90 protein-coding genes and 1 tRNA gene (1 of these 91 cut by a window edge) are annotated in these 98,269 nt (G+C 60.3%); 58 read left to right on the top strand and 33 right to left on the bottom strand.

Annotated elements, in window-relative coordinates; genetic code table 11:
• The 11 genes from mdh to HGP14_RS25645 all read left to right on the top strand — a co-directional run.
• Window positions 1-933: malate dehydrogenase (gene mdh, locus HGP14_RS25695; protein ID WP_246704578.1), on the top strand; the 933-nt coding region annotated here is incomplete at its 5' end.
• A 20-nt stretch (window positions 934-953) separates the two neighbouring features.
• Window positions 954-2,147 (top strand): ADP-forming succinate--CoA ligase subunit beta, encoded by a 1,194-nt coding sequence (gene sucC, locus HGP14_RS25690; RefSeq protein ID WP_168832701.1) that lies wholly within the window; start codon window positions 954-956, stop codon window positions 2,145-2,147.
• Between the two features lie 19 nt (window positions 2,148-2,166).
• The gene (sucD, locus tag HGP14_RS25685) at window positions 2,167-3,072 is read left to right on the top strand and encodes a succinate--CoA ligase subunit alpha (protein ID WP_168832700.1); all 906 of its coding nucleotides are present in this window, start codon (window positions 2,167-2,169) and stop codon (window positions 3,070-3,072) included.
• 167 nt (window positions 3,073-3,239) lie between these two features.
• Window positions 3,240-6,224, top strand: coding sequence for a 2-oxoglutarate dehydrogenase E1 component (locus HGP14_RS25680; RefSeq protein ID WP_168832699.1), 2,985 nt, complete (start codon window positions 3,240-3,242; stop codon window positions 6,222-6,224).
• A 14-nt stretch (window positions 6,225-6,238) separates the two neighbouring features.
• Window positions 6,239-6,556, top strand: a complete 318-nt coding sequence (locus HGP14_RS25675; protein ID WP_168832698.1) for a YciI family protein — start codon at window positions 6,239-6,241, stop codon at window positions 6,554-6,556.
• A 30-nt stretch (window positions 6,557-6,586) separates the two neighbouring features.
• A complete protein-coding gene (odhB, locus tag HGP14_RS25670) occupies window positions 6,587-7,846 on the top strand; it encodes a 2-oxoglutarate dehydrogenase complex dihydrolipoyllysine-residue succinyltransferase (RefSeq protein WP_168832697.1) in 1,260 nt (419 codons plus the stop codon).
• Window positions 7,847-7,963: 117 nt separating this feature from the next.
• The gene (locus HGP14_RS25665; RefSeq protein WP_246704581.1) at window positions 7,964-8,458 is read left to right on the top strand and encodes a hypothetical protein; all 495 of its coding nucleotides are present in this window, start codon (window positions 7,964-7,966) and stop codon (window positions 8,456-8,458) included.
• Complete coding sequence (locus HGP14_RS25660) at window positions 8,455-9,207, top strand: SDR family oxidoreductase (RefSeq protein ID WP_168832695.1); 753 nt, start codon at window positions 8,455-8,457, stop codon at window positions 9,205-9,207. The genes HGP14_RS25665 and HGP14_RS25660 overlap by 4 nt, the downstream gene beginning before the upstream one ends.
• 17 nt (window positions 9,208-9,224) lie before the next feature.
• Complete coding sequence (locus tag HGP14_RS25655) at window positions 9,225-9,377, top strand: hypothetical protein (RefSeq protein ID WP_168832694.1); 153 nt, start codon at window positions 9,225-9,227, stop codon at window positions 9,375-9,377.
• A 23-nt stretch (window positions 9,378-9,400) separates the two neighbouring features.
• Window positions 9,401-10,807 carry a dihydrolipoyl dehydrogenase gene (lpdA, locus tag HGP14_RS25650; RefSeq protein WP_168832693.1) on the top strand — a complete coding sequence of 469 codons (1,407 nt, stop codon included), beginning with the start codon at window positions 9,401-9,403 and terminating at the stop codon, window positions 10,805-10,807.
• 90 nt (window positions 10,808-10,897) lie between these two features.
• Entirely contained in the window at window positions 10,898-11,398 is a 501-nt protein-coding gene (locus tag HGP14_RS25645; protein ID WP_168832692.1) for a cytochrome b, read from the top strand.
• On the opposite strand, the gene HGP14_RS25640 is transcribed toward HGP14_RS25645, so the two are convergent.
• Together HGP14_RS25640 and HGP14_RS25635 are read right to left on the bottom strand one after the other, a co-directional pair.
• Entirely contained in the window at window positions 11,395-12,471 is a 1,077-nt protein-coding gene (locus HGP14_RS25640) for a TraB/GumN family protein (RefSeq protein WP_168832691.1), read from the bottom strand. The genes HGP14_RS25645 and HGP14_RS25640 overlap by 4 nt on opposite strands.
• Before the next feature lie 85 nt (window positions 12,472-12,556).
• Window positions 12,557-13,492, bottom strand: a complete 936-nt coding sequence (locus HGP14_RS25635) for a tyrosine recombinase XerC (protein ID WP_168832690.1) — start codon at window positions 13,490-13,492, stop codon at window positions 12,557-12,559.
• Window positions 13,493-13,632: 140 nt separating this feature from the next.
• Between HGP14_RS25635 and HGP14_RS25630 the strand changes: the two genes are divergently transcribed.
• From HGP14_RS25630 to HGP14_RS25590, 9 genes are all read left to right on the top strand, one after another.
• Window positions 13,633-14,571: a GNAT family N-acetyltransferase gene (locus HGP14_RS25630; RefSeq protein WP_168832689.1), complete on the top strand. Its 939-nt coding sequence runs from the start codon at window positions 13,633-13,635 to the stop codon at window positions 14,569-14,571.
• A 62-nt stretch (window positions 14,572-14,633) separates the two neighbouring features.
• Window positions 14,634-16,850, top strand: coding sequence for a primosomal protein N' (locus HGP14_RS25625; protein ID WP_168832688.1), 2,217 nt, complete (start codon window positions 14,634-14,636; stop codon window positions 16,848-16,850).
• 125 nt (window positions 16,851-16,975) lie between these two features.
• A complete protein-coding gene (locus HGP14_RS25620) occupies window positions 16,976-17,365 on the top strand; it encodes a DUF4345 domain-containing protein (RefSeq protein WP_168832687.1) in 390 nt (129 codons plus the stop codon).
• Window positions 17,366-17,617: 252 nt separating this feature from the next.
• Window positions 17,618-18,184, top strand: coding sequence for a F0F1 ATP synthase subunit delta (locus HGP14_RS25615; RefSeq protein WP_168832686.1), 567 nt, complete (start codon window positions 17,618-17,620; stop codon window positions 18,182-18,184).
• Window positions 18,184-19,713 (top strand): F0F1 ATP synthase subunit alpha, encoded by a 1,530-nt coding sequence (gene atpA / locus HGP14_RS25610; protein WP_168832685.1) that lies wholly within the window; start codon window positions 18,184-18,186, stop codon window positions 19,711-19,713. The genes HGP14_RS25615 and atpA overlap by 1 nt, the downstream gene beginning before the upstream one ends.
• Before the next feature lie 26 nt (window positions 19,714-19,739).
• Window positions 19,740-20,624 carry a F0F1 ATP synthase subunit gamma gene (locus HGP14_RS25605; RefSeq protein WP_168832684.1) on the top strand — a complete coding sequence of 295 codons (885 nt, stop codon included), beginning with the start codon at window positions 19,740-19,742 and terminating at the stop codon, window positions 20,622-20,624.
• A 23-nt stretch (window positions 20,625-20,647) separates the two neighbouring features.
• Complete coding sequence (atpD, locus tag HGP14_RS25600) at window positions 20,648-22,120, top strand: F0F1 ATP synthase subunit beta (protein ID WP_168832683.1); 1,473 nt, start codon at window positions 20,648-20,650, stop codon at window positions 22,118-22,120.
• On the top strand, window positions 22,120-22,359 hold the full coding sequence (locus tag HGP14_RS25595; RefSeq protein WP_168832682.1) for a hypothetical protein: 240 nt from the start codon (window positions 22,120-22,122) through the stop codon (window positions 22,357-22,359). The genes atpD and HGP14_RS25595 overlap by 1 nt, the downstream gene beginning before the upstream one ends.
• Window positions 22,359-22,763 carry a F0F1 ATP synthase subunit epsilon gene (locus HGP14_RS25590; RefSeq protein WP_168832681.1) on the top strand — a complete coding sequence of 135 codons (405 nt, stop codon included), beginning with the start codon at window positions 22,359-22,361 and terminating at the stop codon, window positions 22,761-22,763. The genes HGP14_RS25595 and HGP14_RS25590 overlap by 1 nt, the downstream gene beginning before the upstream one ends.
• 64 nt (window positions 22,764-22,827) lie before the next feature.
• Here the strand turns inward: HGP14_RS25590 and HGP14_RS25585 are convergent, their stop codons facing one another.
• From HGP14_RS25585 to HGP14_RS25575, 3 genes are all read right to left on the bottom strand, one after another.
• Window positions 22,828-24,012, bottom strand: a complete 1,185-nt coding sequence (locus HGP14_RS25585; protein WP_168832680.1) for an acyltransferase family protein — start codon at window positions 24,010-24,012, stop codon at window positions 22,828-22,830.
• A 70-nt stretch (window positions 24,013-24,082) separates the two neighbouring features.
• Window positions 24,083-25,594: a glycerol-3-phosphate dehydrogenase gene (gene glpD / locus HGP14_RS25580; RefSeq protein ID WP_168832679.1), complete on the bottom strand. Its 1,512-nt coding sequence runs from the start codon at window positions 25,592-25,594 to the stop codon at window positions 24,083-24,085.
• 80 nt (window positions 25,595-25,674) lie between these two features.
• Window positions 25,675-26,451, bottom strand: a complete 777-nt coding sequence (locus tag HGP14_RS25575) for a DeoR/GlpR family DNA-binding transcription regulator (protein ID WP_168832678.1) — start codon at window positions 26,449-26,451, stop codon at window positions 25,675-25,677.
• Between the two features lie 95 nt (window positions 26,452-26,546).
• On the opposite strand from HGP14_RS25575, the gene HGP14_RS25570 reads away from it, so the two are divergent.
• The 9 genes from HGP14_RS25570 (at window position 26,547) to HGP14_RS25530 (ending at window position 36,619) form a co-directional block, all read left to right on the top strand.
• Window positions 26,547-27,317 carry an SDR family NAD(P)-dependent oxidoreductase gene (locus HGP14_RS25570; protein WP_168832677.1) on the top strand — a complete coding sequence of 257 codons (771 nt, stop codon included), beginning with the start codon at window positions 26,547-26,549 and terminating at the stop codon, window positions 27,315-27,317.
• A 103-nt stretch (window positions 27,318-27,420) separates the two neighbouring features.
• Window positions 27,421-27,756: an ArsR/SmtB family transcription factor gene (locus tag HGP14_RS25565; RefSeq protein ID WP_168832676.1), complete on the top strand. Its 336-nt coding sequence runs from the start codon at window positions 27,421-27,423 to the stop codon at window positions 27,754-27,756.
• 66 nt (window positions 27,757-27,822) lie between these two features.
• A complete protein-coding gene (locus HGP14_RS25560) occupies window positions 27,823-28,719 on the top strand; it encodes a LysR family transcriptional regulator (RefSeq protein WP_168832675.1) in 897 nt (298 codons plus the stop codon).
• A gap of 137 nt (window positions 28,720-28,856) precedes the next feature.
• The gene (locus HGP14_RS25555; RefSeq protein ID WP_168832674.1) at window positions 28,857-29,336 is read left to right on the top strand and encodes a formate dehydrogenase subunit gamma; all 480 of its coding nucleotides are present in this window, start codon (window positions 28,857-28,859) and stop codon (window positions 29,334-29,336) included.
• Window positions 29,333-30,889, top strand: a complete 1,557-nt coding sequence (locus HGP14_RS25550; RefSeq protein WP_168832673.1) for a formate dehydrogenase beta subunit — start codon at window positions 29,333-29,335, stop codon at window positions 30,887-30,889. Before HGP14_RS25555 ends, HGP14_RS25550 begins: the two co-directional genes overlap by 4 nt.
• Window positions 30,890-30,901: 12 nt before the next feature.
• Window positions 30,902-33,811: a formate dehydrogenase subunit alpha gene (gene fdhF, locus HGP14_RS25545; protein WP_168832672.1), complete on the top strand. Its 2,910-nt coding sequence runs from the start codon at window positions 30,902-30,904 to the stop codon at window positions 33,809-33,811.
• Window positions 33,811-34,638 (top strand): formate dehydrogenase accessory sulfurtransferase FdhD, encoded by an 828-nt coding sequence (gene fdhD / locus HGP14_RS25540; RefSeq protein WP_205927341.1) that lies wholly within the window; start codon window positions 33,811-33,813, stop codon window positions 34,636-34,638. Before fdhF ends, fdhD begins: the two co-directional genes overlap by 1 nt.
• Window positions 34,628-34,873: a formate dehydrogenase subunit delta gene (locus HGP14_RS25535; protein WP_168832670.1), complete on the top strand. Its 246-nt coding sequence runs from the start codon at window positions 34,628-34,630 to the stop codon at window positions 34,871-34,873. Before fdhD ends, HGP14_RS25535 begins: the two co-directional genes overlap by 11 nt.
• A gap of 87 nt (window positions 34,874-34,960) precedes the next feature.
• Window positions 34,961-36,619 (top strand): OFA family MFS transporter, encoded by a 1,659-nt coding sequence (locus tag HGP14_RS25530; RefSeq protein WP_168832669.1) that lies wholly within the window; start codon window positions 34,961-34,963, stop codon window positions 36,617-36,619.
• A gap of 93 nt (window positions 36,620-36,712) precedes the next feature.
• Here the strand turns inward: HGP14_RS25530 and HGP14_RS25525 are convergent, their stop codons facing one another.
• The 4 genes from HGP14_RS25525 to rocF form a co-directional block, all read right to left on the bottom strand.
• Window positions 36,713-38,470 carry a methyl-accepting chemotaxis protein gene (locus tag HGP14_RS25525; RefSeq protein ID WP_168832668.1) on the bottom strand — a complete coding sequence of 586 codons (1,758 nt, stop codon included), beginning with the start codon at window positions 38,468-38,470 and terminating at the stop codon, window positions 36,713-36,715.
• Between the two features lie 248 nt (window positions 38,471-38,718).
• Entirely contained in the window at window positions 38,719-39,195 is a 477-nt protein-coding gene (locus HGP14_RS25520; RefSeq protein WP_168832667.1) for a chemotaxis protein CheW, read from the bottom strand.
• A gap of 205 nt (window positions 39,196-39,400) precedes the next feature.
• Complete coding sequence (gene rocD / locus HGP14_RS25515; protein ID WP_168832666.1) at window positions 39,401-40,600, bottom strand: ornithine--oxo-acid transaminase; 1,200 nt, start codon at window positions 40,598-40,600, stop codon at window positions 39,401-39,403.
• Window positions 40,601-40,612: 12 nt separating this feature from the next.
• Window positions 40,613-41,548: an arginase gene (gene rocF / locus HGP14_RS25510; RefSeq protein WP_168832665.1), complete on the bottom strand. Its 936-nt coding sequence runs from the start codon at window positions 41,546-41,548 to the stop codon at window positions 40,613-40,615.
• Between the two features lie 144 nt (window positions 41,549-41,692).
• Between rocF and HGP14_RS25505 the strand changes: the two genes are divergently transcribed.
• Window positions 41,693-42,121: an Lrp/AsnC family transcriptional regulator gene (locus HGP14_RS25505; protein ID WP_168832664.1), complete on the top strand. Its 429-nt coding sequence runs from the start codon at window positions 41,693-41,695 to the stop codon at window positions 42,119-42,121.
• Window positions 42,122-42,142: 21 nt separating this feature from the next.
• Here HGP14_RS25505 and HGP14_RS25500 read toward each other — a convergent pair whose 3' ends face one another.
• The 3 genes from HGP14_RS25500 to HGP14_RS25490 form a co-directional block, all read right to left on the bottom strand.
• Entirely contained in the window at window positions 42,143-48,568 is a 6,426-nt protein-coding gene (locus HGP14_RS25500) for a translocation/assembly module TamB domain-containing protein (protein WP_168832663.1), read from the bottom strand.
• Window positions 48,569-48,631: 63 nt separating this feature from the next.
• On the bottom strand, window positions 48,632-50,557 hold the full coding sequence (locus HGP14_RS25495; RefSeq protein ID WP_205927335.1) for an autotransporter assembly complex protein TamA: 1,926 nt from the start codon (window positions 50,555-50,557) through the stop codon (window positions 48,632-48,634).
• Window positions 50,558-50,761: 204 nt separating this feature from the next.
• Entirely contained in the window at window positions 50,762-51,019 is a 258-nt protein-coding gene (locus tag HGP14_RS25490; protein ID WP_168832661.1) for a YMGG-like glycine zipper-containing protein, read from the bottom strand.
• Window positions 51,020-51,295: 276 nt separating this feature from the next.
• Here HGP14_RS25490 and HGP14_RS25485 point away from each other — a divergent pair, with 276 nt between their 5' ends.
• From HGP14_RS25485 to hemA, 4 genes are all read left to right on the top strand, one after another.
• Window positions 51,296-51,787, top strand: coding sequence for a (2Fe-2S)-binding protein (locus HGP14_RS25485; protein WP_168832660.1), 492 nt, complete (start codon window positions 51,296-51,298; stop codon window positions 51,785-51,787).
• A gap of 85 nt (window positions 51,788-51,872) precedes the next feature.
• Window positions 51,873-54,218, top strand: a complete 2,346-nt coding sequence (locus HGP14_RS25480; RefSeq protein ID WP_168832659.1) for a xanthine dehydrogenase family protein molybdopterin-binding subunit — start codon at window positions 51,873-51,875, stop codon at window positions 54,216-54,218.
• Between the two features lie 12 nt (window positions 54,219-54,230).
• Window positions 54,231-55,028, top strand: coding sequence for a xanthine dehydrogenase family protein subunit M (locus HGP14_RS25475; RefSeq protein WP_168832658.1), 798 nt, complete (start codon window positions 54,231-54,233; stop codon window positions 55,026-55,028).
• Between the two features lie 181 nt (window positions 55,029-55,209).
• Entirely contained in the window at window positions 55,210-56,424 is a 1,215-nt protein-coding gene (hemA, locus tag HGP14_RS25470; protein WP_168832657.1) for a 5-aminolevulinate synthase, read from the top strand.
• An 18-nt stretch (window positions 56,425-56,442) separates the two neighbouring features.
• On the opposite strand, the gene dxr is transcribed toward hemA, so the two are convergent.
• Window positions 56,443-57,615 carry a 1-deoxy-D-xylulose-5-phosphate reductoisomerase gene (gene dxr, locus HGP14_RS25465; RefSeq protein ID WP_168832656.1) on the bottom strand — a complete coding sequence of 391 codons (1,173 nt, stop codon included), beginning with the start codon at window positions 57,613-57,615 and terminating at the stop codon, window positions 56,443-56,445.
• Window positions 57,616-57,938: 323 nt separating this feature from the next.
• Between dxr and HGP14_RS25460 the strand changes: the two genes are divergently transcribed.
• Window positions 57,939-58,586 carry a hypothetical protein gene (locus tag HGP14_RS25460; protein ID WP_409527103.1) on the top strand — a complete coding sequence of 216 codons (648 nt, stop codon included), beginning with the start codon at window positions 57,939-57,941 and terminating at the stop codon, window positions 58,584-58,586.
• A 52-nt stretch (window positions 58,587-58,638) separates the two neighbouring features.
• A complete protein-coding gene (locus HGP14_RS25455; RefSeq protein ID WP_205927334.1) occupies window positions 58,639-58,887 on the top strand; it encodes a hypothetical protein in 249 nt (82 codons plus the stop codon).
• Here the strand turns inward: HGP14_RS25455 and HGP14_RS25450 are convergent, their stop codons facing one another.
• A complete protein-coding gene (locus tag HGP14_RS25450; RefSeq protein ID WP_168832654.1) occupies window positions 58,888-59,052 on the bottom strand; it encodes a hypothetical protein in 165 nt (54 codons plus the stop codon).
• A 337-nt stretch (window positions 59,053-59,389) separates the two neighbouring features.
• On the opposite strand from HGP14_RS25450, the gene HGP14_RS25445 reads away from it, so the two are divergent.
• The 4 genes from HGP14_RS25445 (at window position 59,390) to HGP14_RS25430 (ending at window position 65,169) form a co-directional block, all read left to right on the top strand.
• Window positions 59,390-59,917: a DUF992 domain-containing protein gene (locus tag HGP14_RS25445; protein WP_168832653.1), complete on the top strand. Its 528-nt coding sequence runs from the start codon at window positions 59,390-59,392 to the stop codon at window positions 59,915-59,917.
• A gap of 468 nt (window positions 59,918-60,385) precedes the next feature.
• Window positions 60,386-62,329, top strand: a complete 1,944-nt coding sequence (locus HGP14_RS25440) for a PrkA family serine protein kinase (protein ID WP_168832652.1) — start codon at window positions 60,386-60,388, stop codon at window positions 62,327-62,329.
• Between the two features lie 18 nt (window positions 62,330-62,347).
• The gene (locus HGP14_RS25435) at window positions 62,348-63,622 is read left to right on the top strand and encodes a YeaH/YhbH family protein (RefSeq protein WP_168832651.1); all 1,275 of its coding nucleotides are present in this window, start codon (window positions 62,348-62,350) and stop codon (window positions 63,620-63,622) included.
• Complete coding sequence (locus HGP14_RS25430; protein WP_168832650.1) at window positions 63,619-65,169, top strand: SpoVR family protein; 1,551 nt, start codon at window positions 63,619-63,621, stop codon at window positions 65,167-65,169. The genes HGP14_RS25435 and HGP14_RS25430 overlap by 4 nt, the downstream gene beginning before the upstream one ends.
• Window positions 65,170-65,206: 37 nt before the next feature.
• On the opposite strand, the gene HGP14_RS25425 is transcribed toward HGP14_RS25430, so the two are convergent.
• Window positions 65,207-65,283, bottom strand: a tRNA-Arg gene (locus tag HGP14_RS25425).
• 68 nt (window positions 65,284-65,351) lie between these two features.
• A complete protein-coding gene (locus HGP14_RS25420; RefSeq protein WP_168832649.1) occupies window positions 65,352-66,515 on the bottom strand; it encodes a M20 aminoacylase family protein in 1,164 nt (387 codons plus the stop codon).
• Window positions 66,516-66,665: 150 nt separating this feature from the next.
• Here HGP14_RS25420 and HGP14_RS25415 point away from each other — a divergent pair, with 150 nt between their 5' ends.
• Together HGP14_RS25415 and HGP14_RS25410 are read left to right on the top strand one after the other, a co-directional pair.
• Window positions 66,666-67,787: a D-alanyl-D-alanine carboxypeptidase family protein gene (locus HGP14_RS25415; RefSeq protein WP_168832648.1), complete on the top strand. Its 1,122-nt coding sequence runs from the start codon at window positions 66,666-66,668 to the stop codon at window positions 67,785-67,787.
• 8 nt (window positions 67,788-67,795) lie between these two features.
• The gene (locus tag HGP14_RS25410; protein WP_168832647.1) at window positions 67,796-68,950 is read left to right on the top strand and encodes a GTP-binding protein; all 1,155 of its coding nucleotides are present in this window, start codon (window positions 67,796-67,798) and stop codon (window positions 68,948-68,950) included.
• Window positions 68,951-68,971: 21 nt separating this feature from the next.
• Here the strand turns inward: HGP14_RS25410 and HGP14_RS25405 are convergent, their stop codons facing one another.
• The 5 genes from HGP14_RS25405 to HGP14_RS25385 all read right to left on the bottom strand — a co-directional run bounded on the left by HGP14_RS25405 (window position 68,972) and on the right by HGP14_RS25385 (window position 72,793).
• Window positions 68,972-69,196: a sulfurtransferase TusA family protein gene (locus HGP14_RS25405; protein WP_168832646.1), complete on the bottom strand. Its 225-nt coding sequence runs from the start codon at window positions 69,194-69,196 to the stop codon at window positions 68,972-68,974.
• A gap of 14 nt (window positions 69,197-69,210) precedes the next feature.
• Window positions 69,211-70,440: a murein L,D-transpeptidase family protein gene (locus HGP14_RS25400; protein WP_168832645.1), complete on the bottom strand. Its 1,230-nt coding sequence runs from the start codon at window positions 70,438-70,440 to the stop codon at window positions 69,211-69,213.
• A gap of 199 nt (window positions 70,441-70,639) precedes the next feature.
• The gene (locus HGP14_RS25395; protein ID WP_168832644.1) at window positions 70,640-71,596 is read right to left on the bottom strand and encodes an acetyl-CoA carboxylase carboxyltransferase subunit alpha; all 957 of its coding nucleotides are present in this window, start codon (window positions 71,594-71,596) and stop codon (window positions 70,640-70,642) included.
• Window positions 71,597-71,658: 62 nt separating this feature from the next.
• Window positions 71,659-72,612, bottom strand: coding sequence for a site-specific tyrosine recombinase XerD (gene xerD / locus HGP14_RS25390; RefSeq protein ID WP_168832643.1), 954 nt, complete (start codon window positions 72,610-72,612; stop codon window positions 71,659-71,661).
• Between the two features lie 4 nt (window positions 72,613-72,616).
• Window positions 72,617-72,793 (bottom strand): hypothetical protein, encoded by a 177-nt coding sequence (locus HGP14_RS25385; protein ID WP_168832642.1) that lies wholly within the window; start codon window positions 72,791-72,793, stop codon window positions 72,617-72,619.
• A gap of 147 nt (window positions 72,794-72,940) precedes the next feature.
• Between HGP14_RS25385 and HGP14_RS25380 the strand changes: the two genes are divergently transcribed.
• The 3 genes from HGP14_RS25380 to HGP14_RS25370 are packed head-to-tail and all read left to right on the top strand — an operon-like array spanning window position 72,941 to window position 75,968.
• Window positions 72,941-73,531, top strand: coding sequence for a shikimate kinase (locus tag HGP14_RS25380; protein ID WP_168832641.1), 591 nt, complete (start codon window positions 72,941-72,943; stop codon window positions 73,529-73,531).
• Entirely contained in the window at window positions 73,528-74,661 is a 1,134-nt protein-coding gene (gene aroB, locus HGP14_RS25375) for a 3-dehydroquinate synthase (RefSeq protein ID WP_168832640.1), read from the top strand. The genes HGP14_RS25380 and aroB overlap by 4 nt, the downstream gene beginning before the upstream one ends.
• Window positions 74,658-75,968: an HlyC/CorC family transporter gene (locus tag HGP14_RS25370; RefSeq protein ID WP_168832639.1), complete on the top strand. Its 1,311-nt coding sequence runs from the start codon at window positions 74,658-74,660 to the stop codon at window positions 75,966-75,968. The genes aroB and HGP14_RS25370 overlap by 4 nt, the downstream gene beginning before the upstream one ends.
• Before the next feature lie 71 nt (window positions 75,969-76,039).
• On the opposite strand, the gene HGP14_RS25365 is transcribed toward HGP14_RS25370, so the two are convergent.
• Window positions 76,040-76,324 (bottom strand): BolA family protein, encoded by a 285-nt coding sequence (locus tag HGP14_RS25365; RefSeq protein ID WP_312862183.1) that lies wholly within the window; start codon window positions 76,322-76,324, stop codon window positions 76,040-76,042.
• Window positions 76,325-76,428: 104 nt separating this feature from the next.
• Here HGP14_RS25365 and HGP14_RS25360 point away from each other — a divergent pair, with 104 nt between their 5' ends.
• From HGP14_RS25360 to HGP14_RS25345, 4 genes are all read left to right on the top strand, one after another.
• Window positions 76,429-77,040 (top strand): J domain-containing protein, encoded by a 612-nt coding sequence (locus HGP14_RS25360; protein ID WP_168832637.1) that lies wholly within the window; start codon window positions 76,429-76,431, stop codon window positions 77,038-77,040.
• A gap of 307 nt (window positions 77,041-77,347) precedes the next feature.
• On the top strand, window positions 77,348-78,340 hold the full coding sequence (gene cobS / locus HGP14_RS25355; RefSeq protein ID WP_168832636.1) for a cobaltochelatase subunit CobS: 993 nt from the start codon (window positions 77,348-77,350) through the stop codon (window positions 78,338-78,340).
• Between the two features lie 12 nt (window positions 78,341-78,352).
• Window positions 78,353-80,254, top strand: a complete 1,902-nt coding sequence (cobT, locus tag HGP14_RS25350) for a cobaltochelatase subunit CobT (RefSeq protein WP_168832635.1) — start codon at window positions 78,353-78,355, stop codon at window positions 80,252-80,254.
• A gap of 21 nt (window positions 80,255-80,275) precedes the next feature.
• A complete protein-coding gene (locus HGP14_RS25345; protein ID WP_168832634.1) occupies window positions 80,276-81,268 on the top strand; it encodes an esterase-like activity of phytase family protein in 993 nt (330 codons plus the stop codon).
• A gap of 5 nt (window positions 81,269-81,273) precedes the next feature.
• On the opposite strand, the gene HGP14_RS25340 is transcribed toward HGP14_RS25345, so the two are convergent.
• Together HGP14_RS25340 and rpmB are read right to left on the bottom strand one after the other, a co-directional pair.
• Window positions 81,274-81,933: a VUT family protein gene (locus HGP14_RS25340; RefSeq protein ID WP_168832633.1), complete on the bottom strand. Its 660-nt coding sequence runs from the start codon at window positions 81,931-81,933 to the stop codon at window positions 81,274-81,276.
• A gap of 113 nt (window positions 81,934-82,046) precedes the next feature.
• Window positions 82,047-82,337, bottom strand: a complete 291-nt coding sequence (gene rpmB, locus HGP14_RS25335) for a 50S ribosomal protein L28 (RefSeq protein ID WP_168832632.1) — start codon at window positions 82,335-82,337, stop codon at window positions 82,047-82,049.
• A 236-nt stretch (window positions 82,338-82,573) separates the two neighbouring features.
• On the opposite strand from rpmB, the gene HGP14_RS25330 reads away from it, so the two are divergent.
• Window positions 82,574-83,350, top strand: coding sequence for a DUF3108 domain-containing protein (locus HGP14_RS25330; protein WP_168832706.1), 777 nt, complete (start codon window positions 82,574-82,576; stop codon window positions 83,348-83,350).
• 29 nt (window positions 83,351-83,379) lie between these two features.
• The gene (locus HGP14_RS25325; protein WP_168832631.1) at window positions 83,380-84,273 is read left to right on the top strand and encodes a DMT family transporter; all 894 of its coding nucleotides are present in this window, start codon (window positions 83,380-83,382) and stop codon (window positions 84,271-84,273) included.
• A gap of 14 nt (window positions 84,274-84,287) precedes the next feature.
• Here HGP14_RS25325 and HGP14_RS25320 read toward each other — a convergent pair whose 3' ends face one another.
• Window positions 84,288-84,710: a cupin domain-containing protein gene (locus HGP14_RS25320; RefSeq protein ID WP_168832630.1), complete on the bottom strand. Its 423-nt coding sequence runs from the start codon at window positions 84,708-84,710 to the stop codon at window positions 84,288-84,290.
• Window positions 84,711-85,481 (bottom strand): hydroxyacylglutathione hydrolase, encoded by a 771-nt coding sequence (gloB, locus tag HGP14_RS25315; RefSeq protein ID WP_168832629.1) that lies wholly within the window; start codon window positions 85,479-85,481, stop codon window positions 84,711-84,713.
• A gap of 53 nt (window positions 85,482-85,534) precedes the next feature.
• Between gloB and HGP14_RS25310 the strand changes: the two genes are divergently transcribed.
• The 3 genes from HGP14_RS25310 to HGP14_RS25300 all read left to right on the top strand — a co-directional run bounded on the left by HGP14_RS25310 (window position 85,535) and on the right by HGP14_RS25300 (window position 88,436).
• On the top strand, window positions 85,535-86,311 hold the full coding sequence (locus HGP14_RS25310; protein ID WP_168832628.1) for a class I SAM-dependent methyltransferase: 777 nt from the start codon (window positions 85,535-85,537) through the stop codon (window positions 86,309-86,311).
• Window positions 86,312-86,397: 86 nt separating this feature from the next.
• Window positions 86,398-87,507: a histidinol-phosphate transaminase gene (hisC, locus tag HGP14_RS25305; RefSeq protein ID WP_168832627.1), complete on the top strand. Its 1,110-nt coding sequence runs from the start codon at window positions 86,398-86,400 to the stop codon at window positions 87,505-87,507.
• Window positions 87,504-88,436, top strand: a complete 933-nt coding sequence (locus HGP14_RS25300) for a prephenate/arogenate dehydrogenase family protein (protein ID WP_168832626.1) — start codon at window positions 87,504-87,506, stop codon at window positions 88,434-88,436. The genes hisC and HGP14_RS25300 overlap by 4 nt, the downstream gene beginning before the upstream one ends.
• A gap of 3 nt (window positions 88,437-88,439) precedes the next feature.
• Here the strand turns inward: HGP14_RS25300 and HGP14_RS25295 are convergent, their stop codons facing one another.
• Window positions 88,440-89,441, bottom strand: coding sequence for a DUF2125 domain-containing protein (locus HGP14_RS25295; RefSeq protein WP_168832625.1), 1,002 nt, complete (start codon window positions 89,439-89,441; stop codon window positions 88,440-88,442).
• Between the two features lie 54 nt (window positions 89,442-89,495).
• On the opposite strand from HGP14_RS25295, the gene HGP14_RS25290 reads away from it, so the two are divergent.
• On the top strand, window positions 89,496-90,026 hold the full coding sequence (locus HGP14_RS25290; RefSeq protein ID WP_168832624.1) for a gamma-glutamylcyclotransferase: 531 nt from the start codon (window positions 89,496-89,498) through the stop codon (window positions 90,024-90,026).
• Here the strand turns inward: HGP14_RS25290 and HGP14_RS25285 are convergent.
• The 4 genes from HGP14_RS25285 to ftsE all read right to left on the bottom strand — a co-directional run bounded on the left by HGP14_RS25285 (window position 90,023) and on the right by ftsE (window position 93,353).
• Window positions 90,023-90,820, bottom strand: coding sequence for a 1-acyl-sn-glycerol-3-phosphate acyltransferase (locus HGP14_RS25285; RefSeq protein ID WP_168832623.1), 798 nt, complete (start codon window positions 90,818-90,820; stop codon window positions 90,023-90,025). The two genes, HGP14_RS25290 and HGP14_RS25285, sit on opposite strands and share 4 nt — an antisense overlap.
• Window positions 90,821-90,906: 86 nt before the next feature.
• A complete protein-coding gene (locus tag HGP14_RS25280; protein ID WP_205927333.1) occupies window positions 90,907-91,623 on the bottom strand; it encodes a YdcF family protein in 717 nt (238 codons plus the stop codon).
• Window positions 91,624-91,687: 64 nt separating this feature from the next.
• Complete coding sequence (locus tag HGP14_RS25275; protein WP_168832705.1) at window positions 91,688-92,701, bottom strand: ABC transporter permease; 1,014 nt, start codon at window positions 92,699-92,701, stop codon at window positions 91,688-91,690.
• Entirely contained in the window at window positions 92,694-93,353 is a 660-nt protein-coding gene (gene ftsE, locus HGP14_RS25270) for a cell division ATP-binding protein FtsE (protein ID WP_022718083.1), read from the bottom strand. The genes HGP14_RS25275 and ftsE overlap by 8 nt, the downstream gene beginning before the upstream one ends.
• Window positions 93,354-93,559: 206 nt before the next feature.
• Between ftsE and HGP14_RS25265 the strand changes: the two genes are divergently transcribed.
• The 3 genes from HGP14_RS25265 to HGP14_RS25255 all read left to right on the top strand — a co-directional run bounded on the left by HGP14_RS25265 (window position 93,560) and on the right by HGP14_RS25255 (window position 95,294).
• Window positions 93,560-94,213: a hypothetical protein gene (locus HGP14_RS25265; RefSeq protein ID WP_168832621.1), complete on the top strand. Its 654-nt coding sequence runs from the start codon at window positions 93,560-93,562 to the stop codon at window positions 94,211-94,213.
• A gap of 58 nt (window positions 94,214-94,271) precedes the next feature.
• Window positions 94,272-94,814 carry a hypoxanthine phosphoribosyltransferase gene (gene hpt / locus HGP14_RS25260; RefSeq protein WP_168832620.1) on the top strand — a complete coding sequence of 181 codons (543 nt, stop codon included), beginning with the start codon at window positions 94,272-94,274 and terminating at the stop codon, window positions 94,812-94,814.
• Window positions 94,815-94,934: 120 nt separating this feature from the next.
• The gene (locus tag HGP14_RS25255) at window positions 94,935-95,294 is read left to right on the top strand and encodes a response regulator (protein WP_027512336.1); all 360 of its coding nucleotides are present in this window, start codon (window positions 94,935-94,937) and stop codon (window positions 95,292-95,294) included.
• A 12-nt stretch (window positions 95,295-95,306) separates the two neighbouring features.
• Here the strand turns inward: HGP14_RS25255 and HGP14_RS25250 are convergent, their stop codons facing one another.
• Both HGP14_RS25250 and HGP14_RS25245 read right to left on the bottom strand, forming a co-directional pair.
• A complete protein-coding gene (locus HGP14_RS25250; protein WP_168832704.1) occupies window positions 95,307-95,756 on the bottom strand; it encodes a hypothetical protein in 450 nt (149 codons plus the stop codon).
• Window positions 95,757-95,834: 78 nt separating this feature from the next.
• Window positions 95,835-98,269, bottom strand: the 3' portion of a protein-coding gene (locus HGP14_RS25245; RefSeq protein ID WP_168832619.1) for a TIGR02302 family protein. It continues 223 nt past the right edge of the window; only the last 2,435 of its 2,658 coding nucleotides appear in the window; the start codon falls outside the window, past its right edge; it ends in the stop codon at window positions 95,835-95,837.

Raw genomic sequence — 98,269 nt, 5'->3', positions numbered from 1 at the left:
TCTGGCATGATTGGTGGCACGCTGGCGCATCTCGCCGGCCTGAAAGAGCTCGGCGACATCGTCCTCTTCGATATCGCCGACGGCATTCCTCAGGGTAAGGGTCTCGACATTGCCCAATCGTCGCCGGTCGAAGGGTTCGACGCCAATCTCACGGGTGCCAGCGACTATTCCGCGATCGAGGGTGCAGATGTCTGCATCGTCACGGCAGGCGTGCCGCGCAAGCCGGGCATGAGCCGCGACGACCTTCTCGGCATCAACCTCAAGGTCATGGAGCAGGTCGGCGCCGGCATCAAGAAGTATGCCCCGAACGCATTCGTCATCTGCATCACCAACCCGCTGGACGCCATGGTCTGGGCGCTGCAGAAGTTTTCCGGCCTTCCGGCAAACAAGGTCGTCGGCATGGCCGGCGTTCTCGACTCCTCGCGCTTCCGTCTCTTCCTCGCCAAGGAATTCAACGTTTCCGTTCAGGACGTCACCGCCTTCGTTCTCGGCGGTCACGGCGACACGATGGTGCCGCTGGCACGCTACTCCACCGTTGGCGGTATCCCGCTGACCGATCTCGTTACGATGGGCTGGGTCACCAAGGAGCGCCTTGAGGAAATCATCCAGCGCACCCGTGACGGTGGTGCCGAAATCGTTGGCCTCCTGAAGACCGGCTCTGCATACTACGCGCCCGCTGCTTCGGCGATCGAGATGGCCGAATCCTACCTCAAGGACAAGAAGCGCGTTCTGCCTTGCGCAGCGCAGCTGACCGGCCAGTACGGCGTCAAGGACATGTATGTCGGCGTTCCGACCGTTATCGGTGCCGGCGGCGTCGAGCGCGTCATCGAGATCGACCTCAACAAGGCCGAGAAGGAAGCATTTGACAAGTCTGTCGGCGCGGTCGCCGGTCTCTGCGAGGCCTGCAGCAACATTGCACCTGCGCTGAAGTAATCGAAACAGGGAAAGACCCCATGAACATTCATGAATATCAGGCCAAGGCTCTCTTGAAGGGCTATGGTGCGCCGGTCGCGAAGGGCGTGCCGATCCTCAAGGTCGAGGAAGCCGAAGCTGCCGCCAAGTCGCTCCCAGGCCCGCTTTACGTGGTCAAGAGCCAGATCCATGCAGGCGGCCGCGGCAAGGGCAAGTTCAAGGAACTCGGCCCCGATGCCAAGGGCGGCGTGCGTCTCGCCAAGTCGATCGACGAAGTCGTCGCTCATGCCAAGGAAATGCTCGGCAACACGCTGGTTACCGCGCAGACGGGCGAAGCCGGCAAGCAGGTCAACCGCCTCTACATCGAAGACGGTGCCGACATTGCCCGCGAACTCTATTGCTCGCTGCTGGTCGATCGCTCGGTCGGCCGCGTTGCCTTCGTCGTATCGACGGAAGGTGGCATGGACATCGAAGCTGTCGCTCACGACACGCCTGAGAAGATCCATACGATCGCCATCGATCCGGAAGCCGGCGTGACGGCTGCCGACGTTGCCGCGATCTCCAAGGCTCTCGAACTGACTGGCGCTGCCGCTGAAGATGCCAAGGCGCTGTTCCCGGCGCTTTACAAAGCCTTCAACGAAAAGGACATGGCTCTCCTCGAGGTCAATCCGCTGATCGTCATGAAGGACGGTCACCTGCGCGTTCTCGACGCGAAGATGTCCTTCGACGGCAATGCGCTCTTCCGCCACGACGATGTCAAGGCGCTGCGCGACGAGAGCGAAGAAGACTCGAAGGAAATCGAAGCGTCCAAGTGGGACCTCGCCTACGTTGCTCTCGATGGCAACATCGGCTGCATGGTCAACGGTGCCGGTCTCGCCATGGCGACGATGGACATCATCAAGCTCTACGGCAAGGAGCCGGCGAACTTCTGTGACGTCGGCGGCGGCGCCGGCAAGGAGAAGGTTGCCGCAGCCTTCAAGATCATCACCGCCGACCCCAAGGTCGAAGGCATTCTCGTCAACATCTTCGGCGGCATCATGCGTTGTGATGTCATTGCCGAAGGCGTTGTCGCGGCCGTGCAGGAAGTCGGTCTGAAGGTTCCGCTCGTCGTTCGCCTCGAAGGCACCAATGTCGAGCTCGGCAAGAAGATCCTCAACGAGTCTGGTCTGGCGATTACCGCGGCTGACGATCTTGACGATGCGGCGAAGAAGATCGTCGCGGCGATCAAAGCTTAATCTGGAAGGACCGGAAAGAATGTCTATCCTCGTCAACAAAGACACGAAGGTCCTCGTTCAGGGCCTGACCGGCAAGACCGGCACCTTCCACACCGAACAGGCGCTCGCCTATTACGGCACCAAGATGGTCGGCGGTATTCACCCGAAGAAGGGTGGCGAATCGTGGTCGTCGGGCGTCGACGGCACGGCGCTGCCGATCTTCGCGACCGTTGCCGAAGCCAAGGAAAAGACCGGCGCCGAAGCGACCGTGATCTATGTTCCGCCGGCAGGCGCAGCCGATGCGATCATCGAGGCGATCGAAGCCGAGATCCCGTTCATCACCTGCATCACCGAGGGCATCCCGGTCATGGACATGGTGCGGGTGAAGGCAAAGCTCGACAAGTCCAAGTCGCGCCTGCTCGGCCCGAACTGCCCGGGCGTTCTGACGCCGGAAGAATGCAAGATCGGCATCATGCCGGGCTCGATCTTCCGCAAGGGTTCGGTCGGCATTGTCTCCCGCTCCGGCACGCTGACCTACGAAGCCGTGTTCCAGACCTCCAACGAAGGTCTCGGCCAGACGACGGCTGTCGGTATCGGCGGCGATCCGGTCAAGGGCACCGAGTTCATCGACGTGCTCGAAATGTTCCTCGCTGACGACGCCACGCAGTCGATCATCATGATCGGCGAAATCGGCGGCTCGGCAGAAGAAGATGCGGCGCAGTTCCTCAAGGACGAAGCCAAGAAGGGCCGCAAGAAGCCGATGGCCGGCTTCATCGCCGGTCGTACGGCTCCGAAGGGCCGCACGATGGGCCATGCCGGTGCCGTGGTTTCCGGTGGCAAGGGTGACGCAGAATCGAAGATCGCCGCCATGGAATCGGCCGGCATCCGCGTCTCGCCGTCGCCGGCCCGCCTTGGCAAGACACTGGTTGAAGTCCTGAAGGGCTAAGCCGACATATAGACCCGGGCGGTGGATGGCATCTGCATCCGCCGCCCGGCGCAAGAACGTTTACGCAGATGTGCCGCGGACAGGCGGCAAATTGGAATGCGGCAGCCGGTATCGGCCGGCAAATTCATCAAAGTCAGGAGGCGGACGAAGAGCGTCCGCGTAAGACCATGGCACGGCAAGAAGCCAACGAGCAGTTTCAGATCACCTCGTTTCTGGATGGCGCCAATGCTGCCTATATCGAGCAGCTCTACGCACGCTACGAAGAGGACCCGACGTCCGTAGACGATCAATGGCAAGCCTTCTTCAAGGCGCTGGATGACAACCCGAATGATGTGAAGAAGGCGGCCAAGGGCGCTTCCTGGCGTAAGAAGAACTGGCCCGTCCAGCCCCGCGGGGATCTGGTGTCGGCACTCGACGGCGACTGGGGCACGGTCGAGAAGATCATCGAAACCAAGGTCAAGGCGAAGGCCGAAGCCGCGGGCCAGCCGACTGACGGCGCCGATGTTCTCCAGGCGACGCGCGATTCCGTACGCGCCATCATGATGATCCGTGCCTATCGCATGCGCGGCCATCTGCATGCCAAGCTCGACCCGCTCGGCATCGCGGCACCGGTCGAAGACTACAAGGAGCTTTCACCGGAGGCCTACGGCTTCACACCTGCCGACTACGACCGCAAGATCTTTATCGACAACGTACTCGGTCTCGAATACGCGACTATTCCGCAGATGATCGAGATCCTCGAGCGGACCTATTGCTCGACGCTCGGCGTCGAGTTCATGCATATGTCCAACCCGGAAGAAAAGGGCTGGGTTCAGGAGCGCATCGAAGGGCCGGACAAGGGTGTTGCCTTCACCGCAGAAGGTAAGAAGGCGATCCTTGCCAAGCTCGTCGAAGCCGAAGGCTACGAGCAGTTCCTCGACGTCAAGTTCAAGGGCACCAAGCGTTTCGGCCTCGATGGCGGTGAATCGCTGATCCCCGCGCTTGAGCAGATCCTCAAGCGCGGTGGCAGCCTCGGCCTCAAGGAAGCCGTCTTTGGCATGGCTCACCGCGGGCGTCTGAATGTGCTTTCGCAGGTCATGGGCAAGCCGCACCGCGCCATCTTCCACGAATTCAAGGGTGGTTCCTACGCGCCTGACGAGGTCGAAGGTTCGGGTGACGTCAAGTACCATCTCGGTGCATCGTCCGACCGCGAATTCGACGGCAACAGGGTGCACGTTTCGCTGACGGCAAACCCGTCACACCTTGAGATCGTCGACCCGGTCGTGATGGGTAAGGTCCGTGCCAAGCAGGACATGAGCGCGACCGTCTGGGACGGCGACGTCATTCCGCTGACCGAGCGTGCCAAGGTTCTGCCGTTGCTGATCCACGGCGACGCGGCCTTCGCCGGCCAGGGCGTCATCGCCGAAATTCTCGGTCTGTCGGGGCTTCGTGGGCACCGCGTTGCCGGCACGATGCATGTCATCATCAACAACCAGATCGGCTTTACGACGAACCCGGCCTTCTCCCGTTCGTCGCCCTATCCGTCCGACGTAGCGAAAATGATCGAAGCGCCGATCTTCCACGTCAACGGCGACGATCCGGAAGCTGTCGTCTACGCCGCGAAAATCGCGACCGAATTCCGGATGAAGTTCCACAAGCCGGTCGTGGTCGACATGTTCTGCTACCGCCGGTACGGCCACAACGAAGGCGACGAGCCGTCCTTCACGCAGCCGAAGATGTACAAGGTCATCCGTGGCCATAAGACGGTTCTGCAGATCTATGCCGATCGTCTCGTCTCCGAAGGCCTCGTCAGCGAAGGCGAAGTCGAGAAGATGAAGGCCGACTGGCGCGCGCATCTCGAGCAGGAATTCGACGCCGGCCAGAGCTACAAGCCGAACAAGGCCGACTGGCTGGATGGTGAGTGGTCGGGCCTGCGCACGGCCGACAATGCCGACGAACAGCGCCGTGGCAAGACGGCGGTTCCGATGAAGACGTTGAAGGATATCGGCCGCAAGCTTTCGGAAATTCCGGAAGGTTTCCATGCGCACCGCACCATCCAGCGCTTCATGGAAAACCGCGCCAACATGGTCCAGACGGGCGAGAACCTCGACTGGGCGATGGCCGAAGCGCTCGCCTTCGGTTCGCTGGTGGTCGAAGGCCACAAGATCCGCCTCTCCGGTCAGGATTGCGAACGCGGCACCTTCTCGCAGCGTCATTCGGTTCTCTACGATCAGGAGACGGAAGAGCGCTATATCCCGCTTGCGAACCTGTCGCCCAACCAGGCCCGTTACGAAGTCATCAACTCGATGCTTTCGGAAGAAGCGGTGCTCGGCTTCGAATACGGCTATTCGCTGGCTCGCCCGAATGCGCTGACCCTCTGGGAAGCCCAGTTCGGCGACTTCGCCAACGGTGCGCAGGTCGTCTTCGACCAGTTCGTTTCGTCGGGCGAACGCAAGTGGCTGCGCATGTCCGGTCTCGTCTGCCTGCTGCCGCATGGCTACGAAGGTCAGGGTCCGGAGCACTCTTCGGCTCGCCTCGAGCGCTACCTGCAGCTTTGCGCCGAAGACAACATGCAGGTCGCCAACGTCACGACGCCGGCGAACTACTTCCACATCCTGCGCCGCCAGCTGAAGCGTGACTTCCGCAAGCCGCTGATCCTGATGACGCCGAAGTCCTTGCTGCGCCACAAGCGGGCAGTGTCGAGCCTTGCCGAACTTGCCGGTGAGTCCTCCTTCCATCGTCTGCTCTGGGACGATGCCGAGGTCATCAAGGATAGCCCGATCAAGTTGCAGAAGGACAACAAGATTCGCCGTGTCGTCATGTGCACCGGCAAGGTCTACTACGACCTTCTGGAAGAGCGCGAAAAGCGCGGCATCGACGATGTCTATCTGCTGCGCGTCGAACAGCTCTATCCGTTCCCGGCAAAGGCGCTCATCAACGAGCTCTCGCGCTTCCGGAACGCCGAGATGGTCTGGTGCCAGGAAGAGCCGAAGAACATGGGTGCTTGGTCGTTCATCGACCCGTATCTGGAGTGGGTGCTCGCCCACATCGATGCGAAGTATCAGCGCGTCCGTTACACCGGGCGTCCGGCTGCCGCTTCGCCGGCAACAGGCCTGATGTCCAAGCATCTGTCGCAGCTCGCCGCATTCCTCGAGGATGCGCTGGGCGGCTAAGAACGGGGGGCGCGATGGCCTATTTCTTCATGAGATTGGTTCCGCCGCGCCCCACTTTCCCGCATGACGGGACCGGAGAGGAAATGGCGGCGATGAAACGCCATGCCGAATATTGGCACCAGAACGCACAAGCAGGATCGGCAGTTGTCGTCGGTCCCGTCTTCGAAGGCGAGGGAGCCTGGGGCATGGCGGTCGTCTCGGTCGAGGATGAGGAGGCCGCTAAGGTGCTAGCCGACGCTGATCCGATCATCCGCTCCGGCTTCGGTTTCCGCTTCGAAATTTTGCCGATGCCCTCGATCATTCTCCGGCCATCTGCTGCCGGAAACGCATAGAACGAAAACAAGCAAATCAGGATTTGAACAATGGCCACAGAAATCCGCGTTCCAACTCTCGGTGAATCCGTCAGCGAGGCAACCGTCGGCACCTGGTTCAAGAAGGTTGGCGACGCCATCAAGGCCGACGAGCCGATTGTTGAGCTCGAAACCGACAAGGTGACCATCGAAGTGCCGGCGCCGGCCTCCGGTACGCTGTCCGAAATCGTTGCTCAGGCAGGCGAAACCGTCGGTCTCGGCGCGCTGCTCGGCCAGATCACCGCAGGTGCCGGCGCTGCCGCTGCCCCGGTTGCTGCCGCCCCGGCCGCCGCTCCGGCGAAGGTTGCCGAACCCGCACTTGCCGGCGCTGCTGCTCCGGCTCCTGCCGCTCAGCCTGCTGCCCCGTCGTCCATGCCGCCGGCCCCGGCTGCTTCGAAGATGCTCGCTGAGAACAATCTCTCGGCCGATCAGGTCGAAGGCAGCGGCAAGCGCGGCCAGGTCCTGAAGGGCGACGTCATTGCCGCTGTCGCCAAGGGCATTTCCGCTCCGGCTGCCTCGGCGCCGGCTGCAGTCCCTGCGGCTCCGCGCGGTCCGTCGACCGTCGAAGATGCCGGCCGCGAAGAGCGCGTGAAGATGACGCGCCTGCGCCAGACGATCGCCAAGCGCCTCAAGGACGCACAGAACACCGCCGCCATGCTGACCACCTACAACGAGGTGGACATGAAGGCGGTCATGGATCTGCGTGCCAAGTACAAGGACGTCTTCGAAAAGAAGCATGGCGTGAAGCTCGGCTTCATGGGCTTCTTCACCAAGGCCATCACCCACGCGCTGAAGGAACTGCCGGCGGTCAACGCCGAGATCGACGGCACCGATATCATCTACAAGAACTACTGCCACATCGGCATGGCCGTCGGCACGGACAAAGGCCTCGTCGTCCCGGTCATCCGCGATGCCGACCAGATGTCGATTGCTGAAGTCGAAAAGGACCTGGCACGCCTGGCAAAGGCAGCCCGCGACGGTTCGCTGTCGATGGCCGACATGCAGGGCGGCACCTTCACGATCACCAATGGCGGCGTTTACGGTTCGCTGATGTCCTCGCCGATCTTGAACGCTCCCCAGTCCGGTATCCTCGGCATGCACAAGATCCAGGACCGTCCGGTTGTCGTCGGCGGCCAGATCGTTATCCGTCCGATGATGTATCTCGCACTCTCCTACGATCACCGTATCGTCGACGGCAAGGAAGCCGTGACCTTCCTCGTCCGCGTCAAGGAAAGCCTGGAAGATCCGGAGCGTCTGGTCCTCGACCTCTAAGAGGAATTGGAGGGCCGCTCGCGCGGCCCTCGTTCTTCCGGCAAGGAGTGCCTTATGACGCTTGGAGTTCAGGCAAGGGGCAATAGCTCGCTTCGCATCGCGACGCTTAGGCGGCGAATGACGGCGCTGGCCGTGCCGCTCTTCCTGTGCGCGACAGCGGGTGCCGCGCTGCCGGCCGACTGCAAGCAGTCGAATGCCGTTTATGCCGATCGCGACGGCGCTTACGAGCTTCGTTTTTCGCCGCTCGAATCCGATGCTGCTGCGGCAAGCAATCAGTTCAAGATCAGTGTGCAGAAGACGTCGTTGGTCCTGGATGGCTATGTGATGCCATCGGAAGATCCGGACCGTGCGATCGGCATCGTCATGTTCAACTGCCCGAGTGGCGATGTGACGGGTGACGATCTTGATGCCTGCACGGTCTGGCAGGGGCCGGTCTATGGCGTCAGCGCGGCAGGCCAAGTGGATAATCTTCAGGCGGAGTCGGCCGGCGCGGCGGACAGGATCGTGCTGCCGGGTCTCGGTCCGGCGATCCGCGAGTCCTCGATCTGGGGTGAGGGCAAGGCAACCATCGCGCCTTGGGACGTCATGACATTCAAGGAATGTGCAAAATGAGCGAAGCGCCCGTTCTGCTGGTTACCGGCGGAAGCCGCGGCATCGGTGCCGCTGTCTCAAAGCTTGCGGCCAGGCAGGGCTGGCGAGTTGCCGTCAATTACGCCTCGAACAAAGCTGCCGCGGACGCCGTAGTCGATGCGATTTCGGCGGATGGCGGAGAGGCGCTTGCCGTAAGAGCCGATGTCGGCAATGCGGATGATATCGTCTCGATGTTCGAAACCGTCGATCGCCATTTCGGCCGCCTCGACGGGCTGGTGAACAACGCCGGCATCGTCGACGTTGCTCAACGGGTCGATGAGATGAGTGTCGACCGTATCGAGCGGATGATGCGCGTCAATGTGACGGGCTCCATTCTCTGCGCGGCGGAAGCCGTGCGCCGCATGTCGCGCAAACATGGTGGCAGCGGGGGAGCTATCGTCAACATTTCGTCGATGGCAGTCATCATCGGCTCCCCATCGCAATATGTCGACTACGCGGCCTCGAAGGCAGCGATCGACACGTTCACGATCGGGCTGGCCCGCGAAATCGCCACCGAAGGTGTTCGCGTCAATGCGATCCGCCCGGGAATCATCGATACCGATATTCATGCCTCGGGCGGACTGGCGGATCGCGCGCGAGACATGGCGCCGAACATTCCGATGCAGCGGCCGGGAACGGCTGAAGAAGTCGCAGATGCAGTTCTCTACCTTCTGTCTCCCGCGGCCTCCTACGTCACGGGCTCGATCCTCAATGTGAGCGGCGGGCGTTAGGCGGCAAAGGAAAAAGGATGCAACGTCTTCTCTCTGCCGGCGTCCGGATCGCCATCCTCAAATCCGTCCGCGTTCGCTTTGTCAGCGGCGAATGGTTCAACTGCATCCCCGTAACAACGCCTGTCAGTTTTGGTTTCCGGCTCGCGCCTGCCTGCGCCGCCGGCCAATGAAATAACGCAAAGGAAAAGAAGCAATGTCCTATGATGTGATCGTTATCGGAACCGGCCCCGGCGGCTATGTCGCTGCCATCAAGGCGGCACAGCTTGGCCTCAAGGTCGCCGTCGTCGAAAAGCGCGCGACCTTCGGCGGCACCTGCCTCAACGTCGGCTGCATCCCGTCCAAGGCGCTGTTGCACGCCTCCGAAATGTTCCATCAGGCTGGCCATGGTATGGATGCGCTTGGCATCGAAGTCGCGGCACCCAAGCTGAACCTCGGAAAGATGCTGGCGCACAAGGATGCGACCGTGAAGTCGAACGTCGACGGCGTTGCCTTCCTCTTCAAGAAGAACAAGATCGATGCCTTCCAGGGCACCGGCAAGATCGTTTCGGCCGGCAAGGTTTCCGTCATCGGCGACGACGGCAAGGTGCAGGAAATCGAAGGCAAGAACATCATCATCGCCACCGGCTCGGATGTCGCCGGCATTCCGGGTGTCAAAGTCGATATCGACGAGAAGGTGATCATTTCCTCGACGGGTGCGATCGCGCTCGAGAAGGTGCCGGAAACGATGATCGTTGTCGGCGGCGGCGTGATCGGCCTTGAGCTCGGTTCCGTGTGGTCGCGCCTCGGCGCCAAGGTCACCGTCGTCGAATTTCTCGACACGATCCTCGGCGGCATGGACGGCGAAGTCTCCAAGCAGTTCCAGCGCATGCTCGCCAAGCAGGGCGTCGACATCAACCTGAGCTCGAAGGTGACGGGCGTCGAAAAGGGCGGCAAGGGTGCGAAGGTGACGTTCGAGCCGGTCAAGGGCGGCGATGCCCAGACGCTCGAAGCCGAAGTCGTTCTGATCGCGACCGGCCGCACGCCTTACACAGCCGGCCTCGGCCTGGAAGAAGCAGGCGTGAAGCTCGACGGCCGTGGCCGCGTCGAAATCGACGGTCACTTCCGCACGAACGTTCCCGGCATCTATGCGATCGGTGACGTCGTGAAGGGCCCGATGCTGGCGCACAAGGCGGAAGACGAAGGCGTTGCCCTGGCGGAAATCCTCGCCGGCCAGCATGGCCATGTGAATTATGACGTCATCCCGAGCGTCGTTTACACGCAGCCGGAAGTCGCCTCCGTCGGCAAGACCGAGGAAGAGCTGAAGGCCGCTGGCGTCGCCTACAAGATCGGCAAGTTCCCCTTCACGGCAAACGGCCGCGCCCGCGCCATGCTCGCGACGGACGGCTTTGTGAAGATCCTGTCGGACAAGGAAACGGACCGGGTTCTCGGCGGCCATATCGTTGGTTTTGGTGCCGGCGAAATGATCCACGAGATCGCGGTGCTGATGGAATTCGGCGGTTCCGCGGAAGACCTAGGCCGGACCTGCCACGCGCATCCCACGATGTCGGAAGCCGTCAAGGAAGCGGCTCTCGCCACCTTCTTCAAGCCGATCCACATGTAATATTAAATTTCGGCAATATGCGATCGGCCGCTTGTCTCTGGACAGGCGGCCGTTTTACTTTTGAATTGTTCTAATCTTGTCGGGAAGCCAATGCGATCTCATGTCGTTCGATCTTACAGCCTGCCCCAGCGCCTGGTGCATTGGACCATGGCGCTGCTCATATTCTATAACCTTCTCTTTCCGGACGGCATGAACGCTTGGCACCGGGTGATCCGGCATGGCGGCACCCCATCGCCCGAGCAGATCGCCTCGGCCAATGTGCACGCCTATATCGGTATTTCGATCCTTGTTCTGGCTGTGCTGCGCGTGTGCCTGCGCCTGTTCCAGGGCGCACCGCTGGAGATTGCCGAAGAGCCAGCCATCTTTCGCCTTGCGGCAAAGGCTGCGCATGTTACGCTCTATGCGCTGATCTTCGCGCTGCCGCTTACGGGTATGGCGGCCTATTATTTCGGTGTCGATATTTCCGGCTCCATCCATGCGGAAATTCTCAAGATGATCCTCTGGGCGCTGATCGCCGCACATGTAGCCGGTGCGCTCGCACACCAGTTCTACTGGAAGACCAATGCAGTTCGACGGATGACGGTCGGTTAGTTCACGGCCGTGACCGTGAAGCCCTGCTTGCGCAGCAGTTCGATCACGCCGCCCTCGCCGGGGAGGTGAAGCGCGCCGACGGCCATGAAGACATTCCCGCCGGCGAGTATGGGCGCGGCGCGCTCGGCCATCACTTTGTTGCGGTCGAGGATGACGCGCTGCTCGAAGGCGGCATAATCGCTATCCTCGTCCGCGCCGTCGGGTGAAACGGTTTTGAGCATCGGGATCGTCATTCCGATGTCTCCGGAGAGATAGAGATCGGTCATCGTCTCAACGACGTCGTTCATCTTGGCGCCGAGCTCGAGCGTTTCGATCAGCGATTTCAGATGGAATTCGACCGGAAGTTCCGCCATTGCCTGCAGTTGCTCGGCCAGCGTTTCAAGCCCCTTCACCTGCTTGCCTTCGGCAGCGGCGTCGGCGGCGATCTTCTGGTCGAGGAATTGCACGCCCTTGGCCTTCCGCGAGATCTCGCAGGCGGGGAGGGCGACGGCGCTGGCGATCATCCAGGGCCGCATACGCGAGACGGCAGCGAGCGGAATTCCACGTTGCTTCAGGCCGGCGTCGAGACGGGCGTAATCTTCCGGCGAAAGAAGTTTTTCGATCGTCGTGCCATCCGTGAACATCGTGAGGTCCGGCCGCGCCAGGAGAGCGGCCGCCGCCTTCTTCTCATTCAGAATCTCGTCGGATTCGATGATGATCGTGTCGGCACCGTCATGCGCCGCCTGGGCATAGGGCGGCAGGTTCAGCACCCGTGGATCGGTGACATGCATGCTGCCGAGCAACCAGGACGGCTTCAAACCGGGCTTTTCAATCTTCCAGAAAATGCCCTTGCCGTTCGGCGTCGCATCGGCTTCCTTGACGACTTCCGCGTAACGGGCGGGATCGTTCTGTTGCAGCTCGGTCAGCAAGTTCTTGCCGGTGCATGCGTCGTCGGCAGCCTGTGCCTGAGACACCGAAAGGAGCACGGCGAAAAGAGCGGCTGCGAGCAGCATATGGAAGGCGGCAATCAGCCAAAGCAGGATATTGCCGGGTGCTGGGACATGCAGGCTTCGGTGGCCGATCGAGATCGTCATGATGGTGTTCCGGTCACAGTAACGAGGCTAAAGCTCTACGCCTTGTCTCGCGCATATTCCTTTAAGAGAATGCGTTAACAAAAGATTATGCCCTTGGATGGGCGCGATCGTAAACTTCCAGCAAGCGTGATGAGTCGACGCCGGTATAGACCTGGGTCGTGGAGAGGCTTGCATGGCCGAGCAGTTCCTGGATAGTCCTGAGATCGCCACCGCCAGCCAAAAGATGCGTCGCAAAGGAATGCCTCAGCGCATGCGGGGTCGCCGTTTCCGGCAAGCCGAAGGCTCCGCGCATACGCTGCATCGTGCGCTGGATGATCGCAGCCTGCAGCTTGCCGCCCCGTGCGCCGCGGAAGAGCGGTGCCGCGCTATCAAGATGATACGGGCAGATCGATCGGTATTTTTGAACGGCTTCAACAACGATGGGCAGCAACGGGACGAGGCGGGTCTTGTTGCCCTTGCCGGTGATGCGCAATGCCGTGGTGCCGGGCTGCAGAGTGTCCCCGGTCAGGTCGAGAGCCTCGGAAATGCGCAGGCCGCAGCCATAGAGCAGGGTGAACACGGCGGCATCGCGCGCAGCGATCCATGGTTCCTCGTGAAGCTGCGCCTCGTTGCTGGCAACCGTGATCGCCTGGTTGTCGGAAAGCGGCTTCGGCAGCGATTTCGGCTGCTTCGGCGAGCGGACTGCGTTCGCGCCCGCGGCATTCACCAGTCCTTTCTTTTGTAGATAGCGCAACAGCGAGCGAAGGCCGGCGAGGTTGCGGCCAAGTGATCGGGCGCCGGAGCCTTCCTTGCGGCGCGCAGCCAGGAAGGCGCGGAAATCGGCAGGGCGGAGAGCCTCGATGTCCTTCAGGGTGGCGGGGCCGCCGAGATGGCCGGTCAGGAAGGTGAGAAATTGGCGGCTGTCACGCTCGTAAGCATCGAGGGTGTGTTCCGAAAGGCGCCGTTCGCTCTTCAGGTTTTCCAGCCAGGCGCTACGTTCCGCCATCAGGCGCGGGTCGGCGATAATCAGGAGTTCGTTCACGGCGCTGGCCTTGATTTTGCTATTGCCTTGGCCAATTTTGAGGGGCGACCAGTTAGGGAATTGCTAATATCGGCGAAGCGGTTGTCATGCATCCATCATAATAGGTTGCGATAGCTGCTCCGAACGAGACAGGACTTTGCATGGCACGGCGCCAATCCACGACGGCTTTCGGACAGCTCGCGGAAGCGATCGCTCTGGTTTCCCACGGCAATCCCGGCCACATCGTCGATACACTGATCGCGGAACGCGGGCAGCGCATTGTCCGCAATCCGCTTTGGCCGGTGATGCGGCCCTTTCTCTACACGCTTCTGCGTTACAACAAGGCTCTTCAATTCGCCAATGATGTCGCGAACAAGCCTGGTTTCCAGTGCTTCGAATATATGAGCAATCTGCTCACCCTGGATATCCAGGTCAGGAATGCCGAGCGTATCCCTGCCTCCGGCGGTTTCATTCTGGTCAGCAACCATCCGACCGGCATCGCCGACGGTGTTGCAGTCTTCGATCTGTTGAAGAACCGCCGCCCGGACATGATGTTCTTCGCCAACCGTGATGCCGTGCGCGTCAATCCGCGCTTTGCCGAAATGGTTATCCCCGTGGAATGGCGGGAAGAGTACAAGTCGAAGCTCAAGACCCGCGAGACGCTGCAGCTGACGAACCATGCAGTGAAGCAGGGAAAGGCAACCGTATTGTTTCCCTCGGGCCGCATCGCCTATTGGGCCAATGGCCGGTTGAACGAGAGGCCGTGGAAGAGCTCGGCCATCAGCCTCGCCCGCAAATACAACCTGCCGATTTTGCCGGTGCATATGAAGGCCCGCAATTCCGGCCTTTTCTACTGGTTCGCCAAGTGGTCGACGGAACTCCGCGACATGACGGTGTTTCACGAGCTTCTCAACAAGCGCGGCGACCTCTTCGATTTCATCATCGGCGACCTCATTCCTGTCGAGCGGCTCGAAGGAGACATCAACGAAGTGACGAAGGCATTGGAAACGCACACGGTGTTCGATCTGATCAAAGATGGCGATGCACAGTTTAAGCCTGTCAGCGCCTCCGTTGTCAGCGCCGAACCAGTCGCCGTTTAGGTCCTGACTCTCGTTCTCTTTATGGTTCCATTTTGCGGCCGTTGCGGGCATGGTCACGCCCGATGAGCACAGATTCTTCCGATCTCTTTGGCGCGCTATTCGATGCACCACCCGTGAACCGTACGGTTCCGGTTCTCGTCCCCATGCCGGCGCCGAAGGCATACTCCTACTCCGTACCCGAAGGCATGGCGGTCGAACCCGGCTCGGTCGTGCAAGTGCCGCTCGGGCCGCGGCAGGTGATCGGCGTTGTCTGGGACGGCGGCGACGAAGGGGTCGATCCGAAGAAGCTCCGGCCGATCACGCATGTTTTCGATTGCCCGCCGCTCACCAAGGAAATGCGGGATTTCATCGACTGGGTTGCGGCATATACGCTGTCGCCGCCCGGCCTTGTCGCCCGAATGGCGCTTCGTGCTCCAAATGCGTTTGAGCCGGAGCCTATGGTGGAGGGGTTGCGCTTCAGCGGCGGCGAGCCGGAACGCATGACGCCTGCGCGAGCGCGGGTGCTCGAGACGGCAGCGGACGGCATTTCCTGGACGCGGTCGGGCCTTGCGCACGCGGCTGGCGTTTCGCTCAGCGTCGTGGATGGTCTCGTCAGCCACGGCCTGTTCGAGACGATCTTCCTGCCACCGCCGCCCGTGGTCGCAAAACCAGATCCGGATTTTGCGCCGTCGCGCCTGGAAGGGCCGCAAAAGGCTGCAGCCGAAGAGATTCTGACCGAGGTCAGAAAGGGTGAATTTGCGGTCTCGCTGATCGACGGCGTCACGGGCTCGGGCAAGACCGAGGTCTATTTCGAGGCGATAGCCGAGACGCTGAGACAAGGAAGGCAGGTGCTGATCCTGCTGCCCGAAATCGCGCTGACGGCGAGTTTCCTCGAGCGCTTTCAGGACCGCTTTGGCGCAAAGCCGGCCGAATGGCACTCCGATCTTGCGCCGCGCATGCGCGAAAAGGTCTGGCGACAGGCGGTCACCGGCGAGGTCCGGGTCGTTGCTGGGGCAAGATCGGCCCTGTTTCTGCCGTTCGAAGACCTGGGCCTCATCGTTGTCGACGAGGAGCACGATCCGGCCTACAAACAGGAAGACCGCGTCTACTACAATGCACGCGACATGGCTGTCGTGCGCGGGCGTATCGGCGATTTCCCGGTCGTTCTGGTGTCGGCGACGCCTTCTGTCGAAAGTCAAGTGAACGGCCAGAGCGGACGCTATAGCACCATTCATCTACCGACACGTTTTGGTGACGCGGCGTTGCCGGATCTGCACCTCGTCGACATGCGGCGGCACGCCCCGGAAAGGGGCGGCTTTCTCTCGCCTGTCTTGATCCGGGCGATCGGCAAGACCATCGAGAAGAAAGAACAGGCGCTGCTCTTCCTCAATCGTCGCGGCTACGCCCCGCTCACGCTCTGCCGCGTTTGCGGTCATCGTTTCCAGTGCCCGCAATGTTCGAGCTGGCTCGTCGAGCATCGTTTCCGCAGCCAGCTCCAATGCCATCAGTGCGGCCATACGGAGCGGACCCCCGAGGCCTGCCCGGAATGCGGAACGCTTGACCATCTCGTCGCTTGCGGGCCGGGAGTCGAGCGCATCGCCGAAGAGGTCGAGCGGCATTTCCCCGAGGCACGGACGATCGTGCTTTCCTCCGACATCATGGGTGGCGTCAAACGCCTGCGTCTGGAGCTTGATGCGATTGCCAAGGGCGAAGCCGATATCGTCATCGGCACGCAGCTTGTCGCCAAGGGGCATAACTTTCCGCTCATGACCCTGGTCGGCATCGTCGACGCCGATCTCGGTCTTGCCAACGGCGATCCGCGCGCGGCAGAAAGAACCTTCCAGCTTCTTTCGCAGGTGACGGGCCGTGCAGGGCGAACAGGTCTGAAGAGCCATGGGTTGTTGCAGACCTACCAGCCGCAGCATCCCGTCATGCAGGCGATCGTCTCCGGCGATGCGGGCGCCTTCTATGAACGCGAGATCTCCGAGCGGGAACGCGCAATTCTGCCGCCTTTCGGACGGCTCGCTTCGATCATCGTTTCGGCTGAAACCAGGCATGATGCGGAAAACCACGCTCGCGGCGTGCGCAATGCAGCCCCGCAGGTCTCAGGCATTTCGGTCCTCGGACCGGCCGAAGCGCCGCTGGCGCTGGTCCGGGGCCGCTACCGCTTCCGCCTGCTCGTCCACGGACGGCGGAATTCCGACATGCAGGCTTTTCTGCGGACCATGCTCGCCCAGGCGCCGAAAGAGCGAGGCTCGGTCCATGTCCAGCTCGACATCGATCCGCAGAGCTTCCTGTGAACGACACTAGCGCCGCCCGCCCGTCGCCCAATCATTCAACTTGCCGCGATGTCTTGCCACCGTTTCCTAACAGCTGGCTTCGTGCCATAAGTCGCCCCAATCATTCAGTGATTTGGGGCTGATTCATGGAGTTTTATTTTCCGGAGACGTTTGGCGAGCAGCTCGCTTTCTGCGCCGCCGCATTCACGGCTCTCGCCGGTTTCGTGATCATGTTCGCACCCGGCTACGCGATGCGGCTTTTCGGTCTGCAGCCCCGCGGCGAGCGTCGGGATGGGTTCGCCGAGCAGCGCTCCATCGGCGGCTTCTATCTCGGCTTCGGCCTTTCGGCGATCATGCTGGCGCAGGACTTCATCTACATGGCGCTCGGCGCGGCTTTCGCGATGGCGGCTTTCGCCCGGGTCGTCTCCCTCCTTTCCGATAAGGGGAGTACGGCGCTCAATTATTTACTTTTGGTTGTGCAAGTCGCTCTTGCGGCACTGCCGCTCGGATATTCCTTCGGCTTCTTCGCAACGTAGATTATGGTGCTGCGGACCGTTTGCTCACAGCAATTTGGGCCATTTTTCGATTTTCCGACAGAAAATCATTCGAAAGGCACATTCGGACGTTACGCGTGTTGCGAGTCCCGATATCCTATGTTAGACGGACCCCGAATTTCGAAAGAGGTGAGAGGCTTCTCTTGCGCTTTCCGGGGGAAATCAAAAGCGAATTCAAGTGCATGGGCCAATTTACGCCCGTGGCAGGATTCTTGAACTGAAATAGGGGAATTTGTGCCCGTGGCAGACACGTCCCAGCTTACTTCTGGTGTTGCAGAACGCTATGCCTCGTCGCTGTTCGAACTGGCGCTTGAGGAAGGTGCCGTCGAGAGCGTCACGAGGGATCTCGACCGTTTCCAGGCGATGCTGGACGAGAGCGATGATTTGAAGCGCTTCGTTTCAAGCCCTGTCTTTTCGTCCGACGATCAGCTGAAGGCGATCGTTGCCCTCAACGAGAAAGCCGGCTTCGGCGGCTTCTTCGCCAATTTCCTGAAGGTCCTGGCGCGCAACCGCCGCCTCTTTGCCCTTCCGGGCATCATCAGGGCCTTCCGCATCATCGCGGCCAATCAGCGTGGTGAAATTTCTGCCGAGGTCACCTCGGCCCATGCGCTTACTCCAGCGCAGGAAACCGAATTGAAGGCGGCGCTGAAGGGCGTCACCGGCAAAGACGTGGCGATTGCCGTCACGGTTGATCCGTCAATTCTTGGTGGTCTGATCGTCAAGGTCGGGTCCCGTCAGATTGATACGTCGCTTCGTACCAAACTTTCTACCCTCAAGCTTGCATTGAAAGAGGTTGGCTGATGGACATCCGCGCCGCGGAAATTTCCGCAATTCTCAAAGATCAAATCAAAAATTTCGGCAAAGAGGCAGAAGTCTCGGAAGTCGGCCAGGTGCTTTCTGTCGGTGACGGTATTGCTCGCGTTTACGGTCTGGACAATGTTCAGGCAGGCGAAATGGTCGAGTTTCCGGGCGGCGTCCGCGGCATGGCGCTGAACCTCGAATCCGACAACGTCGGTGTCGTTATCTTCGGTTCGGACCGTGACATCAAGGAAGGCGACGTCGTCAAGCGGACCGGCGCCATCGTCGACGTTCCGGTTGGTCCGGAGCTGCTCGGCCGCGTCGTCGACGCTCTCGGCAACCCGATCGACGGCAAGGGCCCGATCAATGCGACCCGCCGCTCGCGCGTCGACATCAAGGCTCCAGGCATCATTCCGCGCAAGTCGGTTCATGAGCCGATGTCGACCGGTCTCAAGGCCATCGACGCACTCATCCCGGTCGGCCGCGGCCAGCGCGAACTGGTCATCGGCGACCGCCAGACCGGCAAAACCGCGATCATTCTCGACACGATCCTGAACCAGAAGGCCATCCACGACTCTGGTCCAGAGGGTGAGAAGCTTTACTGCGTCTACGTTGCCGTCGGCCAGAAGCGCTCCACGGTTGCCCAGTTCGTCAAGGTTCTCGAAGAGCGCGGCGCCCTGAAGTATTCGATCATCGTTGCTGCGACGGCTTCCGATCCGGCTCCGATGCAGTATCTCGCGCCGTTTGCCGGCTGCACCATGGGCGAATATTTCCGCGACAACGGCCAGCATGCCTTGATCGGCTACGACGACCTGTCCAAGCAGGCTGTTTCCTACCGTCAGATGTCGCTGCTGCTGCGCCGTCCGCCGGGCCGCGAAGCTTATCCGGGCGACGTCTTCTACCTGCACTCGCGTCTCCTCGAGCGCGCTGCAAAGATGAGCGACGCGGCTGGCGCCGGTTCGCTGACCGCTCTGCCGGTCATCGAAACGCAGGGCAACGACGTTTCGGCCTTCATTCCGACCAACGTGATTTCGATCACCGACGGTCAGATCTTCCTCGAGACCGACCTGTTCTATCAAGGCATCCGTCCGGCTGTTAACGTCGGTCTGTCGGTTTCGCGCGTCGGCTCCGCCGCACAGATCAAGGCGATGAAACAGGTTGCCGGCTCGATCAAGGGCGAGCTCGCCCAGTATCGCGAAATGGCCGCCTTCGCCCAGTTCGGTTCGGACCTCGATGCTGCGACACAGCGCCTGCTGAACCGTGGTGCCCGCCTGACCGAACTCCTGAAGCAGCCGCAGTTCTCGCCGCTGAAGACGGAAGAGCAGGTCGCGGTTATCTTCGCCGGCGTCAACGGCTATCTCGACAAGCTTCCGGTCGCTCAGGTCGGCAAGTTTGAACAGGCTCTGCTGTCGTATCTCCGCTCTGAAGGCTCGGCCATCCTCGACACGATTCGGACGGAAAAGGCGATCAGCGACGACACCCGGAGCAAGCTCACCGCTACTCTCGACACGTTCGCGAAGTCTTTTGCCTGATCGAACTCAATTAGGACGGACAACGGATGCCTTCACTTAAGGATCTGAAAAACCGGATTGCCTCGGTCAAGGCGACGCAGAAGATCACCAAGGCGATGAAAATGGTCGCCGCGGCAAAGCTTCGGCGTGCGCAGGAGGCGGCCGAGGCCGCTCGGCCTTATTCGGAGCGCATGGCGGCGGTTCTTTCGAACATCGCTAGCGCGGTTACCGATGCCGATGATGCACCCGCACTCATGACCGGTACTGGCAAGGATCAGGTTCATCTGCTCGTTGTCTGCACCGCCGAGCGTGGCCTCTGCGGCGCTTTCAATTCGCAGATCGCGCGTTTCGCGCGCGATCATACTCGCAAGCTCGTTGCCGAAGGCAAGACCGTCAAGATCTTTACCGTCGGCAAGAAGGGCTACGACATTCTTCGCCGCGAATTTTCCTCGCTCATCGTCGAGCGCAAGGAACTTCGTGACGTGAAGCGCGTCGGGTTCGAGAATGCCGACCAGATCGGCAAGCGTGTCATCGAGATGTTCGAAGCCGGCGAGTTCGACGTTTGCACGTTGTTCTACTCCCAGTTCAAATCGGTCATTTCGCAGATTCCAACGGCTCAGCAGCTGATCCCGGCTTCCGCCCCGACTGGCGTCGTCGAGGATGCTGAACATGCGGGCGCGGTTTACGAATACGAGCCGGATCCGGCATCGATTCTGAGCGAATTGATCCCGCGCAACATCTCCGTCCAGATTTTCCGCGCGCTCCTTGAGAATGTCGCCGGCGAAATGGGCGCCAAGATGAGCGCTATGGACAACGCGACACGCAATGCCGGTGAGATGATCAACAAATTGACGCTCAGCTACAACCGCCAGCGTCAGGCTCAGATCACCAAGGAACTCATTGAAATCATTTCGGGCGCCGAAGCGCTCTGAGGCTAGAGAAAGAGGGTAAGAAAATGGCTAGGGCAGCTACCCCGAAGGCGGCAGCGAAGACCGCCGCTATGAAGACCGCCACAGGCTCTGTCGGCAAGGTCACACAGGTTATCGGCGCCGTCGTCGACGTTGCTTTCGAGGGCGAACTGCCGGCGATTTTGAACGCGCTCGAAACGACCAATGCAGGCCACCGCCTGGTTCTCGAAGTCGCTCAGCACCTCGGTGAGAACGAAGTCCGCACGATCGCCATGGACTCGACCGAAGGTCTCGTACGCGGTCAGCAGGTCGCCGATACCGGCGCTCCGATCTCCGTTCCGGTTGGTCCGGAAACGCTTGGCCGTATCATGAACGTCATCGGCGAACCGGTCGACGAAGCCGGTCCGCTGGTCACGGCCACGAAGCGCGCGATCCACCAGGATGCGCCGGCTTACGTGGATCAGTCGACGGAAGCGCAGATTCTCGTTACCGGCATCAAGGTCGTCGACCTTCTGGCGCCTTACGCCAAGGGCGGCAAGATCGGCCTCTTCGGCGGTGCAGGCGTCGGCAAGACCGTTCTCATCATGGAACTGATCAACAACGTCGCCAAGGCGCATGGTGGTTACTCGGTCTTTGCAGGTGTGGGCGAACGTACCCGCGAAGGCAATGACCTCTACCACGAAATGATCGAATCCGGCGTGAACAAGCACGGCGGCGGCGAAGGCTCGAAGGCAGCCCTAGTTTACGGCCAGATGAACGAACCGCCGGGCGCCCGCGCACGTGTGGCTCTGACCGGTCTGACGGTTGCGGAAAACTTCCGTGACCAGGGCCAGGACGTGCTGTTCTTCGTGGACAACATCTTCCGCTTCACCCAGGCCGGCTCGGAAGTGTCGGCTCTGCTCGGCCGTATTCCTTCGGCCGTCGGTTATCAGCCGACGCTCGCAACGGACATGGGCCAGATGCAGGAGCGTATCACGACCACGACGACCGGCTCGATCACCTCGGTTCAGGCGATTTACGTTCCGGCCGACGACTTGACCGACCCGGCTCCGGCAACCTCGTTCGCCCACCTGGACGCAACGACGGTTCTGTCGCGTTCGATCGCTGAAAAGGGTATCTACCCGGCTGTCGACCCGCTCGACTCCACCTCGCGCATGCTCGACCCGATGGTGGTCGGCGAAGAACACTACGAGATCGCTCGTAAGGTCCAGTCGACGCTGCAGCGCTACAAGTCCCTGCAGGACATCATCGCGATCCTGGGCATGGACGAGCTCTCCGAAGAGGACAAGCTGTCCGTTGCCCGCGCCCGCAAGATCGAGCGCTTCCTGTCGCAGCCGTTCTTCGTTGCGGAAGTCTTCACCGGCTCGCCGGGCAAGCTGGTTGCTCTCGAAGACACGATCAAGGGCTTCAAGGGCCTCGTCAACGGCGAGTATGACGACCTGCCGGAAGCAGCCTTCTACATGGTCGGCTCGATCGAGGAAGCCATCGAGAAGGCCAAGAAGCTGTCCGCAGCCGCTTGATGAACGAAGCTGATCACGAGGTTTTCTGCTGCGACTCCCTGAGGGAAGTCGTGGCAGAACTTCCCGCCCCGGCAGCGCCGACCGTTTACAGGGCGGACAACGGCGTGCTGATGATGGTGGTGGGCCTGGTCCAGACTGAGGAAGGTCTCGGATATCTCGATCAGGCAATACTGCATTGCCCGTTCTGTGGGACCAAACTGCAAGATGCAAAAGCCATAGCCGAGAAGGTGAATCACTGATGGCTGACAATTTCAATTTTGAACTCGTATCTCCGGAGCGCATACTTCTGTCGGAGATGGTGACGGAAGTTGTCATTCCGGCAACCGAGGGCGACATGACCGTTATGGCGCACCACGCCCCGACGATGACGACCATTAAGCCGGGCATCGTCAGCGTGCGCTCCCGCGACGGCTCCAAGCAGGACTACGTCGTTTTCGGTGGCTTCGCGGACATTCTGCCGACAGGCTGCACGCTGCTTGCGGAATCTGCCGTTGCGATCGAGGATTTGCGCAAGGACGAGCTCACCCGCCGCATCGAGACCGTGAAGGCGGAACTCGAGGATGCCCTCTCCGAGGAACACAGGTCGAGGCTCGAGCATCTGATCATGGAACTCTCGCATCTGCGCGGCGTCGTAGAGGAGTGATCTCAATCACCGGAAGTGACCTGAGCGGCCTTAACGGGCCGCTTTTTTGCGCGGTAATGTCTGCTCAGCGCGGAAGAGCCTTGGCTCTGAGAAGCACCGGCCGTTCGATGAAAACATAGCTGAATGTCGCCACGGCGAACACGAGTGCTGTAGCCACGAGCGACCAGAGCAGCCATCCGAAAAGCAGGTCGCCGCCGAGCGGACCGAATGCCGAGGGAAAGATCGCTTTCATCGCTGAAATGATCGGATCTTGCCAGAGGTAGATGCCGAACGAGATCTTTGCGATCGAGCCGATCGCGTGATGATCGAGAACATCGCCGAGCCAAAGCGAGTGCGCCAGCGCAACAAGCGTCAGCGCGACAGCGGCCGGAAAAAGCGGGAAGTCATAAGGTATGCCAAGCCAGCCGTAGGCCTCCCATGTGCCACCGGAAGCGGAGGCGAGGGCAGTGGCGGCGCCTGCCATTCCCAGAGAGGCGAGAACGTCGAAGAAAGCTGCGTTCCGTCGAGGCAGCATTGTCTCGACGCCCGAGGCGAGGACGCCAAGCGCGAATATCGAGAAAAAGCCGATCGGATTGTAGCGCGGCATCCATTCCTTCGCTCCGCCCAGCATTCCGAACGCCCAGCCGCGTCGCAGGTCGTCCGGCTGCAGATTGTTGGCGATCAGCCAGTGCAGAGCAATAACCGCGGCAATGAGACCCAGCCAGAGGAGACGCGTGGCGAAGCGCGGCAGCGCGCGGCCAAGGCGATAAAGCGCAAACATGCATAGCGGCAGCAGCACGTAGCAGGTCGCCTCGAACGGAATGGACCAAAGTGGTCCGTTTCCCTCGACGGGAAAGAAGGTTCGCCAATGCCACTGGCTCATCAGCAGAAAGCCGGCAGCATAGCGAATGGCGAGGCCGGCCGTCAGCGGATGTCCGAACAGCGTGATGCTCAAAATGAAGCCGGCGGTCAGCGCCACCCAGAAGCCCGGCAGGATGCGGGCTGCCCGGCGCACCACATAGGTCTTCATGTCCGGCATCGGGCGACGTCCATCCAGCGCAGACCAGAAGGGCCGTGCTAGGAGATAGCCGCTCAAGACAAAGAAGATGGCCACACCAAAATTGCCGAAGCGGCCAACGACCAAAGCTGATTGGACGCTAGGGCTCACCTGACTGATATCTATCCGCAAGACGAGGTGGTGAACGAGCACCAGCAAGCAGGCGGCTGCACGCATCGCATCCGGGCCGGCCAGTCTTCCGTCTCTTTGCATGAGCGCCTCGCCTGTCTGGTTCGCACCAGGCCTAGGCCATGATGACTGACGGAACAAGGGCGCGCTTCACTTACGCCGCGGCGGCACGTGTCAGCATGTAGCTGTCCAGAGCGGCAGCCTCGTCCTTTGCCAGATATAGCCCTTTCTTGGAGCGTCGCCACAGGACGTCTTCGGCGGTGATGGCCCATTCGTGCTTGACGAGATAGCCGACCTCGGCCTCGTAGAGATCGGAACCGAAGCAGCGGCCGAGGTCGGCGAGCGATTTTGCCTGCCCGAGCAGCACGCTGGCCCGGGTGCCGTAGCGGCGCGTCAGCCTTCGGGCATGCGGATCGGCCAGGAACGGATAGGCCGCCTTGAGCGTTGCGACCTGCGCTTCGTAACCCTGCACCGGAAAGTCGCCGCCCGGCAGATGGCTGCTGGCCGTCCACGGCGCGCCCTTTTCGCCGATCGCCGCGCCGATCTTTTCCAGCGCATGTTCCGACAGCCGCCGGTAGGTGGTCAGCTTGCCGCCGAAGACGTTGAGCAGCGGTGCGGCACCGGCCTCGCCCTCCACCTTCAGCACATAGTCGCGCGTCGCCTCCTGCGCCTTCGAGGCGCCGTCGTCATAGAGCGGCCGCACCGCCGAATAGCTCCAGACGATGTCTTCCGGCTTCACCGGTTCGTTGAAATATTCGCTGGCGGCGGCGCACAGATAACGGGTCTCCTCTTCGGAGATCCTGACAGCCTGCGGATCGCCGTTATAGTCGCGATCAGTGGTGCCGATCAGCGTGAAATCCTCCTCGTAGGGAATGGCGAAGATGATGCGGTTGTCGGGGTTCTGGAAGAAATAGGCGCGCGGCCCCTCGAACTTCTTCCGGACGACGATGTGGCTGCCCTGCACCAGGCGCACATGCCGGGCCTCGTTCTGGCCGAAAGCGGCGCGCAGCAGCTGGTCGACCCAGGGGCCGGCGGCATTGACCAGCATGCGGGCCCGATGCCGGCGGTTCTCGCCGGTCAGCATGTTCACGCTGTCGATCTCCCACAGGCCGCCCTCGCGGCGGGCCGAGACCACCTTGGTGCGCGGCAGGATCAGCGCCCCGCGGTCGGCGGCATCGCGGGCGTTCAGCACCACCAGCCGGGCATCGTCGACCCAGCCGTCGGAATACTCGAAGGCCTTGGCAAACACCGGCTTCAGCGGCTTGCCGGCCGGATCGCGGCGAAGGTCGAGCACCGCCGTCGGCGGCAACAGCCGGCGGCCGCCGAGATGGTCGTAGAGGAACAGTCCGAGGCGGATCAGCCAGGCCGGCCGGATGCCGCCCTTCTGGTAGGGCAGCACGAAGCGCAGCGGCCAGATGATGTGCGGCGCCATCGCCCACAAGACCTCGCGCTCCATCAGCGATTCGCGCACCAGCCGGAACTCGTAATGCTCGAGATAGCGCAGCCCGCCATGGATCAGCTTGGTCGCCCCCGACGAGGTCCCCGAGGCGAAATCGCCCATCTCCGCCAGCGCCACCGAATAGCCGCGCCCTGCCGCATCCCGCGCGATCCCGCAGCCGTTGATCCCGCCCCCGATCACGAATAGGTCGAAGATCTCGCTGTTCACAATTGTTCTCCAAGGCTAACGCCGTAAAACGAAAGTGAAGTAGCGCTAAAATGAAATAAATCGAATGTCAAACGAACATTTTATGACCACGTCTTTCCTGCGGTCTCGATGAGATTGATGCCGCCTTCCGAACAGATCTTCCTCAGCGGTTCAACATCGCAGTCGTCGGTAACGAAAGTGTGGACCTGGGACAGATGGCCGATGCGCACGGGGGCGGTGCGATCGAATTTTGTCGAGTCGGCAACGAGAACAACGTGGCGCGCATTCGCCATGATCGCCTGCGCGACCTTTACTTCGCGGAAATCGAAATCAAGAAGCGCTCCGTCCGGATCGATTGCGGAAGCGCCGATGACAGCGTAATCGACCTTGAATTGCCGGATGAAATCAACGGCTGCCTCACCGACGATACCGCCGTCCGAATGACGTACGACGCCGCCGGCTATAACCACCTCGATGGAGGGAAACATTCGCAATCGATTGGCGACATTGATGTTATTGGTGATCACCATCAATTCCCGGTGATCAACCAGCGCCTCGCCCACGGCTTCCGTCGTCGTCCCGATATTGATGAAGAGCGAGACGTTATTCGGAATAAGTTCAGCCGTCGCGCGGCCGATCGCGAGCTTTTCAGCCGCAGCGATCGAACGGCGTGCCTCGTATTTCACGTTTGCCGTCCCGGCCGGAAAGATCGCTCCTCCATGAATGCGCGTCAGCACACGCCCGTCACACAGGTCGTTCAGGTCCTTGCGGATGGTCTGCGGTGTGACGGAAAAGCGCGCTGCAAGATCTTCGACCAGCACGCGGCCTTCCGCCTTGGCGATATCGAGGATTTCCGTCTGGCGCCCGGACAGAAACATGGCTTCGCCTCCCTTTCTTTCGTTTGGCCGGATCATATGTTAAAGCGAAAATTGCGCAATCGGCGACTGGCTGCCGAGGCCCGGAGGATCCAGGGGTGTTTCATCCGAAGCTGTTTGAAAATCGCAATGTTGTGGTAACCGGCGCGGGCCGCGGCATCGGTCTTGAAGTTGCTCGGCAGTTCCTGGATTGCGGTGCCCATGTTCTGGTTCACACCGGACGGGATGGGGAGCGAGACTTGCCAGATTTTCTGCTGACTGCCGAGCAGGAGCGACGCGCCATTCTCGTTGCAGGCGATTTTCTGGCGCCGGGCGGGACGGCCGCTTTCGTGGCCAAAGCAATGGATAAATTCGGCGCTGTGCACGTACTCGTCAACAATGCCGGCACGATGGTTGGCCGGTTTCCGGCAGCAGAGTTGACGGACGAGGAGTACCACACGGTCGTAAAGCTCAACCAGACGTCTGTGGTGGAGCTCACCCGCGCGCTTCTGCCGGCGTTGCGGGCAGCCCACGGTGCGGCGATCGTCAACACGGTTTCCATCTCGGCGCTGACCGGCGGCAGTCCTGGCTCGGCAATCTATTCCGCCTCGAAGGCTTTCGTCTCCACCTATTCCAAGGCGCTCGCACGCGAGCTTGCGCCGGATGGCATCCGGGTCAATTGCGTATCGCCGGGTACCATCGAAACCGATTTTCACGAGCGCTATTCATCGCGCGAGAAGCTGGAACAGACCCGCAAGACGATCCCGCTTCAACGCCTCGGCACAGCGGAGGATTGCGCACCCGCATACCTCTTCCTGGCTGCACCATCGCTTTCCGGTTACATCACCGGGCAGGTGCTCGAGGTCAACGGCGGCCAGCTTATCTGCTGATTTGCTTGGACTTTTTTTGGCATTTCACCAATTAGGCCCAACGTCCGGGTGTGGATGTGATATCGCTCTCGTTTATCTGGGGTTAACATATTAGAGAGTCATAATGCCGAAGACTGAGCCGGGGGGGACCGGTCAGGAACTGCAAAAGCTCGCCGCCAAGGCCATTGAGGCGAGCGACCTGCTAAAAGCGATGGCGCATCAAACCAGGCTTCTCATTCTTTGCATTCTCGCCAAGGAAGAAAAAACGGTTAGTCAAATCGAAGCATTGCTTGGCGTGCAGCAAGCCATGGTGTCGCAGCAGCTCGCGCGGCTTCGCATGGAAGGCCTGGTGAATACGCGCCGGGCGGGCCGGCTTGTGTATTACAGTATCGGCAATCCCAAGGTGACGACCTTCCTCGATTCGCTATTCGGGATGTTAGATATGTCGGACGCTGGCTGACCTGTTCTTGCGATTGTTGACGGCTAAGGCCAAAGATGGCTTGCTCCGAAGTCGGTGGGAGGCCAGATGCTCGACAAGCTTGAATTCTTCATCGCCCTTGCCAACGAAAAGCACTTTGGCCGTGCCGCCGAAGAGTGCGGCATATCGCAGCCGACGCTGTCGGCCGCCATTCGGCAACTCGAAGACCAGCTGGGCGTCATGCTGGTACAGCGAGGCTCACGCTTTCAGGGCCTGACCCCCGAAGGCCAGCGTGTGCTTGAGTGGGCCCGCCGCATCGTCGGCGACACCCGCACGATGCGCGAAGAGATGCGCGCGGCCCGCAAGGGCCTGTCCGGCCACCTGCGGATCGCCTCCATCCCGACGGCGCTTGCCATGCTGCCGAGGATCACCACGCCTTTTCAGGAGCGGCATCCGGACGTTACCTTCTCGATCGTCTCGCGCAATTCGCTGCAGGTGCTGAGCATGCTCGAAAATCTGGAGATCGATGCCGGCGTCACCTACCTAGAAAACGAGCCGCTGGGGCGCGTGACGACCGTGCCTCTCTACGCCGAGCGCTATAATCTCATCACGGCCGCAGGCAGTCCGCTTTCCGATCGCGAAACCGTGACATGGCACGAAGTCGGCAATCTTCGGCTTTGCCTATTGACTGCGGACATGCAGAACCGTCGCATCATCAATCGGCATCTATCCGAGGCCGGTGCGACCGCACATCCGTCCCTGGAATCGGGATCGATGATCGTGCTTTTCTCGCATGTGCGCACCGGGCGCTGGGCGAGCATCATGCCGCGGAATGTGGCCGAATCCTTCGGGTTCCCGGCGGAAATCCGCATGATCCCGATCGTCGAGCCGGAGGCCGATCATCTGGTCGGTCTGGTGGCGACGCATCGTGAGCCGTTCACGCCACTCGTCTCTGCCCTGTTGCATGAGGCGCGGATACTCGCAGAAAGCGAAGATCTTCGATAGAAAAATCCTATCAAGCAACGGGACGGCTTTATTGATTACCTGCATGTTCCCTGAGAAACTTCCTCTACGATGTCATACCAAGTTCGGGGGAGCTGGTATGGCGGTTGATAAAGGGAAGCCCTGGGAGGCCTGCCATAATGAATGCCCACGTCGCCACTGGCGATATTGCCGAGCGCACGCGCGCGATCGTCTCGAACCTTCGCTCTCTGGAAGGCCCGCTTCTTCCCATCTTGCATGAAATCCAGGATGAATTCGGTTATGTGCCGCAGGAAGCGCTTCCTGTTATCGCGCAGGAACTGAATCTTTCCCGCGCCGAAGTGCACGGCGTAATGACCTTCTATCACGATTTCCGCAACCATCCCGCCGGGCGTCATGTGCTGAAGCTCTGTCGTGCCGAGGCCTGCCAGTCGATGGGTGGCGATGCCGTGGCTGAGCGTATCAAATCTCTGCTGGGGATCGATTTCCATCAGACGGCCCTCGATGGCAGCGTCACGCTGGAACCCGTTTATTGTCTCGGGCTCTGTGCCTGTTCGCCAGCGGCGATGCTGGACGGCGAACCGCATGGCCGAATCGACGACGATGTGATTGCTGAGATCGTCGCGGAGGTGCGGGCATGACCGTCAGGATTTACATCCCGCGGGATGCGGCGGCGCTTTCTCTCGGGGCTGAAAAGGTGGCAAGAGCGATTGCAAAGGAAATCTCGGTGCGCGGCATCGACGCGAAGATCGTCCGCAACGGCTCGCGTGGCATGTTCTGGCTGGAGCCTCTGGTCGAGGTCGAGGTTTCCGGCAAGCGCATCGGCTATGGCCCGGTCAAGGCCAAGGATGTGCCGTTACTGTTCGATGCCGGCCTCGTGAACGGCGGTAGCCACGAGCTCTGTCTGGGGGAGGTCGAAAGCCTCCCATTCCTCAAGGAACAGACCCGCCTGACCTTCGCGCGCTGCGGCATTACCGATCCGCTTTCACTGGAAGACTATGAAGCGCATGGCGGCCTTGCCGGACTCCGCCGGGCAGTGGCGATGGCCCCCGCAGACGTGGTCAAGGAGGTCACCGATTCGGGCCTTCGCGGACGTGGCGGCGCCGGCTTTCCGACCGGCATCAAGTGGAAGACGGTTCTGGACGCTGCGGGTGACCGGAAATACATCGTCTGCAATGCCGACGAAGGCGACAGCGGCACATTCGCAGACCGCATGATCATCGAAGGCGATCCCTTCGTGCTGATCGAAGGCATGGCGATTTCCGGGCTGGCGACGGGCGCCACAAAGGGTTTCGTCTATACGCGTTCGGAATATCCGCATGCGATTGCGACAATGAGGGAGGCCGTCGAGATCGCCCGCCGGGCGGCCATTCTGGGACCGTCCGTGCTCGGTTCCGGCCGCGCTTTCGATATCGAAGTCCGGACAGGCGCGGGCGCCTATGTCTGCGGCGAGGAAACGTCGTTGCTGAACAGCCTGGAAGGCAAGCGCGGCGTCGTGCGCGCCAAGCCGCCGCTGCCGGCCCACAAGGGTCTCTTCGACTGTCCCACCGTCATCAATAACGTGATCTCGCTCGCCTCCGTGCCGATCATCCTCGACAAGGGGGCGGCTTTCTACCGCGATTTCGGCATGGGGCGCTCGCGCGGCACGATCCCGATCCAGATCGCCGGGAACGTCAAGCATCGAGGCCTCTACGAGGCGGCTTTCGGCCTGTCGCTCGGCGACATCGTCGACAGGATCGGTGGTGGCACGGCCACCGGCCGGCCGGTGAAAGCGGTCCAGGTCGGCGGTCCGCTTGGCGCCTATTTCCCGCGTGCGCTCTTCGACACGCCCTTTGACTATGAATCCTTTGCCGCCAAGGATGGCCTCATCGGGCATGCCGGCATCGTCGTGTTCGACGACACAGCCGACATGCTGAAGCAGGCGCGCTTCGCCATGGAGTTCTGCGCCATTGAGAGTTGCGGCAAGTGCACGCCCTGCCGTATCGGTTCGACGCGCGGCGTCGAAACGCTCGACAAGATCGCCAAGAATATCGAGCCGCAAAAGCAGCTCGAGCTCGTCACCGACCTCTGCAACACGATGAAGTTCGGATCGCTTTGCGCGCTCGGAGGCTTCACCCCTTATCCGGTGATGAGCGCGATCAATCATTTTCCGGACGATTTTCGCCCGTCGCCAATAGCAGAAGCCGCGGAATAGGAGCGGACGACCATGAACGCCTTGCCCGAGTTCAAAACGCTCATCGAAGAAACCGACTACGGTACGCCGGCTTCTAGTTCCGAGAAGATGGTGACGCTGACCGTCGATGGCAGGTCAATCACCGTGCCCGAGGGCACGTCTGTCATGCGCGCCTCGATGGAGGCCGGCGTCGAGATCCCGAAGCTCTGCGCCACTGACATGATCGACGCCTTCGGTTCGTGCCGCGTCTGTCTGGTCGAGATCGAAGGCCGCGGCGGCACGCCGGCATCCTGCACGACGCCAGTCGGCGACGGCATGGTGGTGCACACGCAGTCGGACCGGCTGAACGCGATCCGGCGCGGCGTGATGGAGCTTTACGTTTCCGACCATCCGAGCGCGTGGGGCGGATCGGCTGGCGCGGGTGCCGGAACTGGCGCGAGCGAATTCGACAAGGTCATGGCGTCGGTCGGCCTGACTGAGAACCGCTACGGCACCGATGGCCGCAATCATGTGGCGCCGGGCAATGGCTCGCTTACCATCGATTACATGGTGCGCGACGAATCGAACCCCTATTTCACCTACGATCCCTCGCAGTGCATCGTCTGCTCGCGTTGCGTGCGCGCCTGCGAAGAGGTGCAGGGCACCTTCGCGCTGACCATCGAAGGCCGCGGTTTCGAGAGCCGCATGACCGCTGGCATGCACCAGCCCTTCCTCGAAAGCGAATGCGTCTCTTGCGGCGCCTGTGTGCAGGCCTGTCCCACCGATGCGCTGCGCGAGAAGACTGTGCTTGAAATGGGCATGCCTGAGCGTTCGGTGGTGACCACCTGCGCTTACTGCGGCGTCGGCTGCTCCTTCAAGGCTGAGATGAAGGGCGAAGAGCTGGTGCGCATGGTGCCATGGAAGGACGGGCAGGCCAATCGCGGGCATTCCTGCGTCAAGGGCCGCTTCGCCTATGGCTACTCCACGCATAAGGACCGCATCCTCAATCCGATGATCCGCGAAAAGATTACCGACCCTTGGCGGGAGGTAAGTTGGGAAGAGGCTTTCGCGCACGTGGCATCGGAATTCCGCCGTATCCAGTATCAGTACGGCCGCGATTCGATCGGCGGCATCACGTCGTCGCGCTGCACGAATGAGGAGACGTTCCTCGTTCAGAAGCTGGTCCGCGCCGGTTTCGGTAATAACAATGTCGATACCTGCGCGCGCGTCTGCCATTCGCCGACGGGTTACGGACTAGGTCAGGCTTTCGGCACGTCGGCGGGTACGCAGGACTTCGACAGCGTCGAGCATTCGGACGTGGTGATCGTCATCGGTGCCAACCCGACGGATGGCCACCCGGTTTTTGCATCGCGTCTGAAGAAACGGCTGCGGCAGGGCGCGAAGCTGATCGTTATCGACCCGCGGCGCATCGATCTCGTACGCACGCCCCACGTTGAGGCTGCCTATCACCTGCCGTTGCAGCCGGGCACCAATGTTGCGGTGTTGACTGCATTGGCGCATGTGATCGTCACCGAAGGCCTCTACGACGAAAAGTTTATCCGCGAGCGCTGCGACTGGTCCGAATTCGAGGACTGGGCGGCTTTCGTTGCCGAGCCTTATCACAGCCCTGAAGAGACGGAGAAGTTCACCGGCGTTCCGGCCGAGGAGCTGCGTGGTGCTGCCCGCCTTTATGCGCGTGGCGGCAATGGCGCGATCTACTACGGTCTTGGCGTCACCGAACATAGCCAGGGCTCCACGACCGTCATGGCGATCGCCAACCTCGCAATGGCGACCGGCAATATCGGTCGTCCGGGCGTCGGCGTTAATCCGCTGCGCGGCCAGAACAATGTGCAGGGCTCCTGCGACATGGGTTCCTTCCCGCATGAGCTGCCTGGCTATCGCCATATCTCTGACGATGCGACACGCGATATCTTTGAGAAGATGTGGGGTGTCAAACTCAACAGCGAACCCGGCCTTCGCATTCCGAACATGCTGGATGCGGCGGTCGATGGTACGTTCAAGGGCTTGTACGTCCAGGGCGAGGACATTCTCCAATCCGACCCGGATACCAAGCACGTGGCAGCCGGCCTCGCTGCCATGGAGTGCGTCATCGTCCAGGATCTCTTCCTGAACGAGACGGCAAACTATGCCCACGTCTTCCTGCCGGGATCGACATTCCTGGAAAAGGACGGCACCTTCACCAATGCCGAGCGCCGCATCAACCGCGTGCGCAAGGTCATGACGCCGCGCAACGGCTATGGCGATTGGGAAGTGACCCAGAAAATGGCGCAAGCCATGGGCCTTGCCTGGAATTATACCCATCCGTCCGAGATCATGGACGAGATTGCGGCGACGACGCCGAGCTTCGCGCTGGTTTCCTACGACTATCTGGAGAAGGTTGGTTCCGTGCAGTGGCCCTGCAACGAAAAGTTCCCGCAGGGCTCGCCGATCATGCACGTGAACGGTTTTGTTCGCGGCAAGGGCAAGTTCATCCGCACGGAATACGTAGCAACCGACGAGCGCACTGGGCCGCGTTTCCCGCTATTGCTGACGACCGGCCGCATCCTCAGCCAGTACAATGTCGGCGCACAGACGCGGCGTACCGACAACGTCGTCTGGCACGCCGAGGATCGGCTGGAGATCCATCCGCATGATGCCGAAATGCGCGGCATTCGCGATGGCGACTGGGTGAAGCTCGCGAGTCGCTCCGGCGATACGACGCTTCGGGCGCTGATCACCGACCGGGTCGCGCCGGGCGTCATCTATACCACCTTCCATCATCCGAACACGCAAGCGAACGTCATCACGACCGACTTTTCCGACTGGGCGACGAACTGTCCGGAATACAAGGTGACGGCAGTCCAGGTGTCGCCGTCGAACGGCCCCACGGAATGGCAGATCGAATATGACGAGCAGGCGCGCCAGAGCCGCCGCATCGCCGGCAAGCTGGAAGCTGCCGAATGATGGAAAGGCGGCCGACGCGCATTTCCGTCAACCGCATCGCCCGCAAGGGCGGTGTCGTCGCGCCGGGCCAGCGTATTGTGCCGGAAGAAATGCCGGTCGCGTTCTCCTATGGCGGCACATCGCATGCCGTGATGATGGCGACGCCCGACGATCTGGTAGATTTCGCCGTCGGCTTCAGTCTGACGGAAGGCATAATCAAAGACGCTGGCCAGATTGCTGCGATCGAGATCGTTAATAACGAGCAGGGCATCGATGTCCAGGTGACGCTGGCCGACGATGTTGCGGATGCTTTGCGGGCGCGCCGCCGCAGCATGGCGGGACCGGTCGGATGCGGGCTATGCGGTATCGAGTCTATCGAGCAAGCTGTCCGCCAAGTGCCGGATGTTTCAGCCGCGGGGCTCAAGCTCACGCATGGTGATATCGTGCGCGCTGTCTCGCTTCTCAATGATGCGCAACCGCTGCACCGGGAGACACGCGCAGTACATGGAGCCGGTTTTTACATTCCCGGTAACGGCCTGCTGGCCGTCCGCGAGGATGTCGGGAGGCACAACGCACTCGACAAGCTCTGCGGAGCCGTCATTCGCGCACAAACAAGCGGCTCAAGCGGAGCCGTCGCCGTTACGAGCCGGCTTTCGGTCGAGATGGTGCAGAAAGCGGCCATTCTCGGGAGCTCCGTCCTTATCGCGATTTCCGCGCCCACGGCCCTTGCCATCCGCACGGCGGAGCAGGCCGGAATGACGCTGGTTGCGCTGGTGCGGGGCGACGATTTTGAGATTTTCACCCACCCGCAGCGCATATTGCCCGAAAGCATTGCCGATGTCGCATGATACCCATTCCAAGCTCGTTTATATGGCCAACCAGATAGCGACGTTTTTCAAGAGCCAGCCTGAAAGCGAGGCGGTTCAAGGTGTTGCCACCCATATCAACAAATTCTGGGAGCCGCGCATGCGGCGGCAATTATTCGAAATTCTAGATAACGATAACAATGGCTTGGATACGCTCGTAATCCAGGCTGCACCTCTGATCCGCAAGCCTGAGCCGGCGGAACCAATCCGGAAATAAATATCGGTTTCATGCAAGAGGGGAACCAGGCATTTCGCCTGCTCAAGCATGGATTATTGCAGCAAAGTCATAATCGGGAGGATATTCATGACTTCAGCGGACACAACTACGACAGGAGAGTTAGCGGGCGTCGGCCTGCTTGACCGGGAGCGGATCGTCGCGAAGCCCGGGTTCAATCGCTGGCTGGTGCCGCCGGCAGCTCTCGCAATCCATCTCTGCATCGGCATGGCTTACGGCTTCAGCGTTTTCTGGCTGCCGCTTTCGCGATCGCTCGGGATCACGGCACCGACCAGCTGCCCCGATCTGACGCTTGCTTCCGCGCTGTTCACGACGACCTGCGATTGGCGCGTCGCCGATCTCGGCTGGATCTATACCCTCTTCTTCGTTCTGCTCGGCTGCTCGGCCGCGCTCTGGGGCGGCTGGCTCGAGCGCGCCGGGCCGCGCAAGGCCGGTTTCGTATCCGCTTGCTGCTGGTGTGGCGGCATTCTGGTTGCCTCGGTCGGCGTGATCACCCATCAGCTGTGGTTGATGTGGCTCGGCGCCGGTGTGATCGGCGGTGTCGGCCTGGGCCTCGGCTATATTTCGCCGGTGTCGACGCTCATCAAGTGGTTTCCGGACCGCCGCGGCATGGCGACCGGCATGGCCATCATGGGCTTCGGCGGCGGGGCGATGATCGGCGCTCCGCTCGCAAACCTGCTGATGAATTACTTCAAGACCGACACCTCGATTGGCGTCTGGCAGACTTTCGTCGTCATGGCGATCATCTATTTCGCCTTCATGATAGGCGGTGCTTTCGGTTACCGAATCCCGCCGGCCGGCTGGCGTCCGGAAGGCTGGACGCCTCCGGCTGCCAAGAGCACGATGATCACCACAAAGCACGTCCACCTGCGCGACGCGCACAAGACGAAGCAGTTCTGGCTTATCTGGGCCGTACTCTGCCTCAACGTCTCCGCCGGTATCGGCGTTATCGGCATGGCTTCGCCGATGCTGCAGGAAATCTTCGCAGGTTCGCTGATTGACCTGCCGGATCTTTCCTTCTCGCAGCTCGATGCGGGCCAGAGAGCGCAGATTGCCACGATCGCCGCCGGCTTCGCGGGTCTCCTGTCGCTCTTCAACATCGGCGGCCGCTTCTTCTGGGCGTCGCTTTCCGACAAGATCGGCCGCAAGAACACCTATTACACGTTCTTCATTCTCGGCATCGTTCTCTATGCGGTGGCGCCGACGCTGGCCGATATCGGCAACAAGGCGCTCTTCGTGCTCGCCTTCGGTATCATTCTGTCGATGTATGGCGGCGGTTTCTCGACAATTCCGGCCTATCTTGCCGACGTCTTCGGCACGCAGTTCGTCGGCGCGATCCACGGCCGTCTTCTGACAGCGTGGGCGACCGCCGGCATCGTGGGGCCTGTCGTCGTGAACTACATTCGCGAAGCGCAGATCGCAGCCGGTGTGGCGCCTGGCCCTGCTCTCTACACCGGGACGATGTATATCCTGGCCGGCATGCTGGCGCTTGGCCTGATTGCCAATTTCTTCGTCAGGCCGCTTGAGAGCAAGTGGTTCATGCCCGATGAGGAAGTCGCCGGGCTTCAGGCGAAATCCGCCGCCGCAAGCCTTGGCCCAACCGGCTCGTTTGGTATCGGCACAGGCGGCTTCGATACGAAGGCTCTGCTTGCCTGGGCGGTCGTCGGTATCCCCTTGCTTTGGGGCATATGGGTCACGCTGAAGGCGACCTTCGCGCTGTTCGGCTGATTTTGATCAGCGTAGAAAACCACGGCACGCGCCTCGGCGCGTGCTTTTTTATGGAAACCGGCTACGAGGCGCAGGCCGGCTTTGGGAGAAGCATCAGAATTCTTCCCAGTCTTCGACACGGGCGAGGGCGGCAGCGCCGCTTGCTCTGGCCACGCGTGAAGCCAGACGCCGCGGGGGCGCGCCTGCCGGTTTGGCAGCGGTGCGGTCGAGAGCCTTGGCTTCCATGCGGAACTGGCTGAGGAGCGCTCTGAGGTTTTCGGCCTCCGACGCAAGCTTGTGGCTTGCGGCCGTGCTTTCCTCAACCATTGCAGCATTCTGCTGGGTCGCTTGGTCCAGGGAATTGACCGCCTGATTGATCTCCTTCAATCCGGTCGCCTGCTCTTTCGACGCTTCTACGATTGCTGCAACATTCGAGTTGATATCGGCGACTTGAAGTACGATTTGCTCCAGGGCGGTGCCGGTATGGCCGACGAGTTCGACGCCGTTCTTGACCAGGTCGCTCGATGTGTTGATGAGCGCTTTGATTTCCTTGGCGGCGCTTGCGGAACGCTGCGCCAGCTCACGCACTTCCTGCGCCACCACCGCAAAGCCCTTGCCTGCCTCGCCGGCCCGCGCCGCTTCGACCCCGGCATTGAGAGCGAGCAGGTTTGTCTGGAAGGCGATGTCGTCGATGACCGAGATGATATTGGTGATCTCCCGCGACGATTGCTCAATCTGGCCCATGGCGGAAACAGCCTTGCGAACAACAATACCGGATTGTTCCGCGCCCTGTTTTGTCTTTTCGACAAGCCTACCTGCCTCGCCGGCGCGATGGCTGGAATCGTTCACTGTTGTCGTGATCTGTTCCAGTGCTGCAGCGGTTTCCTCGATCGACGCCGCCTGCTTTTCCGTCCGCTTGGAGAAAGAGTCAGCCGAAGCGCCGATTTCACGAGCCCCTGCTGCAATTGCCGCGGTGTTTTCGCCGATGGTTGTCAGCGTTTCCCGAAGCTTGGAAATGGCGGCATTGAAGTCTTTTCGAAGCTGCTCCATGGAGGGGACAAAGGCTGTCTCAACCGTCTGTGTCAGATCGCCTTCGGAAAGGCGGCGCAGCGCTTCCCCTAGTCGGCTGATTGCGCTCATGCGCTCTGTCACGTCGGTCGCGAATTTCACGACCTTATAGACTTTGCCGTTGGCGTCTCTAATCGGATTGTAGGCCGCCTGGATCCATATTTCCCTGCCGCCCTTCCCATAGCGGACGAATTCGTTGGCAATGAATTCGCCCTGAGCAAGGCGGCGCCAGAAGCCTGAATAGCCTTCGGTGCGGGTATAGGCGGGATCGCAGAACATACTGTGATGCTTGCCGGTGATTTCCGGTAGTGTGTATCCAAGCGCATTGCAGAAGTTTTCGTTGGCAGTCAGAATCTCTCCGCTCGGCAGGAATTCAATAACCGCCTGCGAGCGAGAGATCGCATCCAGCTTGCCGGCGTCCTCCACGGCCTTCTTCTTGGCAGCGGTGATGTCGGTCGCGAATTTCACAATCTTGTAGGGCTTGCCGTTCTTGAAGACTGGATTGTAGGAAGCCTGGATCCAGATTTCCCGGCCTCCTTTAGCCAGCCGCTTGTAGGCGCCCGCGTCGTACTCACCGTGACCGAGACGACCCCAGAATTCGCGATACTCCGCCGTGGCGGTATAGGCGGGATCACAGAACGTGCTGTGATGCTTGCCGACAATTTCACTTAAACTATAGCCCAAAGCCTTGCAGAAGTTCTCGTTCGCCGTGAGAACGTTACCTTTCAGGTTGAACTCTATGATGGCCTGTGACTTCGAAATCGCATCAAGAACATGCTTTGAATCAGAAGATAGCCCGAACATCCCCACCCCTCCGCTGTCGGCGCAAATTTGGCGTTAGCCTCTCGAAGCAACGCCCGCGAATACACTTCTGATCTACTTCTTGAGGTAGACCATTCGAAGGGATACTTCACAACTGATGATGAGGTTCTGAAGGTTAGCAAATCTACTATTCGTTCTAGTAGAATTTGTGATGCATTCTTATAATGACTGAGTTTGTCAACAAAAAAGCCGCCTTGGAAGGCGGCTTCGCTACAGCTGCAGGCCAGCTACTAGGCCGCGAGCTCGTCTGCTTCGCTTTCCTTGAACATCTTGGCGAGGTTCAGGAAGCAAATCATACCATTCTCGGAGGCGATGACGCCTTCGCAGTAAGCGCGATCGAACGAGGCCGTCACTTCCGGCACAGGCTGAACCTGGCTGGAGGAAATCGTCAGAATGTCGGACACGCGGTCGACAAGCATGCCGATGACCATGCTGTGCACTTCGGCAACAACGATAGCGCTGCGCTCGTTGGCGACGGTGCTTTTCATGCCGAGCTTGTAGGCGAGATCGATGATCGGGATCACTGAGCCACGCAGGTTCATGACACCGATGACGTCAGCCGGCGCATGCGGGATCGGGGTAGAGGGCGCCCAGCCGCGGATTTCGCGGATGGTCGTCGTCTTGACGCAGAATTCCTGATCGTGCAGCCGGAATGCGATGATCTCGAGCGTGTCGCCGCTGAAATTATTCGAGTTGATCGTGGTCATTAGAAATCGTCCCAACCTAAGCTGGCAGATGCGGCTGCGCCACCATTGGCGCGAACACCCTTGCCCTCACACCACGCGACGCCCCGTTATTCCGAGACTTCGTTACGGTTGCATGCAACTTTATCGGAAGAGTGTTGCGCAAATCTAAATCGTGGCTGCGAATTGCAAGGGGTTTCGGGATCCCCTTGCAAGCTCGTATGCGGCCTCAGGTGATCGTCTTTTCGATCTGGGAAACGGCCCACTCCACCTGCTCCTTGGTGATGACGAGCGGCGGCGCCAGGCGGATTGTGTTTTCGTGCGTATCCTTTGCGAGCAGGCCGCGTTCCTTCAGGCCGTAACAATACTGACGCGCTCCGCCTGCCTCTGGCTCCAATTCGACCGCCATCATCAGGCCGCGGCCGCGCACGTCCTTGACGATGTTGGAGCGGATCGACTTCAGCCCATCCAGGAAGTATGCACCCATTTTCTCGGCGTTTTCGATCATCCCCTCTTCGGTGAGCACCTTAAGCGCCGCGCGCGCGACGGCGCAGGCGAGGGGATTGCCGCCGAACGTCGAGCCGTGCTGGCCGGGCTTCAGGACACCGAGAACCTCCGAATTCGAAAGAACCGCCGATACCGGATAGAAGCCGCCGGACAGCGCCTTCCCGATCAACGTCACATCGGCTTCGATACCTTCATGCTCCTCCGCCAGGAGTTTGCCTGTGCGGCCGAGGCCCGTCTGGATTTCGTCCAGGATCAGCGTCACATTGTTCGCCGTGCACAATTCCCGGACATGTTTGAAATAGCCGGCGGGTGGGATGACGACGCCGGCTTCCCCCTGGATCGGCTCGATGAGTGCCGCAACAGTATTCTCGTTGATCGCGGCCGCAAAGGCTTCGCTATCGCCGAAGGGAATGATGCGAAAACCGGGTGTGTAGGGTCCAAAGCCGGTGCGGGCATCCGGATCGGTGGAGAAGCTGATAATGCTGAGCGTCCGGCCATGGAAATTATCGGAGCAGACGATGATCTCCGCCTTGCCTTCCGGGACGCCCTTCACCTCGTAGCCCCATTTGCGAACCGCCTTGATCGCCGTCTCCACGGCTTCGGCCCCGGAATTCATCGGCAGGATCTTGTGCGAGCCGGTAAGCGCCGCCAGCTCCTCGTAGAGATGCGCGAGCTGGTCGTTGCGGAATGCGCGCGACGTCAGCGTGAGCTTTCCGGCCTGCTCGACCATCGCCGCAAGGATCTTCGGATGGCAGTGCCCCTGGTTGACCGCCGAATAGGCGGAAAGGCAATCGAGGTAGCGGTTGCCGTCGGTATCCCAGACGTAGACGCCTTGGCCGCGCGTCAGGACGACATCAAGCGGCTTGTAGTTATGGGCGCCAAGCCGCTGTTCGGTAGCGATCAGGTTTGTGGATGTGGTCATTGCCGTTTCCCCTTATGCGGCGCGTGTCGGACGATCGAAGATGCGGCGGCCAAAGAGGCTTGCCGTCAGCTCCACCAGAATGCGGGCACTCTTGCCGCGATCGTCCAGGAAAGGATTGAGCTCGACGAGATCAAGGGACGAAACGAGCCCGCTGTCGGAGAGCATTTCCATGACGAGGTGGGCCTCGCGGAACGTCGTGCCGCCCGGAACGGTGGTGCCGACGCCCGGTGCGATGTCCGGATCAAGGAAATCGACATCCAAGCTGACATGCAGCAGGCCGTTCACCTCTTTGATCGTGCTGAGGATGTGGCGCATGATGGCTGCGATGCCCTGTTCGTCGATGGAGCGCATATCGAAAACATTGACACCGCGCTTCTGAACTTCTTCCCGCTCACGTGGATCGATGGAGCGAATGCCGACCTGAAACACGTTGCGCGGATCGACCAAAGGCCGGTCCTTGGGCAGGATTTCCGCCAATTCCGCATGGCCGCTGAAGAAAGCGACGGGCATGCCGTGCATGTTGCCCGAAGGCGATATCTCCGGCGAATTGAAGTCGGAATGGGCATCCAGCCACAGCACGAACAGCGGACGGCCTTTTTCGGCGGCGTAACGTGCCATGCCGGAGACGCTGCCCATCGACAGGCTGTGGTCGCCCCCCAAAATCAGCGGAAAACGGCCAGCCGCCGCGGCGTCATAGGTGCTGGCTTCAAGCGCTCGCGTATAAGCACCGATGAGGCGCAGGTTGTGCGCCTTGGGATGGTTCGGAAGATCCCGTGCCGGAACAACGCGAATGTCACCCTCGTCGCGCACATCGTGACCAAGGTCGATCAGCGTCTGATCCACACCGGCGATGCGAAGGGCTGCCGGGCCCATTGCCGCGCCGCGCCGCCCTGAGCCTTCTTCCACCGGAACGCCGATGAGCGTGACTGAGCGAGATTGAACTTCCATTCTGAGGCTCCCTGGGACTCTGGATTTCGACGTCGGATTCGAACCCATATTCGGATATCGGCGTGACAGCAAAAAGATGGAAAAGTGTCAGAAGATAAGCTCTATTATACACTTTGCTAAGTGCTTTTCGACAAAGTGATCGCAATGGATGACCTTGACCAAGAACTCCTCAGCGCGCTTCGGCACAATGCCCGAGCGCCCATATCGTCCCTTGCCGCGATGACCGGTGCGTCGCGCGCAACGGTAGCCGCCCGCATGGAGAGGCTGGTTGCCAACGGTACCATTGCCGCCTTCACGATCCGAACCGGTCACGAGACGCGCGCCGCGGGCGTTCGCGCCATCGTCATGATCGAGGTCCTCGGCAAGTTGGCCGACCGGGTGGCTGATCAGTTGCGCGGGCTCCCCCAGGTGCGGGCGCTGCATAGCACCAATGGCAAATGGGACTTTGTCGCTGAGCTCGAGGACCGGGATCTTGTCTCTTTCGACGAGACGCTCCGCCGCATCCGGCTCATCAATGGAATCAATTCGACCGAAACCAATATCCTGCTGAAGACCAGCAAGACCGGGTTCTAGGGTCAGCAGTAGATCCTGACCCTAGTATTCGTGCTCGTAAAAGACGCCAGCTTCGCCGGCGCCATCCCCGCCTGCAGCGCCACGCAGCTTTACGCCGCGGCCGACATCGAGATTGATGATCGCCTTGGCTCCAGCTCTTCCGCCCTGCTGCAACTCGAAGTAGGTGCGTTCATTCAGGTAGCGGCCGACACTGACACTCGTCTGGCCCCTTTCATCCGTGCTGATGTTGAGGTCATCGACGCCAAGCTGATTGCGAAGCCCCTCGAAAAGCGAGGTAGAACGGCCCCCCGCCAACTGGCTTACGGCATCGGCGAGCTGCGCGATCTGAACCGGCGACAGCTTTGACATGGATTGGCCGAAGATCAACTGTGCCAGCACCTCGTCCTGAGGCAAGGTCGGCGACGACGAGAAGGTGATCGAGGGATCGGTCGCAAGTCCAGTGACATCAACGGTGAGCGTCGTGTTTCCGGACACCGATGTCGCCTCCATGTCGAGCGCCGGCGTCAAATCGCCGGCAAAGGTAATGCGGCTCCTGTCGGTAAAGGTCAGTCGCCGGTTAAGGATGGTCAGCCGTCCGCGGCGCATTGTGAAGCCGCCGGAAACGATGGGCGTTGCGGCGGTTCCCCTGATCGTGACGCTGCCGCCGAGTTCCGAATCGATGCCGCGGCCACGGACGAAGATCCGTGCCGGCGCATCAATCCGCAGATCGAGGCTGATCGTCGACTTCGCCCTGGCTCCTTGTTGGCTTTCATCACGCATCTGGGCGCGCACGGCGGGCGGCGCGTTGATGTGTCTGACATCGATCTCGCGCAAGGATGTCGGCAGCTTGTCCGGAACGGTGATCGATGCCTTTTCCACGTTCAATCTGCCGCTCAGGGTTGGGCTGGAGAGCAAGGGTCCGCGCAGACCGAGATTGCCATCGACTGTCGCGACGAGGAGCGTTCCATCGACATAGACTGCCCTGTCGAGCCTGACCTCGATATTGGCCGGATAGCCACTGCCCGGCCGTATGCCGATCGTGCCGCTTGCGGCAATGCTGCCGCCGCTCGCAAGATTGCCGCTCAGACGGGAGATCGTGGCCTGCTCGCCATTCATGCTGATGTTAGCGGTGACGTTGTTGAGCGCGAGATTTCTGCGGACATCGACCAGCCTCGCGCCGCTCGTTGCGATGGTCCCGTTGATCAAGGGTGCGGCTGCCGTGCCGGCGATACGGAGGTCTATGTTGGCCGTGCCGTCGGCGACAAAACCCTGCTGCGCCAGCTGTGCGCCAAACATCGCAAATGGGACGTTGCCGCGAACTTGCAGATTGAGGGCGCGATTGCCGGTGATCGCAACGCTGCCTCCCCCCTGCATGGAGAGGCCGCTGCCACCCCTAAGGTTGCTATCGATCGCCAGAGTGTTGTTGGTGAGGTGGCCGCTTGCAGCTATTGCGAATGGCGGAAGCCCGGCCCCTCTGGTGTGGCTCGTCGCCGCGTCCCTCCAGTCGAGCTTGAAATCAACTTTTGGTGCAGACAGCGGCCCTGATACCGAAGCGGTCCCGGAAACCCTCCCTTCTGCAGCAAGGCCAGGCACGAAGCCGTTTGCGACGCTCGCCGGAAGATTGGAGAGATCGGCCTTAACATCCAGGTTCTTGACCGTCGTTCCTTCAATCATGGCATTGCCACCGGCTTTCAGTGACACGTTGCCGGCGCCATTCAGATCGGCTTTGAAGTCGAGCCGGTTGTTTGCAAGCTTGCCGGCTGCATTCAGCGCGAGTTGCGACAGGCCAGCCCTTCTGGTCTGGCTGGTCGCTGCATTCTTCCAATCAATTTTGAACTCGGCTGTCGGCGAGGCGAGGCTTCCCGACGCGGTGACCGTTCCTGAAACGATGCCTTCCGCTGCAAGGCCGGGCACGAAATTGTTGGCGAGGCCCGCCGGGAGATCGGCAATCGCTGCATCGACTCTCAGGCTTTCGACTGTCTTGCCTGCTATCGCGACATTGCCGGTTGCCTTCAGCGAAGCGCCGTCAGCGCCGCTGGCATTCGCGTCGAAATCGAGCCTGTTGTCGGCAAACTTTCCGCTTGCAGTCAGGTCAAGCGGCGAGAGTCTGGCGCTCTTCGTCTGGCTGGTCGCCGCATTCTTCCAGTCAATTTTGAAATCGGCTGTCGGCGAGGCCAAGCTCCCCGAGGCCGTGACCGTTCCTGAAATGATGCCTTCTGCTGCAAGGCCTGGTACGAAATTGTTGGCGATACCGGCCGGAAGATTGGCGATGGCCGTATCGACCCTCAGGGTTTCGACAGTCTTGCCTGCAATCGTCGCATTACCGGTTGCCTTCAGCGAGGCACCGTCAGCGCCGCTGGCATTCGCATTGAAATCGAGCTTGTTGTCGGCAAATTTTCCGGTTGCAGTAAGGTCCAGCGACGAGAGTTTGGCATCCTTCGTCTGGCTTGTCGCCAAGTTCTTCCAATCAAGCTTGAAATCAACGGCAGGCGACGCGGGTGTCCCGGAGGCAGTAACCGTTCCAGACACAATGCCGTCGGCTGCCAGGCCCGGCACGAAGCCGTTTGCGATGCTTGCCGGAACGTTGCTGATGTCGGCGTTAATATTCAGACTCTGGACCGTTTTTCCAGCAATGGCGACGTTACCTGACGCCTTTGCGGTCACCCCGTCTGCGGCATTGGCATTTGCATTGAAGTCGAGCTTGTTATCGGCGAATTTGCCGGTGGCGCTCAGGCCCAGTGATTTCAATCTCGCGCTCTTGGTCTGACTTGTCGCGGCGTCCTTCCAGTCGAGATCGAAATCGAGGCCTGGTGCCGCGAGCGTTCCTGCCGCCTTGGCAGTTCCGGAGAGGGTCCCTTCGGCAGCGAGCCCGGGCACGAAGCTATTTGCAATGCTCGCGGGGACATTGGCCAGGCTGGCGTTTACCTGCAGATTTTGGACCGCCGTACCGGCGACCGTGACATTGCCATCTGCCTTCAGGCTTAGATTGGCTGCGCCAGTGAGGTCCGCATTGAAGTCGAGCTTGTTGTCGGCAAATCTGCCGGCGGTATTCAAGCCGAGCGATTTCAATCCGGCGCTTTTGGTCTGGCTTGTGGCCGCGTCCTTCCAAGCAAGGTTGAAATCGACGGCTGGCGCAGCAATCGTCCCCGACGCCTTGGCCGTTCCGGAGATCGTGCCTTCGGCAGCGAGCCCCGGCACGAAGCTGTTGGCAACATCCGCCGGGACATTATTAAGGTCAGCATTAACCTGCAGGCTTTGCACCTCGGTACCGGCAATCACGACATTGCCGTCTGCCCTCAGGCGCATCCGGTCTGCGCCGGCCAGATTGGCGTTGAACCCAAGCCTGTTATCGGCAAACTTGCCGGTCGTGCTGAGACTGAGGGGAGCAAGCCCGGCGCGTCTCGTCTGGCTTGTGGCGGCGTCCTTCCAATCAAGATCGAAATCGACCGCTGGAGCGGCGAGCGTTCCAGAAGCTGTCACTTTGCCGGTGATCGCACCTTCGGCAGCAAGGTCCGGAACGAAGCCGTTTGCCATTTTTGCCGGAAGATTGACGACATCGGCATCGATTTTCAGGCCCCGACCGCCTGTTCCGGCGACGACGATATTCCCCCGAGCCTTCAAGGCCAATTCATCGGCGCCATCGAGCGTTGTGTCGAAGTCGAGGGTGTTGTCGACATATTTCCCAGTCGCCGCTATATCGAATGGCGCCAGTCCTGCGCGCTTTGTCTGGGCGACCTCGGCGTTTTTCCAATCAAGCTTGAAATCGGCAATCGGCGCTGCCGGCGTGCCTTTGACAGATCCGGTGCCGGAAATGGCGCCTGCCGCATCCAGATTCGGAACGAAGGTGTTGGCGAGGCTTGCCGGGAGATCTTTGATGTCGGCAGCGATGTCGAGCGTCTCGCCCGCTGAGCCGCTGACCGTGACCGAACCGTTCCCGGTCTTGATCGCAAGGTCGTTCAGCATGGCCCTGCCATTCGCAATCGCGATCTCGGCGGGGTGGGAGAGTTCAACTGGAATATTGCGCGGTTTGCCGGAGAACCGGTCGAGCCGGATCGTCATGTTGCCGGCGGTTGCTTCAACATTTCCCGCAGCAAGCAGCGGATTGTTATCGTATGCAGCCTTAAGATCGAAATTCGTGTGGTTCTGCTGCTGCACGAAGGTCAGCGTCGGTGCCGCGAGCTTGTTCGTGCCCGACGAAATCTCGTCGGCGCTGACGACACCGTTGGCGGCCAATGCTCTCAGATCGGTGACAGTGACATCGATGTGGGGCCGTATGACGGAAAGCGTGTCGCGTTGGATCCGGTTTCCTGCGGCCGTGACCTTGAGCCTGATCTTGCCGGCGTCGTTCGTGATGTTGAGCGTGCCTTTGAGGTCACCTTGTGCCTTCTGGCCGCCAAACATCGCGAGCAGGCCTATATCGGGGAAATCGAACTCAAGCGTGCCCGTCGGCTCGAAGCCTGGAGAAAATTGCAAGCTGCCTTGCAGGCGGTTGCTGGCGACATCCGCAACCAGGGACGGAATGTTGATGGCGCCGGCTGCAGACTGCACGTTGGCATTGATGGCGATCGGCTGGTTGTCGATGGCGCCCTTTCCGTCCACGGTCGCTCGCGGCGCGGCAGGGTCGGCATTGCCGAATATCTCAACGTTGAGATCGCTGATCGTGCGGCCGGCAGTGTGTAGTGTTGCGGCACTGACACTCGCCTTTATGACCGGTGCCGTTATCGGGCCGCTCGCATCGATCGCGTAGCTTACCTCGCCTTCGGCGTTTTCTGTTAACTTCCTCAGGTCGGGCAGCCGCCCGGAAAGGGTGGCCGCGATGTTGTCGCCATCCAGCGTCACAGTGCCGGCGGCTTCGACCGTTCCAGATTTGATGGCGAGATTTGAAAGACTGATCTTCGAAGGAATCGTCCCGGAGACCTGCGTTTCGATAGCGATCGGAGTATCGAAACGCTGAGCAATGGCGGGAGGCAGCGCCGCCGGCTGGACGACGAGCTTTGTATTTCCCGTCAGCGTCTGATCGTCAAGCTTGTAGGTGCCGTTGACGGTACCGTTGGCATTGGCGCTCTCGAAAGTCGTGCCGTTGAAGCCTATGCCCTCAGGTGCGATCTGAAGTGGCGCGACAAGTGTCACGGGGCCTTGTACCGCCCGATTGATGTCAGGGTTCGTGAACGTCGAATCGCCGGCGACCATCCGCAATTGAACGGCGCCGGAGCGTTGCGTCAGATTGAAGGCTTCGCTCTTGGCGGTCAGCTTCACGTTGCCGATCGTCACCTTTGGCAATGTCGCCGCATCGAGGGAGGCACTGGCGTTCAGTCGTGCCGTCTGCGCATCGCCGGTCAGCGCCAGGTTGAGGCCGGTAATCATGAAGCGGGCTTCGCCGTCGGCAAGCGGCCAACGAAAATCGACCGGGCCTGACGTGCCGAGGACGTTGGCGTTGAGACTGTTGTTGCCCCGACGATCCAAGGTGCCTGATGCTGCAATAACGACGCTGCCGGTCGCTATGTTGCCGGTCTGAATATCGAGCTTGCCCTTGTTGTCGAAGGTGGCGGAGACGTCGATGTTCGTCTGGCCGGAAAACAGTGGTCGAAAGGCCGGCGGAAGAAGAGTGCTGAGATCGCCGCCGCCCTTAAGATCGACGTGGTGCAAGCCGTCCGGCGTCAACGCGTGACGGCCTTCAATCGAAGCGCGCTGTTGGCCGTCGAGTGATGCCTGAAGGCGACCGTTCCAATCCGAGATCGGCCCATCGCCGTCGACGGCGAGATTGACAGCAGGATCGCCCGGCAGGGACAGGAAAGCCGCGAGCAGCCCTCCTTTCGGCTCAGTAAGCTGGGCCTTCAGCCGCAACTGGTTGCGATCCGGCCTGAACGCCATGTCGGCCAGAAGTTTGGCATCCGGCACATCTGGGCGGCCGACATTGATCGTGGCACTCCCGCCATTCCGGTCGGCCTTCAGATTGCTGCCGTCGGCCGTTAGCGTAAACGCGTGGCCCGCGAACTGCTCACTGAGATTGATGCCCGCGACGGCGATCTTGTCGACATCGATCTTGATCGGCAGATTGAATCCGCCATCGCCGGCTGCTGTCCGCGATGAGGGAATGGTCCGCACCGGCTTTCGGATGACATTGATCGAGTCGACCAAGACCTCCTGCGCGTCGAATGTGCCGCGGAGGAGCGCCAAGGGGTTCCAGTCTATCGAGAGACCGTTGATCTGCGCGAACACTCCACGCGTATCGGAGACTGTTATCTCGGCGGCACGCAGTCCGCCGCTCAGAAGGCTTCCCGGTTCGCGGACCTTGATCGTCATGTCCCGGTTCGAAAGGATCTCCGCAACCTGTTGCGTGATGATCCGGGAGCCGAAGGAGGTGAAGCCGAAGATCGCAATCGCGGCTGCAGCAAGAATCAGCACGACGCCGGTAGAGACACCGATCGCCTTTATGGTCCAATTCGCGAACTTCGTCAGTGCTTGCATGGAGGCGAAACTACCCCGTTTTTGTCACAGTTCGACGGTTGAAACACCGCGAGTACCGGCACTCTAGAAAGACTGCCCTATTCCGGCATAGATACCAAAACTTGCACCATCTTCGTACTTGTTCAAAGGTACGGCAAAATCAAGCCGAAGCGGTCCAAAGGGCGTGGCATAGCGAATTCCGACGCCGGCGCCAGCTCGAATGTCCGAAAAATCCGGGAATTCATCGGGCCCCACGGTTCCGACGTCGATGAAGGGAACGACGCCGACGGTGTCGGTGATTCTGACACGAGCCTCCAGCGAGGCTGTGACATAGGACTTGCCGCCGGTCTCGTCACCATTGTCGTTACGAGGAGATATCTCCTGAAAGCCATAGCCGCGGACCGAGCCGCCGCCGCCGGCATAAAAACGCCGTGTCGCGGCAATCTGCTCCAATTCGCCCCCGATCAGGCTGCCCGCGGCAAGCTTGCCTGCGAAAACAACATTGTCTTCCGCACCAATCGCCTGGTAGCCGGTAATCGATCCCTCGAAGGACGAATAGATCACGCTGTCGAAAGCCTCGTAGCTTGGCGTTGCTTGTAGCGTTGCCCGATAGCCTGCAGTCGGATTGAACCTGTTGTCGCGTGCATCACGCTCATAGGTAAGCGGCAGAGCGAAAGTCAGATATTCGTTGTTGCCGAACGCGTCGTCGTCGTCGTTTTCGTAGCTGATTTCTCCGCTCACCGAGGCGGTATCCTGATCGCTCAGCTCGTAGGATATGCCGAGCGAAGCCGTGATCAGCGAGGCATTGTACGGATCCGGATTTTCGGTCTTTGCGACAATGCCTGCTTTCAGCGTTGCCTCGGGGACAAAGGCGCCTGGCTTGGTGAAGAGAATGCCAGCCGAATAGTCGAGATTGCTGATGTCGTTCTCGCCGAACCGCCCGACCGAACCTTCGATCCGAAGGGATTCCGCTTCTCCGAAAAGGTTGCGGTGGCCCCAGTAGCCCTGGACGCCGAGACCATCGATCGTCGAGTAATTGGCACCGACGCCGAAGTAGCGCTGCTTGCCCTCGGAAACCTCGATCGTCATCGGCAAGGTGCCATCCCCGGCAAGCGAATCGGCTTGGAGTATCGTGACGCTCGAAAAAACGCCAAGCGCGCGCAGTCGCTCGCTGGCTTTCTTGAGCGCCTCGGGGGAATAGGCCTCGCCTCTTTCGAGCCGGGAATACCGCTGGATGAAAGTGGGCTTGACGGATTTTTCCCCGGTGACGCCGACATCTCCGATCGGCGCAACCGGGCCGCCCTCCGCTGCTATGACGACATCAACGGTGCTGGTGCGATGATCGGCTATCGCTTTCCGGGTTGTCAGCTTGGCCAGCGGTCTGCTTTCGCTTTTCAGCTGTTCGACGATTTTGTCGCCGGCGGCGATGATGGCCAGCGAGCCTGCCACCTGGCCAGGAGCAAGATCATAGTCGGCGGGGCTGCGGTTTGCAGCATCCCCACCAAACTGGACTTCCCTCACCCGGAAAACCGGCCCTGGGTCGATTTCGACATGCACGGGAATCGGTTTAGACCGGTCGAAGGTCGGGTTGGGCGGCAGGTCGTCGATATTCTTTCCATTAACGGTAATGGTGACGACCCCGCCATAGCGGGCATGTTCGAAAAGCGTGGCAATCAAGCGGTCGCGATCGTCGCGAGCCTTGACGACAATACCGAGATCGCCGGAAACCGGGCGATCCTTGTCGCCAACAAGTCGCGAGCTGTCTTCCAGCGCTTTCTTGAGGTCGGCATCGGTGGTTTTGACGGCAAGATCAGCGGAATAGCGTACAGGGTCGGGCACCTGTTCGCTCTCGCTCTGGTCCTCGCCGAAAATGGTCATGCCGAAAAGCTTGAATGCATAGGCCTTAGCAACCACGATCGGTGAAAATGCGGCCACCGCCGCGATCACCATCATAGTGCCTGTCCGCCGATACGCAGAACCCGTTTTCGGTGTCTTCCCTCTTATGTGCATCCGCCGCTTTTAGTTCCATCACAATGAAGCATTGCGTTTGCCCAGCCGTTAGCAGCTTAGCGGCAAAAATGCACGGGGTGTACCAATTAAGTTAATTTAAGTTAATTTAAGCAAATCAAGCTATTCAAGTCACTAATTTAGATAGACGAAAAAATCCCGGTTGGGGCCGGGACTTTCGAGCCTCTATAAATTGGGTTCTGCCCGTTAGCGGGGGCAATCGTCGATATAGCGGCGGCCATAGCGATCGCGATAGTAGCATTGGCCAGGCTGTTCCGCGACGTTGCCAATGAGGGCGCCAGCGAGACCTCCGGCTGCAGCGCCGACGGCGGCGCCGCGAACATTGCCTGTAACGACTCCGCCAATGACCGCACCGGAGGCCGCACCGATCCCGGCACCCTGCTGCGTCGGTGTACAGCTTGCAATGGACAAGCCGATCAGAGCGAATGCGATTATTTTCTTCATTTTGGTTCTCCAGGTTAGCTGCCTGCAGGCAGCAGCAGTCCCTTTGCGTTTTTTGACGTTCTTCTTAGTTTTTGAAACTATGTCGCGATAAGGTTGCGTCCAGCTTGCGCGGAAAATTTTCGTAATCACGGTTCTTTTCAATGTGACTCGATCAACACACAGTTTGCATTCTTCGCTGAAGCATATTTGGCATGACGCCCTAAAGTAGCGGTTGATTCCAAAGCGAAAAGGTCAAATGATGCCCCCGTGCCTGGAGGAAGGCGCGAGGAGGAAATCATGGCGAAGGTGAAACTGACGGTGAACGGCCGGGCGGTGAGCGGCGACTGTGAAGATCGTACGCTTCTTGTCCATTTTATTCGCGAAAAACTAGGTCTGACGGGAACGCACGTCGGCTGTGATACCAACCAATGCGGTGCCTGCGTCGTTCACATGGATGGCAAGTCGGTGAAGAGCTGTGGGATCCTTGCCGTCCAGGCGTCGGGTTCGACGATCACCACTGTCGAGGGGCTCGCCACCAACGGCGAACTGCATCCCGTTCAAGCGGCCTTCAAGGAAAACCACGGCCTGCAGTGCGGCTTCTGTACGCCGGGGATGGTGATGACGGCGGTCGACATGATCAACCGTCACGGCGGGCAGCTCGACGAGAACACGGTCCGCCATGAGCTCGAAGGCAATATCTGTCGCTGCACCGGCTATCACAACATCGTCAAGGCCGTGCTGTCCGCCAATGCGGAGATGCATGGCGGCGCAAGACAGGCTGCCGAATAACATCTCTTTGGAATTGTCTGGCTGACTGCCGAACGCGATTCTCTTTGGCGGAATGCCGGGCCCGAAACCCCATTGGGAGGACATCATGGGTGTTGAAGGAATTGGTGCACGCGTAGCGCGCAAGGAAGACAAGCGGTTCCTGACCGGCAAGGGACGCTATACCGACGACATGGTCGTGCCGGGCATGAAGTATGGCTATTTCGTTCGCAGCCCGCATGCGCATGCCAAGATCAAGGGCATCGACGTTTCTGCCGCAAGGTCCATGCCCGGCGTCATCGACGTGCTTGACGGCAAGCAGTTGCTGGCAGATGGCATTGGCAACCTCATCTGCGGCTGGATGATCCATTCCAAGGACGGTTCGCCGATGAAGATGGGTGCGTGGCGCCCGCTGGCGGTCGACACGGTGCGCTACGTCGGAGATGCCGTTGCCATCGTCGTGGCGGATTCCCTTAATGAGGCTCGCGACGCTGCGGAAGCGGTCGTCGTCGACTATGAGGAATTGCCGGCTGTGAGCGAGGCAGTCGATGCGCTCAAGGCGGGCGCGCCTCAGGTCCATCCGGAGGCTCCCAGCAATCTGATCTTCGATTGGGAACTCGGCGACGCCGGGCCAACGGACAAGGCCATTTCCGAAGCTGCCCACATCACGGAAATCGAGATCCACAACAATCGCCTCTCGCCCAATGCGATGGAACCGCGCGCCGCGCTCGGAATCTATGACGCGGGCGAAGATCACTACACCTGCTACACGACGAGCCAGAACCCGCATGTCGCGCGGCTCGTGATGAGCGCATTCTATAATGTCGCGCCGGAAAACAAGCTGCGGGTGATCGCCCCGGATGTCGGCGGCGGCTTTGGATCGAAGATTTACATCTATCCTGAGGAGGTCGTCTGTCTCTGGGCTTCGAAAAAGACGGGCGTACCGGTCAAGTGGACCGCGGACCGAACCGAAGCCTTCCTGGCGGATGCACATGGCCGCGATCACGTTTCAACCGTGAAAATGGCATTCGACAAAGACAACCGCATCATCGGGCTGAAGGTCGACACCATCTGCAATCTCGGTGCCTACATGTCCCTCTTCTCCTCGGCGGTTCCGACCTACCTCTACGCGACGCTGCTGTCGGGCCAGTACGATATCCCGGCCATCCATGCCAATGTCCGTACCGTCTATACGAATACGGCGCCTGTCGACGCTTACCGCGGCGCCGGGCGGCCGGAAGCGACCTATCTGCTCGAGCGCACGATGGAAACGGCGGCGCGGGAGCTCGGCATTTCGCCAGCGGAGTTACGGCGGAAGAATTTCATCCGCTCCTTCCCGCATCAGACGCCGGTGATCATGAACTACGACGCGGGTGACTACGAAGCATCGCTCAGTGCCGCCATGCAGGCTGCAGACTGGAATGGCTTCGCGGCGCGCAAAGCCGAGGCGGCCGGTCGCGGCATGAAGCGTGGCATCGGTATGAGCTGCTATATCGAGGCTTGCGGCATTGCACCGTCACAAGCTGTGGGTTCGCTCGGGGCCGGGGTCGGTCTCTGGGAATCGGCAGAAGTGCGAGTGAACGCGGTCGGTACGGTCGAAGTGCTGACGGGGTCGCACAGCCACGGGCAGGGGCACGAGACGACCTTTGCACAGCTGGTTGCCGATCGCCTCGGTGTCCCGATCGACAGCGTGTCGGTCCTGCACGGCGATACCGACAAGGTGCAGATGGGCATGGGCACCTATGGTTCACGCTCCGGTGCGGTTGGCATGTCTGCTGTCGTCAAGGCTCTCGACAAGGTGGAAGCCAAAGCCAAGAAGATTGCCGCGCATCAGATGGAAGCGGATGAGAGCGATATCATCATCGAAAACGGCGAGTTGAAGGTCGCCGGCACCGACAAGACGCTGCCATGGTTCCAGGTCGCGCTTGCCGCCTACACAGCTCACAATCTTCCGAGCGGGATGGAGCCGGGACTGAAGGAAACGGCGTTTTACGACCCTTCGAACTTCACTTTCCCGGCAGGCTGCTACATCTGCGAGGTCGAAGTCGATCCCGAAACGGGCAAGACGGAAATCGTCCAGTTCGTCGCCGCCGACGATTTCGGCAATATCATCAACCCGATGATCGTCGAAGGGCAGGTCCACGGCGGCATTGCCCAGGGCATCGGGCAGGCGCTGCTTGAAGGCGTCCAATATGATGAGAACGGCCAACTCCTGACCGCGAGCTACATGGACTACACCATGCCGCGCGCCGATGACTTGCCGTCCTTCAAACTGTCGCACCAGAATACCCCTTGCCCCAACAACCCGCTCGGCATCAAGGGGTGCGGCGAGGCCGGCGCAATCGGCTCGCCTCCGGCGGTGATGAACGCAATAACCGATGCGATCGGGAACAACATGCTGACGATGCCCGCCACGCCGCAGAAGGTGTGGATGGCTGCACAAGCGACCCATTGAGGAGGAACGGCCATGTATCAGACGAACTATCACCGCGCCTCTACGGTCGATGAGGCGGTCAGCATGCTTGCAGGCGCAGCCGAGGGCAAATACGTCTCCGGCGGCATGACGCTGATCGCAACGATGAAGCAGCGGCTTGCCGCGCCGAGCGACCTCGTTGACTTGCGTCACATCGCCTCGATGCAAGGGATCACCGTGCAGGGCCGAACGGTGGGGATCGGCGCGGCAGTCACGCATGCGGAAGTGGCTTCTTCCGCTGCGATCAGCGCTGTTTGTCCTGCCCTGTGCGAACTTGCCGGTTTGATCGGCGATCCGCATGTGCGCCACATGGGGACGATCGGCGGTTCGATCGCCAATGACGACCCTGCTGCGGACTATCCTGCCGCGATGCTGGCGCTGAATGCCTTGATTATCACCAACAAGCGCGAGATCGCAGCCGACGATTTCTTCACGGGTCTTTTCGAGACAGCGCTCGACGAAGGCGAATTGATAACCGCGATTACCTTTGAGGCACCGGAGAAGGCAGGCTACGCCAAGTTTCCGAACCCGGCCTCCCGCTACGCCTTGACCGGTGTCTTCGTGGCGAAGGGATCCGGCGGTGTGCGGGTCGCCGTCACTGGAGCCGGTTCCAACGGTGTGTTTCGCCAGCACGCGATGGAGCAGGCATTGAGCGCCAACTGGTCGCCCGGCGCGATAGCAGGCGTCAATGTCGACTCGACAGGCTTGATGTCGGACCTGCACGCCAGCGCGGAATATCGCGCCAATCTCGTGAAGGTGATGGCGAAGCGTGCCGTTGCCGCGGCAGGCTAATATCTTGACGGGGACAGTTCCCGTGCCAGCGAATTTGCGCGATCTCCCGGCTAATGGGTGATCGCGCATTTTTTATCTGGAATGATTCAAAAAGATAGGCCATTTGCCGCAGTTGATGCTAAAGCGGTTGACGTGTGCGCGTTCGTTGGGAGATGAACGCTGCACGATACTGGAGCAGATGATGGATTTCGAAGCGTTTTTTAAAGGCGAACTGGACGGGCTCCACGATGAGGGCCGCTATCGCGTTTTTGCCGATCTCGAGCGTCACCGCGGCAATTTTCCGCGCGCCACGCGCCACACGCCCGAAGGCCCGAAAGACGTAACCGTCTGGTGCTCCAACGACTATCTCGGCATGGGCCAGAACTCCAAGGTGATCGAGGCGATGAAGAACGCCATAGATCACTGTGGCGCGGGTGCGGGAGGCACCCGGAATATCTCTGGAACCACCCATTACCACGTTCTGCTGGAGCGCGAGCTTGCCGATCTGCACGGCAAGGAATCGGCACTGATCTTCACGTCCGGCTATGTCTCCAACTGGGCGACTCTCGGCACGTTGGGCGCCAAGATTCCCGGCCTTATCATTTTCTCCGATGCGCTGAACCACGCCTCGATGATCGAAGGCATTCGCTATGCGAAGTGCGAGAAGGTCATCTGGAAGCACAACGACGTGGCCGATCTCGAAGCCAAGCTTGCGGCCGCCGATCCGAAGGCGCCGAAGCTGATTGCCTTTGAGTCCATTTATTCCATGGATGGCGATATCGCACCGATCAAGGAAATCTGCGACCTCGCTGACAAATACGGCGCAATGACCTATCTCGACGAAGTCCATGCCGTCGGCATGTATGGACCGCGCGGCGGCGGCATTGCCGAACGCGAAGGCCTGATGGACCGGCTGACGATCATCGAAGGCACGCTCGGCAAGGCCTTCGGCGTCATGGGCGGCTATATCGCGGCCTCGACGGCGCTTTGCGATTTCATCCGCTCGTTTGCGTCCGGCTTCATCTTCACGACGGCGCTGCCGCCGGCGCTTGCCGCCGGCGCGGTCGCCTCGATCCAGCATCTGAAGGTCAGCCAGTTCGAGCGCGCCCGGCACCAGGATCGCGTCCGCAAGCTGCGCTCGTTGCTCGATCAGCGGGGTATTCCGCATATGCCGAATCCCAGCCATATCGTGCCGGTGATGGTCGGGGATGCGGCGAAGTGCAAATGGATTTCGGACCTGCTGCTCGACAATTGCGGCGTCTACGTTCAGCCGATCAACTACCCGACGGTTCCGAAGAAGACCGAGCGGCTGCGCATTACGCCGACGCCACTGCACAGCGATGCCGACATCCTGCATCTCGTCGAGGCGCTGCATTCGCTTTGGTCGCGTTGCGCACTGGCTCGGCAGGTCGCCTGAATTTAGGGAATTGTTCCTTCAGCAGAGGAGCGCAGCGCGCCGCCGGGCTTCTCTGTCCGCTGCGAAAACCTCGTCCATGGCCGTTGCCGGCGGCAGATCGATCAATTGATCCATGACGGTTTCGGTTATTCTCGCCATCTCTAGGAAAGAGAGCCGCCCCGCGATAAATGCCTCGAGGGCCACTTCCTTGGCGCCGTTCAATACGGCGCCCTGAACCCCTCCGCGGATCATCGCGAGCCGTGCCAGGCGCAATGCCGGAAAACGGACTTCATCAGGCGCCTCGAAATCCAACCTCGCCAGTTTTGCAAAGTCGAGGCGCTCTACCGGCAGAGTGGGCCGAAGCGGATAGGAAAGCGCATAGCCGATTGCCGTGCGCATGTCCGGCGCCCCAAGCTGTGCCAGCACGGAGCCGTCGGTATAGCCGACCATGGAATGGATCACCGATTGGGGATGGACGATCACCTCGATCTGTTCAGGCGCCAGCCCGAACAGATGTCTTGCCTCGATCATCTCGAGCGCCTTGTTGAACATGGACGCGCTGTCGATCGAGATTTTCAGACCCATCGACCAGTTGGGGTGAGCGCGGGCGGTCTCGACCGTGACATTTGCCATCTCGTCGACCGAACAGTTGCGGAACGGCCCTCCCGAAGCGGTCAAGATGACCCGCTCAACGGAATGGCGCTGTTTTTCCTCGAGTACCTGGAAAATGGCGTTGTGTTCGCTGTCGACAGGCAACAGCTTGCCGCCACCAGCCCTCACGGCTTCGACGAACAGCGCCCCTGCGGAAACAAGGCATTCCTTATTTGCGAGCGCGATATCGGCGCCGCGCCTCGCAGCGGCGAGTGTTGGGACAAGCCCGGCCGTGCCGACGATTGCTGCCATGACCCAGTCGGCCTCGGCGTTAGCCGCCTCCATTAAGCCGGAGGTGCCTGCTGCCACCGCGACGCCGCTGCCTGAAAGTTCACGCTTCAGCGCCTCGTAGTGCCGCTCGCTGGCCGTCACAGCGAGTTTGGCGCCCACGGATCTTGCCTGCCTCGCCAGCAATTCAACATTGCCGTTGCCGGTAAGGGCAGTGATCTCGAAATTCTCCCGCCCGCCCAGATGATCGATGACATCGAGCGTATTTTGCCCGATTGAACCCGTCGAGCCGAAGATACTCAGGCGCCTTGGGGCGTTTTTGCCGGTCGTCATGCGGGTATGTGCCAGAAATTTCCCATTTGCCTCTTGGCTCTACAGGGCTTTGAAATGGGCGGCAAGTGTGCGGTGCAGCACTTTTCCGCCGGGAAGGGGTTTACATAGCGTCTCTCGGATGTGATCCTGATAACGTTCGTGCGCGGTTTTCCGCACGACGCCGCGGCTGTCCCGACGGCCGCTTAAGGCAACTACGAGCGCTTCCGCGCTCTATGGCACACGGCATCTTTATGCCGGGCCGCTTCACAATTGAGAGGAACAAAAGGACGCGCAGCAAGCGCATCCGGTGGTTTTTTGCGCCCTTTTCGGTGCGATTGGATTTGATGATGAGGCTGAGAAGAACATTGATCGCCGGCGCATGCCTTCTATGGGTTCTGCCCGCCAAGGCAGATAATCTGCTGATCTGGAGGCCAGTGCGGGTTTCGGAGCAGTCCTACAAGGCGACAATGGGTTTCCACCTTCCTTCTGAATGGGAAACCAGCGCCGGCGCCGACTTGGCGCTGGCGTCGGCCGGGGGCGGTACCATCCAGGCTGACTCCGAGCAGGCGACGCTGTGGGGCAAGATCACCAAGGTTCGTGCTACGCCCGCAGGCCAGGCGGAGCAGGATGCAAGCGTCAGCATCGATACGTTGCGCGGCAGCGGTTCGCTCCTGCTCAGTCGCTCGCGCAGCTTTATCCTGTCGGATTCGCTCGACCTTCAGACGAGCCGGTTTGTCAGCGTCGGCTTCGATGCTGTCGAAACGCGACAAGCTTCGGTAACAGCAAGTCAGGCCTTGAAGCTGATCGCTCCATCGACTGGTACGACGTTTTCTGCCGGCGGCAGCGTTGTGGATTTCGGCAAGGATTTTTCAAGTTCACTCGGAGTGAGCCAGAACATTTTTCCAAACCTCAATCTCAGTGCGGGTATGACCGATCCCCTTTCGATAGATCGTTCGGCAACCGTCAACGTCAACTACCGGGTAAGCTGGTAGGCATCTGCGCCTATGGTTGTTTGAAACAAAGGCCAAGCACGCGGTGGGATTGGTGCGCGAGCGCCGCTTCGCGCCCTTGGAGCAGCGCGAGGGTGAGCATGCCATTCTCCTGCATCACGCCCATGACTTCGGAATCATGGTCTATGCGACCACGCCAGGGCAACTCCGCTCCCAACTTTCAGCGAGCGGCTTCGAGAGCACCCCCATGCTCTTTTCGGTCGACGGTGAGCCTCTTGGCGGTGAGACCATGCCGGAGGAGGAGTATTTCCATGTCGTCGCTTATAAGCCGGCGCTCAGCTAATCAGCCGGCAAAGCGTTCGACAAGAAACGTTGATTGGTAGGCGGCGCCCGCAGAACGATCGGTCTTCTGGGTTGTAATAGGCCCGGATGACTGATGAGCAATAGCAAGCAGCGCGACGCTGATCGCGACGTAAGCTGCAACCAGTATGGTCATCTTGATGCGCATGGCGAGACCTCCTGTTTCGCCTTCAACGCCGGACTCATTTCAAAGTTCCAAGTATCGCACTCTATGGTGCGATCGCGATGCCGCTACGTGTGACAGGCTGGCGCAGCTCGTTCACTATTTGAGACGGATATTAAAACAGCCTGACCGGCTCTGCCTTCTAAAAGTCCGTTTGCAGTGAACACTGGATGGGCCGCTCGCAAAAAAGTGCGGACGCCACGATACGGAATCAGGAAGATAGTTCGGATCATTCTTCGATGACATACGTTTATATAGCGCCGGAGTTGTTCTTCGTTGGCCGGGCTCAATCGTATCTGGCCAAATTTAGAAGGAGACGATGATGAGAAAAATCATTGCGATGGTGGTCGCCACGGCAGCACTGGCCCAAGCCGGTTCAACAGTTGCATTCGCAGCCGATGCGATTCGCACGTATCAACCGCCGCCCCAGCAGTCGGATGTGCGTGGCGGGGTGAAGATCGGTTTGCTGACCTGCGATGTCGGTGGAGGCGTTGGATATGTCCTCGGTTCGGCGAAGGAAGCCGATTGCGTCTTTACGTCCAGCATCGATAACGAGTTTTCTGACCATTATAGTGGCGACATAAGAAAACTCGGCGTGGACCTCGGATTTACGACGCGCAGCCGTCTTATCTGGGCGGTCTTTGCGCCGACCGCTGGCTACCATCACGGATCGCTTGCCGGCCTTTATGTCGGCGCCGCGGCCGAAGCTACAATCGGTGCCGGTGTCGGGGCGAATGTGCTCGTCGGTGGTACGACTGGATCGATTCATCTCCAGCCTCTCAGCGTCACGGGTCAGTTCGGGCTCAACGTTGCTGCCGCCGGGGCGTCGATGACCCTCACGCCGACCTGATAAGCGGCCACACGCCCTCCGGAGGCTCCGGACGGGCGTGTGGCTCAGTTAGGAGTTCGAACTATGAGCCAGACAGCAAAGCTATCCGCTAGAGCAACGTTCGCTCGCGGCATGCTTAAGTCGGCTTCTTGGTCTGATCTGCAGACATCGTTCCATCGGCGCGTGCGGCATCGTTCAAGTTTCGGCGCACGGGAATCAGCAGCAGCGGCATTAGAGGCCTTTTGCGGCCTCATGTCACGTCCTGAAATGTGCTGATATCGCATTAGCGCCTTGCAAAGTAGGATATTCTATAGTTAGTTTTGATTGGAGCCAAACGACCCGGGATGCACATTTTTGTGCCTTGCCATAGATGGCGGACAGGTGTCCAATCAATTCACGAAACGTGTTGATTCTCAACGAAATGTCGTTTTCCATTTATTGGTTCGGCAATTTCGAGCGCCTGCGGCATAAACCTTGAATGGAGGCCCCATGCTGAATGAATCCGTGTTCGATGCGTTTGCGCGTAGCTACGAAGCGCGTCGCGAAACTGAAATGTCCATTACAGATTACCTGGAGCTCTGCAAACAGGAGCCGCTCGCCTATGCGAACGCGACGGAGCGCCTGCTCGCTGCGATCGGCGAGCCGCAGATGCTGGACACCGCCAAGGATCCGCGCCTCGGCCGGATCTTCATGAATAGAACTATTCGGACTTACCCCTCCTTCACCGGCTTTTACGGAATGGAAGAGACGATCGAGCGGATCGTTTCCTTCTTTACCCATGCCGCACAGGGGCTCGAAGAGCGCAAGCAGATCCTCTACCTGCTTGGTCCGGTCGGGGGCGGCAAGTCGTCCCTCGCCGAGCGGTTGAAGCAGCTGATGGAGGTCCATCCGATTTACCTGCTGAAGGCTGGTGACGAGATCAGCCCGGTTTTCGAAAATCCGCTCAGCCTCTTTGACCCTGTCGCAGTAGGCCCACTGCTTCTCGAAAAATATGGCATCCCGACGCGCCGGCTGACGGGTCTCATGAGTCCCTGGTGCGTGAAGCGGCTGGACGAGTTCGGCGGCGACATCTCCCGTTTCCGCGTCGTCAGAATGCAGCCTTCGCGGCTGCGCCAGATCGCGATCGCCAAGACCGAGCCGGGCGATGAGAACAATCAGGACATTTCTTCCCTCGCCGGCAAGGTCGATATCCGCAAGCTGGAGAGCTATTCGCAGAATGATCCCGACGCCTATAGCTATTCTGGCGCGCTCAACCGCGCCAACCAAGGCCTTCTCGAATTCGTCGAGATGTTCAAGGCGCCGATCAAGATGCTGCATCCGCTGCTGACTGCGACGCAGGAGGGAAATTACATCGGTACCGAAAATATCGGCGCCATTCCCTTTTCGGGCATCGTACTCGCGCATTCGAACGAGGCAGAATGGCAGACGTTCAAGGCGAACAAGAACAACGAGGCCTTCATCGACCGCATCTGCGTCATCAAGGTACCCTATTGCCTGCGGGTAGCCGAGGAGCAGAAGATCTACGAGAAGCTGATCGAAGGATCGGAACTCGCAGATGCTCCTTGCGCGCCGGGGACGCTTGAAATGCTCGCACGCTTCTCTGTGCTTTCGCGCTTGCGCAAGCACGAGAATTCGACATTCTTCTCCAAGATGCGCGCCTATGACGGCGAAAGCCTCAAGGAAACCGATCCGCGAGCCCGTAGTGTTCAAGAATACAGGGATGCGGCAGGTGTCGATGAGGGAATGGACGGAATATCGACACGTTTCTCCTTCAAAGTGCTTGCTTCGACCTTCAATCATCACACGAGCGAGGTCGGAGCGGATCCGGTTCACCTGATGTACGTTCTGGAGCAGGCTATCCGCCGCGAGCAGTTTCACGACGAAACCGAGAAACGCTACATAGAGTTCATCAAGGCCGATCTTGCGCCGCGGTATGCGGAGTTCATCGGCAACGAAATTCAGAAAGCCTATCTGGAATCCTATGCGGATTACGGTCAGAATCTTTTTGACCGCTACGTGGACTACGCCGATGCCTGGATCGAGGATGTGGATTTCAAGGATCCGGACACCGGCCAGCTGCTTGATCGGGAACTCCTTAATCAGGAGCTGACGAAGATTGAAAAGCCGGCGGGTATCGCCAACCCGAAGGATTTTCGCAACGAGATCGTCAAGTTCTGCCTGAGATCGCGGGCAAACAACAACGGGAAAAACCCGTCTTGGACGAGCTATGAAAAGATCAGGGAAGTGATCGAGAAGCGCATGTTCTCGCAGGTCGAGGACCTGCTGCCGGTCATTTCCTTCGGCACCAAGAAGGACGGTGATACCGAGAAGAAGCACAGTGAATTCGTTTCTCGCATGACCGCGCGCGGGTACACCGAACGACAGGTTCGGCGCCTCGTGGAATGGTACATGCGCGTTAAGCAGGCAAGTTAATGCTCAGCGGGAGCCATCATGCACATTGTCGACCGCCGGCTGAATCCGCGCGGTAAAAGCTTAGAAAATCGTCAACGGTTTCTTCGGCGCGCGAAAAGTGCCGTGCAGCTGGCGGTAAAGCGTTCTCTGCAAAGCCGTAATATTCGAGATGTGCTCGACGGTGGTGAGGTCAGCCTGCCGATTGACGGCTTGGGAGAGCCGAGCTTCCGCAGGGGTGAAGGCGGAATCAGCGATCAAATTCTGCCGGGAAACCGGGCCTTCGTCGAGGGCGACATCATTCCAAGGCCACCTGGCAGGAGCGGCGGAAGACCGAAAGAAGCGGGCGAGGGTGACGGTGAGGACAGTTTCCGTTTCGTCCTGACGCGCGAAGAATTTCTCGACGTCTTTCTCGATGATCTGGAACTGCCCGATCTAGCAAAACGGCGGCTGACCGAAACCGAAGAGGAAAGTCCTGTTCGGGCCGGCTACTCCGTTTCCGGATCGCCTGCCAATATCGCTGTCGGGCGTACAACGCGGCTGGCGATGATGCGGCGCATTGCACTTCGTCGCCCGCGCATCGCAGAAATCGAGGCGCTGCGGCGCCAGATCGACGAATGCGAGGACGATGAAAAGCGTGTGGCGCTCGAGGCTGAGCTCAAGTCGCTGACGGAAAAAAGCCGGCGCATTCCTTATATCGATCCACTTGATGTGCGCTATCGCCGCTTCGAGAGCGAACCGAAGCCGGTGGCAAAGGCCGTCATGTTCTGCCTGATGGATGTCTCCGCCTCGATGTCTGAGCATATGAAGGACCTGGCGAAGCGGTTCTATCTTCTCCTCTACCTCTTCCTCTCGCAGCGCTACAAGAAGGTGGAGATTGTCTTCATCCGTCACACGGACAGAGCCGAAGAGGTCGATGAGGAAACCTTCTTCTATGGCCCGGCGACCGGTGGCACGCTTGTCTCCAGCGCGCTTGCGGCCATGCGCGCGATCGTGGCGGCGCGCTTCGACCCGGCCGAGTGGAACATCTATGCCGCCCAGGCTTCGGATGGCGACAATTCCTATTCGGATGGGACAAGGACGGGACAGCTGCTGCGCCATGAGATTCTGCCGCTGTGCCAGTATTTCGCCTATATAGAGGTCGGCGACGAAGACAGCGATTCCTCGGTGTCACGCTCACCGCTGTGGATGCTCTACGAAGAGATACGGTCCGAGCTTCTGCCGTTGTCGATGCGCAAGGTATGCCGTCGAAACGAGATATTCCCGGTCTTCCACGAACTCTTCCAGAAACGCGACGGACAGAAGGTGGCGCCATGACGACAACCGCGATGTCCAAGGAGCGATTGCTGTTTCACGGTGCTGACTGGGACTTTACGACGCTGCAGCGAATCTACGACGCGTGCGAGGACATCGCGCTCGGCGAACTCGGCCTCGACGTTTATCCCAATCAGGTCGAGGTCATCACGTCGGAGCAGATGCTCGACGCCTATTCGTCTGCCGGCATGCCGCTGTTTTACCGGCACTGGTCGTTCGGCAAGCATTTCGCTCACCATGAAGCTTTTTATCGCCGCGGCATGCGCGACCTTGCCTACGAGATCGTCATCAACAGCTCGCCCTGCATCTCCTACCTGATGGAGGAAAACTCGGCGACGATGCAGACATTGGTGATCGCGCACGCCGCTTTCGGGCACAATCATTTTTTCAAGAACAATTATCTCTTCAAGTTGTGGACGGACGCCGAGGGAATTCTCGACTACCTCGATTTCGCCAAGGGCTACATCGCTCACTGCGAGGAACGCTACGGCGAGGTTGCCGTGGAGCGCACGCTCGACGCCGCGCACGCGCTCATGTCGCATGGCGTGCATCGGTACGCCGGCAAAATGAAGCTCGACCTCCGTGAGGAGGAACGGCGGCAGCAGGAACGTCGCGCCCATGAAGAGCAGATCTTCAATGATCTTTGGCGCACCGTGCCCGTCAGCAAGACGCGAACGGCAGCCGATGCCGGCCTGGAGAAGCGTCGCGCCGCTCTTGGTCTTCCGCAGGATAATATCCTGTATTTCCTTGAGAAATCAGCACCTCGGCTGCAGCCATGGCAGCGCGAGATTCTACGCATCGTCCGCCATGTCGCGCAATATTTCCATCCGCAGCGGCAGACCAAGGTGATGAACGAGGGGACGGCCACCTACGTCCACTATCGGATCATGAACAGGCTTCACGAACGTGGCCAGATCAGCGACGGAAACTACCTCGAGTTTCTGAAGTCGCATGCCAATGTGGTGTTCCAGCCGAACTACGACGACCGCCGTTTCTCCGGCTTCAATCCCTATGCCTTAGGCTTTGCGATGATGCAGGATATTGAGCGGATCGTGACAACGCCGACCGAAGAGGACAAGGCGTGGTTTCCGGACATCGCCGGGCGGGGTGACGCCATGTCCGTGCTCCGCGAGATCTGGGCCGATTACCGGGACGAGAGTTTCATCAACCAGTATCTCAGCCCGAACCTGATCCGCCAACTACGCCTTTTTCATCTTTACGACGACCCGGAACAAAAAGAGGGAATCTTGGTCTCGGCGATTCACGACGAGCGCGGCTACCGGCGTATCCGCCGCCAGCTTTCCCGGGAATATGACATCGGGTGGATCGATCCGGGCATAGACATCGTTGATGTCGATCTCGCCGGCGATCGCCGCCTCCTTTTGCACCACAATGTAGCGAATGGCTGGTTCCTTCAGGAGACCGAAACCAAGCAGGTGCTCCAGCATCTAGCCGACCTTTGGGGCTACGACGTCTTGCTTCAGGAAATCAGTAGTTCCGGCAAGGTGGTGAAGGAACACGCGGCGAGCCCGCGCAAGCCGCTGCAGTAGCGACCTCTCCGCATCCGGCATCTATCCGGAGGAACAGTGGTGATCCCGACGCGATTCGAACGCGTGACCCTCAGATTAGGAATCTGATGCTCTATCCTGCTGAGCTACGGGACCACTGATGCCATGCATACAAAAGGCTCGGCGCGAAGCCAAGCCTTTTTGAAGTCCCCACAGCTATGAATTCAAGCGCCCAGACGCTGTTCGGCCAACCGGACCCAGTAGGAAATCCCGTGGGCGATGACTTCGTCGTTGAAATCGTAGGCCGGGTTGTGGAGGCCCGCGGTGTCGCCGTTGCCGATGAAGATGAAGGCGCCGGGGCGGGCGTTCAGCATGTAGGAAAAATCCTCGCCTCCCATCATCGGATCGATCTCCGGATTGACGTTCGCCGCACCTGCTATGTCGGTGGCGATGGCGATCGCGTGGCCGGTCTCGGTCGCGTGATTGACTGTAACGGGGTAGTTGCGGTGAAAATTGATATCGGCCTCCGCGCCATGCGCAGCCACTAGGCCGTTGATGACCTGCTTCAGCCGTGCTTCCGCCAGATCGCGGACGTCGTCGTCAAGCGTGCGGATCGTGCCGGCGATCACCGCGTCGTTTGGAATGACGTTGTGGGCAAACCCGGAATTGAACTTCGTGACCGAGACGACGACGGAGCGCAGGGGATCGGCGCTGCGGGAGGCGATCATCTGCAGGTTGGTGACGATCTGAGCGCCAATTGCGATCGGGTCGATCGTCCGGTGAGGCTGGGCGGCATGGCCGCCGCGGCCCTTGATCGTGACCGTGAACTCGTCGGTTGCCGCCATGATCGGACCCTTGCGGATGGCGAAATGCCCGACGGGCAGCCCGGGAAGATTATGCATGCCGTAGACTTCATGGATGTTGAAGCGCTCCATCATGCCGTCCTGAACCATCAGGTTACCGCCGCCGCCGCCTTCTTCGGCCGGCTGGAAGATGACCGCAACATCGCCGTTGAAGTTGCGCGTCTCCGCGAGATATTTGGCAGCGCCGAGCAGCATCGCGGTGTGCCCGTCGTGGCCGCAAGCATGCATCTTGCCGGGAGTGATCGATGCCCAGGGCTTGCCGGTAATCTCAGTCAGGGGCAGGGCGTCCATGTCGGCGCGCAGGCCGATCGTCCGGCTGCCTTCGCCCTTGCCCTTGATCAGGCCGACGACACCGGTGCGCCCGATGCCGGTCACAATTTCGTCAACGCCGAACTCCTGAAGCTTCGCGGCAACGAACGCCGCCGTGTTCTCGACCGCGTAAAGAAGCTCCGGCCGGGCGTGAATATAGCGGCGCCACTCGCTCACTTCGTCTTGTAATTCAGCGGCTCTGTTCAAAATCGGCATGCATGATTTCCTGTGACGAGATCGGATGGTTGGCGGCGGGCGCGATGCGAATGCCGCAGAAAGAACTTATTCAATGGCCTTTGCCATGTCATGGCCATATAGGCTAAATAGGTGAGGTTTCGAAATTTCCGGACATCTTAAGGACTAACCGTGTCGACGCGCCAGAACAATTTGTTTGCCGCTTTGCGGCCGCTTTCATTCGCAGCTGCCGTTACCGCCGCATTTTTGTCTTCCGCCCCGCTGGCGCAGGCCAACCCGCATATTCTCGTCGATGTCCAAAGCGGCCGCGTGTTGGAGCATGAGGAGGCGTTCACCAAGTGGTATCCGGCCTCGCTCACCAAGCTTCTGACGATCTATACCACCTTCGAGGCGGTACGCTCCGGCCAGATCAGCTTTGACACGCCGATCGTCATGAGCAAGCGCGCCGCCTCCCAGCCGCCGGCAAAGATGTATTTCAAGCCCGGCCAGAAGCTCACGCTCGACAGCGCCATCAAGATCCTGATTGTCAAGTCGGCGAATGACATCGCGGTCGCGGTCGCCGAAGCAGTCGGCGGTACGCAGGAAGCCTTCGTGATGCGCATGAATGCCGAGGCCAAAAAGCTCGGCATGACGGATTCGCATTTCATCAATCCGAACGGATTGCCGGGCAAGGGCCAGTACACGACGGCCCGTGACCTTGCGGTCCTCGCCGTGGCTCTGCGGCGCGACTTCCCGGAATATGCCGGTTACTTTTCGGTCGAAGGTATCACCACCGGTAAGCAGAACATTCCCGCCATTAACGTGCTGATCGGCCGTTTCGCCGGCGCCGACGGCATGAAGACCGGCTTCATCTGCGCCTCCGGCTTCAATCAGGTGAGCTCGGCCACCCGTAACGGTCGCACGCTCATCTCCGTCGTGCTCGGTACCGACAGTCTTGCCGCCCGCGCCGACGATTCCGCCGATCTTCTGCAGAAGGGCTTCACCACCGCCGCGACGAGCAACGACACGCTCAGTTCGCTGAAGCCTTATGGGCCTGGGCAGGATCAGGTCGCCGACATGACTGCGGACATCTGCAGCACCAAGGGCGCCAAGGTGCGCAGCGAAACCCGCGACGAAGTCGGCCGCATGAAGGTCCTGTCGCCCTATATTCAGGAGCGGGACCACGAACCGAGTTTCGTCTATGCCGGCCTGATTCCCGGCCAGGATGCTCCTCCGAGCAAGGTGGCGAAAGCAGACGAAATCGGCGATATCGCCAACGTGCCGGTGCCGGTGCCGCGCCCGGCGTCCTTCTGAGGTAAGCGATGAGCGTTCATCCCGACAGGATCCCGGTCACGATCCTGACCGGTTTTCTCGGTGCCGGTAAATCGACGCTTCTGAACCGCATCCTCAAGGATCCGGCGATGAAAGATGCTGCCGTCATCATCAACGAGTTCGGCGATGTGGGCATCGATCACCTTCTGGTCGAGAGTTCGGGCGATGCGATCATCGAACTTTCCGACGGCTGCCTTTGCTGCACCGTGCGCGGCGAACTCGTCGATACGCTGGCGAACCTGATGGATGCGGTACAGACCGGCCGGGTGAAGGCGGTGACGCGCGTGGTGATCGAAACCACCGGCCTTGCCGATCCTGCGCCGGTCATGCAGGCCGTCCTGGGCAATCCGGTGATTGCCACGAATTTCGACCTCGACGGCGTCGTTACGGTCGTTGATGCCGTCAACGGGGTTCAGACCCTCGACAATCACGAAGAAGCCCGAAAACAGGTCGCCGTCGCCGATCGCCTGGTCGTATCGAAGCGGTCGATGGCGTCCGCAGAGCTGTTGCAGGCGCTGGAGGCGCGGTTGCGCCAGCTCAACCCGCGCGGAGCTACGATCGATGCAGACAGCCCGGGTGCCGGCAGCGCGGAAATCCTCGTAAACGGCCTGTACGATCCGGCAACGAAGATTGCCGATGTCAGCCGCTGGCTTCATGACGAAGACGAGCGAGACGGGCATCACCAGCACGGCCATCATCATGGTCACGATCACCACGATCATCAGCATGAGCATGACCATCAGGATCCCCACGATGTGAATCGTCACGACGCGTCGATCCGGTCTTTCTCGATCGTCGAGGACAAGCCGATCGAGCCTATGGCGGTCGAGATGTTCATCGATCTGCTGCGGTCCGCGCATGGTGAAAAGCTGTTGCGCATGAAAGCGATCATCGCCGTTTCGGATCGGCCCGAACGGCCTCTGGTCCTGCACGGGGTGCAGAATATCTTCCACCCGCCGGTTCGTCTTCCCGCCTGGCCGAATCCGGCCGACCGCCGGACGCGCATGGTGCTGATCACCAAGGATCTGCCGGAGGATTACGTCAGGGACCTCTTCGATGCTTTCCTTGGCAAGCCGCGCATCGATACTCCGGATCGCGCGGCTCTCAACGACAACCCGCTCGCCATCCCCGGTATGAAGCTCTGAGGATCAGAGCCTTGAAAGGCTCTATCCCTTGCGGATCAGGAAGCGGTGGCCGGTTTCGGTCTTAACAGCTTCCAGCAGCTCGTGTCCGTCTTCCTTGCAGAAATGGGGGATGTCGATTCCGGCCAGCGGGTCGGTGGTTTCGACGCGGATCACGCTGCCGCTTGCCATCGCGGAAAGCTTGCGACGCGTCTTCAGGACGGGCAGAGGACATTTCAGGCCGCGCAGGTCATAAGAAACGGCGTCCAAACCGGCCAGTTCCTCTACCAAAATTTCCAGAATGGCTTCTTGGCAGCTTCGGCCGTTTGCTGTGGTGGTGCGACTGGCGCGAACGCCAGCGGATTCTGCGTGGGAATCGGGACATTGGCAGGTGCCGCGGCAACGGCTGTTGCGTTATCCTGAGCCGCGGTTGCCGGTGCAGCCGCGGCTGGCGCTGCGGCGGCAGTCATCGTGGCAGTTGCCGTAGGTGCGGCCGGTTTCGTCATCAGCTCTTCAAGCTCGGCAGCCTTGACCATGCGGCCGGCTTGCAGTGACGTGCCGGTCGGTGCGTAGGCGAGCTCGCGGCCCATGCGTAGCTTGGCTACAACGGCTTTGCGCTCGGCTTCGGTGGGATCGTACCACGCCATGCCGTCGAACTTCTTTTCGGCCTTGGCATAATCGGCCGCATAAGTCTTGTCGTAGGAGGAGAGTGCCGCCGTCAGGGCTGGAGGCGTCGACATGGCAGGACACTGTCCGGCGGGATTGAAGGCGGCGCCGTCTGCGGCTTGCTGGTTGAAGACGTATTTCTTTTCGCAGACGTTCACTTCCGGCGGACGCTTGGTGACCTCGAAGTTGTCGTAGCCAACCTTCAGCATCTTCCAGAAATCATAGCTCGGGCTCAGGCGGTGCTTGAACATGTTTTCCGCCGTCATGCGGAAGGGGAAGGCCTGGAGCTGGACCGTGGTCTGACCGCCCTTGAAGGCATCGCGTGCGAAAGCGTAGATTTCCAGAACCTGTTCGTCGGTCATGGAGTAGCAGCCGGAGGACGAGCATGCGCCATGGATCATCAGGTCTGAGCCTGTGCGGCCGTTGACGGCGTCGTAGCGATTCGGGAAGCCGGTGTTGATCGCGAGATAATATCTGGAGTTGGGGTTCAGGTTTGCCCGCGTCAGTTCGTAGAAGCCTTCCGGAGCCTGCCGATCGCCGGTCTTGACCTTCGGGCCCAGACGACCGGACCATGCGCAGATCTTATAGTCGGCAATCTTGTCGAAGCGGTTGTCCGTCTTCGCCTTCCAGATCTCGAGAGTCCCCTCTTCCTTGAAGATGCGGACCATGATCGGCGAATTTCGGTCCATGCCTTTCGCCTTCATATCCGCAAGGATACGCGGCGGAAGAGGCTGTTCCACCTTGTTCTTGATCTTCGACAGATCGGTGTGGGTGACTTCCAAAGCGTCGTTGCAGCCGGCAAGAGCCAGCGCCATCAATGACACATAGGCAAAATGACGAATGCGCATTCCCAACTAGCCCATTAAAAATCGATGCGACCCGATCCGCTCCCTGGACTCCGGGCATTCCCCAGAATCATAGGCGGCCGATAGTTTACAATTTCTTACCAGCCTATGACCTGCTTAGGGATGCCCTGCAAGCGCGACTGTTATAGATAATACTATTGTGGCCAAGGTTTGGCCGCAATCCGGTCAGGGATGATGAGGGCTAGCCGAGATTTCGGCCCATGGCGAGGAATTTCTGGCGGCGGTCGCTGCGGAGTTGCTCGCCGGAACGCGGTGAAAGCTCGGCGAGCGCGTTGGCGATGACATCGCCGGTGGCGGCAATAACGCTCTCCGGATCGCGATGGGCGCCGCCGAGCGGTTCAGGAATGATGCCGTCGATAATGCCGAGCGACTTCAGATCTTCGGCGGTGATCTTCATGTTGGTTGCCGCTTCCTTGGCTCGGGTCGAGTCGCGCCACAAAATGGAGGCGGCACCTTCCGGCGAAATCACGCTGTAGATCGAATGCTCGAGCATGTAGACCCGGTTGCCGGTCGCGATCGCGATTGCGCCGCCGGAGCCGCCTTCACCGATGACGACGGAGACGATCGGCACTTTCACGCCAAGGCACATTTCCGTCGAGCGGGCAATCGCTTCCGCCTGGCCTCGCTCTTCGGCGCCGACGCCCGGATAAGCGCCTGCAGTATCGACGAGGGTGATGACGGGAAGACCGAAACGGTCCGCCATTTCGAGAATGCGGATTGCTTTGCGATAGCCTTCCGGACGGGCGCTGCCGAAATTGTGCTTCAGGCGGCTCTTGGTGTCACTGCCCTTTTCCTGGCCGAGGATGGCGACCGGCTGCCCGCGAAAGCGGGCCAGTCCGGCCTGGATCGCCGCATCCTCGGAAAATTTGCGGTCTCCCGCCAGCGGCGTGAATTCCTGGAAAAGCGTCTTGGCATAAACGACGAAATGCGGGCGCTGCGGATGGCGCGCAACCTGCGTCTTCTGCCAGGCGTTGAGCTTAGAGTAGATATCAACCATCGCTTCGCGGACGCGAACTTCCAGCCTGCCGACCTCATCGGACGTGTCGATGCTCTCGTCTTCCGACGCAAGCTTCTTCAGTTCGATGATCTTGCCTTCGAGGTCGGAGATCGGCTTTTCGAAGTCGAGATAGTTGTGCATGAGGTGCGTTTCCGTTCCTTGTGCGCGGGGCATTTTCCAGGCTCTGCCCCATGTCGCCGGTCCTATTCGTGCTTTTTCGCCTGTTTGGCAAGGGGGTGATGCGTCTGAACCAGTTGCTGCAGCCGTTCCTCGAGGACATGCGTGTAGATCTGTGTGGTCGAAATGTCCGAATGACCGAGGAGTTCCTGAACGACGCGAAGATCCGCGCCGTTGGCAAGCAGATGGCTGGCGAAGGCGTGGCGCATCACGTGCGGTGAGATCATCGACGGCGTTAGCCCGGCACGGATCGCGAGGCTCTTCAGGTCTCGGGCAAAAACCTGGCGGGGCAGATACCCTTCCTTGGACGCTGCTGGAAAAAGCCAGGGACTATCGACCGGATCCTTTGCTTTCGCATGCTCTTCGGAAAGCGACCGGCCGTAGGCCTTGAGTGCTGCGACAGCGGATTGCGATAGCGGCACGAGCCGCTCCTTGTTGCCTTTACCGCGAATGATCAGGAAGCGGCCCTCCTGGTCGAGAACGCGCGCCGGTAGCGAAACGAGCTCGCTTACGCGCATCCCCGTCGCATAAAGCAACTCCAGCAGCGCCAGCATCCGTCTCCGCTGCAATTGGCCCTGCGCAGGATCGTTGGCTTCCGCTTCGGCCTGGCTCAATAGCCGCGTCACGTCATCGACGCCCATCGTCTTTGGCAGCGAGCGCGCCTTTTTCGGAGCATCGAGAACACCGGTCGGGTCATCGACCCGCAGCCCCTCGGCATACAGGAATTTGTAGAATTGCCGCATGGCGGCCAACCGGCGAGCTTGGGACGACGGCTTGAAGCCCTGCTTTGCAAGCGAGGAAAGGTAGGCCGCGAGGTCGGCGGAGGCGGCCTCCGTCAATCGCACGCTTTTACCGTTCAGGAATGCGTGGAGATCGTCCAGATCGCGTTCGTAGGATTGCAGCGTGTTCGCAGCCGCGCCGCGCTCCGCACTCATCATCTCCAGAAACGCTTCCACGTGGGCGCGGCTCAGATCCCTCATCGGATCACTTCTTCGCCGGTTTTATCGCGCCTGTCGCCGGCGGATTGATCCTCTCCGATGGAATGCGGATCGTCACGTCGCGCGGTTGCGGCTCGACGAAGGTGACGAGCGCGACCATGCCGCCGTAGATCGCCCCGGCGATCAGCGCCAGGACAGCCAGCAAACGGAAAAGGGTCGGCATTTTCGCAACTCCATGAACTCTGCCTCTTTTATGAAGAAGCGGGTTTACGTGCAAGAAGCGGCTTTCCAAGCATGTTTCCCGTGCCTGCGACTTGACGCTACACCTGCATTTGTCGATACCGTTTGCAAACAAAGTGTGAATGGACCGATGAGTGACCCAGTTCTGAAAGCCGGAGATAGCCTGAAAGACAGAGCTCGCGCCGCGCTTCGTTCACGCAATCTGATCCTCGTCGGTCTGATGGGCGCGGGCAAATCATCCATAGGCCGCATTGTCGCCCACCAGCTCGGTATTCCTTTCGTCGACAGTGACAACGAAATCGAGCGCGTTTCGCGCATGACGATCTCCGAGCTTTTCGCAGCTTACGGCGAAGAGGAATTTCGGGCGCTGGAAACACGGGTGATGAAGCGGCTCTTGAAGAACGGCCCGCGTGTCGTCTCGACCGGCGGGGGCGCTTTCATCAACAGCAGAACGCGCAAGCATATCAAGAAGAGCGGCTTGTCGATCTGGCTGAAAGCCGATCTCGATGTGCTCTGGGAGCGCGTCAACAAGCGCGACACACGTCCGCTTTTGAAGACCGAGAATCCAAAGCAGACACTCGAAAACCTGATGAATGCGCGGTACCCGGTCTATGCCGAGGCCGACGTCACGGTGTTGTCGCGCGATGTTCGCAAGGAAGTCATGGCCGATGAGGTGCTCAAGGCCGTGATTGAAGCCCAAACCGAAAGTGCAGTTCCATGAATGCGATCTCCTCCGCTTCCGCCGAACGGAAAGTCCACGTGCCGCTCGGCGACCGCGCCTATGATATTCTGATCGGGCCAGGCATCATCTCCCGCGCCGGTGCGGAAATCGCATCGCGTCTGAAGGGGCGCAAGGCTGCGATCATCACCGACCAGAACGTCGCGCCGCTTTATCTCGAGACGCTGGTCAAGAGTCTCGAAGGCGCAGGCATTGCACCTGCGCAGCTCGTGCTGCCGGCTGGCGAAAAGACGAAGAGCTTCGAGCACCTGATCACCGTCTGCGACCGGGTCCTGGAAGCGCGCGTCGAGCGGAATGATTGCGTCATCGCCCTTGGCGGCGGTGTCATTGGCGATCTTGCCGGCTTTGCCGCCGGCATCGTGCGCCGGGGCGTGCGTTTCGTGCAGGTGCCGACGTCGCTGCTCTCGCAGGTGGACTCTTCCGTGGGCGGCAAGACCGGGATCAACAGCCGCCACGGCAAGAACCTCATCGGTGTTTTTCACCAGCCGGATCTGGTACTTGCCGATACGGACGTTCTGAACTCCCTCAGCGCGCGTGAATTCCGGGCCGGCTATGCCGAAGTGGCGAAATATGGCCTCATCGACAAGCCGGAATTTTTCGCCTGGCTTGAAGCGAACTGGAAAGCAGTCTTTGCTGGCGGTGCCGCGCGCATCGAGGCGATTGCCGCGAGCTGCCAGGCCAAATCCGATGTCGTGGTAGCCGACGAGCGGGAAAACGGGCCGCGCGCGCTCCTCAATCTCGGCCACACGTTCGGACACGCGCTCGAAGCCGCGACGGCTTATGACAGCGCGCGCCTCGTCCACGGCGAAGGCGTTTCGATCGGCATGGTTCTCGCGCACGAATTTTCCGCGCGCATGAACCTGGCAAGCCCCGATGACGCCAAGCGCGTTGAAAGCCACCTGAAAGAGGTTGGATTGCCGACGCGCATGTCCGACATTCCGGGTTCTCTTCCGCCGGCGGAAAAGCTTCTCGATGCAATGGCGCAGGACAAGAAAGTGAAGAACGGAAAGTTCACCTTCATCCTCACTCACGGCATAGGTCAGTCGTTCATCGCCGATGACGTGCCGGCTTCCGAAGTGTTGATTTTTCTCAAGGAAAAACACCCGCAATGATGCTCGAAGGCGCGCTGGCATTTCTTTCGGTTTACTGGCCGGAAATCCTTTCCATCGTGGCCTTGGTGCTCATATCAGCTTTCTTTGCTGGCTCGGAGACTGCGCTGACGGCGGTTTCGCGCAGCCGAATGCATACGCTCGAGGCAAACGGAGAGGTGCGCGCCGGACTTGTGCGCCTGCTGATCGAACGCCGCGACCGGCTGATCGGCGCGCTGCTGATTGGCAACAACCTCGCAAACATCCTCGCTTCCTCTCTGGCGACCAGCGTGTTTCTCAGTCTTTTCGGCACGTCCGGGGTGGCGATCGCAACGCTTGCGATGACCATCGTCCTCGTCGTTTTCGCCGAGGTGCTGCCGAAGAGCTGGGCTATTTCAGCGCCGGATCGCTTCGCGCTCACCGCAGCTTTTCCGATAAGGCTTTTCGTCGCGGTCGTGGGTCCGGTTTCGTCTTTCATCAACGGATTCGTTCGCCGGATTCTGGCGGTCTTCGGCATCAATCTTTCACGCGAAACTTCGATGTTGACGGCGCATGAAGAGTTGCGCGGCACGGTCGATCTCCTGCATCGCGAGGGATCGGTGGTGAAGGCGGACCGCGACCGCCTCGGCGGTGTCCTCGATCTCAGCCAGCTCGAAGTTTCCGACGTCATGGTCCACCGGATGGCGATGCGGGCGATCAATGCCGACGACGCGCCGGAGGTGGTGATCCGCACCATACTCGAGAGCCCCTACACCCGCATGCCGCTGTGGCGGGGGGCAATCGACAACATCGTCGGCGTCGTACACGCCAAGGACCTGCTGCGAGCGTTGGCCGAGCCGGACGTCGCGCCGGTGAACCTCGATATCATCAAAATAGCGCAGAAGCCGTGGTTCGTGCCGGACAGCACCAATCTCGAAGACCAGTTGAATGCGTTTCTTCGTCGCAGGCAGCATTTCGCCGTCGTCGTCGACGAATATGGCGAGGTGCAGGGCATCGTGACGCTCGAAGACATCCTCGAGGAAATCGTCGGCGATATTTCCGATGAACACGACATTGATATGCAGGGCGTTCGCCAGGAATCGGACGGGTCGATCGTTGTCGATGGCAGCGTTCCGATCCGCGACCTGAACCGCGCGCTCGATTGGCAACTGCCGGACGAGGAAGCGACGACCATTGCCGGCCTCGTCATCCATGAATCGATGACGATTCCCGAAGAGCGGCAGGCTTTTACCTTCTACGGCAAACGTTTCATCGTAATGCGGCGGGAAAAAAACCGCATTACCAAGTTGCGTATTCGTCCCGCCGGAGAGGACGAGATCAAGCCGGTGTGATCCAGCCAGATGCGGGCGATGATCCTCCTTTGTAAAAGGAGGGCAAAAGCCTATATAATGCAGGTGTTCCGCTACCAGCGGGTCACTTCGCCGGGTGCGGCGGGTTCGACGGCGAGGGCATGCAGCCCGGCGTCCAGCTCCGGTTTCAGCAGTTCGGTAATAGCCCGGTGACGGGCGAGCCTGGTCATTCCTGCAAATTTGGCCGAAACGATGCGCACCCGCATGTGCGTTTCGCCCATGCCTGTGATATCCGGCTGGTGGCCGGCATGCAGGTGGCTTTCGTTGATGACGTCAAGGCGTTCAGGGGCGAAAGCCTCGGTCAGTTTTGCTTCGATGCGGGTCTGGAGAGTCACGATTTCGTCCGGTTGGTTGGCAAAAAAGGGGTTCCCACCAAGCCAGCAACAATCGTGTTTGTCAATTCTTGTTGTCGCCTCTTCGGAGGCTCATAATTAGCGCCGCCATGAGACTTGATTCCAAATATTTCGATCGCATCCGCACCCGCCGCAAACGCGAGCAGGAAACCGAACAGGCTCCTCCGACCTGTCAGTGGGACGGCTGTGACAAGAAAGGCGCGCATCGCGCACCCGTCGGACGCAACGCCGAAGGGCAGTTCTTTCTTTTCTGCTTCGAGCACGTCAAGGAATACAACAAGGGCTACAACTATTTTTCCGGTCTCTCCGACGGCGAAATCGCGCGCTATCAGAAAGAAGCGATTACCGGCCATCGTCCGACCTGGACCGTCGGTGTCAACAAGGCCGCCAAGAACAGCCCGCTGCATTCCGATCTCCGCTCGGGTTCCTACCGCGTGCGCGATCCCTTCGGTTTCGTCAACGGCACCAAGGGCAGCGGACCGCGTTTTCCCGAACAGCGCAAGCTGAAAAGCCTGGAAGCCAAGGCTTTCGACACGATGGGCCTTGCCGCCAGCGCGACCTCCTCGGAGATCAAGAGCCGCTATAAGGAGCTGGTCAAAAAGCATCATCCCGACGCTAATGGCGGAGACCGCGGTTCGGAAGACCGTTTCCGCGCTGTCATTCAGGCCTATCAATTGTTGAAGCAGAACGGTTTTTGTTAATTCCTGTCCTTGCTCTCCGCCTTCAATCGGGTATGGTCCAAGTCGGCTGAGGCCGCAGGCAACCGCGGCAGGAATCTGTGCGGTTTGCCAACCCGCCTTCGCCAACCTTCCGGACGCGGCGTTTCTTGTCCGGGACTCAGTTCCAGAATGCTCGCACGCGGTCATTATCCCGCCGAGGTTTCGCTTCAGTCCCGGAGAAGTATCGCCGAGTTCCCACCTGAACGGCGCGGAACAAAGCTGCGGCGTCATGGTCGTGAGATGGCCTGAGATAGTATGGCCGGGTGGAAGCACCCGCCTTGGAGACATGATGAGCAAGATAGACCTTGATATTTCCGAGCTTCCCGATACCACCGTTTCGGTCAGGGAGGTCTTCGGGATCGATTCCGATATTCGCGTTCCGGCCTACAGCAAGGGTGACGCCTACGTTCCCGACCTCGACCCGGATTACCTTTTCGACCGCGAGACGACGCTCGCCATTCTCGCCGGTTTTGCTCATAACCGGCGCGTCATGATCTCCGGCTATCACGGCACGGGTAAATCCTCTCACATCGAGCAAGTCGCTACCCGCCTCAACTGGCCCTGCGTGCGTATCAACCTCGATAGCCACGTCAGCCGTATCGATCTCGTCGGCAAGGACGCGATCGTCGTCAAGGACGGACTGCAGGTCACCGAGTTCAAGGATGGTATCCTGCCCTGGGCCTATCAGCACAATGTTGCGCTCGTCTTCGACGAATACGATGCCGGCCGCCCGGACGTGATGTTCGTCATCCAGCGCGTGCTGGAATCTTCGGGCCGCCTGACGCTGCTCGACCAGAGCCGGGTTATCCGTCCGCATCCCGCTTTCCGCCTGTTTGCGACGGCAAACACGATCGGTCTCGGCGACACGACGGGCCTCTACCACGGCACGCAGCAGATTAACCAGGCGCAGATGGACCGCTGGTCGATCGTGACTACGCTGAACTACCTGCCGCACGATCACGAAGTGAACATCGTCGCCTCCAAGGTAAAGAGCTTCGGGAAGGACAAGAACGGCCGCGAGACCGTTTCCAAGATGGTTCGGGTTGCCGATCTGACGCGTGCCTCGTTCATGAACGGCGATCTCTCGACCGTCATGAGCCCGCGTACGGTCATCACCTGGGCCGAGAACGCGGAGATCTTCGGTGATCTCGCCTTTGCCTTCCGCGTGACCTTCCTCAATAAGTGCGACGAACTTGAGCGTCCGCTGGTTGCCGAACACTATCAGCGCGCCTTCGGGGTCGAGCTCAAGGAAAGCGCAGCCAACATCGTGCTGGAGGCCTGAGGCCGGTCGATCATGGCATCTCGTGGTGACAATTCCAAAGCAAGGCCGAGCGGCCCGGTCGACGTCGAGCCCTTGCGGCGTGCGATAACTGGCTGCGTCCGGGCGATTGCGGGCGACGGCGAAGTCGAAGTAACCTTCGCCAACGAACGCCCCGGCATGACGGCCGAGCGCATTCGTCTGCCGGAGCTTTCCAAGCGGCCGACCGCGCACGAACTGGCGGTGACCCGCGGCCTGGGCGATTCCATGGCGCTTCGGCTCGCCTGTCATGATGAGAAAATGCATGCCACAATGGCGCCGCAGGGCGCTGATGCGCGTGCGGTGTTCGACGCCGTCGAGCAGGCGCGGGTCGAATCGATCGGAACGCTGCGGATGCAGGGCATGGCGGCCAACCTGCGCTCAATGACTGAGGAGAAATACGCCAAGGCGAATTTCACCGGTATCGAGCGGCAGGAAGATGCGCCGATCGGCGAAGCCGTCGCCATGATGGTGCGTGAGAAGCTGACCGGCCAGAAACCGCCGGCTTCCGCAGGGAAGGTGCTCGATCTGTGGCGCTCCTTCATCGAGGAGAAGGCTGGTTCGGAACTCGACAACCTGTCTGATGTCATCAACGACCAGCAGGCCTTTTCCAAGGCCATCCGTAACATGCTGTCGGCGATGGAAATGGCCGAGCAATACGGCGAAGACGACAACGAGCCGGATGCCGACGACCAGTCGGATCAGCAAGACCAACCGAACGGCGACGAACCGGATCAAGACGAGGTCGATGATGATGCCGGCACCGACGCGGCTCCAGTCGAAGATAGCGAAGTCGCCGACGAGCAGATGGAAGACGGCGAAACCGAAGGCGCCGAGATCTCCGACGATGACATGATGGAGGAGGGCGAGGACGATTCGGAGACGCCCGGCGAGACGCGCCGGCCAAACACGCCCTTTGCCGATTTCAACGAGAAGGTCGATTATCACGTCTTCACCGAAGAATTCGACGAGATCATCACCGCCGAAGAGCTCTGCGACGCTGCCGAACTGGAGCGCCTGCGCGCCTTCCTCGACAAGCAGCTGGCGCATTTGCAGGGCGCCGTTGGCCGCCTGGCCAACCGCCTGCAGCGCCGGTTGATGGCGCAGCAGAACCGCTCATGGGATTTCGATCTGGAGGAGGGCTATCTGGATACGGCCCGCCTGCAGCGCATCATCATCGATCCGATGCAGCCGCTCTCCTTCAAGATGGAGCGGGATACGCAATTCCGGGATACGGTCGTGACGTTGCTGATCGACAATTCCGGCTCCATGCGCGGGCGGCCGATCACGGTGGCGGCGACGTGCGCCGATATTCTTGCCCGCACGCTGGAGCGCTGCGGCGTCAAGGTCGAGATCCTTGGCTTTACAACCAAGGCCTGGAAGGGCGGTCAGGCCCGTGAGACCTGGCTCGCCGGCGGCAAGCCGCAGACACCCGGCCGTCTCAATGACTTGCGTCACATCATCTACAAATCCGCTGACGCGCCGTGGCGCCGCGCGCGCACCAATCTCGGGCTGATGATGCGCGAGGGTCTGCTCAAGGAAAATATTGACGGCGAGGCGCTGATCTGGGCGCACAACCGCCTTCTCGCCCGGCGCGAACAGCGCCGCATTCTGATGATGATCTCGGACGGCGCGCCGGTCGATGATTCCACGCTGTCGGTCAATCCGGGCAATTATCTCGAACGTCACCTGCGAGCTGTCATCGAGCAGATCGAAACCCGTTCGCCGGTCGAGCTGCTTGCTATCGGCATCGGCCACGATGTGACGCGCTACTATCGCCGCGCCGTCACAATCGTCGATGCGGATGAGCTCGCAGGCGCGATGACCGAGCAGCTTGCTTCGCTCTTCGAGGACCAGGCATCGCAGCCGCAGGCCGGCCGCCTGCGACGCGCAAGCTGATTGCCGCAGGAAAACGGCTTGATGCTCCGTCTCTCCTGCGTGGCTTTGCTTACTCTCTGTCTCGCGGCGGATGCTTCAGGCGCATTTGCGGTCGATAAGACTGAGATCAGCAGTCGTGCCATCTCGACGTTCAAGATCGGCTCCAGCGAGACGAAGTTTGGACCGCTGGAATTTCTTGGCGGGCTGGAAATGGTATCGGGCGACCGGCTGTTCGGCTCCTGGTCGTCGATCCGTTTCAGGCCGGACCAGAAGCATTTCGTCGGCGTGCTGGATACCGGTCACTGGCTGACCGGCAGCATCGAGCGTGATCCGCAGGGCAGGCTCTCCGGTCTGTCGGGCGTTGAAATCACGCCCATGAAGAATGGGACCGGGCAGACTTTCGAAGGCAAGGGACACATGGACGCCGAGGGCCTCGCGCTGAGGGGCGACCAGGTTCTGGCTTCCTTCGAGCAGGATCACCGGGTCGAGACCTACCCCGATCCCGGCTTCGAGAACTCGCCGTCATTAGGTTCGATCCCGCTCCTCGTGCCGACAAGATTGTTGCGGCCCGGCCGTGGCTTCGAGACGATGGCGGTGGCACCGCCTGATAGCCCGCTGAAAGGTGCGATCGTCATCATTTCCGAAGAGAGCCGGGATAAGCAGGGCAACGTCTACGGCGCGATCCTCGATGGGCCGCTAAAGGGGCGCTTTTCGGTGATCCGCAAGGACGACTTCGATCCGACGGATGGCGCCTTTTTGCCGGATGGCGATCTCCTGCTTCTGGAGCGGCGTTTCAACATCGCCGAAGGCATCGGAATGCGTATCCGGCGTATCGGCGCAGGAGAGATCAAGCCGGGCGCCATGGCCGACGGCGAAGTCTTGCTGACAGCCGATTTCGGCTATCAGATCGACAATATGGAAGGCCTGGACACCTTTCAGGCGCCGGACGGCACCACTCATGTGATCGTTGTTTCCGATGACAACCACTCCATTCTGGAGCGGAACCTCATGCTGGAATTCCGTCTCACGGAATAGCAGACCTACTCGAAAGCGGCCGTTGGCGATGATCTTACGCGCGCCACCTGCATCGGCCGCAATGTGTTCATGAGAGCGCTGTAGGGCAGCAGCATCACAAGGCCCATGATCATCTTCACCGAGAAGTCGCTGATTGCCCAGGAACTCCAGCGAGGCGCCTGAGCGGCAAATGCCCCGAGGATCGGAGCCGGCTCCAGCGCAAACGGCTCATTCGGGCCGAGGAAGACAAAGAAAGCGGCAAACGCAAAGGAGAAGAAGATCGCCGTATCAAGGGCCGAACCAATCAGCGAGCCGACGAGCGGCGCGCGCCACCAGGTCTGGCGACGGAGGCGATTGAAGACGGCTATATCGAGCAGCTGGCCTGCGAGATAAGCGGAGCCTGAGGCGATTGCAATGCGCGGCACTGCCGTGAAGAAGGACAGCCCGACACCGACGACGAAGCCGGCGAATACGACCTTTCGTGCGGCCTGAGGGCCGAACTGACGATTTGTCAAATCGGTGATCAGAAAGGCGACCGGGTAGCTGAACGCGCCCCAGGTTAGGATGTCGGCAAGGTTGACGCCGGCAACCTCGGCGTTCAGCGGAAACTGGACGAGGAAGTTGGAGGCGACGACCACCAAAGTCATCAGAGCGATATAAGCGAGCGTATAGCGGGTCTTCAGCATTTTTTTATCCTGGGTGATGCCACCAGTTGGAGCGATAGCTAGGCAAAACAAAAGGCTTGTCCGGCGTCAGCCGTGCAAGCCTTTTGAAGCGGTATGAGAGAAGGTGTCGAAGCTTATGCGGCTTCGGCGGTCTTCTTAACGATCTGGCGGCGCAGCAGACGCGCGCGCATCGACAGTTCGTTTTCACTTGCTTTCAGCAGGAAGGAGTCGAGGCCACCGCGATGCTCGACCGAACGAAGAGCAGCAGCCGAAACGCGCAGACGGTAACGCTGGCCGAGAGCGTCAGAGATCAGCGTAACCTGGCACAGGTTCGGCAGGAACCGGCGCTTGGTCTTGTTGTTAGCATGGCTGACATTGTTGCCAACGAGGACGGCCTTGCCGGTCAATTCGCACACGCGAGACATTGGACACCTATTCTTGTTTTTCTCGCCATCGGCTTGCAATCCCCGGCAAAACCGGGTCAGCAATCCAACAGGCCATAATTGGAAAGTTGCGGTTCTATAGTCAGAGCGGCCGCCCGCGTCAAGCCAAACGTTGGCCTTTCCCGCGATTCTGTCAAAAAGCTTGTGTTTGCTTACACACGAGGCAGGAGTATAGACTCTCTATGCGGGGCAAATCCGCCCCAAAAAAGGCTCTCGTCATGGTTCATCTGGGCAAGCGAATTTTCGTATTGTCAATTGCAGCACTGATGTCCGTCCCGGCCACTGCAAGCGAGATCCGCCATCGCACGGAATACAAGGTTGCTCTGGGAATTCTGCCGATTGCGCGTGCCGCTTTCGTTACCCAGATCGAGGACGATCACAGCTACCAGGTTTCCGGAGATATCAGTTCCGCAGGGCTTGCCGATCTCGTGACGAAGATTGCTGCAAAGACTACCGTCACCGGAGTGATCCGCGACGATCGCCTGCAGGCGCAGCGCTATTACCTCTACTACAAGAGCGGCAAGCGCGCGCGTACCTACGAAGTCCGGTACAGAAACGGCAATATCGTCTCCACCACGGTCAGGCCGGAACGGCGCCCGCCGAAGAATTGGATCGATGTCAAACCGGGAGACATGCGCTCCGTGCTCGACCCCATCTCAGGCTTGATCTTCCCTGGCGACGCGAAGCTTTGCTCGCAGCGGCTGCCGATCTATGACGGTGAGATGCGCATGGACCTCGTGCTTTCGCCGAAGCGATCAGAGGATTTCACGACGAACGGATTCTCGGGCAAGGCAACGGTCTGCGGCGTGCGTTTCGTGCCGAGGTCGGGATACAGGAAGGGCCGCAAGGATATCGACTATCTGAGCAGAAGCGGCGCCATGGAAATCTGGTTTGCAAAGGCGCAGGCCGCCAATGTATATGCTCCGGTTTATGTCCGCATTCCGACGCAATACGGAATGGTGACGATTACCGCTGTGAAATACGGCGTAAGCTGACGGAGCTGGTCCTCCGTGAAGGGGGACAGGTGAAGCTTCGGGCGACATTGATCGGATTCACGGCCATTCTGATGTGGTCGTTTCTGGCACTCTTCACCGCTGCGTCCGGCAAGATGCCGCCGTTTCAGCTTTCGGCGATCTGCTTTGCAATCGGCAGCATTCCGGGCATGGTGGTGATGATCCTCAACCCATCCCGCATTGCGCTGCTGAAGCAACCTGCAAAGGTCTGGCTCATCGGCATTGCCGGCCTCTTCGGCTATCACTTCCTGTATTTCACGGCGCTTCGCAATGCGCCGGCGGTCGAGGCTGGATTGATCGCCTATCTCTGGCCCCTGCTCATCGTCGTCGGCTCAGCACTGCTGCCGGGCGAAAAGCTGCGCTGGTATCATGTGGCGGGTGCGCTTGCCGGGCTCTGCGGCACGTTTCTCATTGTCGGTCGAAACGGGATTGATTTCGATGGCGCCTATGCGGTCGGCTACGGTGCAGCTCTCCTCTGTGCCTTCACCTGGTCCGGCTACTCGCTGCTGACGCGGCGTTTCGATGCGGTTTCGACGGATGTCGTCACCGGCTTTTGCCTTGCGACCTCGATCCTGTCGCTCATCTGTCACCTCGGGCTTGAGACGACGGTCTGGCCGGAAACCGCTACGCAATGGGTCGCGGTCGCCGGTCTCGGGCTTTTCCCCGTCGGGGCCGCCTTCTATGCTTGGGATTTCGGCGTCAAGAACGGCGATATTCAGATTCTCGGTGCTGCAAGCTATGCCGCCCCGTTGCTGTCGACGCTGAACCTTACGCTTTTCGGCTTTGCCGAGCCGAGCTGGCGCATCGCGATCGCTTGTGTCCTGGTGACCGGCGGTGCCGTTCTCGCCGCACAGGAGATGTTCCGGCGCAAGGGCGCCGCGGAGCAGCCCGCGGCCGCCGAGTAGTTTGCGGCCTGACCCTAGCCTCCGGGTTTCCAATCCGGCGGAGCCATTTCGAATTTCGAGAATTCGAAGCCGGGCGCTACCGTGCAGCCAACGAGCGTGTAATCGCCAAGCGTTTCAGCGGATTGCCACCAGTTCGCAGGAATGATCGCCTGCGGCCGTTCGCCGTTGAGGATGTCGATGCCAAGCCTCAAGGTTTCGCTCGTCATGCCGTCTTGCGACCGGTGGAGCGCCAGAGGAGCGCCCGTATAGTAGTGCCAGACCTCTGCCGCATCGTGGACACGATGCCAGTGCGAGCGTTGCCCCGCCTTCAGCAGGTAATAGATTGCCGTGGAGTGGCCGCGGTCTCCGCCATTGCCATCACGAAACGTCTGCACATACCAGCCGCCTTCGGGATGGGGATGCATCGAAAGCGCCTGGATGATCTGGTCGGGCGACATTCAGAAATGATCCTTGCGGCTGCGGATTTCCGCGAAGACTTCCTCATTCGTCCGGCCTTCCATCAGAAGGTTGCGGCGGATCGCAGGATCCGCGGCGCGTAGGAACGGGTTGGTTTCCTTCTCCAGCGCCAGCGTCGTCGGGATCGTGAACTTGCCTTCGGCGCGCAGCGCTTCGATCTCTGCCGCGCGGCTCTTCAGACGCTCGTTGTCCGGATCGATCGTGAGCGCGAAGCGGGCGTTCGACAGCGTGTATTCATGGCCGAAATAGACTGCCGTCTCATCCGGCAGGACAGCCAGTTTCTGGAGCGAGTGCCACATATCTGCGGCGGGACGCTCAAAGAGGCGGCCGCAGCCGAGCGCAAAGAGGGTGTCGGCGGCAAAAAGCAGCTTATCGTCAACGAAATGGTAGCAGATGTGACCGGCGGTATGGCCTGGGGTTTCGATGACGTTGACCGTATGGCCGCCGAACAGGAAGCTGTCGCCATCGGCCATGGTCTTGTCCAGGCCGGGAATGGCGATGGCCTCGTTGACCGGGCCGATGATCTCGCAGCCGAACTGCTCCTTCAGTGGCAAATTGCCTTCCACGTGGTCGGTGTGGTGATGGGTGGTGAGAATGTGCGAGATCTTCCATCCACGCCGCTTGGCCGCGGCTGTCACGGCTGCCTCTTCCGGCGCGTCGATCGACGCCGTCAGGCCCGTCTCCGCATCATGCACGAGGACGCCGAAATTGTCGGATCGGCACGGAAAAACTTCTAATTCCAAAGGTTTCATCGTCTAAAGGGCCTCTTTCCCACGGATATGCCCGGAATGTAGAGACTTCGACCTTGAAGTCCAACTGCCCGCTGATAACATTTGTCGCGATGCACATGGATATTGTCGATCTGCGCCAGTTCTACCACTCCGAGCTCGGTCGCTTTGCCGAGCAGTCGATAGCCATGGCGCTGTCGTCGCTTTGGGTGCGGCTGCCGCAGGAGCGGCTCGTGGGCATAGGCTATGCCGTTCCGTTTCTTGATCGGTTCTGTACGGATACGGAGCGCACGTTTGCCTTCATGCCTGCCGGCCAAGGCGCCGTGAACTGGCCCATGGGGTCGCTGTCATCGACCGCCCTCATCTTCGACGAGGAATTGCCGCTTCCCGATTCTTCCATCGATCGTGTGCTGATGGTTCATTCGCTGGAATTTGCCGAAAGTCCACGGGAGACGTTGAAGGAACTCTGGCGGGTGCTTGCTCCCGGCGGCCGCCTTGTGATCGTCGTTCCGAACCGGCGCGGTGTCTGGGCGCGGATGGAGCATACGCCTTTCGGCTCCGGCCGCCCGTATTCGCGCGGCCAGCTTACGAACCTGCTGCGCGAGACAAACTTCACTCCTGGGGCCACCGCGGAAGCGCTGTTCTTCCCGCCCTCGAAGCTTCGTGCGGTTCTTAGTCTTCGGCGCGGTTTCGAGCGCGTCGGCCGCGCGCTCTGGCCGGCCTTTTCCGGCGTCATCGTCGTCGAGGCGCAGAAGCGGCTCTATCAGGGCCTGCCGGTCGCTGCCCGCGCGTCACGCCGCGTCTTCGTTCCGGTTCTTGCCCCTCATGGCGTTCCGACGACGCGCAGCCGCTAAGTCTCACTCGACAAAGGCCGCTTTCCGCTTTATTGCCACAGGGCAATTTCCAGCCGGTATTCCGGCATTTTTCCAAGGTCGACCCCATGAGCGTTGAGAAGAGCAAGCCCGTTCCGCGTCCCGGTATCCTGGATATCGCAGCCTACGTGCCGGGCAAGGAGCACGCGCCAGGTGTCGCCCGCGTCTACAAGCTCTCGTCCAACGAAACGCCGCTCGGCGCGAGCCCGAAGGCAATCGAGGCCTTCCGTGCGGCTGCCGGCCATCTCGAACGCTATCCGGACGGCCAGGCGATCGCGTTGCGCGAGGCGATCGCCGCCGTTCATGGTCTCAACCCGGCTAACATCATGTGCGGCAACGGCTCGGACGAGCTGCTCGGCCTGCTTTGCCACGTCTATCTCGGCCCCGGCGACGAAGGGATCATCACCGAGCACGGCTTTCTCGTCTACAAGATCCAGATCATGTGCGCGGGTGCGACGCCCATCGTGGTGAAGGAGAAGGATCACACCGTCGATGTCGATGCGATCCTTGCTGCCGTGACGGAGAAGACGAAGATCGTCTTCATCGCTAATCCCGGCAATCCGACCGGTACCTATATCCCGGTCAGCGAAATCCGCCGGCTGCAGGCCGGGCTGCCGAAGCATGTCATTCTGGTGCTCGATTCGGCCTATGCCGAATATGTCCGCCGCAACGACTATGAAGCCGGCATCGAGATCGTGTCATCCAATGCGAACGTTGTCATGACCCGCACCTTCTCGAAGGTCTATGGTCTTGCCGCGCTCCGTGTCGGCTGGATGTACGCCCCGGCCGACATCATCGACGCCGTCAATCGCGTCCGTGGCCCGTTCAACATGAACGCCCCGGCCATTGCCGCCGGCGCCGCAGCTATCCGCGATCAGGCCTTCGTCCAGGAAGCGGTCTCGTTCAACCAGATGTGGATCGAGAAGCTTACTTCAGCGCTCGAAACGATCGGTTTCAAGGTCACGCCATCGGTTACCAACTTCGTTCTCATCCATTTCCCGGATGTCGACGGCAAGCGCGCTGCTGACGCTGACAATTTCCTGACGAGCCGGGGTTATATCCTGCGTGCGGTGCGTAGCTACGGCTTCCCCAATTCGCTGCGCATGAGCGTCGGTCCCGAAGAGGCTAATCGCGGCGTCATCGAAGCGCTCGGCGAATTCATGGGACGCCGCGCATGACAGTCCAGTTCGATCGTATCGCGCTGATTGGCATCGGCTTGATCGGCTCCTCGCTTGCCCATGACATCAAGCGGCTGGGTATTGCCAATGAAGTGGTAATCGCCACGCGCAGCGCTGAAACGTTGAAGCGCGCCGAGGAACTGCAGCTCGGCACTCGCTATACGACGTCGGCGGCCGAGGCTGCCAGGGATGCCGATCTCGTCATCGTCTCCGTGCCGGTCGGCGCGTCCGGGAGTGTTGCCAAGGAAATCGCAGGAAGCCTCAAGCCGGGCGCGATCGTCACCGACGTCGGATCCACCAAGGCGTCGGTCATCGCGCAGATGCAGCCGCATATGCCGCCGCACGTGCACTTTATCCCCGGCCATCCGCTGGCCGGTACGGAGAAATCCGGTCCCGACGCCGGCTTCCCCGGCCTTTTCGAAGGCCGCTGGTGCATCTTCACGCCGATTGCTGGCACGGATGAAGCTGCGGTGAAAAAGCTCCGCACATTCTGGGAAAGCCTTGGTTCCAAGGTCGATGAGATGGATGCCGAGCACCACGACAAGGTGCTGGCCATCGTCTCGCACCTTCCGCACATCATCGCCTACAATATTGTTGGTACGGCCGACGATCTGGAAACCGTGACGGAATCGGAAGTCATCAAATATTCCGCGTCGGGCTTCCGCGATTTCACGCGCCTTGCCGCCTCCGACCCGACGATGTGGCGTGACGTCTGCCTGCACAACAAGGACGCCATCCTCGAAATGCTGTCGCGTTTTTCCGAAGACCTTGCCTACCTGCAGCGGGCGATCCGGTGGGGCGAGGGCGACAAGCTTTTCGAACTCTTCAGCCGCACGCGCGCCGTTCGCCGTTCGATCATCCAGGCCGGACAGGATGTGGATACGCCGGACTTCGGCCGCCCGCACCTGCAAGAGCAGAAGAAGAGCTGAGCCTCAGATCGGCGGAATAGCGCCGAGCGGGATGAAACCGCCGACCGTGGCTAGGCCATGTTTGACGACGAGATCGACTGAAACCCTGTCCCCGCCGATTGCGAGCGCCTTCAGAAGCTTGGCAGCTGTATCGACAGTATCGGCGACCTCCGGGAAGGCCTTCTTCATGCTGTCGCGCCAGGGTCCCAGTTTCTCGATTTCGAGCTTGAACTTGCCAGACAGAAAGCCTTGTTCGTCGAAGGAGAACGGGCCGGTCAACGTCATCACCCGGCCGTTGCCGATGTCGGCCACGACCTTGCGCAGCTCTCCGCTCGCCCCGTAAAGCCCTTGCTGGTCACTGCCGTCGATCATGCCCGCCTTGCCCGCGAGTGTGAGATCGGCGCTCGCGGAAAACTGCGGGAAGACCTGCGGCCAGTCCTTGATGACCGCATTTGCATCCTGAAAGGAAATCGCGCCATCGAGATCGCCGGCATTCTGGCGCAGATGCACTTCGGTGCGAGCGGCATCGACATCGATCGTCTGCCCTGTCTGGGAGGAGACGGCAGTCGCCTTCAGGCCTTCGATGACCGTCGAGCTGCGGTCGACGCCTTGCAGCTTTGTGACGAGACTGGATTGTAAGTTTGCCCACTGTGCGGAGATCGAAAGGCCGTTTGCCGTGCGGATTTCGGCCGGTGAATCGAGCTCCCAAACGATGTGGCCCGGCGCGTAAACCTGTGCCGCGGAGCGAAGCTCGCCAAAGGAAGCGGAGACACCGTTCATTTTGTCATCCACATCGACTTTCGAGCAAAAGAGGCCGATGCGGAACGGATAGCCGCGAAAATCGATATCATCGCATTCGCCGCTGACCCCGGCTGTCGTGCGCGGTGCGATTGCTCTCAGCACCGTCTCCTTGAGCTGACCAGCTGCATAGAACCAGCCACCGGTATAGATCGCGATGAAGAGAACGATGCCCAAGCCGAGCAACCAGAATTTTCTGCTGCTGCCGGATTGGCTTGACGCTGCCATGATGCTTCTCCAATGGTGAATCGCGAATGAGGGAGTTTCGGTCTGGCCTGCGATATGGACGAATTTTGGGTGTTTGGCTACGGATCCTTGATGTGGAATCCAGGCTTTGAGTTTCTTGAGCGGTCTCAGGCTCTTGTTTACGGCTACCGGCGTTCCCTATGCGTCCGTTCCTGGGTTCACCGAGGCACGCAAGAAAATCCGGGGCTTGTGCTCGGCCTCGATCGCGGCGGCTCCTGCCGGGGCATGGCGTTTCGCGTGGATCCCGAGAAGTGGGACGAGGTGATCGACTATTTGCGCGCCCGTGAGCTCGTGACCAATGTCTACCTGGAGCGCCGTGTGCAGCTAGTGCTTCCCGGCCGCCGTACGATCAAGGCGATCGCCTACATCGTCGATCGCGATCATCCGCAATATGCCGGCGCGCTCGAGGCCCTCGCCGCCGCGCGTGTCGTGAGCGAGGCAAAGGGGCAGTCAGGGCCGAACGACGCCTATGTTTTCAATACGCTTGCCCACCTGAAGGAGATGGGCATTCGCGACCATTGGTTGGAAGAGGTCGCAGGCGAGGTTAAGCGGCTGCGTGCGGTCTAAGCCGAGGCTGCCTTCGCACTGCGCAACTGCGCCAAGCGTTCGACGGCTGTCGGCGGCAGCGGCAGGTGCGGATTGCGCTCCACCGTATCGATCAGGAGCTCGTCGCTCGCCTTCTCGGTCACGCTGATCAGATGCTCGAAAAATGCATCCGGGTCCATGCCCGGCTGAATGGCAGGCAGAATGCGAACCTTGAAGTGGCCGGGACGGCGGATGGCGCTCCGGCGCGGCCAGAACAGGCCGGGATGCATGGCAACCGGCACGACTGGGATGCCGAGGTCCCGATACATGCGGGCAATTCCGTACTTGTAGATCGGCTCAGCACCGGGCGGACGGCGTGTTCCTTCCGGGTAGATGATCAGCTGACGGCCGGTCGCCAGCTCCTCCTTGGTGCGCTTCAGCACTTCCACCATGACCTTGCCGCGTGCGCCGCGATCAACCGGGATCATGCGTTGCTTCTTGGCGTACCAGCCGAAAAGCGGGATCCACATCAGTTCGCGCTTGAGGATGTAAACCGGGTCTCTCAGCCACGGCAGCAGAGCGTAAGTATCCCAGAAGGACTGGTGTTTTGGTGCCAGAATAAAGCTGCCGTCCGGCAGGTTTTCCATACCCTCGATCTCGAAAGTCGTCCCGACGATCTTTTCCATCAGCCAGTGGTTCGAGAGCGCCCAGTTCTTCGGGATCGCATAGGCCGTCTTGCGCGGAACGATGAAATAATAGGGCGAAAGCACGATCATCCGGAGGATGAGATTGGAGTAGAAGATCGTGTTGAAGAGAACGGAACGCAGGGCGATCATGAAATTTTCCAAAGCCAGTATCGGCGCCAGAGGCTGCTGGCACTGCCTACACGATAATGGCCGTCATAAAAAGCGCCCGATGAAAATCAGTTCTGGGCGGTATTACCAGCGGAGCGAAGGCCGGCATGGCGTCCAAAGCCGGTCATGTTGCGCGCAGCTGCCAGAAGCACCTTGACGTACTCGGCAAGCATGACACGAAGCGCATTCGGATCGGTGAACCAGGCGCGGGTCTTCAGGTCGGAGTTGACGACCGGGTAGGGGATGAATTGCGTATCGGCATCGACATAGGCAAGTTCGGCCAGGCTGCGCGGCATGTGGTAGTTGTTGGTGACGACCAGAACGCTCTTGTAACCTTTGGCATGGATCCAGTTCGATGCTTCCTGCGCGTTGCCGATCGTGTCGATTGCGTCGTAACCGATGTCGACACAGCAATTGAAAAGCTCGGCCGAAGCGGATGTGGTCTTGCGAATCTGCCCCGGCGTCGTGGATGGATGAACGCCCGATATGAGCAGGCGTTTGCCTGCGCCTTTCTCGAGCAGCGCGACGGCTTGATCGATGCGTTGATAGCCCCCTGTCAGAACGACGATGGCATCGGCTTTCGGTTCCGCCGGAGGCTTCAAGGTTGTCACGGAGTCGGCAAATCGTAGAAAACCGACGAAGAGAAGCGCAGTTGCGAGCACGCAGGTGAACCCGCCCCACCTCAACATCCGGCGGATGGGACCACGACGCGGGGCCTCGACACGGTAGCTCGCAAGCGCCGGGTCAGGACGAATCGGATTGCGTCTGGTTTGGCCCATGGTCATGAGTCGTGATATACGCAGATTGCGGCAGGTAACAGACACTTTCGTGCAAAAAAGGCGAAGTCGTTCAATTCGCGATGCCATCAGTTCGCGTCGGGTCGGAACGTAGCGTATCGATTTCATAGATCGTGCGCATAACCGTGAGCCGCGCTGTAAGTGTCGTCAGCAATGCAATGACGATCATCGTGGCAAAAATGCAGACATAGCCGAGGGCTCCGACCGAGAAGGTACCGAAAAGGGCAGTTGCCTGGTCGGTTTGCGGCGTTGCGAGCGTGCGGCTTTGCAGGAAGCCCGCGGCAAAGAAGAAGAGCGCCGCCAAGGCGCTGCCGATTGCCGAGCCTTTGAGGCTGATTTTCAGGAAATGCTTCTGAAATTCGGTGGCGACGAAAGAACTTTCGGCACCCACGAAATGCAGGACCTCGACGATATGCCGGTTGCCGGAGAGCGCCCCGCGCGTCGCAAAAACCACCGTCAGCACCATCGCGGTGAAGACAAGGAGCAGGATGCCGGTGCCGATCATGACCGTTGTATGGGCCATTGATACGAGACGATCGACCCATGTGCGGTGATCGTCCAGTGAGGCCTGGGGAATGCTCTCCTTCAAGAGCGAGCGCATTGCCTCGAAGTCTGGCGGGTTCGCCTCGTCGATCGTGATGATCACGAGACGGGGGACAGGAAGCTCCTTGATATCAAGGCCGCTGCCGAGCCATGGCTCCAGGAGGCGCGCCGTTGCGGCCTCGTCGACGATCTGGCTGCCCTTTGTGCCGACGAAGGTCATGGCGATGTCGCGCGCCTGCGTCAGCGCTTTTTCCATGTCCAGACCGTCATCCGGCTTGATCTGGATGGTGATCTCGCGAGAAATCTGGCTCTCCCAGCTGGCCGCCGTCGAGCGGACCATGCTGACGCCGCCAAGCGTCAGGCAGGCGAGGAAGGCCATAATGCTGATGACCACCGTCAAGGCATTGCCCTGAATGTTGGAGGGCGGCAGGATCGGCCCCGTTGGCCGCACGCGCATCTCGGCCCGCTTCTGCTGGGCTCGGGCGGCGCCTTGCGCGCGGTCGGTCGATACGGGCTCAGTCATAGACGTCAAGATGCCCTTCCGAAAGGATCATGCGGCGGGCCTCCACCTGATCCATCAATGTGAGATCGTGCGTCGCGATGACGACAGCCGTTCCAAGACGGTTGAGTTCGAGAAAGAGGTTCAATAGGCGGCGCGCCATCGGCGGATCGACGTTGCCGGTGGGTTCGTCGGCCAGCAGAACCTCCGGCCGGTCGATCAGCGCACGGGCAATCGCGGCGCGCTGCTTTTCACCGCCGGAAAGCACGGGGGGAAGCACGTTGATGCGTTCGCCAAGCCCGACCCATTTCAATAGCTCCAGCACATCGGTTTTGTAGGAACTCTCGTCTTTCCCTCGCACACGGAGTGGCAAGGCCACATTCTCATAGGTCGTCAGATGATCGAGGAGGCGGAAATCCTGGAAGACGATGCCGACGCGGCGGCGAAGCAGCGGCAGCTCCGGTCGCGGGATGTCGGAGATATCCCGTCCGAACATGCGGATCAGGCCACGCGTTGGCTGCAACGACATGAAAAGCAAGCGCAGAAGCGTCGTCTTTCCGGCCCCTGAGGGACCGGTCAGAAACTGGAAAGACTTCTTCGGAATGTCGAAGGTCAGGTCCCGGAGAATCTCCGGGCCCATGCCATAGCGCAATCCGACATTTTCAAAGTGAATCAACAGGCAGCCCAGTCTTTCACGGTTTCACCCCATCGACTTGTTAACCAACGCCGTTAACAACTGGTAAATTTCGCCAGAAAGACGCCCCTCTTAAGGCCAGTTAGCGAAGGATTAACCATTAAAATTTACGACTGGGCAGGATTCGTTTCAATGCCCGGTTTTCGGCCGTGCACTGAAACCATGTGCAGATGGGAAAGGCCGTCAACATGGAAGCATCATCCTTTGGGCGTCATGCGCCGGGTTATGCCTACGATTTTCTGCCGCCGGAGCCTGCAGCGCGTCGGGTTCGCCCCCACCGCCCCGCCGATGTGGCCGACGCCGAATTCGTCGTCCTAGGCAAGCGGGGCCAGAGCTTCAACGCCAGAAGTTTCAACGACGCTCGCAAGCCCGCCGCTCCAGGCAAGTCACCCACGCCACCCGCGGCGGTTTCGAAGGCTGCCGTGTTCCTCAAGGGGGCCGAAGAATGGTTGCAGCAGGCTTCATTCAAAAGCTTCACAGCCCTTGTCTTCATGCTCTTCGTCCTTGTCTTTGGCCTGGCCGGCGGCTTTTCCGGCCTGTCACCGAATGACGCCGCCGCGTCAGCCTCGCCGCTTCACTTCACGCATGTCACGATGACGCCGCGTGATGCCAACGGCATGCGAATTCTGGTGATCAACGGCATTATCGAGAACGAGAGCGGTACGACGCAGTCCATTCGCCCGATCCGCGCCGATTTGATGACCGATGACCGGCTGGCGGCCAGCATCGTCATCAATCCGCCAACAGATGTGATCTATGGCGGCGAGAGCCGCGGCTTCTCGGCGCGCGTGCAGCACTCGGGCGGAAAAATGCCGGAAGTCCGCCTTTCGTTCATGCCCTAGGGTGTTTCCGCGCTGCTAATGTGCTAACGGCTACCCTTCGTTTTCATGGAGAAGCCGTATGCCTGTCGTGCGCGGAAAAAATATCGAGCCTCTTTTCACCGCCGAACAGATTGCCGAGCGCAATCACGAGATGGCAAGACGGATTGCCGCAGGTCCGACAAAGGACCTGCTCGTCATCGCCGTGTTGAAGGGCTCGTTCATTTTCGCCGCCGACCTGATCCGTGCACTGCACGACAGCGGGCTCGCGCCCGAAGTCGAGTTCATTACGCTTTCGAGTTACGGAACAGGAACTGTTTCGCAGGGTGTGCGCATCGTCAAGGATATCGACAGCGACGTTAAGGATCGCGACGTACTGCTGATCGACGACATCCTTGAATCCGGCCGTACCCTGCTTTTCGCCAAGGAACTGCTTTACGCGCGCGGCGCGCGGCACGTCAGCATCGCCGTGCTGCTCGATAAGAGCGTCAAGCGCAAGGAAAAGCTCGAGGCGGATTACGTCGGCTTCGAATGCCCCGACTATTTCGTCGTCGGCTACGGCATGGATGTCGCCTATGCCTTTCGCGAACTGCCGTTCGTCGGCGTGGTTACCGGCGACGCCTGAGCTCATCGGCTTCAAGACGGGTTGTTAACCATCCCGTCCATCGCTTGCTTCCGTTTACCGATCGAAAAGGACCGCCGTGCAATTTCCGCTTCGGGGCATGAAGACGGAGCGATGCACATCATGGCAAAAATTCTGATCACGGAAGACGAGGATTCGCTTCGCTCTTTCGTAGCCCGGGCCTTGCGCCTTGACGGTCATGAGACCGACGAAGCAGCCGATGGCGCCGAGGGGCTGGAGAAGCTGAAGGACGGGGTCTATGACCTGCTGCTTTCGGATATCCGCATGCCGGTGATGGACGGCATCGAGCTTGCGCATCAGGCGAAATCAGCCTTTCCGGCGCTCAAAATCCTGCTGATGACCGGCTATGCCGAGCAGCGCGAACGCGCTGATGATCTTGCGGAAAAGATCGTCGATGTCGTGTCGAAGCCTTTTGCGCTGCCGGATATCCGCAAGGCGGTTGCACGCGCTCTGGCTGCCTGATCCTGGGCAGCCTCACTTCTCGTCCGGGATGAACTTACCTTCGTAGCGCACCCGGAAATTCCGTCTATGAAAGTCCTGCTCGAAGCAGACAAAGACCAGTTCGATATCGTTGTCACTGTCACGTTTTCCGAGAAGGCTTAGCGTGATGACGGAGACGCCGCTGTAGCCGCGCGTCAGCCGGAAAGCCGCATTGCGGATGTCCGTCGCTTCCGGATCCTTGCGATCGTCGCGGCGTTCGTAGATGACCCAGAAGCGGGCGGCATCCCATGTCTTCCTGAGGACCTCGCTGATCTCGGCCTTGAACTCCTCGGCATGCATCGCCGGTCCCCAGGACAGCGCCGTCTCGCCGGTATCGCTGACGACGTTGAGATAGCCGTCATATCGAGAGGCGCCAGAGAGCGCCTGTTCGATCATCTCAAACGCGGTGTTTTCGCTAATTACAGTCTTGAAGAGAATGGCCATCGAATCGTTATCGTCCGTCAATTCCGCGGACGACATTACGAAGCTCTTCGCTGAACGGAAACGGCTTATCTTGTCCGGTCACTGAATATCCAGCAGCCGCTCGAGGTAACGCCGCTCCATCTCCTGCGGTGGGTTGTTCCCCAGCTTTTCGCGGATGGCATCGAGGATCTCGCGGGCGCGCTGGACATCGATTTCGTCAGGAACCTTGACGTCATTGCCGAAGTCCGGACCGTTGGCGCGGCGCGGGCGGCCCAACGGATCGCGGCCGTTCTGGTTGCCCTGTCCGACCTGCCCTTGCGGTCCCTGGCCCTGCTGGCCTTGCTGTGCCTGCATCATCTGGTTCATCATGTCGCGGGCGCCCTGGCGGAGCGCTTCGAGCGCGCGGCCCTGGCCCTGCACAGCCGTGTCGCCGCGGCCTTGGCCGAGTTCGCGGCCGGCGCCCTCCATTTCGCGCTGCGCCTGACCGAAGCCCGGACCGGGCTTCATGCCCATCTCGCCGAGGCCCTTCTGCAGTTCCCCAAGCTGCTTGCCGAGTGCATCCTGCTGGGCGCGCAATTGCTTCAGCGCTTCGCGGAGCTGCTCTTCAGTCATCTGGTCCGATGGCTGATCGCCCTGCTGTCCGTTCTGGCCCTGCTGCTGGTCCTGCGGCTGGTCCTGCGGCTGGCCCTCCTGGCCCGGCATCATTTCGTCCAGCAGCGGATCGTTCATGCCCATGTTCGGGTCGCCCCGCTGCATCCGGTCCTTCAATTGCTGGTCAAGCTTGAACGTCTGCTCCATCAGTTGCTGTTGGTCGCGGAGGATCTGGCCAAGCTTGTCCATCTGCTGGCGCATCTGGCTATTGTCGCCCTGCTGGCCTTGCTGGGGCCTGCCGGCCTGCAGGTTGTTCATCATACGCTGCAGTTCGGACAGCAGCTGCTGAGCGGCGTCGCGGTTTCCGGAGCGTGCCAGATTCTCGATCTGGTCCATCATGCGCTCCAGATCCTGCTGGCGGATGAAGTTCTGCGCGTTCTGGTTCGGCTGCATCGGCGCATTCTGCATGCGCTGGGCCAGTTCCTTCATATACTCATTCATCGCCTTGCGGAGCTCATCCATGAGCTTCTTGATTTCCGCGTCCGGGGCATTGCGCTGCAGCGCATCGGCGAGGTTCTGCTGGGCATTGCGCAGGTTGCGCTCGGCGAGCGAAAGGTCGCCGTCCTCCATACCGAGCGCGATATCCCAGAGGTAATCCGCCGTATCCTTGAGCTGCTCTTCGTTGCGAGCAAGCTTCATTCGGATGCGGGCGGATTCCAGCAGCAGGTAGTTGGTCAGTTTGGGAATGGTCTCCTCGGGCCGAATCGTCAGCGCCTCGTTGAGCGCGATTGCCTCCGGCATCTTGCGGGTGTCGAGGGCAAAGACCTGACGCTCCTCCGCAACCGCGGCGGCCAGTGGCTCAAAGAACGGACGCGACGGCAGCGTCATTTCATGCGGTGGGCTTCGGCCGGTCTGGCCCGCTGCGTCCTTCGCAACAAGCGTCACGCGCACCCGCTTGCCGGCAAGCGGGTGTTCCGTCAGGTTCTTGCTGGTGACGGCCTTGGCGTCCCGCGCGTTGCGGCGCGGAATGTCCAGCCGGAAATCGGGCAGCGGATAAAGTGCCTTTGCCTCCGGGTCGGATTCGACCGGCACGATCTCAGCACGCGCCTCCTGCACCCCGTAGTCGTCCTTAACCCTAAAGCCGATCTCCAGTGCGCCATTGACGCTGCGTTTGGGCAATCCGTCAAAAGCAATCTCGGGCGCCTTGTCTGGAATGACCTTGAAGGTCCACGTGCGGCCGTTGACGAGCAGCGCGCCGTTCTCCTCAAGTTTCATCACATGCGTCTGTGCAGCAAGCACCGGCGTGGCGGGCGTGCCGGTAGCCGGCGGCTGGCCCTGCGGTGCGGCGGGCTGTTGCTTTGCGTCCGTAGAAATTTCCTGTGCCTCGCCGGACGCCTTCTTGAAGAGAACCTTCTCGGCCACCTGTCCACCGCTGACACGGACCGTCAGGTTCGAGGACTGCGGAACGTTGATAGCGCCCTGCTCGGAGCCGGTTGCCGTCAGATAGACCGGCGCGCGGCCGGTATAGGATGGCGGCGTGACCCATGCATCGATGCGCACCGCCGGGTTGCTTGCCGCCGGCGTGGCGGGCGGCTGCAGCGCGTCGGTGAGCGAGCCGCCACCGGTTGAAAGCGAGTAACCGAAGGCGGTAACGACAAGAAGGGCCGGGATGGCGCGAAGCGCGAAACGGTCGTGCGCTGCGATGTCCGGACGGGGAAGGCCTGCATCAAGGGCTGCAATTTTCTCCGCCATGCGCGTCTGGTGCTCGCGCCAGAGTGCCTGTGCGACCGGCGTATCGAAAGCCGGCCGGTCCTCCTGCACCGTCACCGGCTGGTGCGGCAGGCCATTGCGCTCCTCCAGCAGACGGTCGGCGGCGGCAGTATTCGGCCAGCGAAGCTTGCGAAACGGAGCGAGCGAAACAAGCAGGGCAATACCGAAAGCAA

Origin of the sequence: Rhizobium sp. P32RR-XVIII (assembly GCF_012641395.1) — a bacterium.
GTDB lineage: Bacteria > Pseudomonadota > Alphaproteobacteria > Rhizobiales > Rhizobiaceae > Rhizobium.
Note: the sequence above shows the minus strand (reverse complement) of the source record. Positions and strands in the feature narration are given on the sequence as shown.

Coding starts and splice junctions, on each gene's coding strand:
- sucC (WP_168832701.1), top strand. CDS start 954: ATGAACATTCATGAATATCAGGCCAAGGCTCTCTTGAAGGGCTATGGT.
- sucD (WP_168832700.1), top strand. CDS start 2,167: ATGTCTATCCTCGTCAACAAAGACACGAAGGTCCTCGTTCAGGGCCTG.
- HGP14_RS25680 (WP_168832699.1), top strand. CDS start 3,240: ATGGCACGGCAAGAAGCCAACGAGCAGTTTCAGATCACCTCGTTTCTG.
- HGP14_RS25675 (WP_168832698.1), top strand. CDS start 6,239: ATGGCCTATTTCTTCATGAGATTGGTTCCGCCGCGCCCCACTTTCCCG.
- odhB (WP_168832697.1), top strand. CDS start 6,587: ATGGCCACAGAAATCCGCGTTCCAACTCTCGGTGAATCCGTCAGCGAG.
- HGP14_RS25665 (WP_246704581.1), top strand. CDS start 7,964: ATGACGGCGCTGGCCGTGCCGCTCTTCCTGTGCGCGACAGCGGGTGCC.
- HGP14_RS25660 (WP_168832695.1), top strand. CDS start 8,455: ATGAGCGAAGCGCCCGTTCTGCTGGTTACCGGCGGAAGCCGCGGCATC.
- HGP14_RS25655 (WP_168832694.1), top strand. CDS start 9,225: ATGCAACGTCTTCTCTCTGCCGGCGTCCGGATCGCCATCCTCAAATCC.
- lpdA (WP_168832693.1), top strand. CDS start 9,401: ATGTCCTATGATGTGATCGTTATCGGAACCGGCCCCGGCGGCTATGTC.
- HGP14_RS25645 (WP_168832692.1), top strand. CDS start 10,898: ATGCGATCTCATGTCGTTCGATCTTACAGCCTGCCCCAGCGCCTGGTG.
- HGP14_RS25640 (WP_168832691.1), bottom strand. CDS start 12,471: ATGACGATCTCGATCGGCCACCGAAGCCTGCATGTCCCAGCACCCGGC.
- HGP14_RS25630 (WP_168832689.1), top strand. CDS start 13,633: ATGGCACGGCGCCAATCCACGACGGCTTTCGGACAGCTCGCGGAAGCG.
- HGP14_RS25625 (WP_168832688.1), top strand. CDS start 14,634: ATGAGCACAGATTCTTCCGATCTCTTTGGCGCGCTATTCGATGCACCA.
- HGP14_RS25620 (WP_168832687.1), top strand. CDS start 16,976: ATGGAGTTTTATTTTCCGGAGACGTTTGGCGAGCAGCTCGCTTTCTGC.
- atpA (WP_168832685.1), top strand. CDS start 18,184: ATGGACATCCGCGCCGCGGAAATTTCCGCAATTCTCAAAGATCAAATC.
- HGP14_RS25605 (WP_168832684.1), top strand. CDS start 19,740: ATGCCTTCACTTAAGGATCTGAAAAACCGGATTGCCTCGGTCAAGGCG.
- atpD (WP_168832683.1), top strand. CDS start 20,648: ATGGCTAGGGCAGCTACCCCGAAGGCGGCAGCGAAGACCGCCGCTATG.
- HGP14_RS25595 (WP_168832682.1), top strand. CDS start 22,120: ATGAACGAAGCTGATCACGAGGTTTTCTGCTGCGACTCCCTGAGGGAA.
- HGP14_RS25590 (WP_168832681.1), top strand. CDS start 22,359: ATGGCTGACAATTTCAATTTTGAACTCGTATCTCCGGAGCGCATACTT.
- HGP14_RS25585 (WP_168832680.1), bottom strand. CDS start 24,012: ATGCAAAGAGACGGAAGACTGGCCGGCCCGGATGCGATGCGTGCAGCC.
- HGP14_RS25575 (WP_168832678.1), bottom strand. CDS start 26,451: ATGTTTCTGTCCGGGCGCCAGACGGAAATCCTCGATATCGCCAAGGCG.
- HGP14_RS25565 (WP_168832676.1), top strand. CDS start 27,421: ATGCCGAAGACTGAGCCGGGGGGGACCGGTCAGGAACTGCAAAAGCTC.
- HGP14_RS25560 (WP_168832675.1), top strand. CDS start 27,823: ATGCTCGACAAGCTTGAATTCTTCATCGCCCTTGCCAACGAAAAGCAC.
- HGP14_RS25555 (WP_168832674.1), top strand. CDS start 28,857: ATGAATGCCCACGTCGCCACTGGCGATATTGCCGAGCGCACGCGCGCG.
- HGP14_RS25550 (WP_168832673.1), top strand. CDS start 29,333: ATGACCGTCAGGATTTACATCCCGCGGGATGCGGCGGCGCTTTCTCTC.
- fdhF (WP_168832672.1), top strand. CDS start 30,902: ATGAACGCCTTGCCCGAGTTCAAAACGCTCATCGAAGAAACCGACTAC.
- fdhD (WP_205927341.1), top strand. CDS start 33,811: ATGGAAAGGCGGCCGACGCGCATTTCCGTCAACCGCATCGCCCGCAAG.
- HGP14_RS25535 (WP_168832670.1), top strand. CDS start 34,628: ATGTCGCATGATACCCATTCCAAGCTCGTTTATATGGCCAACCAGATA.
- HGP14_RS25530 (WP_168832669.1), top strand. CDS start 34,961: ATGACTTCAGCGGACACAACTACGACAGGAGAGTTAGCGGGCGTCGGC.
- HGP14_RS25525 (WP_168832668.1), bottom strand. CDS start 38,470: ATGTTCGGGCTATCTTCTGATTCAAAGCATGTTCTTGATGCGATTTCG.
- HGP14_RS25520 (WP_168832667.1), bottom strand. CDS start 39,195: ATGACCACGATCAACTCGAATAATTTCAGCGGCGACACGCTCGAGATC.
- rocD (WP_168832666.1), bottom strand. CDS start 40,600: ATGACCACATCCACAAACCTGATCGCTACCGAACAGCGGCTTGGCGCC.
- rocF (WP_168832665.1), bottom strand. CDS start 41,548: ATGGAAGTTCAATCTCGCTCAGTCACGCTCATCGGCGTTCCGGTGGAA.
- HGP14_RS25505 (WP_168832664.1), top strand. CDS start 41,693: ATGGATGACCTTGACCAAGAACTCCTCAGCGCGCTTCGGCACAATGCC.
- HGP14_RS25500 (WP_168832663.1), bottom strand. CDS start 48,568: ATGCAAGCACTGACGAAGTTCGCGAATTGGACCATAAAGGCGATCGGT.
- HGP14_RS25495 (WP_205927335.1), bottom strand. CDS start 50,557: ATGCACATAAGAGGGAAGACACCGAAAACGGGTTCTGCGTATCGGCGG.
- HGP14_RS25490 (WP_168832661.1), bottom strand. CDS start 51,019: ATGAAGAAAATAATCGCATTCGCTCTGATCGGCTTGTCCATTGCAAGC.
- HGP14_RS25485 (WP_168832660.1), top strand. CDS start 51,296: ATGGCGAAGGTGAAACTGACGGTGAACGGCCGGGCGGTGAGCGGCGAC.
- HGP14_RS25480 (WP_168832659.1), top strand. CDS start 51,873: ATGGGTGTTGAAGGAATTGGTGCACGCGTAGCGCGCAAGGAAGACAAG.
- HGP14_RS25475 (WP_168832658.1), top strand. CDS start 54,231: ATGTATCAGACGAACTATCACCGCGCCTCTACGGTCGATGAGGCGGTC.
- hemA (WP_168832657.1), top strand. CDS start 55,210: ATGGATTTCGAAGCGTTTTTTAAAGGCGAACTGGACGGGCTCCACGAT.
- dxr (WP_168832656.1), bottom strand. CDS start 57,615: ATGACGACCGGCAAAAACGCCCCAAGGCGCCTGAGTATCTTCGGCTCG.
- HGP14_RS25460 (WP_409527103.1), top strand. CDS start 57,939: ATGATGAGGCTGAGAAGAACATTGATCGCCGGCGCATGCCTTCTATGG.
- HGP14_RS25450 (WP_168832654.1), bottom strand. CDS start 59,052: ATGCGCATCAAGATGACCATACTGGTTGCAGCTTACGTCGCGATCAGC.
- HGP14_RS25445 (WP_168832653.1), top strand. CDS start 59,390: ATGAGAAAAATCATTGCGATGGTGGTCGCCACGGCAGCACTGGCCCAA.
- HGP14_RS25440 (WP_168832652.1), top strand. CDS start 60,386: ATGCTGAATGAATCCGTGTTCGATGCGTTTGCGCGTAGCTACGAAGCG.
- HGP14_RS25435 (WP_168832651.1), top strand. CDS start 62,348: ATGCACATTGTCGACCGCCGGCTGAATCCGCGCGGTAAAAGCTTAGAA.
- HGP14_RS25430 (WP_168832650.1), top strand. CDS start 63,619: ATGACGACAACCGCGATGTCCAAGGAGCGATTGCTGTTTCACGGTGCT.
- HGP14_RS25420 (WP_168832649.1), bottom strand. CDS start 66,515: ATGCCGATTTTGAACAGAGCCGCTGAATTACAAGACGAAGTGAGCGAG.
- HGP14_RS25410 (WP_168832647.1), top strand. CDS start 67,796: ATGAGCGTTCATCCCGACAGGATCCCGGTCACGATCCTGACCGGTTTT.
- HGP14_RS25400 (WP_168832645.1), bottom strand. CDS start 70,440: ATGCGCATTCGTCATTTTGCCTATGTGTCATTGATGGCGCTGGCTCTT.
- HGP14_RS25395 (WP_168832644.1), bottom strand. CDS start 71,596: ATGCACAACTATCTCGACTTCGAAAAGCCGATCTCCGACCTCGAAGGC.
- xerD (WP_168832643.1), bottom strand. CDS start 72,612: ATGAGGGATCTGAGCCGCGCCCACGTGGAAGCGTTTCTGGAGATGATG.
- HGP14_RS25385 (WP_168832642.1), bottom strand. CDS start 72,793: ATGCCGACCCTTTTCCGTTTGCTGGCTGTCCTGGCGCTGATCGCCGGG.
- HGP14_RS25380 (WP_168832641.1), top strand. CDS start 72,941: ATGAGTGACCCAGTTCTGAAAGCCGGAGATAGCCTGAAAGACAGAGCT.
- aroB (WP_168832640.1), top strand. CDS start 73,528: ATGAATGCGATCTCCTCCGCTTCCGCCGAACGGAAAGTCCACGTGCCG.
- HGP14_RS25370 (WP_168832639.1), top strand. CDS start 74,658: ATGATGCTCGAAGGCGCGCTGGCATTTCTTTCGGTTTACTGGCCGGAA.
- HGP14_RS25360 (WP_168832637.1), top strand. CDS start 76,429: ATGAGACTTGATTCCAAATATTTCGATCGCATCCGCACCCGCCGCAAA.
- cobS (WP_168832636.1), top strand. CDS start 77,348: ATGAGCAAGATAGACCTTGATATTTCCGAGCTTCCCGATACCACCGTT.
- cobT (WP_168832635.1), top strand. CDS start 78,353: ATGGCATCTCGTGGTGACAATTCCAAAGCAAGGCCGAGCGGCCCGGTC.
- HGP14_RS25345 (WP_168832634.1), top strand. CDS start 80,276: ATGCTCCGTCTCTCCTGCGTGGCTTTGCTTACTCTCTGTCTCGCGGCG.
- HGP14_RS25340 (WP_168832633.1), bottom strand. CDS start 81,933: ATGCTGAAGACCCGCTATACGCTCGCTTATATCGCTCTGATGACTTTG.
- rpmB (WP_168832632.1), bottom strand. CDS start 82,337: ATGTCTCGCGTGTGCGAATTGACCGGCAAGGCCGTCCTCGTTGGCAAC.
- HGP14_RS25330 (WP_168832706.1), top strand. CDS start 82,574: ATGGTTCATCTGGGCAAGCGAATTTTCGTATTGTCAATTGCAGCACTG.
- HGP14_RS25320 (WP_168832630.1), bottom strand. CDS start 84,710: ATGTCGCCCGACCAGATCATCCAGGCGCTTTCGATGCATCCCCATCCC.
- gloB (WP_168832629.1), bottom strand. CDS start 85,481: ATGAAACCTTTGGAATTAGAAGTTTTTCCGTGCCGATCCGACAATTTC.
- hisC (WP_168832627.1), top strand. CDS start 86,398: ATGAGCGTTGAGAAGAGCAAGCCCGTTCCGCGTCCCGGTATCCTGGAT.
- HGP14_RS25300 (WP_168832626.1), top strand. CDS start 87,504: ATGACAGTCCAGTTCGATCGTATCGCGCTGATTGGCATCGGCTTGATC.
- HGP14_RS25295 (WP_168832625.1), bottom strand. CDS start 89,441: ATGGCAGCGTCAAGCCAATCCGGCAGCAGCAGAAAATTCTGGTTGCTC.
- HGP14_RS25290 (WP_168832624.1), top strand. CDS start 89,496: ATGGACGAATTTTGGGTGTTTGGCTACGGATCCTTGATGTGGAATCCA.
- HGP14_RS25285 (WP_168832623.1), bottom strand. CDS start 90,820: ATGATCGCCCTGCGTTCCGTTCTCTTCAACACGATCTTCTACTCCAAT.
- HGP14_RS25280 (WP_205927333.1), bottom strand. CDS start 91,623: ATGACCATGGGCCAAACCAGACGCAATCCGATTCGTCCTGACCCGGCG.
- HGP14_RS25275 (WP_168832705.1), bottom strand. CDS start 92,701: ATGACTGAGCCCGTATCGACCGACCGCGCGCAAGGCGCCGCCCGAGCC.
- HGP14_RS25265 (WP_168832621.1), top strand. CDS start 93,560: ATGGAAGCATCATCCTTTGGGCGTCATGCGCCGGGTTATGCCTACGAT.
- hpt (WP_168832620.1), top strand. CDS start 94,272: ATGCCTGTCGTGCGCGGAAAAAATATCGAGCCTCTTTTCACCGCCGAA.
- HGP14_RS25255 (WP_027512336.1), top strand. CDS start 94,935: ATGGCAAAAATTCTGATCACGGAAGACGAGGATTCGCTTCGCTCTTTC.
- HGP14_RS25250 (WP_168832704.1), bottom strand. CDS start 95,756: ATGGCCATTCTCTTCAAGACTGTAATTAGCGAAAACACCGCGTTTGAG.